Origin of the sequence: Actinomadura oligospora ATCC 43269, from assembly GCF_000518265.1 — a bacterium.
GTDB lineage: Bacteria > Actinomycetota > Actinomycetes > Streptosporangiales > Streptosporangiaceae > Spirillospora > Spirillospora oligospora.
The window spans coordinates 687,672-803,014 of sequence record NZ_JADG01000003.1; the positions used below are offsets into that span (position 1 = coordinate 687,672).

48 protein-coding genes and 1 tRNA gene (2 of these 49 cut by a window edge) are annotated in these 115,343 nt (G+C 74.1%); 25 read left to right on the forward strand and 24 right to left on the reverse strand.

Annotated elements, in window-relative coordinates:
* Positions 1-212, reverse strand: the start of a protein-coding gene (locus P696_RS42815) for a nitrilase family protein (RefSeq protein ID WP_034482761.1). The gene continues 811 nt to the left of window position 1, outside the view; the window shows 212 of its 1,023 coding nt (coding positions 1-212); its start codon is at positions 210-212; its stop codon lies off the left edge, out of view.
* A gap of 126 nt (positions 213-338) precedes the next feature.
* Between P696_RS42815 and P696_RS42820 the strand changes: the two genes are divergently transcribed.
* Positions 339-1,277 (forward strand): LysR family transcriptional regulator, encoded by a 939-nt coding sequence (locus P696_RS42820; RefSeq protein WP_064743848.1) that lies wholly within the window; start codon positions 339-341, stop codon positions 1,275-1,277.
* A 51-nt stretch (positions 1,278-1,328) separates the two neighbouring features.
* Here P696_RS42820 and P696_RS0102815 read toward each other — a convergent pair whose 3' ends face one another.
* The 6 genes from P696_RS0102815 to P696_RS0102840 all read right to left on the reverse strand — a co-directional run bounded on the left by P696_RS0102815 (position 1,329) and on the right by P696_RS0102840 (position 7,247).
* Entirely contained in the window at positions 1,329-2,585 is a 1,257-nt protein-coding gene (locus P696_RS0102815) for an acyl-CoA dehydrogenase family protein (protein WP_026411143.1), read from the reverse strand.
* Positions 2,586-2,726: 141 nt separating this feature from the next.
* A complete protein-coding gene (locus P696_RS42825; protein WP_245627474.1) occupies positions 2,727-4,010 on the reverse strand; it encodes a family 8 glycosyl hydrolase in 1,284 nt (427 codons plus the stop codon).
* A 257-nt stretch (positions 4,011-4,267) separates the two neighbouring features.
* Positions 4,268-5,335, reverse strand: a complete 1,068-nt coding sequence (locus tag P696_RS0102825; RefSeq protein ID WP_026411144.1) for a DUF3616 domain-containing protein — start codon at positions 5,333-5,335, stop codon at positions 4,268-4,270.
* Positions 5,336-5,393: 58 nt separating this feature from the next.
* Positions 5,394-6,200, reverse strand: a complete 807-nt coding sequence (locus P696_RS0102830) for a class I SAM-dependent methyltransferase (protein ID WP_034482763.1) — start codon at positions 6,198-6,200, stop codon at positions 5,394-5,396.
* A gap of 168 nt (positions 6,201-6,368) precedes the next feature.
* Positions 6,369-6,444: transfer RNA gene (locus P696_RS0102835), tRNA-Leu, on the reverse strand.
* Between the two features lie 32 nt (positions 6,445-6,476).
* Positions 6,477-7,247 carry an AfsR/SARP family transcriptional regulator gene (locus P696_RS0102840; protein WP_026411146.1) on the reverse strand — a complete coding sequence of 257 codons (771 nt, stop codon included), beginning with the start codon at positions 7,245-7,247 and terminating at the stop codon, positions 6,477-6,479.
* Between the two features lie 548 nt (positions 7,248-7,795).
* Between P696_RS0102840 and P696_RS0102845 the strand changes: the two genes are divergently transcribed.
* Together P696_RS0102845 and P696_RS58655 are read left to right on the forward strand one after the other, a co-directional pair.
* Positions 7,796-19,135, forward strand: a complete 11,340-nt coding sequence (locus P696_RS0102845; RefSeq protein ID WP_026411147.1) for a type I polyketide synthase — start codon at positions 7,796-7,798, stop codon at positions 19,133-19,135.
* Positions 19,135-23,961 (forward strand): type I polyketide synthase, encoded by a 4,827-nt coding sequence (locus tag P696_RS58655; protein ID WP_026411148.1) that lies wholly within the window; start codon positions 19,135-19,137, stop codon positions 23,959-23,961. The genes P696_RS0102845 and P696_RS58655 overlap by 1 nt, the downstream gene beginning before the upstream one ends.
* Before the next feature lie 85 nt (positions 23,962-24,046).
* Here the strand turns inward: P696_RS58655 and P696_RS42830 are convergent, their stop codons facing one another.
* The 4 genes from P696_RS42830 to P696_RS0102870 are packed head-to-tail and all read right to left on the reverse strand — an operon-like array spanning position 24,047 to position 40,072.
* Positions 24,047-24,457 carry a nuclear transport factor 2 family protein gene (locus P696_RS42830; protein ID WP_051466658.1) on the reverse strand — a complete coding sequence of 137 codons (411 nt, stop codon included), beginning with the start codon at positions 24,455-24,457 and terminating at the stop codon, positions 24,047-24,049.
* 14 nt (positions 24,458-24,471) lie between these two features.
* Positions 24,472-24,921 carry a nuclear transport factor 2 family protein gene (locus P696_RS0102860; protein WP_211245589.1) on the reverse strand — a complete coding sequence of 150 codons (450 nt, stop codon included), beginning with the start codon at positions 24,919-24,921 and terminating at the stop codon, positions 24,472-24,474.
* Entirely contained in the window at positions 24,899-35,203 is a 10,305-nt protein-coding gene (locus P696_RS57845; RefSeq protein ID WP_026411150.1) for a type I polyketide synthase, read from the reverse strand. Before P696_RS57845 ends, P696_RS0102860 begins: the two co-directional genes overlap by 23 nt.
* A gap of 39 nt (positions 35,204-35,242) precedes the next feature.
* On the reverse strand, positions 35,243-40,072 hold the full coding sequence (locus tag P696_RS0102870; protein ID WP_026411151.1) for a type I polyketide synthase: 4,830 nt from the start codon (positions 40,070-40,072) through the stop codon (positions 35,243-35,245).
* Between the two features lie 121 nt (positions 40,073-40,193).
* Here P696_RS0102870 and P696_RS0102875 point away from each other — a divergent pair, with 121 nt between their 5' ends.
* Both P696_RS0102875 and P696_RS0102880 read left to right on the forward strand, forming a co-directional pair.
* A complete protein-coding gene (locus P696_RS0102875; RefSeq protein ID WP_051466660.1) occupies positions 40,194-41,432 on the forward strand; it encodes a cytochrome P450 in 1,239 nt (412 codons plus the stop codon).
* A gap of 67 nt (positions 41,433-41,499) precedes the next feature.
* A complete protein-coding gene (locus P696_RS0102880; protein ID WP_245627475.1) occupies positions 41,500-43,233 on the forward strand; it encodes a cytochrome P450 family protein in 1,734 nt (577 codons plus the stop codon).
* Between the two features lie 76 nt (positions 43,234-43,309).
* On the opposite strand, the gene P696_RS0102885 is transcribed toward P696_RS0102880, so the two are convergent.
* Both P696_RS0102885 and P696_RS0102890 read right to left on the reverse strand, forming a co-directional pair.
* On the reverse strand, positions 43,310-44,182 hold the full coding sequence (locus tag P696_RS0102885) for an alpha/beta fold hydrolase (protein WP_026411154.1): 873 nt from the start codon (positions 44,180-44,182) through the stop codon (positions 43,310-43,312).
* A 10-nt stretch (positions 44,183-44,192) separates the two neighbouring features.
* Positions 44,193-45,059, reverse strand: coding sequence for a methyltransferase domain-containing protein (locus P696_RS0102890; RefSeq protein ID WP_051466661.1), 867 nt, complete (start codon positions 45,057-45,059; stop codon positions 44,193-44,195).
* Positions 45,060-45,233: 174 nt separating this feature from the next.
* On the opposite strand from P696_RS0102890, the gene P696_RS0102895 reads away from it, so the two are divergent.
* The 3 genes from P696_RS0102895 to P696_RS42840 are packed head-to-tail and all read left to right on the forward strand — an operon-like array spanning position 45,234 to position 49,412.
* On the forward strand, positions 45,234-46,649 hold the full coding sequence (locus P696_RS0102895) for an NAD(P)/FAD-dependent oxidoreductase (RefSeq protein WP_026411156.1): 1,416 nt from the start codon (positions 45,234-45,236) through the stop codon (positions 46,647-46,649).
* Between the two features lie 15 nt (positions 46,650-46,664).
* Positions 46,665-49,070 carry a type I polyketide synthase gene (locus tag P696_RS42835; RefSeq protein WP_064743850.1) on the forward strand — a complete coding sequence of 802 codons (2,406 nt, stop codon included), beginning with the start codon at positions 46,665-46,667 and terminating at the stop codon, positions 49,068-49,070.
* 18 nt (positions 49,071-49,088) lie between these two features.
* A complete protein-coding gene (locus P696_RS42840) occupies positions 49,089-49,412 on the forward strand; it encodes an acyl carrier protein (protein WP_034482766.1) in 324 nt (107 codons plus the stop codon).
* 111 nt (positions 49,413-49,523) lie between these two features.
* On the opposite strand, the gene P696_RS0102905 is transcribed toward P696_RS42840, so the two are convergent.
* Positions 49,524-50,819: an activator-dependent family glycosyltransferase gene (locus P696_RS0102905; protein WP_026411157.1), complete on the reverse strand. Its 1,296-nt coding sequence runs from the start codon at positions 50,817-50,819 to the stop codon at positions 49,524-49,526.
* Positions 50,820-50,927: 108 nt separating this feature from the next.
* On the opposite strand from P696_RS0102905, the gene P696_RS0102910 reads away from it, so the two are divergent.
* The 4 genes from P696_RS0102910 to P696_RS0102925 are packed head-to-tail and all read left to right on the forward strand — an operon-like array spanning position 50,928 to position 55,609.
* A complete protein-coding gene (locus P696_RS0102910) occupies positions 50,928-51,896 on the forward strand; it encodes a putative sugar O-methyltransferase (RefSeq protein ID WP_245627476.1) in 969 nt (322 codons plus the stop codon).
* Between the two features lie 4 nt (positions 51,897-51,900).
* Positions 51,901-52,902, forward strand: a complete 1,002-nt coding sequence (locus tag P696_RS42845; RefSeq protein ID WP_034482767.1) for an NAD-dependent epimerase/dehydratase family protein — start codon at positions 51,901-51,903, stop codon at positions 52,900-52,902.
* Positions 52,899-54,215 (forward strand): lipopolysaccharide biosynthesis protein RfbH, encoded by a 1,317-nt coding sequence (gene rfbH / locus P696_RS0102920; RefSeq protein ID WP_026411159.1) that lies wholly within the window; start codon positions 52,899-52,901, stop codon positions 54,213-54,215. Before P696_RS42845 ends, rfbH begins: the two co-directional genes overlap by 4 nt.
* The gene (locus P696_RS0102925; protein ID WP_245627477.1) at positions 54,212-55,609 is read left to right on the forward strand and encodes an NDP-hexose 2,3-dehydratase family protein; all 1,398 of its coding nucleotides are present in this window, start codon (positions 54,212-54,214) and stop codon (positions 55,607-55,609) included. The genes rfbH and P696_RS0102925 overlap by 4 nt, the downstream gene beginning before the upstream one ends.
* Positions 55,610-55,709: 100 nt before the next feature.
* Here P696_RS0102925 and P696_RS0102930 read toward each other — a convergent pair whose 3' ends face one another.
* From P696_RS0102930 to P696_RS42855, 4 genes are all read right to left on the reverse strand, one after another.
* Entirely contained in the window at positions 55,710-56,705 is a 996-nt protein-coding gene (locus tag P696_RS0102930; RefSeq protein ID WP_034482769.1) for a Gfo/Idh/MocA family protein, read from the reverse strand.
* Entirely contained in the window at positions 56,702-57,613 is a 912-nt protein-coding gene (rfbA, locus tag P696_RS42850; protein WP_051466663.1) for a glucose-1-phosphate thymidylyltransferase RfbA, read from the reverse strand. Before rfbA ends, P696_RS0102930 begins: the two co-directional genes overlap by 4 nt.
* A 3-nt stretch (positions 57,614-57,616) precedes the next feature.
* A complete protein-coding gene (locus P696_RS0102940; RefSeq protein ID WP_026411162.1) occupies positions 57,617-57,853 on the reverse strand; it encodes a DUF5988 family protein in 237 nt (78 codons plus the stop codon).
* 150 nt (positions 57,854-58,003) lie between these two features.
* A complete protein-coding gene (locus P696_RS42855; protein WP_051466665.1) occupies positions 58,004-59,539 on the reverse strand; it encodes an MFS transporter in 1,536 nt (511 codons plus the stop codon).
* Between the two features lie 116 nt (positions 59,540-59,655).
* Here P696_RS42855 and P696_RS0102950 point away from each other — a divergent pair, with 116 nt between their 5' ends.
* A complete protein-coding gene (locus P696_RS0102950; RefSeq protein WP_026411163.1) occupies positions 59,656-60,402 on the forward strand; it encodes a TetR/AcrR family transcriptional regulator in 747 nt (248 codons plus the stop codon).
* A gap of 18 nt (positions 60,403-60,420) precedes the next feature.
* On the opposite strand, the gene P696_RS42860 is transcribed toward P696_RS0102950, so the two are convergent.
* Positions 60,421-61,461 (reverse strand): alpha/beta hydrolase, encoded by a 1,041-nt coding sequence (locus P696_RS42860; RefSeq protein ID WP_051466667.1) that lies wholly within the window; start codon positions 61,459-61,461, stop codon positions 60,421-60,423.
* Positions 61,462-61,775: 314 nt separating this feature from the next.
* Between P696_RS42860 and P696_RS42865 the strand changes: the two genes are divergently transcribed.
* Genes P696_RS42865 through P696_RS0102975 form a run of 4 tightly spaced genes read left to right on the forward strand, consistent with a single transcriptional unit; the run spans position 61,776 to position 97,673 of the window.
* Positions 61,776-68,441: a type I polyketide synthase gene (locus tag P696_RS42865; protein ID WP_034482770.1), complete on the forward strand. Its 6,666-nt coding sequence runs from the start codon at positions 61,776-61,778 to the stop codon at positions 68,439-68,441.
* A 13-nt stretch (positions 68,442-68,454) separates the two neighbouring features.
* Positions 68,455-74,793 carry a type I polyketide synthase gene (locus P696_RS0102965; protein WP_026411164.1) on the forward strand — a complete coding sequence of 2,113 codons (6,339 nt, stop codon included), beginning with the start codon at positions 68,455-68,457 and terminating at the stop codon, positions 74,791-74,793.
* Positions 74,794-74,799: 6 nt separating this feature from the next.
* Positions 74,800-86,328, forward strand: coding sequence for a type I polyketide synthase (locus P696_RS0102970; protein WP_026411165.1), 11,529 nt, complete (start codon positions 74,800-74,802; stop codon positions 86,326-86,328).
* Positions 86,328-97,673: a type I polyketide synthase gene (locus P696_RS0102975; RefSeq protein ID WP_026411166.1), complete on the forward strand. Its 11,346-nt coding sequence runs from the start codon at positions 86,328-86,330 to the stop codon at positions 97,671-97,673. Before P696_RS0102970 ends, P696_RS0102975 begins: the two co-directional genes overlap by 1 nt.
* Before the next feature lie 56 nt (positions 97,674-97,729).
* On the opposite strand, the gene P696_RS0102980 is transcribed toward P696_RS0102975, so the two are convergent.
* Entirely contained in the window at positions 97,730-99,151 is a 1,422-nt protein-coding gene (locus P696_RS0102980; RefSeq protein ID WP_026411167.1) for an NAD(P)/FAD-dependent oxidoreductase, read from the reverse strand.
* A 996-nt stretch (positions 99,152-100,147) separates the two neighbouring features.
* Between P696_RS0102980 and P696_RS42870 the strand changes: the two genes are divergently transcribed.
* On the forward strand, positions 100,148-102,973 hold the full coding sequence (locus tag P696_RS42870) for a helix-turn-helix transcriptional regulator (protein WP_084336699.1): 2,826 nt from the start codon (positions 100,148-100,150) through the stop codon (positions 102,971-102,973).
* Between the two features lie 124 nt (positions 102,974-103,097).
* On the opposite strand, the gene P696_RS42875 is transcribed toward P696_RS42870, so the two are convergent.
* Positions 103,098-104,525: a KamA family radical SAM protein gene (locus P696_RS42875; protein WP_034482772.1), complete on the reverse strand. Its 1,428-nt coding sequence runs from the start codon at positions 104,523-104,525 to the stop codon at positions 103,098-103,100.
* Between the two features lie 259 nt (positions 104,526-104,784).
* Here P696_RS42875 and kdd point away from each other — a divergent pair, with 259 nt between their 5' ends.
* Both kdd and P696_RS42880 read left to right on the forward strand, forming a co-directional pair.
* Positions 104,785-105,771 (forward strand): L-erythro-3,5-diaminohexanoate dehydrogenase, encoded by a 987-nt coding sequence (kdd, locus tag P696_RS0102995; RefSeq protein WP_245627478.1) that lies wholly within the window; start codon positions 104,785-104,787, stop codon positions 105,769-105,771.
* A 41-nt stretch (positions 105,772-105,812) separates the two neighbouring features.
* The gene (locus P696_RS42880) at positions 105,813-106,325 is read left to right on the forward strand and encodes an NUDIX hydrolase (protein WP_170026297.1); all 513 of its coding nucleotides are present in this window, start codon (positions 105,813-105,815) and stop codon (positions 106,323-106,325) included.
* Positions 106,326-106,374: 49 nt separating this feature from the next.
* Here the strand turns inward: P696_RS42880 and P696_RS51965 are convergent, their stop codons facing one another.
* On the reverse strand, positions 106,375-106,632 hold the full coding sequence (locus tag P696_RS51965; RefSeq protein WP_051466673.1) for a hypothetical protein: 258 nt from the start codon (positions 106,630-106,632) through the stop codon (positions 106,375-106,377).
* Between the two features lie 64 nt (positions 106,633-106,696).
* Here P696_RS51965 and P696_RS51970 point away from each other — a divergent pair, with 64 nt between their 5' ends.
* Positions 106,697-107,149 carry a hypothetical protein gene (locus tag P696_RS51970; protein WP_051466676.1) on the forward strand — a complete coding sequence of 151 codons (453 nt, stop codon included), beginning with the start codon at positions 106,697-106,699 and terminating at the stop codon, positions 107,147-107,149.
* A gap of 360 nt (positions 107,150-107,509) precedes the next feature.
* Here the strand turns inward: P696_RS51970 and P696_RS0103010 are convergent, their stop codons facing one another.
* Complete coding sequence (locus P696_RS0103010; RefSeq protein ID WP_026411169.1) at positions 107,510-108,283, reverse strand: bestrophin-like domain; 774 nt, start codon at positions 108,281-108,283, stop codon at positions 107,510-107,512.
* A 243-nt stretch (positions 108,284-108,526) separates the two neighbouring features.
* Positions 108,527-110,458 (reverse strand): asparagine synthase (glutamine-hydrolyzing), encoded by a 1,932-nt coding sequence (gene asnB / locus P696_RS0103015; RefSeq protein WP_026411170.1) that lies wholly within the window; start codon positions 110,456-110,458, stop codon positions 108,527-108,529.
* Positions 110,459-110,744: 286 nt separating this feature from the next.
* On the opposite strand from asnB, the gene kamD reads away from it, so the two are divergent.
* From kamD to lnt, 4 genes are all read left to right on the forward strand, one after another.
* Positions 110,745-112,352, forward strand: coding sequence for a lysine 5,6-aminomutase subunit alpha (gene kamD / locus P696_RS42890; RefSeq protein WP_034482774.1), 1,608 nt, complete (start codon positions 110,745-110,747; stop codon positions 112,350-112,352).
* Positions 112,349-113,197, forward strand: coding sequence for a lysine 5,6-aminomutase subunit beta (kamE, locus tag P696_RS0103025; protein WP_084336701.1), 849 nt, complete (start codon positions 112,349-112,351; stop codon positions 113,195-113,197). The genes kamD and kamE overlap by 4 nt, the downstream gene beginning before the upstream one ends.
* On the forward strand, positions 113,194-113,628 hold the full coding sequence (gene kal / locus P696_RS0103030) for a 3-aminobutyryl-CoA ammonia lyase (RefSeq protein ID WP_051466677.1): 435 nt from the start codon (positions 113,194-113,196) through the stop codon (positions 113,626-113,628). The genes kamE and kal overlap by 4 nt, the downstream gene beginning before the upstream one ends.
* A 623-nt stretch (positions 113,629-114,251) precedes the next feature.
* Positions 114,252-115,343, forward strand: partial view of an apolipoprotein N-acyltransferase gene (gene lnt / locus P696_RS42895; RefSeq protein WP_245627479.1) — the 5' portion only. 825 nt of this gene lie beyond the right edge of the window; the window shows 1,092 of its 1,917 coding nt (coding positions 1-1,092); it begins with the start codon at positions 114,252-114,254; the stop codon falls past the right edge of the window.

The window sequence follows — 115,343 nt, forward strand, 5'->3', positions numbered from 1 at the left end:
AGGGCGCGCAGCCACTCGGCCGGGTGGTTGCGCAGATGCCAGTACCCCAGAAGGCACATCTCGGGGAACACCACCACCTGCGCGCCGCCCACGGCGGCGAGGCGTGCGTAGTACTCGATCGTGGCGAGGTTGTAGGCCTTGTCGTCGCGGCGCGACTCGAACTGGACGCTCGCGGACCGCAGCGTCCGGTCCGGGCGCTGGTTCTGGTTCACCTGTGGTTCTCCCTGCTGGTCGGCGCCGTTCGGTGCCCTGTCGGACGTCGACGCGTGGAACCAGTGAAGCCGGACCCTTTTCGATGCGTCCAATCAATCTTTTGGCGTGAACGATAGAGTTCTGGAATGGAACTGGGGTTGCTGCGGGCGTTTCTGGCGGTCTCCGAGCATCGCCACTACGGGCGGGCCGCCACCGCGCTGGCGTTGACCCAGCCGACGCTGACCAAGCAGATCCAGGCGCTGGAGCGCCGCCTCGGCGGACGGCTGTTCGACCGCGGCCGCCACGGCGCCGTCCTCACCGAGCTGGGAGCGGCGCTCCTGCCCGAGGCGCAGGACCTGGTCGAGCGCGCCGACGCCCTGGAACGCCGGATGGTCCGGCTGGCCGCCGGGCACACCGGGGCGCTGACGGTCGGATTCGGGCTGTCGAGCCTGCGGCTGGCGCCGCGCGCGGTGGCCGCCTTCCGCCGCCTCCATCCCGAGGCGCGCGTCACGCTGGACGACCTGCCCTCGCAACAGCAGCTCGACCGGCTGGACCGCGGGGAGCTGGACGCCGGGTTCATCCGGTTGCCCGTGGACGACCGCTGGGGACAGCTCGTCCTGCACACCGACCGCCTCGCGGTGGCGTGCACCGGCCCGCCCCCGCCGGACGATCCGGACGACCTGGCCGGGTGGCTGGCGGGCCGCGACCTCATCCGGCTCGTCCGCTCACGCGGCCCGGGGCTGTTCCAGCAGATCGCGGGCCTGTGCGCCGCGCTCGGCCTGCCCGCGTCCGCGGCCCAGGAGACCCGGGACCTGCAGACGGTGCTGGCCCTGGTCGCCGCCGGAGCGGGGGTCGCGCTCGTCCCGGCGAGCGCCGCCGGCATCGCGCCGCCGTCGGTCACCCTCGCCCCGGTCGCGCACCCGGCGGCGGAATGGCGGATCGGCGCCGTCTGGCATCCCCGGCGCCTGCGGCCGCTGACGTCGAACTTCCTCGACGTCGTCCGCGACCTCAGCCCGCCGCCCGGCGCAGAGCGCGAGGGCCGGGGCCGTCCCCCTCAAGACGCCGGGACGGCCCCGGCCCGCTGACCTCGGCGGACCGGGGCCGCTCCGGTGGCCCGGCTCAGGGGGACGGCGGCGTCAGCGTGACAGGAGGTCGCGGGCGATGTGGGTCACCTGGATCTCGTCGGTGCCCGCGTAGATCTGGAAGGACTTGGCGTCGCGGGCGAGCTGCTCCACGTGGTACTCGCTCATGTAGCCGTTGCCCCCGAACAGCTGGACCGCCTCCTGGGTGACCTCGGCGGCGGCCTGCGCGGCGTACAGCTTCATCGCGGACGCCTCGGCGAGCGTCGGGGTGCGGCCCTTGCGCTGCATCTCCACGTGCCGGAACACCAGGTTCTGGACGTTCAGCCGCGCGACCTCCATCTTCGCCAGCTTCAGCTGGATCAGCTGGAAGTCGCCGATCGGCTTCCCCCACAGCTCGCGCTTCCCGGCGTAGTCGATCGACAGGCGCAGGCACTCCTCGATGACGCCGAGGGCCATCGCGGCGACGCCCGCCCGCTCGGTGACGAAGTTCGCCTTCGCCGACTCCTTGCCGCTCTGCGCGCCCGTCCCGCCGCCTCCGGTGAGGAGCCGGTCCTCGCCCACGCGGACGTCGCTCAGGAACAGCTCGCCGGTGGGGGAGGAGTGCAGGCCCATCTTGCGCAGCGGCTTGCTCTGTTCCAGGCCCGGCATGCCCCGGTCGAGGACGAAGGTGAGGATCTCGCGGTCGCGCGGGTCGCGGCCGTCGTCGAGCTTGCAGTAGAAGACGATCGTGTCGGCGTAAGGGCCGTTGGTGATGAACGTCTTGGAGCCGTTGAGCACGTATCCGTCGCCGTCGCGGCGCGCGGTGGCCTGCATCCCGCCGAACGCGTCGGACCCGGAGTTCGGCTCGGTGATCGCCCACGCGCCGACCTTGTCCATGGTGAGAAGGTCCAGGCCCCAGCGCCGCTTCTGCTCGACGCTGCCGCGCTTCATGATCGTCCCGGCGGCGAGGCCGAGGCTGACGCCCATCGCGGTGACCAGGCCCGGCGACACCTTGCACAGCTCCACGATCGGCAGGATGCTCAGCGACGCGTTCGCGCCCCCGCCGCTCACCCCGGACACCTCGTCCGCGTCGCCGGAGGAGTCGGCGGCGGACGCCTCCGCCTCGGCGGCGCGTTCCTCCTTCTCCATGCGGGCGTGGAAGGAGGAGCGGGCCATCTCGTCCATGCCGAAGGTCCGGAACAGGTCCCGGATCAGGTCGTAGGGCGGCAGGTCCCCGGCGTCCAGGGCGTCCATCCGGGGACGGACCTTCTCGTCGACCCATGCGCGCACCGCGTCGCGGATCATGACGTCCTCGTCGGACCAATCGATCATGCTTCGTCCCGCCTTCGTCGGACCGGTTCGTCCGGTCCATCCTGGCAGACGTTGAAAGTAAGCGCTTATTGTGGTCGGGGCGGGCGGGGTGCGCTCCGGCCCGCCCCGACGGTTCTCGCGGGGCCCGGCGGCCCGGGCGGGTCAGGGCGTCCAGTAGTTCCCGGACACCACGATCATCGACTGGAGCTGCACGCTCGCGCCGAAGTACACCTTGGGGTCGACGGCCGTCCCGGCGAGCTTCTTCCAGAGCGCGTCCAGCCACTGCTGGGAGCCGGGATCGGTGGCCGCGGTGACCGCGAACGGCGCGGTGAACGCCATGTCGTGGCCCTTGTCGAACGCCGACCCGGACAGCTTGTACCCGGTGTAGATCTTGCCGGGGTCGCCGCCGGTCGCCGACTTGATCCAGGTGTTCATCTTGCGTGCCGCCGCGAGGGACGTGGAGTCCCCGCTGACGATGGCGTCGGTGCCGATGCGCCAGGGATCGCGGCAGGCGTTCCAGTTGTAGTCGCCGTCGTGCGGGTCCTCCAGCACCTCACCGGACGCGGGCTTGGCCGCGGTCTTGGTGTCGACGACGAAGTCGGGCAGCAGCCCGGTCTTGGCCGCGTACTTGGACTGCAGGTTGGTGATGACCTTCTGGTGGGCCGTCCGGACGGTGTCCCAGGACGCGTCGCCGGTCGCCTTCCGGAACGCCCGGAAGTGGTCGACCATCCAGTCCGACGAGCGGCTCATCCAGTAGTGCGACTCGCTGGAGTCGCTCCAGTCGCCGAGCAGCAGCAGGTGCGTCGTGGGGTTGGTCTCGCTCTTCTTGATGGCGTTGATGTGCTTCACGGCGAGCTGCTTGTAGTCGTAGGTGCCGGTGCTGCCCCACTGGCGATCGGCGAGCAGCAGCCCGTAGGCGACGTCGAGGTCGCCGTCGGTGGCCGAGTCCGAGCCGTCCACGCTCTTGCAGGCCGAGTTCTGCTCGGCGGCGAGCAGGTCGTGGTTGTTCACCGACGGGTGGGCCAGCATGTACTTGACGAGCCCGTCGAAGATCTTCTTGGCGTCCGTGTCGGCGCCCGCCATCAGCGCGGTGATCACCATGCCGTAGCCCTGCGCCTCGGCGACGTAGGGGTGGTCGGCGTCGGGGGAGTAGACCTGGTACCAGCCGTTGCCGCACGTGCTGCGGACGAAGTTCTTCTTCCACTGCTTGTAGACGTTGACGACCGCGCTGTCGGCGGTCTTCCGCGCCGCCGACGGCCGGAGCGTCCCGGCCGCGTACTTGAAGGTGTGCGACCCGAAGGGCCGGGCGGGTCCGCCCGCCGCTCTCACCTCGTCCGCCGAGACCGGACGGGCGCCGGAGGTCTGTCCCGAGCATCCGGCCAGACCCGCGACGGCCGTGCAGGCCGCCGCGCTCACGACCGTCCCGCGTGCGATTCGCCGAAGCACGCGCCACCTCACCTTCGTCGTGCCGAAGCCGGATCGCGGACCGTGCTCTCGACCCGCCCTCGGCGGTGTCCGAAACTGCCTTTTGAAAGTTAGGAAGGTTTCCTAACGCCACGCAGGCAATCATCGCGGTCACCGTCCGTCAAGGCCCAAATCCGGCCCGGAGGGGGCCGTCTCGGGCTCACCTCGGGATACGCCGGGAAATCGGCTTGCGCCACGGCGTCGCTTATTGATCTACAACGTAAAGGGGCTCGGCGTTGTCAGCCGGAGAGTCTGACGATGTCGGCGAGCACTCCGCCGTCTGCCGTGAGACGGTCGGCGGCGGGGCTGTCGTAGACGACCAGCAGCTCGCCGTCCGACAGCACCGCGATGCCCTCGGCGTGGTCGCATCCGTCGCCGTGGGGGAGTTCTCCCACCTGTTCCAGGTCGTCGGCGGTCACCAGACCGTGGGGTGCGGCGTGCCGGGCGCCGGGCCACCGGACGAGGCGGACCGGTCCGTCCAGGTCCATGCTCGGCCCGGTGAGGATGAGCAGGTCGTCGCCGTGCGGGCACAGGTCGCGGATGCCGAGGCCGCCCAGGTCGAGGAAGTGGGTGCGGTGGCGGGGGCCGTCGTCGTCGTCCAGCGGCCGGACGCGCAGACGCCCCGGATGGTGCGAGTGGGGTTCCGGAGCGATCTCGACCAGGACGGCCCAGCCGCGCAGCACCGGCCCGCGCAACCCGACGAGGACACGGTCGCCGATGACCGCGATGCCCTCGATGTCCAGGCCGTTGTCCTTGCTGGGGATGGCCAGGAACGGGGCGAGGTGCGGGTCGTCGGCGAGCAGGTCGGCCAGGGAGTCGCCCTGTCCGCCGAGCACGGCGGCGGTCCGGTCGCCGTCCTCCCGGACGACCCGGGGCAGGCCGTCGTCGCCGGTCGTCAGGGGGAGACGGGCGAGGATGTACCGGTTCTCCTCGCGGACGACGCTCGCCAGGCGCTTGCGGGCCTTGGCGGGGGAGTGGTCGGGCTTGGGCTTGCGGCGTTTGAGGCTGTGCGAGCCGATCGCCCAGAGCCACCCGTCGGCGCGGGCGAGGCCCTCGATGTCGGCCTCCGCGTCCGGGCCTGCGGGCAGGTCGACGAGGTCGGCGAGCCGTACCGAGAGTTCCGCGCCGTAGCCGGTGACCCGCCCGTCCGTGTCGGAGACGGCGGTGAGCCGCTCGATCGTGGCGGTCTCGTCGCCCGCCACCCACAGGCAGGGGCCGTCGCGGCGGACGGCCGACAGGTTGGTGTGGGTGGCGGCCTCGCGGCTCGCGTCCGAGAAGTGGAGGGGGATCCGGCGTTGCGAACGCATGCGCCGATGCTGTCACAGGCCGGACGCCGGGAACCCGTCCCGGGGCCGGTCTGAAGGTTCAGAAGGTGAAGCGGTAGTCCACCAGCAGTCTGCGGAGCGGCGGTACCGCGTGCATGAACTGGTAGAGGAGCCGGTAGGTCCGGACGGGAATGAGGTGGCCGAGATCGGTGATCGGCACCTGCCCGGCGAGGGTGAGGCGGGGGTCCATGCGCTCGACCTCGTGTCCGTCGCGCACCGGCCATTGGAAGAGCCTGCCCATCCGGACCATCGAGGGCGCGAGGCCGTCGAAGAGCAGCTCGCCGGTGTCGAAGTGCGCGGTCAGCCGCGGCAGCAGGCGCCGCATCTGGTCGGCGGTCAGGTAGGGGAACAGGCCCTCGGCGACGATGAGGACGGGCCGGTCGCCGGGCACCTTGTCCAGCCAGCCGGTGTCGGTGACCGACGCGCCGATCATCTGGTGGTTCCCCTTCTCGGGGTAGAGGCGGCGGCGCAGGTCGATGACGGCGGGGATGTCGAGGTCGTACCAGGGGTGGGCGCCCTCGGCGTCGAGGCGGAGCATGCGGCTGTCGAGGCCGCAGCCGAGTTGCAGGACGGTCGCGTCGGGGGTGCGGGTCAGGAAGTCGGTGCACCAGTCGTCCAGCACCTTGGCGCGCAGGGCGACGAGGAACTGGTTGCCGTTGGGGTGGAGGCGGCGGCGCAGTTTGGCGAAGTCGTAGTCGATGCGGGAGAGGGCCTCGGCCGCGTGGCGGTCGCCGAGGATGGGCCGCGGCAGGCGGCTCTCGTAGGCGCGCAGGTAGAGGGTGCCGAGCAGGGTCCAGGTCACCCCCTCGTCGGAGATGGCACTGAAATCGATCTTTCCGTCGTCCATCGCTCCCCCTGCCATTCCGGCGGCCTCGAGCGCGTTTCCCCCGATCTCGGCACCAGAATGATCGTGAATGACGTACGCGACGAAGTGTACTCTCACGCGGTGTGACGGAACGGGAACTCGGCGGTATTCGGGCGTGCCCATCCGGAATTCGGCAAGGGGATGGTCAAGTACCCCGGGTGGGACTTGAACCCACACATCGCGGATTTTAAGTCCGCTGCCTTTCTGCCAATTGGGCTACCGGGGTGAGGGTGGGCCGGTAGGGGGCGGCCCGGGTGTTCAGGCGGGGATGGCGAGGTCGAGGCGGTGGTCGGTGGCGAGGATGGCGCGTTGCAGGCGTTGCAGGGCGGGGCAGGGCTCGAGGCCGAGTTCCCTCCGGAGCGTCCGGCGCGCCGCCTGGTAGGCGGCGAGGGCGTCGCCGCGCCGTCCGCAGCGGTACAGCGCCAGCATGAGCTGCCGGTGGAGCGCCTCCCGGAGGGGGTGCTCGGTGGTGAGCTGGTAGAGGTCGCTGACCAGTTCGCGGTGGCGGCCGAGCGCGAGCCGTGACTCCATGAGCATCTCGGCGCACTCGAGGCGGGTCTCCTGGAGCCAGGTCTGGAAGCCCTCCAGGATCGGGCCCTTGCAGACGTCGTCCCACAGGGGTTCGTAGGACAGGTTCAGCGCCTGTTCGAAGTCGGCCGCCGCGCGTTCGTGCAGGCCGTGGCGGGCGTGCTCGCGGCCGCGGGCGACCAGGCGCTCGAAGATCCGCACGTCGAGGTCGTCTCCGCCGAGGCGGATCAGGTAGCCGGGGGGCCGGGTGACGACGGGGCTGTCGGGTCGTCCGGGGCGGTCGAGGAACTTGCGGACCTGGGACACGTAGACGTGCAGCCCGGCGATCGCCCGGCGCGGCGGTTCCTCGCCCCAGATCTCGGTCATCAGCTGGTCGATCGACACCACCTGGTCGGCGCGGACCAGCAACACGGTGAGCAGGGTCGAGACCTTTCGGGCCCGGATGACGTATTTCCCTTTCTCGTCGACGACGCGCAACGACCCCATGATCTCGTAGTGCACGGCTCATCCCTTTCCCTGGGCATAATCCGTCGATGGGAAGTGGCGGCGGTTTCCCGGTGCGGGAATTCCCGGTCACCGCCCGCCCAACGCTAGCAACGGCCCCTGATCCCCAGTACCCCAGTCCCGGACCGGGCACCCCAGGGGGACGGCCACCCCTAGGCGGTTTCCCGGCCGCGTGAAATTGGCTGCGGCCGGGCGTTTTCAGCGGTCCTTCAGGGGGTGCCCGCGGGGTGCCGTCCGAGGGCCGGTCCGACCAGATAAGTCAAGGTCGCGGGCGTGCGCTGTCGTCGCTCACCGGCGTCCGGGCGGACGGCCCGGACACCACCCCTAGGCGCGCGCTCCGCCCGGCGTCTTTGGTCCTGCTTTAGGGCCGTCGCGAAGGCTGGGGGCAGCCGGGCGGCCGCTCCGGACCAATGCGCTCGCCGACGCCGAGAGGGTCGTGTTCCTTGGATTCCGCACCGGATCTCCGGCCCCGGCCCGCGCGCCGCGCACTTTCTCCGGAGGGGCCCTGGCCGTCCCGAACCGCGCACTTGGCTGGGTGACCTCGAATGGCGACTGAACAAGAGCTGGTCGGCTATCTCAAGCGGGTCGCGGCCGACCTGCACGACACGCGGGAGCGGCTGCGGGAGGCCGAGGGGCGGCACACCGAGCCGGTGGCCGTGGTCGGCATGGCGTGCCGGTTCCCCGGCGGCGTCCGCTCCCCGGAGGACCTGTGGGAGCTGGTGGCCTCGGGCCGCGACGCGATCGGCGGCTTCCCCGCGAACCGCGGCTGGGACCTGGACGGCCTCTACGACCCGGACCCCGACCACCCCGGCACCTGCTACGTCCGGGACGGCGGCTTCCTGTACGACGCGGACCGGTTCGACGCGGCGTTCTTCGGGATCAGCCCCCGCGAGGCGCTCGACGCCAACCCCCAGCAGCGGCTGCTGCTGGAGACGGCGTGGGAGCTGCTGGAACGCGCCGGCGTGGATCCCGCCTCGCTGAAGGGCAGCGCGACCGGGGTGTACGTAGGGACGGCCACCACCGGCAACGGCGCGCGCGGCGACGGCGCCACCGAGGGGTACGCGGGCAACGCCCCGAGCGTCCTGTCCGGCCGGATCGCCTACACCCTCGGCCTGGAGGGACCGGCGGTGACGGTCGAGACGGCCTGCTCGTCGTCGCTGGTCGCCGCGCACCTGGCGACCCAGGCGCTCCGGCAGGGCGAGTGCGCGCTCGCGCTGGCCGGAGGCGTGACCGTGATGCCGACGCCCGAGGTCTTCACCGGCTTCTCGCGGCAGCGCGGCCTGGCGCCGGACGGCCGGTGCAAGTCGTTCTCGGCCGACGCCGACGGCACGGGCTGGGGTGAGGGTGTCGGGCTGCTTCTGCTGGAGCGGCTCTCGGACGCCGAGCGCAACGGCCACCGGGTCCTGGGCCTCATCCGGGGTTCGGCGGTGAACCAGGATGGCGCGAGCAACGGGCTGACCGCGCCGAACGGCCCGTCGCAGCAGCGGGTGATCCGGCAGGCGCTGGCGAACGCGCGGCTGTCCCCGTCCGAGGTGGACGCGGTGGAGGCGCACGGCACCGGTACCCCCCTGGGCGACCCGATCGAGGCCGACGCGCTGCTGGCGACCTACGGCCGCGACCGCGCGCCGGACCGTCCGCTGTGGCTCGGCTCGGTCAAGTCCAACATCGGGCACACCCAGGGCGCGGCGGGCGTCGCGGGCCTGATCAAGATGCTCATGGCCGTCCGGCGCGGCGGCCTCCCGCCCACCCTCCACGTCGCGGAGCCGACGCCGCACGTGGACTGGTCGTCGGGCGGGGTGCGGCTGCTGACCGAGGCGCGGGAGTGGCCGCGGGCCGGCCGTCCGCGCCGCGCGGGCGTCTCGTCGTTCGGCATCTCCGGCACCAACGCCCACGTGATCGTCGAGGAGGCCGCGCCGCCGCCCGCCGCCGCGCCGACCGAATCGGTGGGCGTGGTCCCGTGGGTGGTGTCGGCGCGGACCCCGGAGGCGCTCGCCGCGCAGGTCCGGCGGCTGGAGGACCTCGTCACCGCGCGCGAGGTGTCGCCGGTGGACGTCGGCTGGTCGCTGCTGCGATCGCGTGCGCTGTTCGAGCACCGCGTGGTCGCGGTGGGGGAGACGCGGGACGAACTCCTCGCGGATCTGCGCCGCGACGTCCCGCCCGCCGAGACGGACGGTGACCTGGTGTGGCTGTTCAGCGGCCAGGGCAGTCAGCGTGTCGGGATGGCCGCGGGCCTGCATGAGCGTTTCCCGGTGTTCGCCCAGGCATTCGACGAGGTCTGTGGGTTGCTGAATCCGGGTTTGGATCGTGATCTGGCGTCGGTGGTGTTCGGCGGCGAGCGTGAGGTGTTGGATCACACGACGTTCGCGCAGGCGGGGCTGTTCGCCGTTCAGGTCGCGACGGCTCGGTTGCTGAGCTCGATGGGTGTTGTTCCGGACGTGGTGATCGGTCACTCGATCGGTGAGGTGGCCGCCGCGCACGTCGCCGGGGTGTTCGATCTGGAGGATGCGTGCCGTTTGGTCGCGGCGCGCGCGACGTTGATGGGACGGCTGCCTGCCGGCGGCGCGATGGTCGCGATCCAGGCTGAGGCAGGGGAGTTGGAGGCGACTCTGCCGGATGGCGCGAGTATCGCGACGATGAACACCCCCGACAGCACGGTCGTCTCCGGCCCCGCCGACCTGGTCGCCCGCGTCCAGGACGATTGGTCGGGACGAGGCCGCAAGACCAAGCGCCTCAGCGTCAGCCACGCCTTTCACTCGGCGCTGATGGATCCGATGCTGCCCGACTTCGCCGAGGCGATCAGTGGGATCTCGTTCGCCGAACCGTCGATCCCACTGATCAGCACGCTCTCGGGTGAACGCGCCGACGAGAACATCACGACCGTCGACTACTGGGTGCGGCAGGTTCGCGAGCCGGTCCGGTTCCATGCGGCGGTCGCCGCCGTCGGGGAGCGGGCGGGAACCTTCCTGGAGCTGGGGCCGGATCCGGTGCTGGCCACCGCCGCGCAGCGCTGCGCCGAGGACGCCGACGCCGTGGCCGTCCTGGACGGACGCCACCCCGACGCCCTCGCGTTCGGACGCGCCCTCGGACACCTGCACAGCAGCGGCATCGACGTCGACTGGGCCTCCTGGTTCCCCACCGACCCCGCTCCCCACATCGTCGACCTGCCCACCTACGCCTTCCAGGGGCGGCGGTTCTGGCCGTCGGGCCGGCAGGCGGACCTCGACGCGACAGGGCTCGGGCTGGGCTCGGCCGGACACCCCCTGCTGGGGGCGGTCGTCGAGCTGGCCGACGGGGGCGCGTTCCTGCTGACCGGCAGGCTCGGCGGCCCGGGCGGTTCGTGGCTGCACGACCACGTCGTGTCCGGGACGCGCGTGGTCGCGGGCGCGGTGCTCGTCGAATGGGCGCTGCGCGCCGCCGACGCCGTCGGCTGCGGGACGGTCGACGAGCTCACCCTGCGGGCTCCGCTTCTGCTGCCGGAGTCGGGCGGGGTGCGTGTCCAGGTCGTGGTCGGCGTCCCGGACGGGGACGGCCGCCGCGAGCTGACCGTCTACTCGCGTCCCGACGACGAGGCCCTCGGCGAAGCCTGGGAGTGCCATGCCTCGGGGACGCTCCTTCCGCAGTCCGCGCCGGACGACGCGACGATCGGCGCGTGGCCGCCGCCCGGTGCGGAGCCGCTCGACGCCGAGGACCTTTACGAGCGGGCCGCCGAGGCCGGATACGAGTACGGTCCCGCCTTCCAGGGCGTGCGCGCGGTGTGGCGGCACGACGGCGACCTGCTGGCGGAGGTGGAACTGCCCGAGGAGGCCGGGGACCAGGAAGGGTTCGGCATCCATCCGGTGCTTCTCGACGCCGCGCTGCATCCGGCGTTGCTGACCGAGCCCGCGGATGGCGACAAGGTCTGGGTCCCGTTCCTGTGGAACGGCGTGTCCCTGCATTCGGTCGGGGCCACGACGGTTCGGGTGAGGCTGTCACCGGGCGAGGACGGCGACGGCCGGATGCTGCGGCTCACGATCGCCGACCCCGCCGGTCAGACGGTGTTGCGGGTCGAGGGGCTGCGGATGCGGCCGGTCGACGGCGGCCGGTTCAGGGCCGCCGTGCGCGGTGTCGCGGACGGCCTGCTCGTCCTGGACTGGACGCCGATCACCCAGCCGGACGGGGAAGGCGAACCCGTCGTCGTTCTCGGTCCCGAGCCCGTCGGGCCGGGCCTGGTGGAAGCGGCGCTCGCGGCCGACCCTTCGCCGTCCTCGGTGATGCTGGCCGAGGTGAACGGCCCCGGCGACGACCCCGCCCCCGACCCCGATGCCGCTGCCGCCGGACGTGCCGTGTCGGGTCGCGTTCTCGACGTCGCCAAGGCATGGCTGGACGAGCCGCGCCTGTCGGACGTTCCGCTCGCCTTCGTCACCCGGGGCGAACTCTCCGAGGCCGGAGTCTGGGGCCTGGTCCGCAGCGCCCTGGCCGAACACCCGGGCCGCTTCCTGCACGTGGACATCGACGGCGAGGGCGATCCGGCCGACGCCGTCCGCCAGGCCCTGGACGCGGGCGAGGACCAGGTGCGGGTGCGCGAGGGCCGGATCCTTGTGCCCCGGCTCACCCGGGCCAGGCCCGGCCAAGACGAGGGCGAGGACGCCGCGACGCCGACCGGGGACGGGACCGTCGTGCTCACCGGCGGCACCGGCACGCTTGGCGGGCGGGTGGCCGAACACCTCGTCCGGGAGCACGGCGCGCGGCGGCTGCTCCTGCTGTCGCGGCGGGGCCCGCGGGCGCCGGGCGTGACGGAACTCGGCGAGCGGCTCGCCGAACTCGGCGCGCACGTCGAGGCGGCCGCCGTGGACGTGACCGACCGGGAGGCGCTGGGACGGGTCCTGGCGTCCGTCCCGGCCGAGCATCCCGTCACCGCCGTGATCCACGCCGCCGGGGTGCTCGACGACGCGCTCCTCACCTCCCACACCCCCGAACGCCTGGACCGGGTGTGGGGGCCGAAGGCCCAGGGCGCGTGGAACCTGCACGTGCTGACCCGCGACCTGCCGCTGAGGGCGTTCTGGATCTTCTCCTCGGCGGCCGGGGTCGCCGGGAACGCCGGGCAGGCGGGATACGCGGCGGCCAACGCGTTCTGCGACGCGCTGGCGGCCCACCGCCGCGCCGCCGGCCTGCCCGGCATGGCCGTCGCCTGGGGCCCGTGGGCGGACCCGGGCGGTATGGCGGGCGGGCTGTCGGCCGCCGACCTGGCCCGGCTCCGCGGCGTGCGTCCGCTGCCCGCCGACCGGGGGCTCGCCCTCCTCGACGCCGCCTGGCGGCTCGGGGAACCCGGCGTGGTGGCCGCCGACTTCGCGGTCTCCGGCGTCCCCGCGGGCGAGCTGCCTCCCGTCCTGCGCGGCCTGGCCGGACCGGCCCGGAGGCGCGCCGCGGCGGGCGGCGGCGCGCCCGCCCTGGCCGGGCGCCTCGCGGGACTTCCCGCCGAAGCCCGCGCCGAAGCGGTCGAGGACCTCGTCCGGCGGATCGTCGCGACCGTCCTCGGCCACGCGTCCCCGAGGGACGTGCGCGCGGACGCCAACTTCGAGGGACTCGGCTTCGACTCGCTGACCGTGATGGAACTGCGCAACCGGCTCGCCGCCGCGACCGGGCTGCGCCTGCCCGCCACGCTCGCCTTCGACCACCCGACCCCGCGCGCGCTCGCCCGGTACCTGGACACGCGCCTGGACGGACGGCAGGCCACGGCCCTCCCCGCGCCGGTGGCCGCCCGGACCGACGAGCCGATCGCGATCGTGTCCATGGCGTGCCGGTACCCCGGCGGCGTCCGGTCGCCGGAGGACCTGTGGGAGCTGGTCTCCTCGGGCCGGGACGCGATCGGGGAGTTCCCCGCCAACCGCGGCTGGGACCTGGAACGGCTGTTCGCGCCGGTGCCCGGCCAGCACGGGAGCAGCGCCACCCGCGAGGGCGGGTTCCTCTACGAGGCGGGCGGGTTCGACGCCGAGTTCTTCGGGATCAGCCCGCGCGAGGCGCTGGCGGCCGACCCGCAGCAACGCCTGCTGCTGGAGGTCGCGTGGGAGACGTTCGAGCGGGCGGGGATCGCCCCGACGTCACTGAGAGGCGCGCGGGCGGGCGTCTACACCGGCGTCATGTACCACGACTACGCGGACGGCGCGGCCGACGACGACGCGAAGCTGGAGGGCTACGTCATGCCCGGCGTCGGCAGCGCGGTCGCCGGGCGGGTGTCCTACACGCTCGGGCTGGAGGGCCCGGCGGTGACCGTGGACACGGCGTGCTCGTCGTCGCTGGTGGCGATGCACATGGCGTCCACGGCGCTCCGGCAGGGCGAGTGCGACCTCGCGCTGGCGGGCGGCGTCACCGTCATGGCGACCCCCGGGCTCTTCCCGGGCTTCTCGCGGCAGCGCGGCCTGGCGGCGGACGGACGGTGCAAGTCGTTCTCGGCCGACGCCGACGGAACCGGCTGGGGTGAGGGTGTCGGGCTGCTGCTCCTTGAGCGGCTCTCGGACGCGCGGCGCAACGGCCACCGGGTCCTCGGACTCGTCCGGGGCTCGGCGATCAACCAGGACGGCGCGAGCAACGGCTTCACCGCCCCGAACGGCCCCTCGCAGGAACGCGTGATCGGCGCGGCTCTGGCGTCCGCCGGGCTGTCGACCTCGGACGTGGACGCCGTGGAGGCCCACGGCACCGGGACCGTTCTCGGCGACCCGATCGAGGCGCAGGCCGTCCTCGCCACCTACGGCCAGGACCGTCCGGACGGCCGTCCGCTGTGGCTCGGGTCGATCAAGTCCAACATCGGGCACACCCAGGCCGCCGCGGGCGTGGCGGGCGTGATCAAGATGGTGATGGCGATGCGGCACGGCCTGCTGCCCGTGTCGCTGCACATCGACGAGCCGTCCCCGCACGTGGACTGGTCGTCCGGGGCGGTCCGGCTGCTGACCGAGGCCGTGCCCTGGGCGGATGCCGGAGGGCCGCGCCGCGCGGGCGTCTCGTCGTTCGGCGCGTCCGGCACGAACGCCCACGTGATCATCGAGGAGCCCGCCGAGGCCGGGCCGGACACCCCGGCGGCGTCGCCCGCGCCGGGCGTGGTGCCGTGGGTGGTGTCGGCGCGTGGCGGCGACGCGCTGGACGCGCAGATCCGGCAGGTCAAGGACCTCGTCACGGAGCGCGAGGTGTCGCCGGTGGACGCGGGCTGGTCACTGCTGCGATCCCGCTCGCTGTTCGAGCACCGCCGGGTCGCCCTGGGCGAGACGATCGAGGAACTCCTGACCGCCCTGGACGCCGAGCCGTCCACGGACGCCGCCAGTGGCGACCTGGTGTGGCTGTTCAGCGGCCAGGGCAGTCAGCGCGTCGGGATGGCGGCGGGCCTGTACGAGCGTTTCCCGGTGTTCGCCCAGGTCTTCGATGAGGTCTGTGGGTTGTTGGCCCCGGGTCTGGACAGTGATCTGGCGTCGGTGGTGTTCGGTGGCGAGCGTGAGGTGTTGGATCACACGACGTTCGCGCAGGCGGGGCTGTTCGCCGTTCAAATTGCGACGGGGCGGTTGCTGAACTCGATGGGTGTGGTTCCGGACGCGCTGATCGGTCACTCGATCGGTGAGGTGGCCGCCGCGCACGTCGCCGGGGTGCTGGATCTGCCCGACGCGTGCCGTTTGGTCGCGGCGCGTGCCACGTTGATGGGACGGCTGCCTGCTGGTGGCGCGATGGTCGCCGTCCAGGCCGCCGAGGACGAGCTTCACGGGACCCTGCCGGAGGGCGTGAGCGTCGCGACGATGAACACCCCCGACAGCACGGTCGTCTCCGGCCCTGCGGAACTCGTCGCCCGCGTCCAGACGGAGTGGGCCGAGCGCGGCCGCAAGACCAAGCGCCTCAGCGTCAGCCACGCTTTTCATTCGGCGCTCATGGATCCGATGTTGTCCGACTTCGCCGAGGCGATCAGCGGGATCTCGTTCGCCGAACCGTCGATCCCGCTCATCAGCACACTCACCGGCGAACCCGCCGACGAACAGATCATGACCGCCGACTACTGGGTGCGGCAGGTGCGCGAGCCCGTGCGGTTCCACGCCGCGATCACGCGGCTCTCCGAGCCGGTCGGGACCTTCCTGGAGCTGGGCCCGGATCCGGTCCTGGCCACCGCCGCACAACACGCCGTCGACGACGCCGACGCCCTGGCCGTCCTGGACGGACGCCACCCCGACGCCCTCGCGTTCGGACGCGCCCTCGCGCACCTGCACACCAGCGGCGTCGACGTCGACTGGGAACCCTGGTTCCCCACCGACCCCGCCCCCCACATCATCGACCTGCCCACCTACCCCTTCCAGCGGCGTGACTACTGGCTCGCCGCGGCGCGCGGCGGGGCCGGGGACGCCACCGGGCTCGGCCTGGACCCGGCCCGGCATCCGCTGCTCGGCGCGGCGGTGCGGCTGGCGGACTCCGACACCCGCGTCCTGACCGGGCGGCTGCCGGGCGCCGACAGCGGGGGCTGGCTCGGTGAGCATCGCATCCTGGGCACCGTCCTCCTGCCGGGAACCGTGCTGGTCGAGTGGGCGTTGCGCGCGGCCGACGAGGTGGGCTGCTCCGGCGTGGAGGAGCTGACCTTGCGAGCGCCGCTGGTGCTGCCCGCGACCGGCGGTCTCCTGATCCAGATCGTGGCGGGCCCGGCCGAGGACGACGGCCGCCGGGAACTGCGGATCTTCTCCTGTCCCGACACCGAATGGGTGTGCCACGCCGAGGGCCTGCTCACGGCGGAACCGCTTGGCACGGCCGAGGCGCTCGGCGGCCAGTGGCCTCCGGCCGGTGCGCGACCGCTGACCGTGGACGGCTTTTATGAGCACGTCGCGGCGCTCGGCTACGAGTACGGGCCCGCGTTCCAGGGCATGCGAGCGGCCTGGCAGGACGGCCGGGACCTGCTCGCCGAGATCGTCCTGCCCGAGCCCGCGGGCGAGGCGGGCGGGTTCGGGCTGCATCCGGCGCTGCTCGACGCGGCCCTGCACCCGGCGCTGCTGGCGGCCGGGACGGGCGGCGGAGGCACCCGCCTCCCGTTCGTCTGGAGCGGGGTGTCGCTCTGGGCGAAGGAGGCCACGAGCCTGCGGGTCAGGCTGACCCCGGCCGGGGACGACGGTGTGAAGGTGACCGTCGCCGACGCGGCGGGTTCGCCGGTGCTCGGCGTCGAGCAGCTCGTGATGCGTCCGGCCGACCCGGCGCAGTTCCGTTCCCGCAGCGCGGACGGCCTGTTCGAGGTCGCATGGACGCCGGTCCAGGACACGGTCCCCGTCTCCGAGGACGAGTTCGTCGTCACCGAGGCGCGGACGGCGGACGAGGCGCTGGAACGCGTCCAGCACTGGCTGGCCGAGACCGCGCCGGACGACGGGCGGCGGCTCGCGATCGTCACCCACGGCGCGACCGGCGACAGCCCCGACCCGGACGCGGCGGCGGTCTGGGGGCTGGTCCGCTGCGCGCAGCTGGAGAACCCGGAGCGGTTCGTCCTGGTCGATCTCGAGGACGGCGCCGACGTCGCACCGGCCCTCGCCGCCGACGAACCGCAGGTGACCGTCCGGGACGGGAAACCGCTGGTCCCGCGCCTGGCGCGGTGCGGCGCACCCGCGGAGCTGGGTCCTGCGCCCGGGGTGCGCGCGTGGCGGCTGACCGCCGAGGGCGCGTCGACCCTGGACGAGGTGTCGGTGGAGCCCTGCCCGGAGGTCCTGGAGCCCCTCAAGGAAGGTCAGGTTCGCGTCGAGGTGCACGCGGCCGGGGTGAACTTCCGCGACGTGCTGATCGCGTTGGGCATGGTGCCCGGGTTCGGCGGCATCGGCGGGGAAGGTGCAGGAGTGATCACCGAGGTCGGCCCGGACGTCACCGGGTTCGCGGTGGGTGACCGGGTGATGGGCCTGTTCCCGGGTGCGTTCGGCCCGGTGGCGATCGCCGACGCGCGCTCGCTGGCCCGCGTCCCCGACGGCTGGGACTCGCGCGACGCCGCGGGGATCGCGGTGGCGTTCCTGAGCGCCTGGTTCGGCCTGGTGGATCTCGCCGGTCTCCATGCGGGGCAGTCGGTGCTGATCCACGCGGCGACCGGCGGCGTCGGCCAGGCGGCCGTGCAGATCGCCCGGCACCTCGGCGCGGAGGTCTTCGCGACGGCGGGCCCTGCGAAGCAGGAGTTGCTCGCTGAACTGGGCATCGATGAGGAACACCGCGCGTCGTCCCGTGATCTGGAGTTCGAGGCGAAGTTCCGCGCGGTGACCGGTGGCCGGGGCGTGGACGTCGTCCTGAACAGCCTCGCGGGGGAGTTCACCGACGCCTCACTGCGGTTGCTCGCCCAAGGTGGCCGCTTCGTCGAACTCGGCAAGACCGACCTCCGCGAGGACCCCGGGGTCTGGTACCGGGCGTTCGACCTGGCCAGCGACGTTCCGCCCGACAGCATCGCCGCGATGCTGACCGAACTGCGCGAGCTGTTCCAGACGGGCCGGTTGAAGCCGCTGCCGACGCAGGCGTGGCCGTTGGGTCAGGCACGTGAGGCGTTCCGCTTCATGAGCCAGGCCAAGCACACCGGGAAACTCGTCCTGGACGTCCCGGCGGCGTTCGACCCGGATGGGACGGTCCTGATCACCGGCGGCACCGGAACCCTCGGCGCACTGGTCGCCGAGCACCTCGTCACCGCGTGGGGCGCGCGGCGGCTCGTCCTGACCAGCCGTCGCGGGCCCGACGCCCCCGGCGCGGCAGAACTGGCCGGACGCCTGGACGCGGACGTCACCGTCGTGGCGGCCGACGTCGCCGATCCGGCGGCGGTGCGCGACCTGGTCGCCGGGATCGACCCGGCGCATCCGCTCACCGGGGTGATCCACGCGGCGGGCATCGTCGACGACGGAATGCTCACGTCCCTGACCCCCGAGCGGATGGCGTCCGTCCGGGCCGTCAAGGCCGGGGGAGCGGCCCACCTGGACACCGCGACGTCCGGCCTTCGGCTGAGCTTCTTCACGGTGTTCTCCTCGGCCGCCGCGACCTCCGGCAGCCCCGGGCAGGCCAACTACGCCGCCGCCAACGCCTACTGCGACGCCCTGATGGCCCGCCGCCGCGCGGCCGGGCTCACCGGACAGTCCATCGGCTGGGGACTGTGGGAGTCGGCGAGCGGCATCACCGGCGAACTCACCGACGCCGACCTGCGACGCATGCGGAACAGCGGCATCCTCCCCCTCGGCGACGACCAGGGCCTGGCGCTCCTGGACCGCGCGTTCGAGCACGGCGAACCGCACCTGGTCGCGGCCAACATCGACGTCGCCGGACGGCCCGCCGACACCCTCCCGCCGCTGCTGCGCGCGCTCGGCGCCGACCGCGGCGGCACCGCGAACGGCCCCCGCCGCATCGACTGGGCCGGGCAACTCGCCGGACTGTCACCCGACGACCGGCTCGCCATGCTCCTCGGCCTCGTCCGGACGCACGCGGCCGCCGTCCTCGGGCACGGCGAAGCCGACGCCCTCCAGGACGACACCCAGCTCAAGGACCTCGGCTTCGACTCGCTGACCGCCGTGGAACTGCGCAACCGGCTGTCGTCGGCCACCGGGCTGCGCCTGCCCGCCGCCCTCGCCTTCACCTACCCGACCCCGGCCGCCGTCGCCGGGCACCTGCGCGACCGGCTCGTCCCGGCCGAGGCCGACCTCGTGGCCCCCGTCCTCGGCGACGTCGACCGGCTGGAGGCCGTCATCGACCGCCTCGACCCGGACGGCGACGCGCGCGGCCGCCTGGCCAGACGCCTGGAGGCGCTGCTGTGGCGGCTGGACGGCTCCGGCCGCGACCCGGCCTCGGGCGGCGGCGACACCGTCGACGACGACGCGCTCGACGCGGCGTCCGACGACGAGATGTTCCGCCTCATCGACCGCGAACTCGGAACCGTCACGGGAGGTGAGGACTGATGTCCGCCGCCGAGGAGAAGCTCCGGCAGTACCTCAAGCGCGTCACCGTGGACCTCAACCGGACGCGCCGCCGCCTGCGCGAGGTGGAGGAGCAGACCCGCGAGCCCCTCGCGGTCGTCGGCATGGCCTGCCGCCTCCCCGGGGGCGTGCGCTCGGCCGCCGACCTGTGGGACCTGGTGGCCTCCGAACGCGACGCCATCGGCCCGTTCCCGTCCGACCGGGGCTGGGACCTGGACGCCCTCTACCACCCCGACCCCGACCACCCCGGCACGTCCTACGTCCGGCACGGCGGCTTCCTCACCGACGCCGACGCGTTCGACGCCGCGTTCTTCGGGATCAGCCCGCGCGAGGCGCTGGCCATGGAACCCCAGCAGCGCGTCCTGCTGGAGACCACCTGGGAACTGCTGGAAGGCACCGGACTCGATCCGCGCTCCCTGCGCGGGGCCGGGGTCGGCGTGTTCGCCGGGATCTCCAGCCAGGACTACCACACCGGACTCGGCGCGCCCGGCGAGGTCGAGGGCTACATCGCCACCGGCAGTCTCGCCAGTGTCGTGTCGGGCCGGGTCGCCTACACCCTCGGCCTGGAGGGGCCCGCGGTGACGATCGACACCGCGTGCTCCTCGTCGCTGGTCGCCGTCCACCTGGCGAGTACCGCGCTACGCCGCGGCGAATGCGACCTCGCCGTGGCCGGAGGCGTCACCGTCCTCGCGACCCCGACCGCGTTCGTCGAGTTCTCCCGGCAGCGCGGACTCGCCCCGGACGGCCGCTGCAAGGCGTTCGCGGCCTCGGCGGACGGCACCGGCTTCTCCGAGGGCGTCGGTCTCGTCCTGCTGGAGCGCCTGTCGGACGCGCGGCGCAACGGTCACCGCGTGCTGGCGGTGATCCGGGGCTCGGCCGTCAACCAGGACGGCGCGAGCAACGGCCTCACCGCCCCCAACGACGCCGCCCAGGAACGGGTCATCCGGCGCGCCCTGGAGGACGCCCGGCTCACCCCGTCCGAGGTGGACGCCGTGGAGGCGCACGGCACCGGCACGACGCTCGGCGACCCCATCGAAGCGCAGGCCCTCGTCGCGACCTACGGCGCGGACCGTCCCGCCGGCCGTCCGCTGTGGCTCGGGTCGGTCAAGTCCAACATCGGGCACACCCAGGCCGCCGCCGGCGCCGCCGGGCTGATCAAGATGGTCATGGCGATGCGCCACGGCGTCCTGCCCGCGACCCTGCACATCGACGAGCCGTCCGCATACGTGGACTGGGACACCAGCGGCCTGCGCCCGCTGACCGAGGCCAGGCCCTGGCCGAGCGCGGAGAGCCCGCGCCGGGCGGGCGTCTCGTCCTTCGGCATCTCGGGCACCAACGCCCACCTCATTCTCGAACAAGCCCCCGACCAGCCGCCCGCAACCCCCTCCGAAGACGCGCCGGGCACCGTCCCGTGGGTGCTGTCGGCGCGGAGCGCGGCGGCGTTGCGCGCCCAGGCGGGTCGTCTGCGGGATGTGGTCGCGGACGGTTCCGGCCCGTCGCCGGTGGAGGTCGGCTGGTCACTGCTGAAGACCCGCACCCTGTTCGAACACCGCGCCGTCGTCACGGGCCAGGACCGAACCGCCGCCCTGACCGCCTTGGCCGAGGACGGGACCCACCCCGACCTGATCACCGGCGTCGCCGGATCCGTCGGCCCCGGCCCGGTGCTGGTGTTCCCGGGTCAGGGTTCGCAGTGGGCCGGGATGGGCGCTGAGCTGCTGGACGAGTCTCCGGTGTTCGCCGCGCGGATGGCCGAGTGTGAGCAGGCCCTCGCGCCGCACGTGGACTGGTCGCTGACGGACGTGATTCGTGGTGACGGTTCTGAACTGTCACGGGTGGACGTTGTGCAGCCCGTGCTCTGGGCTGTGATGGTGTCGCTGGCCGCTGTCTGGGCTGATCATGGTGTGAAGCCCGCCGCAGTGGTCGGGCACAGTCAGGGTGAGATCGCGGCGGCGTGTGTCGCTGGGGCTTTGTCGCTTGAGGACGCCGCGCGCGTGGTGGCGTTGCGGAGCAAGGCGCTGCGGAAGCTGGCCGGTGGCGGGGCGATGGCTTCGCTGGGCGTCGGCGCTGAGCAGGCCGAAGCGCTGCTGACCGGTGAGGTCACGGTCGCGGCGGTCAACAGCCCGTCCTCCACGGTCGTGTCCGGGCCGCCCGACCAGGTCGTGGCGGTCGTGGCGTCCGCACAGGCCCAAGGGCTCCGCGCGCGGACGATCGACGTGGACTACGCCTCCCACGGGCCACAGGTCGACCAGATCACCGGCGAACTGCGCCGGACGCTGGACGGCGTCACGCCGCTCGCCACACGCGTGAGGTTCTTCTCCACGGTCACCGGCGCGCCGCACGACACGGCCACCCTGGACACCGAGTACTGGATCACCAACCTCCGGCAACCCGTCCGGTTCACCGACACCATCAGCGCGCTCCTGGCGGACGGCCATCGCGTCTTCATCGAAGCCAGCCCGCACCCCGTCCTGACCACCGCACTTGAAGAGACCTTCGAGGACGCGACAGGCCCGGCCACCGCGATCCCGACGCTGCGGCGTGACCACGGGGACCAGGAGCAAATTCTCCGTGCGCTCGCCCACGCGCACACCACCGGCACCCGCGTCGACTGGACCCGCGACTATCCGGCGGATCCGCCGCCCGCTCTCGTCGACCTGCCCACCTACCCGTTCCAGCGTCAGCGGTACTGGCTGCCCGACGTCGCCCGGCCCGTCGCGGAAGCAGGACCGGCGGACGGGGAGGAGACCCGGTTCTGGACGACCCTGGAACGCGCGGACGGCGACGAGCTGGCCGAGGTGATCGGCGTCCACGACGCCCGCGAGAGGGCGTCGCTGGACACGGTCCTCCCGGCGCTGTCCCGGTGGCGGCGCGACCGGCGTCGGCGATCCGCGGTCGACTCCTGGCGGTATCGCGTCGAGTGGCGTCCCCTGGAGGACGGACCCGCCGACGCGGCGACCGGAACGTGGCTCATCGTCCGGCCCAAGGGCGTCGCCGACGACTGGTCGGACGCGTGCGTCGCCGCGCTGGACTCCGCAGGCGGCAGGCCCGTCGTGCTCGACGTCGAACCCGGCGTCGAGCGGGCCGAACTCGCCGCGCTCCTCCGCGAGTCCGCCGCTGTGACGGGCACGCCTCCGACGCATGTCCTGTCGCTGCTTCCCCTTGAGGGCGACGACGGCGGATCGCCGATAGGGGGCGTCGTGACGCTCCTGCAAGCGCTCCTCGACACCGAACTGGACGCCCGGCTCTGGACGCTGACGCGTGGCGCGGTGTCGGTCGGGGACGACGACGGCCCGGAGTGGCCCGTCCAGGCCGAGGTGTGGGGGCTGGGACGGGTGGCGGCCCTCGAACACCCGGCCGTCTGGGGAGGCATCGTGGACCTCCCGACCGCACCGGACGACCTCGCACCGGAACGCCTGCGCGAGGCCCTCACCCGCGCGGACGGGGAGGACGAGCTCGCCGTCCGCGCGGCCGGAACGTTCGGACGCCGCCTGGTCAAGGACCCGCTCGGAGCCGACCGGAAGGAACCGGGATGGCGCCCGCAGGGCGCGGCCCTGGTCACCGGCGGACCGGACGGCCCGTCCGTGTGGGTCGCGAAATGGCTGGCCGAGCTGGGCGCCGAACCGGTGTACCTGCTCGCGCCCGCCGCCGGGGCGGAGAACGGCACGCCGCCGCCGGGGGTGACCCTCGTCGAGGAGGTCCCCGGGGAGATCGGGACGCTCGTGCACGTCCCGGGACCCGGTGAACTCGCGCCGCTCGCCACGTCCGACCCGGCCGCCGTGAGCGAGGTGGTGCGGGCGAGCGTGGACGCCGTGCGCGCGGTCGAGGAGCGCTGCGCGCCGGACACCGTCGTCTACTTCTCCTCGGTCGCGGCGGCGTGGGGCGCCCGCGACCACGGCGCGTTCGCCGCCGCGCACGCCCACCTGGAAACCCTCGCGTGCGAGCGCCGGGCCGAGGGCGGGCACGCGGTGTTCGTGACGTGGGGCCTCTGGGACGTCCCGGACGGCGACGAGGACCAGGCCGGACAGGTGCGGCCCCACCTCGAACGCGCCCGCCGCCAGGGACTGGAGCCCCTGGACGTCCGGTCGGCGTTCGAGGCGCTGCGCCAGATCCTCGACCGGGACGAGCCGAGCACGGTCGTCGCCGACGTCGAGTGGCGGCGGTTCGCGTCGCTGTTCGTCGCCGAGCGCCGGACGCGCCTGCTCGACGAGGTGCCGGAGGCGGCGGAGATCGTCCGGGCCGCGCGGGAGGGCGAGGAGGACGCGGCGGAGGCGACCGACGCGCTCCGGCGCGAACTCGCCGCCCTGCCCGAGGCGGACCGGCACGGGGCGCTGGTCTCGCTCGTGCGCGCGCATGTGGCGACGGTGCTGCGGTACGCGGGCGCAGGCGAGGTGGATCCGCAGCGTCCGTTCAAGGAACTGGGGTTCGACTCGCTCGCGGCGGTCGAGCTGCGGAACCGCCTGCGGACCGCGACCGGGCTGCGGCTGCCCGCGACGCTGGTGTTCGACCGCCCGACGCCGGACGCGCTGGCCGGATGGCTGCTGGACCGGCTCCTGCCCGCGGGCGCGGGCGCGGCGCTCCCGGCCTTCGGCCGCCTGGACGACCTGGAGGCGGCGCTGTCGGTCCTGCCGCCGGAGGACGTCCGGCGCAGCGGCCTGGCCGACCGGTTGCAGACGCTCCTGTGGCGGTACGCCGACGACCGTTCCGCGCCGGACGGCAAGGACGGGCGGGACGGTGAGGACGGGCGGGACCTGGCGGCGGCGACGGCCGACGAGATGTTCGCGCTGATCGACCGCGAGCTGGGGGCCTGACCGGACGAGCCCGCCCGGCGGCTTGTCCCGTCCGCCGGGCGGGCCCACCCGCCGCGTTGATGCCCCTCGTGTCACGCGCCTCGTGTCATGTGCTCCGCGAGGCGGGCTCGGCGGGGCGCCCCTCACCGACGGTCATGTCGGTCATGCCCCAGAAGGCCTGGACGTGGTGGCCCAGGCCGTCCTCGCCGAACTCCACGATGCCGATGATGTGGAACTTCAGCACCGCCGGGGTCCGCAGGACGACCCGGGTCTCGGTGACCACGAACCGGCCGCACATCGAGGTGACCGACACCCGGGGCGACTCGTGGACCTGGTTGTCCACCGACATGACCAGGTGCCTGCGGAGGGCCTCCTTGCCGATCGTCGGGGGCCGTCCCACCGGGTCCTCGAAGACGACGTCGTCGGTGAACAGGGCGAGCGCGCCCTCGACGTCGCGCTCGTTCAGCCGCCGCGCGTACTCCAGCGCCATGGCCTTGCGGAACGCCTCGTCCGGCATGGGCACCTCCAGGATCAGTCGATGACGTCGACGTCGGACCGGCCCCAGAACGTCCGCGCCTCACGGATGAGGCCGGTCTCGTCCACCCGCAGCAGCAGCATGCAGGTGCGCCGGAGCCGCTTGCCGGACGGGTCGTCCGGCGGGACCAGCCAGCCGCGTTCGGCGAAGCGCGGGCCCAGCGGGGCGTAGTCGGTCACGGAGGTGACCGGGACGAAGGTGTGCGCGCCGTCCTGCGCCGCGACCGGCTCGCCCGGCTCGACCCGCAGCCCCGCCGCGAACGCCTCCTCGTAATGGGCGCGGAGGGCGCGCAGCCCGGCCCCCTCGTCCCCGCCGACCGGATCGGCGAACACCACGTCCTCGCCGTAGAGCTCCAGCAGCGCGTCCACGTCCCCGGCGTTCACCCGGCGGCAGTGTTCCAGCGCCAGTTCCTTGCGGTCGCGCTCACTGGTCAGCCCTGTGCCCAACGGTCTCTCCGTCGCTCGTGCCTCGTCCGAGGTCGCGGTCGATGAACTCGAGGATCTCGTCGGCGCCCGCGGCCTCGAGCCGCGCCGCCGCCTCCTCCGCCCGGGGGGCCGGGTCGCCGCCCGGGTGCTCCAGCCGCAGCAGCGTGTTCCGCAGGCGGACCGCCAGCGCCTCCTGCGCCGCGCCGTCCGCGGCGGCCACCGCCAGCAGCGACCGCTCCAGCCGGTCCAGCTCGCCGAGGACGGGGGACAGCCGGTCGGCCTCGGGAGGGTCGAGCTCGGCGAGCAGGTGGCGGGCCAGCGCCGCCGGGCCGGGATGGTCGAAGATGAGCGTGGCGGGCAGCCGCAGCCCGGTCGCGGCGGCGAGCCGGTTGCGCAACTCGATGGCCGTCAGCGAGTCGAAGCCGAGATCCTGGAAGCGCCGCGCGGACTCGACCGTGTCCGCGCCGTCGTGGCCGAGGACGGTCGCGACGTTGGCGCGGACCAGGTCCAGCACGGTCCGCTCTCGGTCCTCCTCCGGCAGCGCGGACAGCCGCCGCGCCAGGTCGGCCGGGGCCGCCGGGGCCGTCCCGCCCCCGCGTGGGGCCGCGCCGCGCAGCAGGTGCCGCAGGACGGCGGGGGCCTCGTGCGTCCGCGCGTGCCCGCGGATCCGGGCCAGGTCCAGCCGGACGGGCGCGAGCAGCGCGTGCCCTCCGGCGAGGGCGGCGTCGAACGCGGCGAGGGCCTCCTCGACGCCCAGGCCCGTGACGCCCGTGCGGGTGTGCCGGGCGCGGTCCACCTCCGACAGCCGTCCCCACATGCCCGTCTCCTGCCGCCACAGGCCCCAGGCCAGGGACGTGCCGGGCAGGCCGTGCGCGTGCCGGTGCTGGGCGAGCGCGTCGACGAGGGCGTTCGCGGCCGTGTAGGAGCCCTGCCCCGCGCCGCCGACCAGCCCCGCGACCGAGGAGAACAGCACGAACGCGGCCAGGTCCCGGTCGCGGGTCAGCTCGTGCAGGTGCAGCGCGCCGTCGGCCTTGACCCGCAGCGCGGCGTCGAGCCGGTCGGGCGTCATCGACGGGATCGTGGCGTCCGCGACGATCCCGGCGGCGTGCACGACGGCGGTCAGCGGGCGCTCGTCCGGGACGGACGCCAGCAGCCCGGCCAGCGCCGCGCGGTCGCCGACGTCGCAGGCGGCGACGGTGACCTCGTCGGCGCCGAGCCCGGCCAGGTCGGCCGCCAGGTCGGCCGCGCCCGGCGCGTCCAGGCCGCGGCTGCCGACCAGCAGCAACCGGCGGACGCCGTGCGCGGTGACCAGGTGCCGGGCGACCTGCGCGCCGAGCGCGCCGGTGCCGCCGGTGATCAGCACGGTCCCCTCGGGGGCGAGCGGGGAGGCGGGAGCGGAGTCCTCCGGGGAGTCGGGCGCGGCGTCGGTATCCGCGTCGGTGTTGGTGTCGGCGTTCTGGTCGTGGCGGACCAGGCGCGGCGTGAACGCCTCGCCTTCGCGCAACGCCAGCTGCGGTTCGCCCGAGGCGAGGGCCGCGCCGACGGCCGCGTACGAGTCGTCCGCGCCGTCCAGGTCGAGCAGGCCGAGTCGTCCGGGGAACTCGATCTGCGCGCTGCGCACCAGGCCCCACAGCGCCGCACCGGCCAGGTCGCCGACATCCTCGCCCGGGCGGGCCGAGACGGTCCCCCGGGTGGCGAGGACGAGACGCGCGCCGTCGAACCGGGCGTCGCCGAGCCAGTCCTGGAGCAGCGCCAGCGCCTCGCCGCCGACCCGCCGGAGCCGCTCGCCCGGATCGTCGCCGTCCTGCGGGCCGGGGACGGCGACGACGACCTCGTCGGGCACCGGCGCGCCGTCCTCGACGGCCGAGCGGAGGCCGTCCAGATCGGGATGCGCCGCCGCGCCGGGCAGGGCGGCGGCCAGCGGATCGCCGTCGGCGGCGAGCACCGCGTACCGGGCCGCTCCCGCGTCGCCGGTCCCGGCGAGCGGCATCCAGTCGAGCCGGAACAGCGTGTCGTCGCCGGACGCCCGCGCGATCCGCTCGGCCGGGACGGGCCGCACGGTCAGCGACTCCAGGGTGAGCACCGGCGCGCCGGTCGGGTCGGCGGCGGTGAGGGCGAGCCGGTCGGCCGCCGCGCGGGTGATCCGCACCCGCAGGCCCGTCGCCGCGGTCGCGTGCAGCCGCAGCCCCGTCCAGGAGAACGGCATCAGGATGTCGTCCGTCGCGTCCGCGCCCGAGTCCAGCAGCAGCGCGTGGAGCGTGGCGTCCAGCAGGACCGGGTGCACCCCGAACCCGGCGGCCCCGGCGCGTTCCCCCTCAGGCAGCACGACCTCGGCGTACACGTCGTCGCCGAGCCGCCACGCGGCGACCAGCCCCCGTGAGGACGGCCCGTACTCGTGGCCGCGGTCGGCGAGCTCCTCGTACGGGTCCCCGGCGGTGATCGGTTCGGCGCCGAGCGGCGGCCAGGCCCCGTCGAGCCCGGCGGGCACACCGGGCGCGTCGGGCGCTTCGGGCGGCGGCTCGGGTGCGAGCAGGCCGGTCGCGTGCCGCGCCCAGTCGCCGTCGTCGTCGCCGCCCGAGGACGGCCGGGAGTGGACGGCGACGGGCCGCGATCCCGTCTCGTCCGGCGGCCCGACCACGACCTGCAGGTCCACGGACGCGTCGTCCGGCAGGACCAGCGGGCTTTCCAGGGTGAGTTCGGCGAGATGGTCGCAGCCCGCCCGCGCGGCCGCGTGCAGGGCCAGCTCGACCAGGGCCGATCCCGGCAGCAGCACGCTGCCCAGGACCCGGTGCTCCGCCAGCCACGCGTGCCCCTTCTGCGAGACCCGCCCGGTGAACAGGAGGGTGTCGGCACCGGCCGGTTCCACGGCCGCGCCCAGCAGGGGATGCCCGGCCGCGACGAGCCCGAGGCCCGCCGGGTCGCCCGTCGCGTTGGGCGGCGCGTCCAGCCAGAAGCGCCGCCGCTGGAAGGCGTAGGTGGGCAGCGGGACCGTCCGGGGCGGCGGATCGGAGGGGAAGCGGGGCGTCCAGTCCACCTCGACCCCGGCGGCGAACGCCTGCCCGAGCGCGCGCAGGAGCTGTCCCGCTCCGCCCTGGTCGCGGCGGAGCGTGGCCAGGACGGACGCCTCGGCCCGGGACGCGTCCACGCACTCCTCGATCCCGGGTGTCAGCACCGGATGGGGGCTGGCCTCGATGAAGACCCGATGGCCGTCCTCGAGCAGGGCGGTGACGGTGTCGGCGAACCGGACGGGTTGCCGGAGGTTGGTGATCCAGTACTCGGTGTCCAGGGTGATGGTGTCGTGCGGCGCGGCGGTGACCGTCGAGTAGAAGGTCACCGGGGCGCTGAGCGGCGTGACGCCGTCGAGCGTGGTGGCGAGTTCGCCGGTGATCTGGTCGATCTGCGGCCCGTGGGAGGCGTAGTCCACGTCGATCGTCCGCGCGCGGAGCCCTTGTTCCTGCGCGGTGGCCACGACTGCGGCGACCTGGTCGGGCGGGCCGGAGACGACCGTGGAGGACGGGCTGTTGACCGCCGCGACGGTGACGTCCGGCGCGTCGGCGAACAGCTCGGCCGCGCGTTCGTGGCCGACGCCGAGGGAGGCCATCGCGCCGCCGCCCGCAAGTCGCCGGAGCGCCTTGCTGCGCAGTGCCACGACACGGGCGGCGTCTTCGAGTGACAAGGCTCCTGCGACGCACGCGGCGGCGATCTCGCCCTGGCTGTGCCCGATCACTGCGGCGGGCTTGACGCCATGGTCGGCCCAGACGGCGGCCAGGGACACCATCACGGCCCACAACACCGGCTGGACGACGTCCACCCGTGACAGCTCGGAGCCGTCACCACGAATGACGTCGGTCAACGACCAGTCCACGTGCGGGGCGAGGGCCTGCTCGCATTCGGCCATGCGCGTGGCGAACACCGGCGACTCGTCCAGCAGCTCGGCGCCCATCCCGGCCCACTGCGAGCCCTGGCCGGGGAAGACCAGGACGGGGCCCGCGCCGGTCGTGTCGGCGACGCCCGTCACGACGTCGGCGTCCGGCTCGCCGTCCGCCAGCGCTCGCAGGGAGGCGAGCAGCCGCTCCCGGTCCTCGCCGACGACCACGGCGCGGTGGCCGAACGGCGACCGGGTCTCGACCAGCGACCAGCCGACATCGACCGGGGACAGGCCCGGGTCGGCCGCGACATGGTCCGCGAGCCGTCCGGCCTGGGCCTTCAGGGCCTCGGCGTTGTGACCGGAGACCACCCACGGCACGAGGTGGTCCTCGGACGCAGGCCGCGCGACCTCGGAGTCCTCGGGAGGCTCCTCGAGGATGAGGTGGGCGTTGGTGCCGGAGATCCCGAACGCGGACACGGCCGCGCGGCGCGGCCGGTCGGCGTCCGGCCACGGCGTGTGCTCGGTCAGGAGCCGGACGGCGCCGGAGTCCCAGTCGACGTGCCGGGTCGGCTCGTCCACGTGCAGGGAGGCGGGCAGCAGCCCGTCGCGCAGGGCCATCACCATCTTGATGACCCCGGCGACGCCCGCCGCCGCCTGCGTGTGCCCGAGGTTCGACTTGACCGAGCCCAGCCACAGCGGACGGTCCGCCGGACGTCCCGCGCCGTAGGTGGCGAGCAGCGCCCCGGCCTCGATCGGGTCGCCGAGCGTCGTGCCCGTGCCGTGCGCCTCCACCACGTCCAGGTCGTCCGGCGACAGGCCCGCACCGGCGAGCGCCTGCCGGATGACCCTTTCCTGCGACGGCCCGTTCGGCGCGGTCAGGCCGTTGCTGGTGCCGTCCTGGTTGATCGCCGAGCCGCGCACCACCGCCAGGATCCGGTGGCCGTTGCGCCGCGCGTCGGAGAGCCGTTCGAGCATGACGAGCCCGACGCCCTCGCTCCAGCTCGTCCCGTCGGCGGCGTCGGCGAACGGCTTGCAGCGGCCGTCGGGGGCGACGCCGCGCTGCCGGGAGAACTCCACGAACGAGGCGGGCGTGGTCATCACCGTCGCGCCCCCGGCCAGCGCCAGCGAGCACTCGCCCTGCCGCAGCGCCCGCGCGGCCAGGTGCATCGACACCAGCGACGACGAGCAGCCGGTGTCGACCGTCACGGCCGGACCCACCAGGCCGAGGAGGTAGGAGATGCGGCCGGACGCCACGCAGCCGAGGTTGCCGGTGCCGATGTAGCCCTCGACGTCTCGGCTGCGCCTCCCGATGTGCGTCAGGTAGTCGAAGAGGGTCAGCCCGGTGAACACGCCGGTGTCGCTGCCGTCGAGGGCCGCGCGGTTGAGCCCGGCGTCCTCGATGGCGTCCCACGCGGTCTCCAGCAGGAGGCGCTGCTGCGGGTCCATCGCGACGGCCTCGCGCGGGCTGATGCCGAAGAACGCCGCGTCGAACCGGTCAGCGTCGTAGACGAACCCGCCCTCCCGGACGTAGCTGGTGCCCGGATGGTCGGGGTCGGGATGGAACAGGTTCTCCAGGTCCCAGCCCCGGTCGGCCGGGAACGCGCCGATCGCGTCGCGGCGCTGGACGACCAGGTCCCAGAGGTCCTCGGCCGACCGCACCCCGCCCGGGTAGCGGCACGCCATGCCGATGATCGCGATCGGCTCGTCGTCGGTCCCGGCCGGGCCCGAGGCGCGCGCCACGGCGGCGGGACGCCGCGTCTCGGGCCGTCCGCCGAACAGCTCGGCGCCGACGTGCGCGGCGAGGTCCTGCGGCGTCGGATGGTCGAAGATCATCGTGACCGGGAGTTCGAGTCCGGTCGCCTGGCTGAGCTGGTTGCGCAGCTGGACGGCCGTGAGCGAGTCGAACCCGAGCTCCTGGAACGGCTTGTCCGCCGGGATCGCGTCCGCGCCGGAGTGCCCGAGCGTCGCGGCCGCCTCCGTCCGGACGTGGTTGAGGAGCAGTTGCCGCCTCCGCGCGGGCGGCGCGTCCTGGAGCTGCTGCGCGAGCGGCGTGGCGGCGGCACCGGGCGCGGACGTGCTCGCGGTGGCGGGCCGCTGGTTCTCCGGGAGGTCGGCGATCAGCGGCGCGGGACGGACCGAGGTGAACGTCGGCGTGAACCGCGCCCAGTCGATGTTGGCGACGGTGAGCGTGGTCGTCCCGGTGCTGATCGCGTGGTGCAGGGCCCGGGTCGCCGGGTCGGGAGGGATCGGGTCGAGGCCGAACCGGGAGAAGAACGCGAGCGTGGTCTGGTCGGCCGCGATCCCGGCCTGGCTCCAGGGCCCCCACGCGAGCGACGTGGCGGGCCGTCCGAGCGCGTGCCGGTGCTGGGCCAGGGCGTCCAGGTAGTGGTTGGCGGCCGCGTACGCGCCCTGCTGCCCGCTGCCCCAGGACCCCGCGCCCGAGGAGAACATCAGGAAGGTCGTGACCGGGTGCCGCCCGGCCAGCTCGTGCAGGTGCGCGGCGGCGTGCGACTTGGGCCCGAGGACGTGGTCGAGGTCGTCGAGCGTGAGGTCGGCGATGGGGATGTAGTTCGGCACGCCCGCCACATGGAAGACCGTCGTCAGGGGGTGGTCGGCCGGGACGTCCCGCAACGCCTCCTCGAGCCGGTCGCGGTCGGCGACGTCGCAGGCGGTGATCTCGACGGCGGCGCCGAGCGCGGTGAGCTCCGCGGCCAGCTCGGACGCGCCGGGCGCGTCCGGCCCGCGGCGGCTGAGGAGGTGCAGGCGGGGCGCCCCGTTCGCGGCGAGCCAGCGCGCCAGGTGCGCGCCGATGCCGCCCGTGCCGCCGGTGACCAGCGTCGTCCCGGTCGGCTTCCAGTCGGAGGCGAGGGCCGGAGTGGGCGCCGCGTGCCGCATCCGGCGCGCCAGCACGCCGGTGGGACGGATCGCCACCTGGTCCTCCGGCTGCCCCGGGCTCAGCACCGACGCCACCCGCGCGGCGGTGCGCCGGTCGGGGGAGGCGGGCAGGTCGATGAGGCCGCCCCAGAGCCGGGGATGTTCGAGGGCGGCGACCCGTCCGAGGCCCCAGACCTGCGCTTGTGCGGGACGGCCCAGCGGGTCCGCGCCGGTCGTGGCCACCGCGTCCTGGGTCACGCACCACAGCGGCGCGGCGACGTCGGCTCCGGCCATCGCCTGGATCAGCGTGACCGTGGCCGCCAGCCCGGACGGCACCGCCGCGGAACGCTCGTGCGGCGACTCGTCCAGGGCGAGCAGGCTGAGCACGCCCGCCGGTTCGGTGTCGGCGGCGAGCTCTGCCAGCCGGGCGGTCAGCGCCTCGCGGTCGAGGTCGGCCGGTGCGAGGACGTGCGTGACGGCGGTGGCGCCGTGGGCCTCGACCGCCCGCACCGCCACGCGCACGGCGGGATGCTCCGCGAACCCGTCCGGGACGATCAGCAGCCAGGCGCCGCCGAGCGTGGGCGCGCCGGGGTCGGGGACGTGCTTCCAGCCGATCTCGTAGCGCCACGAGTCGATCGTCCGCCGCTCGCGGTGCCCGCGCCGCCACTCCGACAACGCGGGCAGCGCGGGGCCGAGCGCCGCGACGCCCGCCGCGTCGTCCAGCCGCAGCGTCCGCGCGAGGGCGTCGACGTCGTTGTCCTCGATCGCCTGCCACACCTTCGCCTCGACCGGGTCGCTCCCGCCCGCGACGGGCCGGTCGGCCGCAGGAGGCTCCAGCCAGTACCTCTGGCGCTGGAACGGGTAGGTGGGCAGGTCCACGACCCGCGGCGCGGGGCCTGCGGCGAACCAGCGCGTCCACGCGACCGGGGCCCCGGCGGTGAACGCGTGCCCGAGGGCCTGCGCGACCCGCGCCAGGCCGCCGTGGTCACGCCGCAGCGTCGGAACGGCGACGACCTGGCCGGACGCCTGCTCGGCGCACTCCTCGACCGCGGGCGTCAGCACCGGGTGCGGGCTCGCCTCGATGAAGATCCGGTAGCCCTCGGTGATCAGCCCGTCGATCGCGTCGGCGAACCGGACGGGCTGACGCAGGTTGTCGATCCAGTACGCGGTGTCGAGGGACGCGGTGTCGACGCGGGTCCCGGTGAGCGTGGAGTGGAACGCGACCTCGGCGCTCTCGGGCGCGATGCCCGCGAGCACCTCGGCCAGCTCGCCGGTGATCTCGTCGACCTGCGGGCCGTGCGAGGCGTAGTCCACGTCGATCATCCGGGCGCGCAGCCCCTGGTCCCGCGCGGCCGACACCGCCGCCGCGACCTGGTCCGGCGGGCCGGAGACGACCGTGGAGGACGGCCCGTTCGCCGCCGCGACCGTGACGTCGGGCGTGGCCCACAGCAGTCCTGCGGCCTCCTCCTCGCCGACGCCGAGGGAGGCCATCGCGCCACTGCCCGCCAGCCGCCGCAGCGCCTTGCTCCGCAACGCCACGACGCGGGCTGCGTCTTCGAGTGACAGCGCTCCGGCGACGCACGCGGCGGCGATCTCACCCTGGCTGTGCCCGACGACGGCGGCGGGCTTCACCCCGTAATCCGCCCAGACGGCGGCGAGGGACACCATCACGGCCCACAGCACCGGCTGGACGACGTCCACACGCGACAGTTCAGAACCATCACCACGAAGGACGTCGGTCAGTGACCAGTCCACGTGCGGGGCCAATGCCTGCTCGCACTCGGCCATGCGCGCGGCGAACACCGGCGACTCGTCCAGCAGCTCAGCACCCATCCCGGCCCACTGCGATCCCTGGCCCGGGAACACCAGCACCGGGCCGGGGCCGCGCAGGCCGACCTGGCCTTTCACCACGTCCGGATGCGCCTCGCCGCGCGCCAGCGCCGCCAGGCCCTCGCCCGGCTCGGCGCCGACGATGACCGCGCGGTGGTCGAAGGCCGACCGGGTCCGGACCAGCGACCAGCCGACCTCCTCCCGCGACAGGCCGGGGTGGTCGGCGAGGTGGTCGGCCAGGCGGCGGGCCTGCGCGCGCAACGCCAGGGCGGTGTGCCCGGAGACGACCAGCGGGACGAGCCCGCCGGACCCCTCGGGCGCGGACGGCCGGTCCGGTTCGGCGGCCTCCGGGGCCTGCTCGAGGATGAGGTGCGCGTTGGTGCCGGAGATCCCGAACGCCGACACGCCCGCCCGGCGCGGACGGCCGGTCTCCGGCCACGGGACGGACCGGGTCAGCAGCCGGACGGCCCCGGAGTCCCAGTCGACGTGCCGGGTCGGCTCGTCCACGTGCAGGGTCGCCGGAAGCACGCCGTTGCGCACGGACATGACCATCTTGATGACCCCGGCGACGCCCGCCGCCGCCTGCGTGTGCCCGATGTTGGACTTCACCGACCCGAGCCAGACCGGCTGGTCGCCGGGACGGTTCCGCCCGTAGGCGGCCAGGAGCGCCTGCGCCTCGATCGGGTCGCCGAGCGTCGTGCCCGTGCCGTGCGCCTCCACCGCGTCCAGCTCACCGGGGGACAGGCCCGCGTTGGCGAGCGCCTGCCGGATGACGCGCTCCTGCGAGGGCCCGTTCGGCGCGGTCAGGCCGTTGCTCGCGCCGTCCTGGTTGACCGCCGAGCCCCGGATCACCGCCAGGATCCGGCGGCCGTTGCGCTGGGCGTCCGACAGCCGCTCCAGCATGACCAGCCCGGCGCCCTCCGCCCAGCCCGCGCCGTCCGCCGCGTCCGCGAACGCCTTGCAGCGGCCGTCGGGGGCCGCGCCGCGCTGCCGGGAGAACTCGGTGAACGCGCCCGGCGTGGCCATCACCGTCGCGCCCCCTGCCAGCGCGAGCGAGCAGTCGCCGTCCCGCAGCGCCTGGCAGGCCATGTGGATCGCCACCAGCGACGACGAACACGCGGTGTCCACCGTCGTCGCCGGGCCCTCCAGGCCGAACGCGTACGCGATCCGCCCCGACGCGACGCTCCCCAGGTTGCCGGTGCCGATGTACCCCTCGACCTCACTGGAGGTCTCCGGGACGAGCATCAGGTAGTCGTGCGCGCTGACGCCGGTGAACACGCCGGTGTCGCTGCCCGCCAGCGCCTCCCGGGTCAGCCCGGCGGTCTCCGCCGCCTCCCACGCGGTCTCCAGCAGCAGCCGCTGCTGCGGGTCCATCGCGACCGCCTCGCGCGGGCTGATCCCGAAGAACTCCGCGTCGAAGTCCCCGGCGTCGTACAGGAACCCGCCCTCGCGGACGTAGCTGGTGCCGGGGTTCTCCGGATCCGGGTCGTAGAGGGCTTCCAGGTCCCAGCCCCGGTCGTCGGGGAACGCCGAGACGGCGTCCCCGCCTCCGGCCACCAGCCGCCACAGGTCGTCCGCGGAGCGCACCCCGCCGGGGAACCGGCACGCCGTCCCGATGATCGCGATCGGCTCGGGCCGGGCCGACTCCAGCCGGTCCAGACGCTCGCGCGCCGTCCGCAGCTCCGCGGTGACCCACTTGAGGTTGTCGAGAAGCTTCTGCTCGGTCGACATGCGGTCGGCTCCTTCAACACGTTTCGAGGAGAGGGGAGGTCAGGACTTGCCGAACTCTTCGGAGATGAGCGCGAGCATCTCGTCCGCCGTCGCCGACTCCAGGTCGTCGCGGGACGAGGCCGGGCCGCCGGTCCAGGACGCCACCAGCGACCGCATCCGCACCGCGATCCGCCGCCGAGCGGCGGGGTCCACCTGGCCCGACGCGGCGGCCGACTCCCACCGGTCCAGGTCGGCGAGGATGGACCCCTCGGTCGGCGCGTCCCGGTCGACCAGCAGCCCGTACAGGTGGCCCGCCAGCTCCCGGGGCGTGGGCCGGTCGAACACCAGGGTCGTGGCGAGCCGGAGCCCGGTGCTGGCGTTGAGCTGGTTGCGCAGCTGGACGGCGGTGAGCGAGTCGAACCCGAGCTCCTGGAACGGCTTGTCCGGCGGGACGTCGTCGCGGGACGGCAACCCGAGCGTCGCGGCCGTCTGCGCCTGGACGTGCCGCAGCAGCAGCGGCTCACGCTGGGCGGCCGGGGTCTCGGCGAGCTCCTCGGCCAGCGGCGTCGCCGCGGACCCCGCCGGGGCGGCGGGCCGCGCGTTCTCCGGAAGGTCGGCGAGCAGGGGAGCGGGCCGTCCGATGGTGAAGGTGGGGAGGAACCGGTCCCAGTCGATGTCGGCGACCGCCAGCGCGGTGACGCCCGCGCCGAGCGCGTCCTCGATGGCCTTGGCCGCCCGGTCCGGGGCGAGGGGCCGGACGCCGAACCGCGCGAGGAACGCCGTGGACGCCTCGTCGGCGACCATGCCGACGTCGCCCCACAACCCCCAGGCCAGGGACGTCCCCGCCGCCCCGCGCGCCCGGCGGTGGTGGGCGAGCGCGTCCAGGTAGTGGTTGGCGGCCGCGTACGCCCCCTGCTGCCCGCTGCCCCAGGTGGCGGCCCCGGAGGAGAACATCAGGAACGTCGAGACGGGATGGTCCCGGACGAGGTCGGCCAGGTGGGCGGCGGCGTGTGACTTCGGCCCGAGGACCTCGGCGACGGCCTCGGTGGTCAGCTCGGCGATCGGGACGTGGCTCAGGATCCCGGCCGCGTGCAGGACGGTCGTCAGTGGCCGGTCCTCCGGGACCTTCCGCAGCGCCTCCTCGAGCTGGACGCGGTCGGCGGCGTCGCAGGCGACGACCGTGACCGTCGTGCCGAGTGCGGTGAGCTCAGCGGCGAGCTCGGACGCGCCGGGCGCGTCCGGACCGCGCCTGCTGGCGAGGATGAGGTGAGGCGCGCCGTTCGCGGCGAGCCGCCGCGCCAGGTACGCGCCGATGCCGCCCGTGCCGCCGGTGATCAGGGTCGTCCCGGTCGGCCTCCAGCCGTCCGGGGCGTCTTCGGCGGGCGGCGCGTGCTCCAGGCGCCGCGCCCAGACCCCCGAGGCGCGGAGGGCGACCTGGTCCTCGGTCTGCCCCGGCGCGAGGACGGACGCCAGCCGGTCCGCCGCGCGCCGGTCGAGCTCGGCGGGCAGGTCGACGAGCCCGCCCCACAGGTCGGGATGTTCGAGCGCGGCGACCCGTCCCAGGCCCCAGACCTGCGCCTGCGTGGGACGGCCGAGCGGCTCGGACGCCGTCGTGGCCACCGCGTCCCGCGTCAGGCACCACAGCGGGACGTCGGGCCCGCCGTCCGCCATCGCCTGGACGAGGCGGATCGTCGCCGACAGCCCCGACGGCACCGCCTCGAAGCGTTCGAGCGGCGACTCGTCGAGACCCAGGAGGCTGATCACGCCCCTCGGCTCCGCCTCGGCGAGATGCGCGGCGAGCCGCTCCTTGGTGACCTGCGAGGCGTCCACGACCTGGACGACGGCCGTCGCGCCGTGCCCGTCGAGCGCCCGGAGCGCGACCTCGGCCTCCGGGCCGTCCCGATGGGTCTCCGGGACCAGCACCAGCCAGGTCCCCTCCAGACCGGTGGCCGCGGGGACCCGGACGTTCTTCCAGCCGATCCGGTAGCGGCAGGCGTTCAGGGCCTGCCGCTCGCGATGCGCGCGCCGCCACTGCGACAGCGCGGGCAGGACGGAGCGCAGGTCCGCGCCGTCGAGGCGGAGCGTCTCGGCCAGCGCGGCGGTGTCCTGGTCCTCGATCGCCTGCCACAACGCCGCCTCGTCCGCGTCATGACCCCCGCCCGGCGGGACGGTCGCGGCGTGCTCCACCCAGTACCGCTGACGCTGGAACGGATAGGTCGGCAGTTCGACGACGCGCGGCGCGGGATCGGTGGGATACCAGCGCGCCCAGTCGACGGACGCCCCGACGCCGAAGGCCCGCGCGAGCGCGAGCGCCAGCTGCGTCAGGTCCCCGTGGTCACGCCGGAGCGTCGGAACGGCCGCGGCCCCGCCACCGTCCTCGAAGGTCTCCTCCAGCGCGGTGGTCAGGACGGGGTGCGGGCTGGCCTCGATGAAGACGCGATGCCCGTCGTCGAGCAGCGCGCCGACGGCCTCGGTGAACCGGACGGGTTGCCGGAGGTTGGTGATCCAGTACTCGGTGTCCAGGGCCGTGGAGTCGAGCCGTTCGCCGGTGACCGTCGAGTAGAACGGCCCCCCGGCGCTCGCGGTCACCCCGGCGAGAACGTCGCGCAGTTCGCCGGTGATCTGGTCGACCTGTGGCCCGTGGGAGGCGTAGTCGACATCGATCATCCGTGCGCGGAGACCTTGTTCCTGCGCGGACGCCACGACTGCGGCGACCTGGTCGGGCGGCCCGGACACGACCGTGGAGGACGGGCTGTTGACCGCCGCGACCGTGACCTCACCGGTCAGCAGCGCTTCGGCCTGCTCGGCGCCGACGCCCAGCGAAGCCATCGCCCCGCCACCGGCCAGCTTCCGCAGCGCCTTGCTGCGGAGCGCCACGACGCGGGCCGCGTCGTCGAGTGACAAGGCTCCAGCGACGCACGCGGCGGCGATCTCACCCTGAGAGTGCCCGACCACTGCGGCGGGCTTGACGCCGTGATCAGCCCAGACGGCGGCCAGGGACACCATCACGGCCCACAGCACCGGCTGGACGACGTCCACCCGTGACAGCTCAGAACCGTCACCACGAATCACGTCCCTCAGCGACCAGTCCACGTGTGGAGCGAGGGCCTGCTCACACTCGGCCATCCGCGCGGCGAAAACCGGCGACTCGTCCAGAAGAGCCGCGCCCATCCCAGGCCACTGCGAACCCTGACCCGGGAACACCAGCACCGGGCCGGGACCGGCGGATCCGGTGACGCCGATGGCCAGGGACGGATGCGGCATGCCTTCGGCCAAGGCGGTCAGCGCTGCGGCGCGGTCCTCGCCGACGACAACAGCCCGGTGTTCGAACAAGGTGCGGGTCTTCAGCAGCGACCAGCCGACCTCCACCGCCGACGGACCGGAACCGTCGGCGACCACGTCCCGCAGACGACCCGCCTGAGCGCGCAACGCCGCCGCGCTCCGCGCCGACAGCACCCACGGCAGGACCCCGTCGTGCGGGGGAGTCGCGTCAGGTTCCTCCTCCGGGGCCTCCTCCAGGATGAGGTGCGCGTTCGTGCCCGAGAACCCGAAGGACGAGACTCCGGCACGGCGAAGCCGTCCCGTCCGCGACCACGGACGGGCCTCGGTCAGCAGGCGCAGCCCGCCGGTGTCCCAGTCCACGTACCCGGACGGCTCGTCGATGTGCAGCGTCGCGGGCAGGACGCCGTGGCGCATCGCCATCACCATCTTGATCACACCCGCCACGCCGGCGGACATCTGGGTGTGCCCGATGTTGGACTTCACCGAGCCGAGCCACAACGGACGGCCCTCCGGACGGTCCGAACCGTAGGTCGCGAGCAGCGCTCCGGCCTCGATCGGGTCGCCCAGGGGAGTGCCGGTGCCGTGCGCCTCCACAGCGTCCACCTCGGACGCGGGAAGGCGCGCGTCCGCCAGCGCCGCTCGGATGACCCGCTCCTGCGAGGGGCCGTTCGGCGCGGTGAGGCCGTTGCTCGCGCCGTCCTGGTTGACGGCCGAGCCCCGGATCACCGCCAGCACACGGTGACCGTTGCGCCGCGCGTCCGACAGGCGCTCCAGGAGCAGCACTCCCGCGCCCTCGGCCAGCGTCATGCCGTCGGCCTTCGCCGAGAACGGCTTGGAACGGCCGTCGGGCGCGAGCGCGCGCATCTCGCTGAAGCCGATCAGGGGAGCGGGGGACGCCATGACGTGCGCGCCGCCCGCCAGCGCCAGCGTCGACTCGCCGCGCCGGAGCGACCCGCAGGCCAGGTGGACGGCGACCAGCGAGGACGAGCACGCCGTGGCGATCGTGAGGGCGGGGCCCTCCAGCCCGAGGGCGTAGGAGACGCGGCCGGACGTCACGCTGGCGGAGTTCCCGATGGTGAAGTAGCCCTCGGAACCCGGCGGCACGTCCGTCGCGCTCAGGCAGTAGTCGAAGCCGTCGCAGCCGAGGAACATCCCGACGGGCGCGGAGCGCAGCGAGCGCGGGTCGACGCCCGCGCGCTCGACCGCCTCCCAGGACAGTTCGAGGGCGAGCCGCTGCTGCGGGGCCATGCCGAGCGCCTCGGCCGGGCCGATGCCGAAGAACGCGGCGTCGAACTCCCCGGCGTCGTGCACGAACCCGCCCTCGCGGACGTAGGACGTGCCGGGATGCTCGGGGTCGGGATGGTAGAGCCCGTCCAGGTCCCAGCCGCGGTCGCCGGGCGGCCCGGTGACCGCGTCCCGGCCCTCGGTGACGACCTCCCACAGGTCCTCGGGCGTCGAGACGCCGCCGGGCAGGCGGCAGGCCATGCCGACGATCGCGACGGGCTCGCGCGCGGCCGACTCGGCGTCCTTGAGGCGGCGCTGGGTCTGCCGCAGGTCGCCGGTGACCCGCTTCAGGTAGTCCAGGAGTCTTTCTTCCCTGTCGGCCATCGGAAGGCGACCGCTCCTCTCGCACGACGTCCCTGATCGGAGCCTCACCGACGGCCCTAAAGCGCTCCTAACCCCTCGGGGCTTTAGCGTCCGGCAAGGGCCGCGTCGGAGTGTGGGGCGCATGGAGAGCAGCGACGACAGGAGCGGCGCGGTGGCGGCGACGGATCCGCCGATCACGTTCCCCCGGGACGCCCGTCCCGGCCCGTTCGACCCGCCGGAGGTCCTGCGCGCGCTGCGGGAGAAGGCCCCGCTGGTGCCGATGCGGTTCGCCGACGGCCATGTGGGCTGGTTCGTGACGGGCTACACGGCGGTCCGGTCCATCCTCAGCGACCCCCGCTTCAGCGCCCGGCCCGAACGCCATCACCTCGTCGTCGAGCTGCCCATGGCGAACGCGTTCGCGGGCCGGCTGACGCTGAGCGTGTCGGGCATGTTCCACCTCCAGGACCCGCCCGAGCACACCCGCTACCGGCGCGCGCTGGCCGCCGAGTTCACCGTCCAGCGGATGAGGCGGCTCGAGCCGACGATCGCCGAGATCACCCGCGCCTGCCTGGACGACATGGCGCGGACGGGCCCGCCCGCCGACCTGGTGGAGGAGTTCGCCTTCCCCGTCCCGTCGCTGGTGACGTGCGAGCTGCTCGGGATCGACCGGGACGACCGGGAGGGCTTCCGCTGGGCGGTCGCCACGCTGTCGCGCTGGGAGAGCGGCGTCGAGGAGACCCGGAACGCGCTGGACACCGTCCTCGGGTTCTTCCCGCCGCTGATCCGGCAGCGCCGCGAACGTCCCGGCGACGACCTGATCAGCAGGCTGATCGCGGCGAACACCATGACCGACGAGGAGCTCGCCACGGTCGGCTACATCCTGTTCGCGGGCGGCTTCGAGACGACGGCGAACATGCTGGCGCTCGGCACGTTCGCGTTGCTGGAGCACCCCGTCCAGCGGGAGGCGCTGCGCCGCGACCCCGGCCTCGTCGGCAACGCGGTCGAAGAACTGCTGCGCTACCTGACGATCGGGCACGTGGGCCCGCAGCGCGCCGCGACCGAGGACGTCGAGATCGAGGGCGTGCTGATCCGGAAGGGGCAGGCGGTCATGATGTCGCTGCCCGCCGCCAACCGCGACCCCGGGCACTTCGACGACCCCGAGACGCTCGACCTCACCCGGTCCGCGGGCGGCCACGTCGCGTTCGGGCACGGCGTGCACGGCTGCCTCGGCCAGCAGCTCGCCCGCGTGGTGATGCGGATCGCCTACCCGGCCCTCCTCGACCGCTTCCCGCGCCTGCGCCTGGCGGTGCCACCTGAGCGGGTGCCGACCAAGCAGAACGCGATGGCCTACGGCGTCCACCGGCTGCCGGTCGAGTGGTGACCGCGCCCTAGCCCCGCCGCGACCGTCCGGCACGACCCACCGAGACCATCCGCTGAGGAGTCCAACGATGGCAGAGCAGACGCTCGAGGACGCCCCCGGCCCGCTCGCGGGCGTGCTCGACGGCGCCGCGGGCGTCGCCGGGATCGCGCTGGAGTCGGCCTTCCCGCTCGGCGCCCGCCGGGACGCCTTCGCCGAGGCCTACCGGGTCCTGCGCCCCGGCGACCGGATGGCGGTCGCCGACCTCGTCCTGCCGGACGACCCGCGCGAGGAACGGATCCGCGCGCTGCACGGATGGCGGAGCGTCGCGTCCGCCGACGACTGGCACGACCGGCCCGGCTACGTCGCGGAGCTGCGCCGGGCGGGGTTCGTCGACGTCGAACTGCTGGACGTCACCGACGACGCCCACGAGCCGCTCCTGCTCGGCCTCCTCGAACGGCGGCTGAGAGCGGCGGACGGGCCGCTCCCCGCGCGCGACGAGACGCTCCAGGGCCTGGCCGGACTCGTCGCGAACACCGAACTGGTGATCGCGACGGCGACCCGGCCGGTGGACCCGCGCTCCCCGGACCTGATCGGCGACCCGTTCACCGCCTACGCCGAGATCCGGGAGCGGACCCGGCTCGTCCGGGCGAGCATGCCCGGCGTGGAGCCGTTCTGGATGGTCACCCGCTACGACGACGCCAAGCTCGTGCTGAGCGACCCGCGCTTCGTGGTGAACTCGGCGAACGTGCCCGGCGAGGCGGAGACCGCGAACCGGATCGAGCAGTACCAGCTCGCCAACGGCATCTCACCGGAGCACGTCGCGTTCTCCCGGGCGAACCTTCCGAGCCTGGACGGCGCCGACCACCAGCGGCTGCGCGGCCTGGTGTCCAAGGCGTTCACCCCCCGCCGCGTCGCCCGGCTGCGCCCGCGGGTCGCGGAGATCACCGCGCGCCTGCTGGACCGCCTCCCGGACCTGGCGGACGAGGACGGCGTCGTCGACCTGCTGCGGCACTTCGCGACCCCGCTGCCGCTGACCGTGATCTGCGAGCTGGTCGGCGTCCCGGAGGACGAGCGCGACCGGTTCCGCGTCGCGGTGTGGGAGTGGATGGCCGGCGCCGCCCCCGCCGGGCCCGGCCGGGGCGGGGAGCGGGAGACCGCGTTCGGCTACGTCCGCGGCCTGATCGAACGCCGCCGGACCCACCCCGAGGACGACCTGGCCTCGGCGCTGATCCGGGTGCACGACGAGGACGGGGAGCGGCTGACCGACTCCGAGCTGGTCTGGACGATCCTCACGCTGGTGGTGGCGGGCTACGAGACGACCATGCACTTCATCTCCAACGGGACCGTCGGCCTGCTCACCAACCCCGGCCAGCTCGCCCTGCTGCGGGACCACCCGGACCTGATGCCGCGCGCGGTCGAGGAACTGCTGCGCCGGTGCGATCCGGTCCTGGGCGCGCACTTCCGCTACGCGACCGAGGACGTCGAGATCGGCGGCGAGACCGTGGCGAAGGGCGAGGCCGTGATGCCCATCATCACCGGGGCCAACCACGACCCGCGCGTGTTCGACGACCCGGAACGGCTCGACCTCGCCCGGGACGGCGCCCGCGACCAGAGCCACCTCGGCTTCGGGCACGGGATGCACTTCTGCCTCGGCGCGGCATTGGCCCGCCAGGAGGCCGCGGTGGCGTTCGAGGGGCTGCTGCGGCGGTTCCCCGACCTCGCCCTGGCCGTCGAGCCCGGAGAGCTCCGGCACGGGCGCGAGCACCTCTGGAAGTTCCTCACGCTCCCGGTCCGCCTCGGCCCCGAGAGCCCTAAGCGCTGAGCGCTGAGCGCTGAGCGCGCTCCGGCGCCGAGCGGCCCCGGAGCGGGGACCGCTCAGCGCGATCATTGGCGGGTGGTCACGGGGCGGCCTCGCGGGCCAGGTCGAGCAGGTCCTTCGCGACCCGCTCCGGGTTCTCGCTGTGGAGATGGTGGTCCGACCCCATGTACCAGCGCACGGTGGCCCGGGAGAGCGCGGACGCGGCGCCGTCCACCCACTCGCGCGTCAGCCGGCTGCCCGCCACCGATCCCTCGTGGACGGCGGGCATCAGCATGACCGGGGCGGAGACCCTCGGGTACCACCGGTGCGGGCGCTCGTTCCACACGCACTCCAGGATCGACATGAAGTGCGGGTCCGGCAGGCGCGGGACCAGCAGGCCGTCCGGCCCGGGACGCAGGTCGGCCAGGTGCGCCTCGACCGCCGTCTCCGACCATCCCGGATGGGCCTTGCGGAGCTGGGCGCGGGTCTCCTCCGGCGTGTCGCCGCCGCGCCCCGCGATCCGCTGGGACGCCACCTCGCGCCAGCGGCCCATCCGCTCCGGCATCCGCGCCGCGATGTCCACCCAGCCGCCGTCGACGAGCGCGAGCCCGGCGACGAGGTCCGGGTGCTCGGCGGCCAGCCGCAGCGCGACGCCGCCGCCCCAGGAGTGGCCGGCCACCACGGCGGGCGCCAGGTCCAGGGCGGCGACGACCGCCGCGACGTCGGCGACCGCGGTGGCGGTGTCGTACCCGTCCTCGGGGCCGTCGGACTCGCCGTGCCCGCGCAGGTCGACGGCGTATGAGGGAAGGCCCTCCGCGGCGAGCAGCCCGGCGACCTCGTCCCACAGCAGGGCGTTGGACGCCAGGCCGTGGAGCAGGAGGAACGCCGGGCGGCGGTCGCCCGGCCGGTGCCGGACGCGCAGCCGCACGCCCGGCGCGACCGGGACGCGGAGATCTCGGTGACCGCCCGTCATCGGCACGCCCTCAGGGGCGGCGCGCCGTGATCAGCACGTACCCGAGCTCCGGCATCCGGGCGATCTTCTCCTGGTTGCCGATCAGGAGCTCGTAGCCCTCGGTGCCGAGGATCGTGACGAACTGGTCGCGGCGGGACCGCAGGCCCGCGGCGAACGCGGCGTTCGTCGGGAACGTCTCCACGGTGACGTCCCGGATGTTCTCCGGGACGAGCCCGGCCCGCTCCAGCACACCCGCGTAGTCGTCGATCGGGGTGAGCGAGGCGTACACGGTGCTGTACTGCGCGCCGACGTCCTTCGTGCGGTCCTCGGGTTCCTTGTAGACCATGTCCGCGATCGGGACGCGCCCGCCGGGCCGCACGACGCGGGCCACCTCCGACAGCACCTGGACCTTGTCGGGCATGTGCAGCATGGACTCCAGCGCCCACGCGCCGTCGAACGACGCCGCCTCGAAGGGCAGGTCCATCGCGTTGACCACCTGGAACGAGACGCGGTCGGCCACGCCCTCGGCGCGGGCGCGCTCGTTGGCGCGCGCGACCTGGCGCTCGCTGACCGAGATGCCGAGGACCTCGACCTCGCACGCCCTGGCGAGCTGCAGCGCGGGCGTCCCGTTCCCGCAGCCCACGTCCAGGACGCGGTCGCCGGGCTTCGGATCGAGCCGCCGGATCATCTCGGCGGTCATCTCGACGGCGGCCTCGTCGAAACTCCGGTCGTCGTTCTCGTCGCGCCACAGGCCGTAATGCAGATTGCCGTCCCAGAGTTCCGCCATCACGTCGAAAATGCCGTGATCGTAGTAGTACCCGATCGTGCGGGTGTCCGGCGGTCTTCTCTCTTCGGCAATGACGATGGAACGCAGTTTCGTGTCGTCTTCTGTCGCCATGCTTGCATGGTCCCCAACGGGTCGCGGGGCGGCCACCCCTGACCACCCCTACCGCACCCCTATTCGACCGGGCCGCCATTTTTGAATTAGCCGGACTTTAGCGGGCCGAGAGATATTGGCGCGCAGGAGTGTGCATGGGAGAAGAGGCGGTATGGCACAGGGGGAATCAGGGGCATGAGCCGATCCTCACACGCGGTCGTCCTCGGCGGCGGCCTGGCGGGCACGCTGGCCGCGCACGCGCTGGCCCGGCACGCGGGCTCGGTGACCGTCCTGGAACGCGACGTCCTCCCCGAGGGCCCCGGGCACCGGCGCGGCGTCCCGCAGGCGCGGCACGCCCACCTGCTCTGGTCCAACGGCGCGCGCGTCATCGACGCCCTGCTGCCCGGCACCACCGACCGGCTGCTCGCCGCGGGCGCGCGCCGGATCGGCTTCCAGGGCGACCAGGTGACGCTGACGGTCCGGGGATGGCAGCACCGGTTCGAACCGACCCAGTTCGCCGTCCTGTGCACCCGCCCGCTGCTGGACTGGATCGTCCGCGACCAGGTCCTGCGGACCGGCCGCCTCCACCTGCGGCAGGGCGCGGAGGCCGTGGCGCTGCGCGCGGGCGGGGGCCGGATCACCGGCGTCCGGGTGCGCGAGGCCGACGGCCGCGAGACCGACGTCGACGCGGACCTGGTGGTGGACGCCACCGGGCGCGCCTCCGGCCTCAGGCACTGGCTGGCGGACCTGGACGTCCGGCCGCCCGACAAGGACGTCGTCGACGCGGGCATCGGGTACGCCACCCGGCTGTTCGCCGCGCCGCCCGGGGCGACCGGCGCGTTCCCCGCCGTCAACGTCGGCGCGCCCCACGACCCGGACGAACCGGCCCACTTCGGCGTGGTCTACCCGGTCGAGGACGACCGCTGGATCGTCACGCTGTCGTGCACCCGGGGCGGGACACTGCCCGCCCACGAGGACGACTTCGAGGCGTTCGCGCGGGCCCGCCTCGGCCACCCGCTCGTCGCCGACCTCATCGGCTCCGTCGAACCGCTGACCCCGGTGTTCCACTCGCGCTCCGGCGCCAACCGGCGGCTGTACCCCGAGCGCCATGACGGCTGGCCCGACGGCCTGCTCGTCGTCGGCGACTCGCTCACCGCGTTCAACCCCGTCTACGGCCACGGCATGAGCGCCGCCGCGCGCTGCGCCGCGGCGCTCGACCGCGAGCTGGCGGCGGGCGCCGACACCCGGCGGATCCAGGAGGCGATCGGCGCGGCCGTGGACGACCCGTGGATCCTGGCGGCGTCCAAGGACGCCGGGTACGCCGGCTGCCGGATCGACGCGACCGACCCGCGGCTGGTCGGCGAGCACACCGCGCAGCAGATGCGGTTCGCCGACGCCATCATCGACAAGTCGCTCGTCGCCCCCGAGGTGTGCGCCACCGTGACCGGGGTGATCAGCCTGTCCGCGGGCCAGGCCGAGCTGGGGTCCAGCCGCTTCCTCTCCCTGATGCACCGGGAGGGCTCCCTGCCGAAGCTGTCCGGGCCGCCGCTGCGCCCCGAGGAACTCGACCTCGTGCGGCTGCCCGCCTACCGGCGCGTCCCGTCCGCCTAGCCGGAGAGGGCCAGCATGGCGACCGAAGAAGAGCTCGTCGACTACCTGAGATGGACCACCGCCGAGCTGCACGAGGCCCGGCGGCGGCTGCGCGAGCGCGAGGAGCGAGACCGGGAGCCGATCGCGATCGTGGCGATGGCCTGCCGGTTCCCCGGTGGCGCGCGCTCGCCGGAGGAGCTGTGGCGGCTGGTCGCCGAGGGCCGGGACGCGATCGGCGGCTTCCCCGCCGACCGGGGCTGGGACCTCGACGGGCTCCGCGCCCCGGACGGGGCCCCGCGCGACCGCGCGGGCGGTTTCCTCTACGACGCCCTGGACTTCGACGCGGCCTTCTTCGGCATGGGCCGGAGCGAGGCGCTCGCGACCGAGCCGCAGCAGCGGATCCTCCTCGAGCTCGCCTGGGAGGCCGTCGAGCGCGCGGGCCTCGACCCGCACGGCCTGCGCGGCACCCGCACCGGCGTCTACACCGGCATGACCACGCACGACTACATGGCCCGGCTGCCCGAGCTGGGCCGGGCCGCGGACGGCGTGCTCGGGCACCTCGGGTCCGGCGTCTCCGGCGCGCTCGCGTCCGGCCGGGTGTCCCGCGCGCTCGGCCTGGAGGGCCCCGCGGTGACGGTGGACACGGCCTGCTCGTCCGCGCTGGTGGCGATGCACCTCGCCATGCAGGCGCTGCGGCGCGGGGAGTGCGCGCTCGCGCTCGCGGGCGGCGCGACCGTCCTCGCGACCCCCGGCCTGTACCTGGAGTACTCGGCGCAGCCCGGGATGCTCTCCGCCGACGGACGCTGCCGTCCCTTCGCGGCGGGCGCGGACGGCATGGTGTGGGGCGAGGGCGCGGGCCTGGTGCTGCTGGAACGCCTGTCGGACGCCCGGCGGGCCGGGCATCCGGTGCTGGCCCTGATCCGCGGCTCGGCGGTCAACCAGGACGGCGACAGCGGCGGGTTCACCGCCCCGCACGGCCCGGCGCAGCAGCGGCTGATCCGCGAGGCGCTGGCCGACGCCCGGCTGACCCCCGCCGACGTGGACGCCGTCGAGGCGCACGGAACCGGCACCACCATGGGCGACCTGATCGAGGCGCAGGCGCTGCTCGCCACCTACGGGCGGGACCGGCCGTCCGGTCGTCCGGTGCTGCTGGGCTCGGTGAAGTCCAACATCGGGCACACGCAGGCGGCGTCCGGGATGGCCTCGCTCGTCAAGGCGGTGCTCGCCATGCGGCACGCGACGCTGCCCGCCACGCTGAACATCGACCGGCCCAACCCGTTCGTCGACTGGTCGGCGGGGGAGGCGCGGCTGCTCACCGAGGCGGAGGAGTGGCCGGAGCACGGCCGTCCGCGCCGGGCCGGGGTGTCGTCCTTCGGCGTCTCGGGCACCAACGCCCACCTGATCCTTGAAGCGCCCCCCGAACCCGGGGACCGGGACGAGGCCGCCGCGCCCGTCCGCGTCGTCCCGTGGGTCGTCTCGGCCCGGAGTGAGCGCGCGCTGCGCGCCCAGGCGGCGGCGCTGGCGGCGCACGTGTCCGAGGGCCCGGAGGGCTCGGCGGCCGACGTGGCCTGGTCGCTGGCGACGACGCGGACGGCGTTCGAGCACCGCGCGGTCGTCGTCGGCGAGGACCATGAGGAACTCGCCGCGGCCCTGCGCGTGGTCGCGGCGGACGGCCCGACTCCTTCCCTGGGCGGCAGGACGGCCTGGGTGTTCGGCGGGGAGAGTCCCGTCCCGGGCACCGGCGTGGAGCTGTACGGACGGTTCCCGGCCTTCGCCGCCGCCGTGGACGAGATGTGCGCGCTGCTCGGCGGCCGGACGGACCGTCCGGCGAAGGAGGTCCTCCTCGCCGGGCGTCCGGGGCCGGACGAGCCGCCGGTGGCGCTGTTCGCGCTGCAGATCGGGCTCGTCCGGCTGCTGGAGGCGGCCGGCCTGCGGCCCGACCTGGTGGTCGGGCACTCGACCGGCGAGCTCGCCGCCGCGCACGCGGCCGGTGCGCTCGACCTGGCGGACGCCTGCGGGCTGCTCGCCGGAACCGGCGACGGCGAGCCCCGGCGCGGCGCTCCGCGCGTCCCGGTCGTCGCCTCGGTCACCGACCTCGGCGACGCCGACGTGCTGCTCGAACTCGGCCCCCGCTCCCCGGCGGCGGACGCCGCCGGTCTCCCCGAGACGCTGGCGGTGCCCGGCGGCGACGGCTCCGAGGCGCGGGCGCTGTTCACCGCCCTGGCCAGGCTGGACGCCCGGGGCACCGCTGTCGGCTGGGCCGGGCTCATGGACCGGGAACCGCCGCCTCGCACGGTCCCGCTGCCCACCTACGCGTTCCAGCGCGAGCGGTACTGGCTGTACGACGCCGTGCCGGGGACCCCGGACGCCGAGGCGGAAGGGAGGCTGCGGCGAGGACGGACGGCACCCACGCAAGGGACCGAAACGGTTGTCGAGAACTGAAGGAACGGTGATACCGGCATGGACGTGGCAGAACTGCAACGCTCGCTGGCGAGCGGCGACGAGGCGGAGCGGGCGCGGCTGCTCCGGGAGACGATCCGGACGCATGTGGCGGCGCTGCTGTCGCTGACCTCGGTCGAGGACGACGGCAACTTCCTGGACCTCGGCCTGAACTCGCTGTCCGCCCTGGAGCTGACCAAGAACCTGATGACGATCACCGAGCTGGAGATCCCGCTGGTGACGATCGTGGACCACCCGACCCCGGCCGAGCTCGCGGGCCACCTGGCCGCGGAGTACACCCGCGCGAGCACGGGCGCGAGCGCGGGCGAGGGCGTTCCCAAGTAGCCCGCGGGAGTCCCGAACCGGCCCGCAGTGGGCGAAGGGCCGGCGCGAAAGCGCCGGCCCTCTTCGCGTCCCCGCGTCCCGCTCGTTCAGCCGCGGGCGGGGGACGGCCGTTCAGCGGCGGTGCCGCGCCGCCAGCCGCTCCAGCTCGGGGACCAGCTCGGCCGGGCTCGGCTGGCCGGTCATCTCCTGCCGCACCCTGCGCGCGCCGGTCTGGAACGCCGGGTCGTGCAGCAGCAGTTCCAGGGCCGCGCCGACCTTCGCGCCGGTCACCTCGTCCGGGGGGATCGACAGGCCCGCACCGGTGTCGGCGAGGTGCCTGCTCTTCAGGTGCGCGTCCGGGGCGATGCTGACGATCAGCTGGGGCACCCCGTGCAGCAGGGAGATGTTGAACCCGCCGGGGCTGCCCTGGTGGATCACCGCCGAGCAGGACGGCACGACGCACTGGAGCGGGACGAAGTCCACGATCCGGGTGTTGGCCGGGATCCGCGCCAGCCGCTCGCGGTCCTCGTCCGGCAGGGTGACCACGAGCTCGATGTCGAGGCCCGCCACCGCGTCCAGGGTGTCCTGGACCTGCTCGACCGACATGATCCGCTGGTGCCCCCACTCGCGGACCGAGAGCCCGAACGTCATCAGGACGCGCGGCGCGGTGGGGGCCTCCCACAGCCACTCGGGGTGCACGGCCGCGCCGTTGTAGGGGACGTACCGGGTGGAGATGTAGTTCAGCCCGGTGTCGACGCGGAACGAGGCGGGCAGCTGGTCGATCGTGAAGTGCCCGGTGAACAGGTTCTCGGAGAAGTCCAGCTCGTACTTGTCGGTCCAGCCGGTGGCCCACTCGCGCAGGGGGTCGCGGCGGGCGCCCGGCGGCCGCCCCTCCTTGAGCCGGACGAACCGCGCGCGCATCTGGGCGTCGGTGTCGTGGGAGTACAGCACCCGCCCGCTCGCCGCCCCGGTCGTCGCGGCGGCGATCGCCCCGGCGTAGCTGGCGGCGTCCCAGAGCACCAGGTCGGGCTGCCAGCGGCGGGCGAACGCCACCAGGTCGTCGATCATCGAGTCGTTCATCAGCCCGGCCGCCGGGGCGATCGCGACCTCGTACAGGCGGCTGAGGTCGTCCCAGCCGAGCAGCCGGCCCTGGCCCGCGACCCGCTGGTGCTTCGGCCCGCCCGCCTCCCGCTGCCACTGCTCGACCGACCCGTGGTCCCGCTCCGCCATGGCGCGCCGGGTCTTCTCCTTGAGCGTCTCGGCGGAACCGACCGGGACGGCGGTGAGGCCCGCCCGGGTGATGGTGTCCACCAGCTCCGGCCCGCTCGCCACGCGCACTTCGTGGCCCGCGGCGCCCAGCGCCCAGGCCAGCGGCACGCTGTTGAAGAAATGCGTGTTCCCCGGGAAGGAAGTGAATAGTACGTGCATGCCGCCGAGGTTACGATGGCGTCGCGCGAGGGCATACCCCTATTTCGGAACGTCCTTTCGCATTCTTTTCCGCCCAGGGGTTTTAGGGCGCTTTTAGCGCGGTGCCGGATGCTGACGGTGTCGGTGTACCTGGCCGGCGCGGCGCTGATCCGGGCGGAGAGGAACGAGATGGCTCGCAATCTTCAGGCCAGCCCCCAGTGGGAGCGAATCCAGCGGGGCTGGGTCACCGAGGACGCGTCCGCCGATCTGACGGGCTTCAAGTCGGACGAGCGGAACTTCAACATTTCCCTGTGGAGCCCCGAGGCGAACGGGGTGCGGTACCTCAAGACGCTCGTCTACCAGCTCGCGACGAGCCTCGGGGAGGCCGACAGGGAGCGGCTGCGCAGGATCGGCAACCGTGAGTTCGGCGACCCCCTGACCGTCCGGGTGGACGGCGAGCCGGTCTGCCTGGACTACCTGCAGGCCGTGCTGGAACTGGGGTTCATCCGGCGGCGGCTGGGGCTCGACCGCGCCCGCGTGCTGGAGATCGGCGCCGGGTACGGGCGGACGTGCCACGCGATGCTGTCCAACCACGACCTCGCCGAGTACTGGATCGTGGACCTGACCAACACCCTGCGGATCAGCAGGGAGTACCTGCGCGCCGTCCTGGACGACGCCGACTTCGCGAAGGTCCGGTTCGTGGACGTGCGCGACATCGACCAGGTGGTCGGGGCCGAGCGCTTCGACCTGTGCGTCAACATCCACTCCTTCACCGAGATGACGCCCGAGACCGTCCGGGACTACCTGGACCTGATCGACGAGAAGTGCGCCGCGTTCTACGTCAAGAACCCCGTCGGCAAGTTCCTGGACCCCAGGCTGGACGGCCACTTCAAGGGCCACGAGGCCGTCGAGGAGGCGCTGCGCACCGGGCCCCTGCGCCGGGTGCTGGACATCTTCGACGAGCAGGCGGTCGCCTCGGCCGTGCCCGAGTTCGTCACCGCCTACCAGCCCGGCGACGGCTGGGACTGTGTCGCGCACGACAGGGCCCTCCCGTGGAGCTACTTCTGGCAGGCGCTCTACGAGAACGGCGGCGGGTGACGCGATGACCGCGCGCTCGATCGTGGTGCTGGGCGCTTCGGGCTTCCTCGGACGGCACGTCCACGCCGCCCTCGCCGCCGCCGGGGACCGGGTCACGCCCGTGTCGCGGACCACCGGGGAGGGGCTCGACCTCGTCCGGGCCGGACGGGACGACCTCGCCCGGCTGTGCCGCGGGGCGGACGCCGTGGTGAACGCCGCCGGAGCGGTCTGGGGCGGCACCGAGCGGGAGATGACCGAGCTGAACACCGACCTGGTCGGCAGGCTCGTGGACGTCCTGGCCGGGCTGCCCGCGCCGCCCCGGCTCGTCCAGCTGGGCAGCGCCTACGAGTACGGGCCGACGCTGCCGGGCCCGCCGGTCGGCGAGGACCGGCCGCCCGCCCCCGAGTCGGTGTACGGGCGCACCAAGCTGGCGGGCACGCGGACGGTCGTCCGGGCCGTCGAGGACGGCCGCCTGGACGCGACGGTCCTGCGCGTCTCGGTGGCGTGCGGTCCCGGCGCGCCGGGCGTGAGCCTGCCCGGGCTGGTCGCCGCGCACCTCGCCGCGGGCGGCGGCGACCTGCGGGTCGCGCCGCTGCGTGCCCACCGCGACCTGGTCGACGTCCGGGACGTCGCCGACGCCGTCGTCGCGGCCGTGGACAGGCCGCCGCACCGCGCGGGCCCGCCGGGCCGGGACGTCACCGCGGCCGGAACCCTGATCAACATCGGCGGCGGGACGGCCGTGCCCGTCCGCGAGCTGGTCGACCTGATGATCGCGCTGAGCGGCGTCCCGGTCCGCCTCGTGGAGGACGCGGGCCCGCCGCCGGACGGCGCGGACCCGGCCGGCCGGACCGCCCGGTCGGACGCGCGGTGGCAGTGCCTGGACATCGGCCGGGCCCGCCGGACGCTCGGCTGGACCCCGCGCCGGACGCTGGCCGAATCGATGCGCGACCTGCTCCTGGCCGAGGGGGCGCCGGTCACGGGCCGCCCGCCCGCGGCACGGGCCGCCGCTGGAAGGGACCGGAGATGAACGACCGCCGTGAGCACATCCTCGACGAGGTCCGCAAGCACCACCAGGACGCCCAGGACGCGCGGGGCTTCGTGCCCGGCGTCACCGAGATCTGGCCCTCCGGGGCCGTGCTGGACGAGGACGACCGCGTCGCGCTCGTCGAGGCCGCGCTGGACATGCGGATCGCCGCGGGCACGCTCTCGCGCCGCTTCGAGCGCGAGTTCGCCCGGCGGCTGGGCCGCCGCAAGGCGCACCTGACCAACTCCGGGTCGTCGGCGAACCTGCTGGCGGTGTCCTCGCTGACCTCGCCGATGCTCCAGGACCGGCGGCTGCGCCCGGGGGACGAGGTGATCACCGTGGCGGCGGGCTTCCCCACCACGGTCAACCCGATCCTGCAGAACGGCCTGGTCCCGGTGTTCGTCGACGTGGATCTGCGCACCTACAACACCACCGTCGAGCGGGTCGAGCGGGCGATCGGCCCGCGCACCCGGGCCGTCATCATGGCGCACACGCTCGGCAACCCGTTCGAGGCCGCCGAGATCGCGCGGCTCGCCGAGGAGCGCGAGCTGCTGCTCGTCGAGGACGACTGCGACGCGGTCGGCTCGACCTACGACGGGCGGCCCACCGGCACGTTCGGCGACCTCGCCACGGTCAGCTTCTACCCCGCGCACCACCTGACGATGGGGGAGGGCGGCTGCGTCCTGACCTCCAACCTCGTCCTGGCGCGGGTGGTGGAGTCGATGCGGGACTGGGGCCGGGACTGCTGGTGCGAGCCGGGCGAGAACGACACCTGCCACAAGCGGTTCGGCTACCAGCTGGGGACGCTGCCCGAGGGCTACGACCACAAGTACATCTTCTCCCACGTCGGCTACAACCTGAAGTCCACCGACCTGCAGGCCGCGCTCGGCCTGAGCCAGCTCGCCAAGCTCGACATGTTCTGCGCGGCGCGGCGGCACAACTGGCGGCGGCTGCGCCAGGGCCTGGACGGCCTGCCCTGGCTGATCCTCCCGGAACCCACCCCGCGCAGCGACCCGAGCTGGTTCGGATTCGTGATCACCGTCGACCCGGACGCGCCGTTCGGACGGGCCGACCTCGTCCGCTTCCTGGAGTCGCGGCGGATCGGCACGCGGCAGCTGTTCGCGGGGAACCTGACCCGGCACCCCGCCTACACCGGGCGGGCGCACCGGGTCGCGGGCGGCCTCGCCAACAGCGACCTCATCACCGAGCAGACGTTCTGGGTCGGCGTCTACCCGGGCCTGACCGACGACATGATCGACTACGTCGTCGCGTCGGTGACCGAGTTCGTCACCGGGTTCACGGGGGCGCGCCGATGATGCCGCGGGGAACGCTGACCCGGCAGCGCGACGACGGCAGCCTGCCCGAGCGCGTCGCGCGCTCGGCGGCCGCGCGGGACGGCGTGTCCGGGGACGTCCGAGACTTCCACGCCTGGTTCGCCGCGCGGCGCGCGGCGGGCCGGTTCGCGGTGGACCGCATCCCGTTCGACGAGCTGGACGGCTGGTCCTTCCAGGACGGCACGGGCGACCTCGCGCACCGCAGCGGCCGGTTCTTCACCGTCGAGGGCCTCAGCGCGAGCGTCGGGGACCCCGTCACCGCCCGCTGGCAGCAGCCCATCATCCGGCAGCCCGAGGTCGGCATCCTCGGCATCGTGGCCCGGGAGTTCGACGGGGTCCTGCATTTCCTCATGCAGGCGAAGATGGAACCGGGCAACCCCAACCTCCTGCAGCTCTCGCCGACCGTGCAGGCCACCCGCAGCAACTACACCGGCGTCCACCGGGGCGCGGCGGTCCGCCACCTGGAGTACTTCACCCGCACCGACGGCGCCCGGATCCTGTCGGACGGCCTCCAGTCCGAGCACGGCTCGTGGTTCTACCGCAAGCGCAACCGCAACATGATCGTCGAGGTGACGGGGGAGGTGCCGCCGCACGAGGACTTCCGCTGGCTCACCCTCGGCCAGATCGCCGAGCTGATGCGGTCGGACAACCTCGTCAACATGGACTCGCGGTCGGTGCTCGCCGGCCTGCCCGCCGACGTCGCGCGCCGGGCCCTGCACTCCGACACCGACCTGCTGTCGTGGCTGGCGCTGATGCGGTCCGCGCACACGGTCCGCACCGAGTGCGGCCCGCTGTCGGCGGTGTCCGGCTGGACGCGGAGCGCGGCGTCGATCGACCACGAGGACGGCCGCTACTTCCGGGTCGTGGCCGTGGCGGTGCGGGCGGGCAACCGCGAGGTGTCCCAGTGGACGCAGCCGCTGTTCGAGCCGCGCGGGGAGGGCGTGGTGGCCGTCCTGACCCGGCGGATCGAGGGCGTGCCGCACGTCCTCGTCCGCGCGAGGGCCGAGCCGGGTTTCCTGGACACCGTGGAGCTCGGTCCGACCGTCCAGTGCACGCCCGCCAACTACGCGCACCTGCCGCCCGCCGAGCACCCGCCGTTCCTGGCCGCGGTGACGGCCGCGGACCCCGCCCGGGTCCGCTACTCGGCGCTGCACTCGGAGGAGGGCGGCCGGTTCCTGAACGCCCAGAGCCGCTACATGGTGATCGACGCCGACGAGGCCACCGCGCCGCTGGACCCGCCGTTCGGCTTCCGCTGGGTGTCGCACGGCCAGCTCGCCGTCATGGGCCGCCACGGCCACTACGTCAACGTGCACCTGCGCACGCTGGTCGCGTGCCTCAACGCCCTGTGGGCGACGGCCCCGGCCGCCGGGGCCTGACCCCGCGAACCGCCACGCCCGGCCTACCCGGCGAGGCCCGGACGCTCCCTCCCGTGAGGAGCGTCCGGGCCTTCCTGGCGTTCACCGCACGCGGCCGGAGTCAGAGGACGAACCGGACGGCCTTCTCCTCGACCGCCGCCACCAGCCGGGCCTGGTGCAGGCTGCCCTCGGTCTGCGGGCCGGGCGCCTCGCCATTCCGCACCGCCCGGACGAAGCAGCCGAGCAGGTTCGCGAACTGGTCGTCCGCGCGCAGGGTGATCTCCTCGTAGTGGTCCTGGCGCTCCACGCGGACGACCGGGCGGAACCCCGGCGGCGGCGTGAACGCCCGGTCGATCCACAGGCGGCCCTCGCTCCCGGCGACCTCGCAGGTCGTCCGGTAGGAGTGCGCCATGCCGAAGCGCAGGTCGGCCGTCACGCCCTGCGGGGTGTGCGCGAGGACGCGCCCGGCGACGACCGCGCCCGTCTCCGGGTGGGTGCGCAGGACGGCGGCGGCGACGTCCAGGTCGGGGCCGAGGTAGTGCAGGGCGGCCCGGAGCGGATAGACGCCGATGTCCAGCAGGGCGCCGCCGCCCACGTCGGGCCGGTAGCGGATGTCGCCGTCCGGCAGTGGCGGGATGGTGAACGTGGCGGCGAAGTCGCGCGGCTCGCCGACGGCTCCGTCGGCGAGCAGCTTCGGCAGGGCCGTGTGCTGGGAGTGCGTGGGAAACGCGACGTTCTCCATCAGCACCAGGCCCCGCGTGCGCGCGAGCCGCAGCAGCCGTTCGGTGGTGGCGCGGTCACCGGTCATCGGCTTCTCCGCCAGGACGTGCTTCCCGGCGAGGAGCGCCTGCTCGATCCACTCCGCGTGCAGCATCGCCGGAAGCGGCACGTACACCGCCTCGATCTCGGCGGACGCGAGCAGCGAGTCGTACCCGAGCACGGCCGCGCAGCCGAACCTTTCGGCGAACGCGGCGGCCTTCGCCCGGTCGCGGCTGGCGACGCCCACGAGCCGGACACCGTCCGCCGCGACCAGGACCGGCAGCATGCGCCGCCAGGCGAAGTCCGCGCAGCCGAGCACCCCGAACCGGACCGGCGCGCCGGGATCGGACCTGGTCACGGCCAGTCCATCGCGGCCCGCGCGGACGCCGGGACCTGGTCGTAGGACCGGGCGCAGTCCATCACGTACCGCCCGTACGGCGAGGACGCCATCCGCTCACCCAGCCGGTGGCAGTCCTCGGGGCCGATGAACCCCATGTGCATGGCGATCTCCTCGACGCAGCCGATCCGGGTGCCCTGGCGGCGCTGCACGTCGCGCACGAACAGCGCCGCCTCCAGCAGGGACTCGTGGGTGCCGGTGTCCAGCCAGGTGACGCCCCGGCCGAGCCAGGCCAGGTCGGCCCGTCCCTCGGCGAGGTAGGCGCGCAGCACGTCGGTGATCTCCAGCTCGCCCCGCGCCGAGGGCGTCAGGCGCTTGGCGACGTCCACGACGCCGCCGTCGAAGAAGTACAGGCCCGGGATGGCGAGGTTGGAGCGCGGCTCGTCCGGCTTCTCCTCGATCGCCACGAGACGGCCCTCGTCGTCCACCTCGGCGACGCCGAACCGCTCGGGGTCGGCGACGTGGTGGCCGAACAGCACGCAGCCGTTGAGCCGGGCGGCGCTGCGCCGCAGCAGGGACGGCAGGTTCGCGCCGTGGAAGAGGTTGTCGCCGAGGATCAGCGCGTTGTCCTCGCCCCGGATGTGGTCGGCCCCGACGAGGAAGGCGTCGGCGATCCCGCGCGGCTCGTCCTGCGCGGTGTAGGCGATGGACATGCCCAGGTCCGAGCCGTCCCCGAACAGCCTGCGGAACTGCGGCAGGTCGTCCGGCCGGGAGATGATCAGCACCTCGGAGATCCCGGCGAGCATCAGCATGGACAGCGGGTAGTAGACGACCGGCTTGTCGTAGCACGGGGCCAGCTGCTTGGACCCGACGAACGACAGGGGCTGTAATCGGGTGCCGTTGCCGCCCGCGAGAACGATTCCCCGCATCGCTTACTCGGCGATCCGGGTGCGCATCGTCCAGCGGTACACCGGCGGGCCGGACGGCTCCCGTCCGCCGAGCCCCTCGTCGCGCTCGAAGTGCTCGTACCCGCCGCGGTGTAAGACCTTGATCGTCGTGTCGTCGCCGGCGGAGGCGTGCCGCGCGACCTCCGGCAGGTCGTCAGGGCCGCCGACGAGGACGGCGTCGGTCGCGGCCTGCTGCGTGGCGTCCTGGTTGGGCTTCGTCATCGAAGCGCTCCCCTCGGGGGTCGGATACCTCGATGGTGGTCACCTTTGGCCGGGCCGCGATACCCCTAACGCCGCCCCTGCTTCCGGGGGCGGCGGGGCCGGGGGAGCCGTAGGGGCCCCGGGGGCGGCCCCCCGGGACCCCGGCGGGGCTCAGGCCGACGTGTCGACCTTCTCCTCGGTGGCGGGGGTGGGCTGGGCGGGGTGCCCGTGCAGCACGGTCACCGCCACGACCGCCGCGACCAGCATGCCGATCGCGCCGACGACCGCGGTGGCCGCCATGGCGTCGACGAAGGCGTTCTGCGCGGTGTGCGCCAGCCCCGCGTCGTGCCGGACGGCCGCCGCTCCCAGCGCCTCGCCGATCGAGTCCCGGGCCTTGCCGGTGACGTCGTCGGGCAGCTTGGAGGCGTAGAACGCGGTCAGGACCGACCCGAGGACGGCCACGCTGAGCGCCTGCCCGGTCTGCGAGACCGTGTCGTTGACCGCCGAGCCGACGCCGACGCGCTCGGGCGGCAGCGCGCCCAGCAGCGTGCCGTACGCGGCGGGGCCCACGGTGCCGCTGCCCGCGCCGATCACGATCAGCGACAGCACCAGCTTGGCGTACCCGTCGCCGGGACTCATGATGGCGAGCAGCCCGAAGCCCGCGGCCAGCAGCACCAGCCCGGTGACGATGGCCGCGCGGGCGCCGAACTTCTTGTTGATCACCACGCCGAGCCCGTTGAAGGCGATCGCGCTGACGATCAGCGGGATGAACGCCGCCCCGGTCTTCAGCGGGCTGTAGCCGAGCACGAACTGCATGAACTGGGTGAGCGCGAGCAGCAGCCCGCCGGACGAGAACGCCACCAGCACGAGCGCGAGGCTCGCCCCGGCGAAGTCCCGGTTGCGGAACAGCTTCAGCGGCAGCATCGGGTGCTCGGCGATGTGCTGCCAGAACGCGAACGCGGCCAGCGACACGATCGCGACCACGAACCCGGCGACCGTCCGGACGGCGGACCAGCCGTGCTGCTGGGCGGAGATGATGCTCCAGACCAGCGCGGCCATGCCGAGCGTGGAGAGGGCCGCGCCGCCGAGGTCGGGACGGGTGGCCGGGCCGCGCGTCTCGGGGATGATCAGCAGCGCGGCGATCACGCCGAGGGCGGCGACCGGGATGTTGATCAGGAACACCGAGCCCCACCAGAAGTGCTGGAGCATGACGCCGGCGAGCAGGGGCGCGCCGAGCGCGCCGACCATGAGCACCGCGCTCCAGATCGCGATGGCCTTCTTGCGTTCCTCCTCCTCGAACACCGTGGTGAGGATGGACAGCGTTCCCGGCATGAGGAACGCGGCTCCCGCGCCCATGAGGGCCCGGGAGGCGATGAGCTGGCCGGTCGTCGACGCGTACGCGGTGGGGATCGAGGCGCCGCCGAACAGCACCAGCCCGATGACGAGGCAGAGCCGCCGGCCGTAGCGGTCGGACAGCGCGCCCGCCGCGAGTAGCAGCCCGGCGAACACCACGATGTAGGCGTCCAGGACCCACTGGACGTCGGCGATGCTCGTGTGCAGCTCGCGGATCAGCGAGGGGATCGCGACCGTGAGCACCGCGTTGTCGATGACGACCACGAACAGGGCCAGGCACAGGACTCCGAGGATCCACCAGCGACGTGGATCGGGGGCCGGCGCGGCCGCTGCTTCAGCCTGAGGGGACGACATGGGAGCCCTTCCGCTCGTACGCTGTTAAGTTCTCGAACACTGTACCAGGATAGTACGCCATGCGATATGCTCTAACCTGGGGAAGCACATTGATCTGATCTTGAGTGAGGACGGGGATGTCGCCGAACACCGATCCGATCGCCGCCTCGGTGTGGATGCGTCCGCCGCCGAAGCCGCGCCGCGACGCGCCCACGCTGAGCCGCGACCAGATCGTGGCCGCCGCGATCGAGCTGCTCGACGCCGACGGCCTGGACGGCATGAGCATGCGCCGCCTCGGCACCAGGCTGGGCGCCGGGGCGACGTCCGCCTACTGGTACGTCGCCAACAAGGACGAGCTGCTCGAGCTGGCCATGGACGAGGTCATGGGCGAGGTCGAGATCCCCGACCCGGCCGAGGTCGGCTGGCGGGAGGCGACGGCGGCCTGCGCGCGCGAGTACCGCGCCGCGATCCTGCGCCACCCGTGGATGATCGGCCTGCTCGGCGTGCTGCCCGCGATCGGCCCCAACGCGCTGCGGATGGGCGACCGCATGGTCGCGGCGCTGGCCGCCGCCGGGTTCCGCGGGGGCGACCTGGTCTTCGCGAGCTCGATGCTGTCGTCCTACACCGTCGGCTCGTCGATGAGCGAGGTGGCGATGCGCAACGTCTCCGGCCGCGCGGGCAAGAGCCCGCACGAGCTGGTGGCGGAGCTGGAGCCTTACATCAGGAGCCATGAGTCCGACTTCCACAGCTACGTCGGCCTGTGGTCCGACAACAAGGGCATGGACGTGGACAAGCTCCAGGAGCACGGCTTCGACTTCGGGCTGTCCCGCCTGCTCGACGGCCTGGAGACGTGGCGGGACCGGACCGGAGCCCGGCCCGCCTAGCCCGCCGGGTGGGAGCCGTCAGCCGAAGTTCTGCTGGAGCCAGCCGAGCATGACGGCGTCGGTGGCCGGTGCCGTCGTGGCCAGCGCGAGGCTGTGCCCGGTGTCCGGGATCATCCGGACGGTGAGGTGCGACTCGGGCCGGTAGTACTGCCCCTCCGAGGCCCGGACGCTGTCCGGGTCGGCGCAGTCGTAGAGGGTGACGTTCACGCACTGGCCGCGGTCCCGCATCCCCGACACCAGCAGGACCGGGACGGTGAAGTCCATCGGCGTCGGCAGGGGCGGGCTCGCCGCCAGGGGCGCGACGTCCTTCTCGGCCTCGTCCGCGGCGAGGACCTGCGGGTCCGTCGTCTCGGGGGAGTAGAAGAAGTCCCGCATGCCGGGCTTGGTCGTGACGTAGCCGTTGTCGAGGCCGGAGGCCGCGAACTTCGGGTCCTGGACGGCGGGGTAGATCGTCGAGCCCCCGTCAGGGTTGATCCCGTGCAGCGCGCCGGTCAGCACCGCGGCGTCCACGTCCCGGTAGCGCGACATCTCGTACATCCCGGTGAACGAGCCGTAGGAGTGGCCCACCCACGCGACGCGGCTGAACGCGTGGCCGTCGAGCGCGCCCGAGCGGAGCGCGGTGACGACGTCGTGCATCGCGACGGCGCCCGCGCCCAGGTCGAGCTGGGAGCTCGGCGGATGCGAGCTGGCGCCGTTGCCGATCCGGTCGACGTTGAAGGTGGCGTAGCCCGCGCCGACCGCCGCGCGAAGGTAGGAGTACTGGCCGTTCCCGACAGGGAAGTCCCAGTAGAGGTGGTTGTAGGTGGAGCCGTGCACCAGCAGCTGGACGCGGGACGGGCGGGCCGCGCCCGGATAGCACAGCTGCCCCCACAGGGTCTGGTCGGCCGGTCCCGGGTCGGCGATGCGCACGTTCAGCCGGTACGTGGTGCAGCCGGGCCCGCCTCCGGCCCGCGCCGGACGGGCCAGGGCGGGCAGGAGCAGGGCGGCGAGCGTTCCGCAGGCGAGCGCGAACGCGAGGATCGGGCGGACGAGATGGGGGGCTCTCGCCGGTGTCGTCATCGGGGCACCTTCCCTAGGGTTCGCCGCCCGATGATTCGCCCCTTTTGTCTGGCGCGGTACCCGTAGCCACCCCCTGCTCCCGACCACCCCTACTCGCGTCCGGCCACCGCTCCCACCGCCGTCCGCCTTCGCGTCCACCGCCGTCCGCCTCCGCCTCCACCGCCGTCCGCGGCGGCGCCCGCCGCACGTTTGGCGGGCCTTTAGCGGGCCGTCGAATGATGGCGGGCACCGAGACGAGAGCGACGTCCACGCCCGGGGGGTACTCTCCATGACCGCTCAGGACCACGCGTTGCCCGACCTCCGTGCCTCGCGCGATGGGTAGCGCCGCGCCGGTCGCGGTCGTCGGCCTCTCCTGCCGCCTGCCGCACGCTCCCGACCCGGCCGCGTTCTGGCGGCTGCTGCGCCTCGGCGAGAGCGCGGTCACGACCATGCCGTCCGACCGCGTCCGCGCGCCCGCGGGCGGTGGCCCGGCGCGGAGCTGGCCCGGGGGCTTCCTGGACGACGTGGCGTCGTTCGACGCGGACTTCTTCGGCATCTCGCCGCGCGAGGCCGTGGCGATGGACCCGCAGCAGCGCCTCATGCTGGAGCTGACCTGGGAGGCGCTGGAGGACGCGGGCATCCGCCCGCCGTCACTGGCCGGAAGCGACACCGGCGTGTTCGTCAGCGCGATCTGGGACGACTACGCCGCGGTGCTGCGCCGCTCCGACCTGGACGGAAGCGCCCGGCACGCCATGACCGGCGTGCACCGGAGCATCATCGCCAACCGCGTCTCCCACAAGTTCGACCTGCGCGGCCCGAGCCTGCACATCGACACCGCGCAGTCCTCGTCGCTGGTCGCGGTGCACACCGCCGCCGAGAGCCTGCGGCGCGGAGAGTGCTCGGTCGCCCTGGCGGGCGGCGTCAACCTGATCCTCGCCGAGGACAGCATGGAGATGGCCGAGCGGTTCGGCGGCCTGTCCCCGGACGGCCTGTGCCACACCTTCGACGCCCGCGCCAACGGCTTCGTCCGGGGCGAGGGCGGGGGAGCGGTGGTGCTGAAGCCGCTCGCCGCCGCGCTGCGCGACGGTGACCCGGTGTACTGCGTGATCCTCGGCGGCGCGGTGAACAACGACGGCAACACCGACGCGCTGACCGTGCCCAGCCCGGCCGCGCAGGAACGCGTGCTCCGGGAGGCGTACCGGGCCGCCGACGTGCCGATATCGGACGTCCAGTACGTCGAGCTGCACGGCAGCGGCACCCCGGTGGGCGACCCGGTGGAGGCGGCGGCGCTCGGCGCGGTCATCGGCGCGGACCGTCCCGCCGGCGCGCCGCTGCCGGTCGGCTCGGTCAAGACCAACCTCGGGCACCTGGAGGGCGCGGGCGGCGTCGCGGGACTGATCAAGACCGCGCTGAGCCTGAGGCACGGGGAACTGCCGCCGAGCCTCAACTTCCGTTCCCCGAACCCGCGCATCCCCCTCGACCGGCTCGGGCTGCGGGTGCAGGACCGTCTGACCGGCTGGCCGAACCCGGACCGTCCGCTGCTCGCAGGGGTCAGCTCGTTCGGCATGGGCGGGACGAACTGTCATCTCGTCCTCGCCCAGGCGCCCGAACCGGTCGCGGACGAGCCTCCTCCCGCGACGACGGCCGAGGACGACATCCCCTGGGCGCTGTCGGCGGCGAGCCCGGAAGCGCTGTCGGCGCAGGCCGGGCGCTTGCGCCGACACCTCGCGAACCGTCCCGGCGAGTCGTCCGTGGACGTCGGCTACTCGCTCGGCACGACGCGTTCCGCCTTCGGCCACCGCGCTGTGGTCTTCGGCGCGGACATCGAGGAGCGCCTCGACCGGCTGGCCGTGCTGGAAACGGGCGACGGCGACCCCGCCGGGTTGGTTCTGGGCCGTGAAGGAGACGGCCGGGTGGCCGTCCTCCTCGGCGGCGAAGCCGGGTTGCGCGCGGGGATGGGCCGGTCCCTGTACGCGACGCACCCCTGCTTCGCCGAAGCGCTGGACGAAGTGTGGGCCGCGCTCGACCACCATCTCGACCGTCCGGTGAGCGAGGTCGCCTTCGCTGAGGACGGCCCGCTCGACCAGTCGCCCTACGCCGAAGCCGCAACGTTCGCCCTCGATGTGGCGCTGTACCGGCTGGCCGCGTCGTGGGGGCTCGACACCGACCACGTCGTCGGCCATGGGGCCGGGGACATCGCGGCCGCCCACGTCACGGGCTCTCTCTCGCTCGCGGACGCGTGCGAGCGCGTGGTCTCCGGCTCGCAGGACGCACGGGAGTCACTGGACGCCAGGTTGGCGGCTCTGCCGGATGCCGAGGTCGTCCTCGTCCTCGGGCCGGACGAACCGCTCGCCGCCCTCGCCCGCGAACACCTGGCGACGCGGACGGGCACGGACCGTCCCGAGCCCTTCGTCGTCGAAGCGCTGCGAAGCGACCGGCCGGAAACCGTCACGTTCGCCGCCGCGATGGCCGAACTCCATGTGCGGGGCACCGACCTGGACTGGGAGAAGGTGTTCGCCGGCCGGGGAGGCCGGCGTGTGGCCCTCCCGACCTACGCCTTCCAGCGCAGCCGGTACTGGCCTGTGGCCGCGCCCGAACCGAGGATCGAGGTCGCGCGCGTCCCGCCGCCGCCCCCGCCGGACTCGCCGTTCACCCGCCGCCTCGCCGAGCTGGACGGCCCGGACCGCGACCGGCTGCTGCTGGAGACCGTCCTGGCGGACGTCGCGAACGTCCTCGGCCACGCCACGCCCGCAGCCGTCGATCCCGGCCTGACCTTCAAACAACTCGGCTTCGACTCGATCGCGGGCACCGAACTCGCTCAGCGGCTCGGCGCGGCGACCGGCCTTTCGCTGGCCACGACGCTCACCTTCGACCACCCGACTCCGAACGCCGTCGTCGGGCACCTGAGCGAACGGGCACTCCACGCACCGGCCGCCGCACCGCTCCAGAACGGTCGTGCCCTGGCCGACGACCCGGTGGTCATCGTCGGGATGGCGTGCCGCTTCCCCGGCGGCGTGGAGTCACCGGAAGAGCTCTGGGACCTGGTCGCGGGCGGTGTGGACGCGGTCGGCGAGTTCCCCGGCAACCGCTCGTGGGATCTCGGCGGCCTGTTCGACGGGGACACCGCCCACTCGGGCCGGAGCCACGCCCGTTCGGGCGGCTTCCTGCACGACGCGGACCTGTTCGACGCGGGGTTCTTCGGGATCAGCCCGCGCGAGGCGCTGGCGATGGACCCGCAGCAGAGGTTGCTGCTGGAGACGGCCTGGCAGGCGTTCGAACGCGCGGGCATCGACGCGGGCTCGCTCCGGAGCAGCCCGACCGGCGTGTTCGTCGGCGCGACGACCCAGGACTACGGACCGCGCATGCACGAGCCGTCGCGGGACCTCGACGGCCAGGTCCTGACCGGCACGGCGCCCAGCGTGATGGCGGGACGCGTCGCCTTCACGTTCGGCCTGGAGGGCCCGGCGATGACGGTGGACACGGCGTGCTCGTCGTCCCTGGTCGCGATGCACCTGGCGAGCCAGTCGCTCCGCCAGGGCGAATGCACGCTGGCCCTGGCGGGCGGCGTGACGGTGATGGCCACCCCGGGAATGTTCGTCGAGTTCTCGCGGCAGCGGGGCTTGTCGGCGGACGGTCGCTGTAAGGCGTTCTCGGCTTCGGCGGACGGCACTGGTTGGGCCGAGGGTGTGGGGCTGGTGGTGTTGGAGCGGCTGTCGGACGCGCAGCGTAACGGTCATCGTGTTCTGGCGGTGGTGCGTGGTTCGGCGATCAATCAGGACGGCGCGAGTAACGGTCTGACCGCGCCGAACGGGCCGTCGCAGGAGCGGGTGATCGGTGCGGCGCTGGCCAATGCCGGGTTGACGACGTCGGACATCGATGTGGTTGAGGCTCATGGGACCGGGACGGCACTGGGTGATCCGATCGAGGCGAACGCGTTGCTGGCCACCTATGGCAAGGGTCGTTCTGAGGATCGTCCGTTGTGGCTTGGCTCGGTGAAGTCGAATCTCGGTCATACGCAGGCGGCTGCGGGTGTCGCTGGTGTGATCAAGATGGTCATGGCCATGCGGAACGGCATGTTCCCCGCGACCCTGCATGTGGACGAGCCGTCACCGCACGTCGATTGGTCGTCGGGGGGCGTCCGGTTGCTGACTGAACCGGTGGACTGGTCTCAGAACGGCCACCCGCGCCGCGCGGGCGTCTCCTCCTTCGGGATCTCCGGAACCAACGCCCACCTCATCCTCGAAGCCGCCCCGGACGTCCGCGCGACCGAGCAGGAGATCGGGCCGTGGGTAGTGTCGGCGAAGTCGCCGGAGGCGCTGCGCGCCCAGGCCGAGCGGCTCGCCGAGCACCTGACGGCCCGTCCCGGGCTCACCCCCGGCGAGGTCGGGTGGTCGCTGATCCGGACCCGGGCCGTCTTCGAGTATCGCGCGGTGGTGCTCGGCGACGACCGGAACCGCCTGCTCGCAGAGCTCACCGCGCTGGCGGACGACCGGCCCGACGCCGACGTGGTCACCGGCGTCGCGGGCACTGCGGGCCCGGGGCCCGTCCTGGTGTTCCCGGGTCAGGGTTCGCAGTGGGTCGGGATGGGTGCTGAGCTTCTGGACGAGTCGCCGGTGTTCGCCGCGCGTATGGCCGAGTGCGAGCAGGCCCTCGCGCCGCACGTGGACTGGTCACTGATCGAGGTGATCCGCAGCGACGGCTCTGAACTGTCACGGGTGGACGTCGTCCAGCCCGTCCTCTGGGCCGTGATGGTGTCACTGGCGGCCGTCTGGGCCGATTACGGCGTGAAGCCCGCCGCCGTCGTCGGGCACAGTCAGGGTGAGATCGCCGCCGCGTGCGTCGCCGGAGCACTGTCGATCGAGGACGCCGCCCGGGTGGTCGCGGTGCGGAGCCGGGTGCTGCGGCGGCTGGCGGGCGGCGGCGCGATGGCGTCCCTCGGCGTCGGCGCGGAGCAGGCCGAGGCGCTGCTCGGCGACGGCGTGACCGTGGCGGCGGTCAACGGTCCGATGTCGACGGTGATCTCGGGCCCGCCCGAACCGGTGGCGGCCGTGGTGGCCGCCGCGCGGGAGCAGGGACTGCGCGCCCGGATGATCGACGTCGACTACGCCTCGCACGGCCCGCAGGTCGACGAGATCACCGGCGAGCTGACCGAGGCCCTCGCCGGGATCACGGCGAGCGCCGCGCCGGTTCCGTTCTACTCCACCGTCACCGGCCGGCGGATCGACACCGCGAGCCTGGACACCGGCTACTGGGTGACCAACCTGCGTCGGCCCGTCCGCTTCGCCGACGCCGTGGACACCCTGCTGGCGGACGGTTTCCGCGTCTTCGTCGAGTCCAGCCCGAACCCGGTCCTGACGATGGGGATCGAGGAGTGCGCCGAGCGGGCGGAGGCGCGCGCCGCCGCGCTGCCGACGATCCGGCGCGACCAGGGCGGATCCGGACAGGTGCTCCGCGCGCTGGCGGGAGCGTTCACCGCCGGGGTCGCGGTCGACTGGAGCCGTTGTTTCCCCGCGGATCCCGCGCCCGCCGTCGTCGACCTGCCCACCTACGCCTTCCAGCGGGCGCGGTACTGGCACGCGTCCGGGAACGGCGCCGTCGACGCGGCGGACCTCGGTCTCGGTTCGACCGGCCATCCGGTGCTGGGGGCCGCCGTGGAACCGGTCGAAGGGGACGGCCGCGCCCTCACCGGCAGGGTGTCGCGGCGACGGCAACCGTGGCTGGCCGACCACGTCATCGGCGGCGCCATGCTCGTCCCGGGCGCGGCCCAGCTGGAAATGGTCCTGCGGGCGGCCGACGAGGTCGGCTGCGCCGGGGTCGAGGAGCTGGTCCTCCGGTCGCCTCTGGTGGTCCCCGAACCGGACGGCCTGAACGTCCAGGTCGTGGTCGGCGCGGCAGGCGAGGACGGACGCCGCGAGGTGGGCGTGTACTCCCGCGCGGCCGACGGATGGATCCACCACGCGGCCGGTGTGCTGCGCGCCGATCCCGCCGTCCCGGGCGAGCCGCCGAAGGCATGGCCGCCCGCCGGGGGCGAACCCGTCGAGCTCGGCCGCTTCTACGAGGAGGCGGCCGTCGCGGGCTACGGCTACGGGCCGGGCTTCCAGGGCATGCGGGCGGTCTGGCGGGACGGCGCCGAGCTCTTCGCCGAGATCGACCTGCCGCGGGGCGTCGACGCCTCCGGTGGGTTCGGCGTCCACCCGGCCCTGCTGGACGCCGCGCTGCACCCGCTCCTGCTCGGCCGCCTCCACGACGAACCCGGTGACGGCGAGTCCGGTGACGGCGAGCCGGGTGACGGCGGGGTCTGGCTGCCGTTCATCTGGAGCGACGTGACGCTGCACGCCGTGGGCGCCGAGACGGTCCGCGTGCGGCTCTCGCCGCTCGGCGACGCGCTCGACCAGGGCGTCCGGGTGAACCTCACCGACCCGGCGGGCGGGCCGGTGCTCGACGCCGAGGTGTTGCTGCGGCGGGCGCACGGCGAGCGGCTCCGCGAGGCGGCCGAGCGCGTCCGGTCCGGAACGTCCGGCGACGCGGACGTGGTCCGGAGGCCGTCCGCGGCGTCCGCTCCCACAGGGCGGGGCCCGGACCTCGCGGACCGGCTCGCCGCGCTCACCGCCGACGAGCGCCGCCGCACGCTGCTCGGCCTGGTGCGCGGGCATTCGGCCGCCGTGCTGGGGTTCCCGGACCCGGACGAAGTGCGGCCCGACGCCACGTTCACCGAGCTGGGCCTCGGCTCGGTGATGGCCGTCGAGCTGCGTGACCGGCTCTCCGAGGCGAGCGGGCTGGTGCTGCCGACCGGGCTGATCTTCGGGCATCCCACGCCGCAGGACGTCGCCGCCGAGCTGCTGCGGCGGCTGAGGCCCGAGGACACCGGCCGGGGCCGCGCCGTCGCCGGTCCTCCGCGAGGCGACGAGCCGGGCGAGGACGACGACGCCGTGGACCGGCTGCGGTCGGCGTCCGCCGAGCAGGTCCTGGACTTCATCGACAACGAGCTTGGAGTCTCCTGAATGGTGATGCGCCATGGCGAATGAGGAGAGGCTGGTCGACTACCTCAAGAAGGTCGCGGCCGAACTGCACGAGACCCGCCGCCGCCTGCGCCAGGTCGAGGAGCGGTCCGCCGAGCCGATCGCCGTCGTGGGGATGGCCTGCCGCTTCCCGGGCGGGGCCGACTCGCCGGAGGCGCTGTGGCGGCTGGTCGCGGACGGCGAGGACGCGCTCACCGGGTTCCCCGCCGACCGGGGCTGGGACCTGGACGGCCTGTTCCACTCCGACCCCGACCACCACGGCACCAGCTACCTGCGGCGCGGCGGGTTCGTCCGGGACGCCGACCGGTTCGACGCCGAGTTCTTCGGGATCAGCCCGCGCGAGGCGCTGGCGATGGACCCGCAGCAGCGGGTGATGCTCGAGACGTCCTGGGAGCTGTTCGAGCGGGCCGGGATCGACCCGGCGTCCCTGCGCGGCACCCGGACGGGCGTGTACGCGGGTATGTCCGGCGAGGACTACCTGTCCGGGCTGCCGCGCGTCCCGGAGGGGCTGGAGGGGCACGCGACGACCGGCCGCAGCACGGCCGTGATCTCCGGGCGGGTGGCCTACACGTTCGGGCTGGAGGGGCCCGCGATGACGGTCGACACCGCGTGCTCGGCGTCCCTGGTGGCGATCCACCTGGCGTGCCGGGCGCTGCGGGCGGACGACTGCGCGCTCGCGCTGGCGGGCGGGGTGCTGGTGCTGTCCACCCCCGCCCTGTTCACCGAGTTCTCCCGGCAGCGCGGGCTCGCGGCCGACGGACGCTGCAAGCCGTTCGCCGCGTCGGCGGACGGGACGGTCTTCGCCGAGGGCGCGGGCCTGCTCCTGCTGGAGCGGCTCTCGGACGCGCGCCGCAACGGGCGGCGCGTCCTGGCCGTGATCCGGGGGTCGGCGGTGAACCAGGACGGCGCGAGCAACGGCCTGACCGCGCCCAACGACCTCGCGCAGGAGGAGGTGATCCGCCGCGCGCTCGCCGACGCGGGCCTGACGGCCGCCGACGTGGACGCGGTGGAGGCGCACGGCACCGGGACCCGGCTCGGCGACCCGATCGAGGCGCAGGCGCTCCTCGCCACCTACGGCCGGGACCGCCCGGAGGACCGCCCGCTCTGGATCCGGTCGGTCAAGGCCAACATCGGGCACACCGTCGCGGCGGCGGGCGCGGCGGGCCTGATCAACATGGTGATGGCGATGCGGGCGGGCGAGCTGCCCGCCTCACCGCACGCCGACGAGCCGACCCCGTACGTCGACTGGGACTCCGGCGGCGTCCGGCTGCTCACCGGGACCGTGCCGTGGCCGCGCGGCGACCGTCCCCGGCGCGCGGCCGTCTCCTCGTTCGCGATCTCCGGGACGAACGCGCACGTCATCGTCGAGGAGCCCCCAGAGGAACCCGCGCCCGAACCGGGGCGTCCGGCCCCCGCCGTCGTCCCGTGGGTGCTGTCGGGCCGGAGCGCGGCGGCGCTGCGCGGACAGGCGCGCAGGCTGGCGGAGTTCCAGCCGGAGGACGCGACCGAGGCGGACGTCGGCTGGACCCTCGCGACGGCCCGCGCGGCGTTCGAGCACCGCGCCGTGGTCGTTGGCGACGACAAACGGGCGGCCCTGTCGGCGCTCGCCGCGGGCGAAGCCCACCCCCGCGTCGTCGAGGGACGCGTCGTCGGAGAGGAATCCGTGCTGGTGTTCCCCGGCCAGGGCTCGCAGTGGGCCGGGATGGGCGCGGAACTCCTGGACGAGTCGCCGGTCTTCGCCGCGCGCGTCGCCGAATGCGAGCAGGCCCTGGCCCCGCATGTGGACTGGTCGCTGACCGGCGTGTTGCGCGGCGACGGGACCGGCCTGGACCGCGTGGACGTGGTGCAACCCGCGCTGTGGGCGGTGATGGTGTCGCTCGCCGCCGTGTGGGAGCACCATGGCGTCCGTCCGGCGGCGGTCGTCGGGCACAGCCAGGGGGAGATCGCCGCGGCCTGCGTCGCCGGAATCCTCTCCCTGGACGACGCCGCGAAGGTCGTGGCCGTCCGCGCGAAGGCGCTGCGGCGGCTGTCGGGGTCGGGCGCGATGGCGTCCGTCGGCGCGTCGGCCGACGAGGTCGCCGGGCTCCTGACCGGGGGCGTCGCGATCGCGGCCTCCAACGGGCCGCGATCGACCGTCGTCTCGGGCTCCCCGGCGGACGTGGCCGCCGTGGTCGAGGCCGCGCGCGGGCGGGACCTGCGGGCGCGGCCGATCGAGGTGGACTACGCCTCGCACGGCCACCAGGTCGACCAGATCGCGGACGAACTGACCGCCGCGCTGGCGGGCCTCACGCCCCAGGGCTCGGAGGTGGGCTTCTACTCGACCGTGACCGGCGCGCGGACCGACGGCGCCTCGCTCGACGCCGCTTACTGGGTCGCCAACCTGCGCCGTCCCGTCCGGTTCGCCGACACCGTGCGGACGCTGCTCGGCGACGGGTACCGCGTGTTCGTCGAGGCCAGCCCGCATCCGGTGCTGACGGTCGGGATGGAGGAGACGTTCGAGGCCGCCGATCGCACCGCCGCCGCCGTCCCGACGCTGCGCCGGGACGAGGGCGGGCTTACCCGGGTCGTCCGGTCGCTCGGCGAGGCCTTCGCGGCCGGTGCCCCGGTGGACTGGTCGTCCTGGTTCCCCGCCGATCCGCCGCCCCGGACCGTGGACCTGCCGACCTACGCGTTCCAGCGCACGCGGTACTGGCTCGCCGACCGCGCGGACCCCCGGACGGGAACCGCGTCGGACCATCCCCACCTGCCGGTGTCGGTCGCGCTCGCCGACGGCGGACGGATGCTCACCGGCGCCCTGCCGGCGTCGGGCGGCGGCTGGACGGCGCAGCACAAGGTCGCGGGCGCCGCGCTGGTGCCCGGCACGGCGCTGCTGGAGTGGGTCCTGCGGGCCGCCGACGAGGTCGGCTGCGCGACCGTGGACGAGCTGACCCTGCACGAGCCCGCGTTCCTCGCCGGGACGCGCCCCCTGAACCTCCAGGTGCTCGTCGATCCGCCCGGCGAGGACGGCCGCCGGGAGGCGCGCGTGTACTCGGGCCTCGACGGGGCGGACTGGACCCATCACGCCACCGCCGTCCTGGCCCCGGAACCGCGAGGGCAGGTGGGCGAGGGGCCGTGGCCGCCCACCGACGCCGAGCCGGTCCCCATCGACGACTTCTACGATCGCGCCGCGGCGGCGGGCTATGACTACGGAGCGGCGTTCCGCGGGCTCCGCGCCGTGTGGCGGCAGGGCCCCGACCTGCTGGCCGAGGTGAGCCTGCCGGACGCCGCCGGTGAGGCCGGGAGCTTCGGCCTGCACCCGGCCCTGCTGGATGCGGCGGTGCAGCCGATCCTGCTCACCGGCCCCCTCGACACCGGCCGGACGCTGCTGCCGTTCGCCTGGTCAGGCGTGACGCTGCACTCCGTCGGCGCGACGGCCGTCCGCGTGCGGATCTCGCCGCGCGGCGAACGGCCCGAGGACGGCGTGCGGATCGGCGTCGCCGATCCGGTGGGCGCTCCCGTGCTGAGCGTGGAGTCGCTCGTGCTCCGACCGACGAGCGCGGAACGGCTGCGGCGCGTCCCCGACGGCCTGTTCGCGGTGGAGTGGACGCCCCTGCCGGAACCGGCCGCCCGGCCCGACGGGGCCGACGGGGCCGACGGGGCCGACCTCGAAACGGTCACCGTCGAGCACCTGGACACCACGGGCGGCCCCGCGGCGGTCGACCGGGCGCTCGCCCTGCTCCAGGACTGGCTGGGCGCGTCCCGGCCGTCCGGATCGCAGCTGGTCCTGGTGACGCGGGGAGCGGTCGCGGCCGACGATCCCGACCTGGGCGGCGCGGCGGTGTGGGGGCTGGTCCGCAGCGCGCAGTCGGAGAACCCCGGCCGGTTCGTCCTGGCCGACATCGAAAACGGCGCGGACGGCGGGGACGTCGAGCGGGCCGTCCGGTGGGCGGTGGCCGCGGGCGAGCCGCAGGTCGCGGTGCGCGGCGGCCGGGTGCTCGTGCCGCGCATGGTCGCCGCCGCCGAGCCCGTGGAGCTCGCGCCCCCGGCGGGCGAACGGGCCTGGCGGCTCGCCGAGGCGGCGGACGCGACACTCGACGGCGTGGCGGCCGTGCCGTGCCCCGAGGTCCTGGAGCCGCTCGGGCCCGGCCGGGTCCGCGTCGCCGTGCGCGCGGCCGGGATCAACTTCAAGGACGTCCTGATCGCGCTCGGCATGGACCCCGACTCCGGCCTGGGCAGCGAGGGCGCGGGCGTGGTGCTGGACACCGGGCCCGGCGTGACCGGTCTCGCGCGCGGCGACCGCGTAATGGGCCTGTTCCGCGGCGCGTTCGGCCCGTACGCGGTCGCCGACGCCCGGACGCTCATCCCCATTCCGGACGGATGGGACTACCGGCGCGCGGCGGCGACGCCGGTCGCGTTCCTCACCGCCTGGTACGGCCTGGTGGACCTGGCCGGGCTGCGGCCGGGGAAGCGTGTGCTGATCCACGCGGCGACCGGCGGGGTCGGGAGGGCGGCGGTGCAGATCGCCCGCCACCTCGGCGCGGAGGTGTTCGCGACGGCCGGTCCCGGCAAGGCGGAGATCCTCGCGGAGATGGGGATCGACGAGGAGCACCGCGCGTCGTCCCGGGACGCGGGCTTCGAGGACGCCTTCCGCCGGGCGACCGGCGGCGACGGCGTGGACGCGGTCCTGAACAGCCTGACCGGCGAGCTCACCGACGCCTCGCTGCGCCTGCTGCGACCCGGCGGCCGGTTCGTCGAGATGGGCAAGACCGACGTCCGCGACCCGAACGACCACCCGGACATCACCTACACGGCGTTCCAGCTGCTCGACCATGCCGGGCCTGAGCGGATCGGCGCGATGCTCGGCACGCTCACCGGCCTGTTCGCCGACGGGACGCTGTGCTCGCTGCCCCTGCGGACCTGGCCGCTCGGCCGCGCCCGCGAGGCGTTCCGGTTCATGAGCCAGGCACGGCACACCGGCAAGCTCGTGCTGGACGTCCCCGCCGCCACCGACCCGGACGGCACCGTGCTCATCACCGGCGGCACCGGCACGATCGGCGCGGCGGTGGCCGAGCACCTGGCGCGCACGCGCCAGGCCGGGCGGCTCCTCCTGGTCAGCCGCCACGGCCCGGACGCGCCCGGCGCGCCGGAGCTGCTCGCGCGGCTGGAGGGCCTGGGCGTCGAAGCGCGGGCCGTCGCGGCCGACGTCGCCGACCGGGACGCCGTCCGGGACCTGGTCGCGAGCGTCGATCCGGCGCGTCCGCTGACCGGGGTCGTCCATGCCGCCGGGGCGCTGGACGACGCGATGGTCCGCTCGCTCACCCCCGCGCACGTCCGGCGGGTCTGGGCGGCCAAGGCGGACGGCGCGCGCCACCTGCACGAGGCCACCGCGCACCTGCCGCTCGGCATGTTCGCCGTCTTCTCCTCCTTCGCCGGGACGCTCGGCACGCTCGCGCAGGCGAACTACGCGGCGGCCAACGCCTACCTCGACGCCCTGGCCGCCCACCGGCGCGCCGCCGGGCTCGCCGGAGTGTCGATCGCGTGGGGGCTGTGGGCGGAGACCAGCGGGCTGACCGGCGGGCTCACCGACGCCGATCTGGCCCGGTTCGGCAGGTTCGGCATCAAGGCCCTCCCCACCGACGAGGGCCTGGCGCTGTTCGACGCCGCCCGCCGCGACGGACGGCCCGCGCTCGTCGCTCTCGGCTTCGACGCTAGCGCCCTGGCGGGCCGTCCCGCCGCCGAGCTGCCCGCGCCGCTGCGCGACTTCGCCGTGCCCGCCGCCCGGCCGCGCCGCGCGGCGGCGTCCGCCGCGCCACCGGACGACTGGTCCGCGCGGCTGCGCGGCATGGCTCCGCCGGAACGGCGCAAGGCGCTGGTCGGCCTCGTCCGGAACCAGGCGGCGACCGTGCTCGGCCACGCCGACCGCGCGGCCGTCCCCGCGGGCGCCTCGTTCAGGTCCCTCGGGTTCGACTCCCTCACCGCCGTCGAGCTGCGCAACCGGCTCGCCGCCGCGACGGGCCTGCGGCTGCACTCCGCGCTCGTCTTCGACTACCCGGAGGCCACCGTGCTCGCCGACCACCTGCTGGAACGGCTCGCCCCAGGCGACGCGGACGCCCCGCCCGAGGCCCCCGACCCGGCGCTCGCCGACCTGGACCGGCTGGAACGCGCGCTGACCTCGGCCTCTGGTCTGGACGCCGACGCGGTCGCCGCCCGCCTGGAAGCGCTCCTGTCCCGCCTGCGGAGCCGCGGCAGCCGCGACACCAGCGGTGGCACCGGTGACGACGCGGCGGCGGAGCGGCTGCGCACGGCCGACGCCGGGCAGATCCTCGACTTCATCGACAACGAGCTGGGCGTGTGATCCGGAATGGTCAGTGAGGAAAGGCTGGTCGAGGCCCTGCGCCGTGTCACCGCCGACCTGCACGACACCCGGCGGCGGCTGCGCGAGGCCGGGGACCGGGACGCCGAGCCGGTCGCCGTCGTGTCGGCGGCGTGCCGCTTCCCCGGCGGCGTGACGTCCCCGGAGGTGCTCTGGGACCTGCTCGCCGCCGGACGCGACGTGGCGGGCGCGTTCCCGGCCGACCGGGGCTGGGACCTGGACCGGCTGTTCGACCCCGATCCGGGCCGTCCCGGCACGAGCGTCGCGCGCGTCGGCGGCTTCCTCGACGACGCGGCCTTGTTCGACGCCGAGTTCTTCGGGATCAGTCCCCGCGAGGCCCTGACGCTCGACCCGCAGCAGCGCAAGCTGCTCGAGGTGTCGGCGGAGCTGCTGGAGCGCGCGGGCCTCGACGCGTCCGCGCTGAAGGGCAGCCGCACCGGCGTCTACGTCGGGACGGCGCTGCCCGGCTTCGGCACCCCGCACGTCGACCGGGACGCCGAGGGCCACCTGATCACCGGGAACGCCCCGAGCGTCCTGTCCGGGCGGATCGCCTACACCTTCGGGCTGGAGGGCCCGGCGGTGACGGTCGACACCGCCTGCTCGTCCTCGCTGGTCGCGATCCACCTCGCCTGCCACGCGCTCCGGCGGGACGAGTGCGCGCTCGCGCTGGCGGGCGGCGTCACCGTGATGTCCCAGCCGAACGTGTTCACCGAGTTCTCGCGGCAGCGCGGCCTCGCGCCCGACGGACGCTGCAAGGCGTTCGCGGCGGCGGCCGACGGCACCGGCTTCGCCGAGGGCGTCGGGCTCGTCCTGCTGGAGCGGCTGTCCGAGGCGCGCCGCAACGGCCACGAGGTGCTCGCGGTGATCCGCGGGTCCGCGGTCAACCAGGACGGCGCGAGCAACGGCCTGACCGCGCCGAACGGGCCGTCCCAGCGGCGGGTGATCCGCGCGGCGCTGGAGTCCGCGCGGCTGTCGCCCGCCGACGTGGACGCGGTGGAGGCGCACGGCACCGGCACGCGGCTCGGCGACCCGATCGAGGCGCGCGCTCTGCTGGCCGCCTACGGGCGGGACCGCGAGGACGGCCGCCCGCTCTGGCTCGGCGCGGTGAAGTCCAACCTCGGCCACACGCAGGGCGCGGCGGGCGTCGCGGGCGTGCTGAAGATGATCCTGGCGCTGCGGCACGAACGGCTGCCCGCGACCGTCCACCTCGACCGGCCCACGCCCGAGGTGGACTGGGACGAGGGCGGCGTCCGGCTGCTCACCGAGCCGGTTCCGTGGCCGCGCGGCGAGCGTCCGCGCCGGGCCGGGGTGTCGTCGTTCGGCATCTCCGGCACCAACGCCCACCTGATCCTCGAAGAGGCCCCGCCCCCGGAGCCCGTGCCCCCCGAGTCCGAGTCCCCGGCCGCGATGCCGGACGCGTCGCCCGCCGTCGTGGTGTGGCCGCTGTCGGCGCGCACTCCGCAGGCCCTCGCGGCCCAGGCACGCGCGCTCGCCGACCACGTGGACGGCCATCCCGAGTTCTCCGCCTCCGACCTGAGCCGGTCGCTCGCCCGGACCCGCACCTCGTTCGAGCACCGTGCCGTGCTCGTCGGCACCGGCCGCGACGAACAGCGCGCCGGGCTCGCCGCCCTCGCCGACGGCCGTCCCCACGCCGGACTGGTCGGCGCGTCCGGACCGGTTCGCGACGGCGACACGGCCTTCCTGTTCACCGGCCAGGGCAGCCAGCGGGCGGGCATGGGCCGCGAACTCCACCGCGAGCACCCCGCCTTCGCCGACGCCTTCGACGCCGTCTGCGCCCACCTGGACCCCCTGCTCGGCCGCCCGCTCCGCGACCTGGTCTTCACCCCGGACGACCCCGCCGACCTGGACCGGACGGGCCTGACGCAGGCGGCGCTGTTCGCGCTGGAGGTCGCGCTGTTCCGGCTCGTCGAGTCGTTCGGCGTCGTGCCCGGCTACCTGACCGGCCACTCGGTCGGCGAGATCGCCGCCGCGCACGTGGCGGGCGTGCTGTCGCTGCCGGACGCCTGCGCGCTGGTCGCCGCGCGCGGGAGCCTGATGCAGGCGCTGCCGCCCGGCGGCGCGATGGTCGCCGTGCGGGCGGCCGAGTCCGAGGTGCCGCCGCTTCTCGCCGGACGCGAGGACCGCGTCTCGCTCGCCGCCGTCAACGGCCCGGAGGCTGTGGTGATCTCCGGCGCGGAGGACGACGTCGAGGAGATCGCCGCCCGGCTCCGGGACTCCGGCCGCAAGACGCGGCGGCTGCGGGTCAGCCACGCGTTCCACTCGCCGCTGCTGGACCCGATGCTCGACGACTTCCGCGAGGTCGCCCGCGGCCTCGCCTACGCCGCGCCACGTCTTCCGGTCATCTCGAACCTGACCGGCGAGGTCGCCGGACCGGACCTGCTCGCCGACCCCGAGTACTGGGTACGGCACGTCCGGGAACCGGTCCGGTTCGGCGACGGTTTGCGCGCCCTTCGCGCCGAGGGGGTCGTCCGCTTCCTCGAACTCGGCCCGGCGCCCGTGCTCACCGCCATGGCGCGGGAGTGCCTGGCGGACGAGGGCCCCGGCGTGTTCGCCGCGACCCTGCGCGCGGACCGTCCCGAGGCCGGAACGTTCCTCACCGCGCTGGCGGAGCTGCACGCCGACGGCGCGGACGTGGACTTCGCCGCCGGGCTCCCGGCCGGTGCGCGCGCGGTTCCGCTGCCGACCTACCCGTTCCAGCGGCGGCGGTACTGGCGTCCCGTCCCGGACGCCGCCGTCGCCGAGGCCGGAGGGGTGCGTCCGGCGGGGCACCCGCTCCTCGGGACGGTCGTCGAGTCGGCCACCGGCGAGCTGCTCGCCACGGGACGCCTGTCCACGCGCACGCACGGCTGGCTGGCAGACCACGAGATCGCCGGGACCGTCCCGCTGCCCGCGACCGCCCTGCTCGAACTCGCGCTCGCCGCGTCCGCCCGCGCCGGATGCGACCTGATCGACGAGCTCACCCTGGAGGCCCCGCTTCCGCTGCCGTCCTCCGGCGGCGTCGACGTCCAGGCCGCGATCGCCGGCCCGGACGAGGACGGACGCCGGACGGTCGCGATCCACTCGCGCCGCACCGGCGACGAGACGTGGACCCGGCACGCCGTGGGAACGTGCTCGCGGGCGGACGACACCGAGCTCTCGGCCGTGCCGGGGGCGTGGCCGCCCGCCGGGGCCGTGCCGATCGACGTTGATGAGCTGTACGACCGCCTCGCCGAGCGGGGCTACCGGTACGGACCCGCCTTCCGGGGCGTCCGGACCGCGTGGCGGGACGGCGACGAGCTGTTCGCGGAGGTGGGGTCGTCTTCGGACGAGCATGGCGATCCACGCTCCTACGCCGTCCATCCGGCGCTGCTCGACGGCGCGTTCCACACGATCGACGAGCTCTTCCGGGAGGACGACGGGACGGTGCGGCTGCCGTACTCGTTCCGGGGCGTCCGCGTGCACAACCCCGGCCCCTCGCTGTTGCGCGTCCGCATCACGCCGCTCGACGCCGACGCCTTCAGCCTGGACGTCACCGGCCCGGACGACGCCCCGGCCCTCACCATCGACACGCTCGCCCTCCGGGCGGTGTCCGCCGAACGCTGGCGCGCCGCGCAGACCGCGACGGCCGACGTCCCATACCGGCTGACCTGGCGGCCACTGGACGTCCCGCCACCGACCGCCTCCGGATCCTGGACGGTCGCCGGGCCCGATGATCTCGGCTTGGACGGTGGCTCCGCCCATGCCGACCTCGCAGCCCTCCAAGCCTCGCTCGACACCGGGGCTCCGGCCCCTGACCTGGTACTGCTGACCCTCCAAGACGCGCCGGACGAGGACGGGGTGCCCGCGCGGGTCCGAGGTCATGTGGGCCGGGTGCTGGCCGGGCTTCAGACATGGCTGGCCGACGAGCGGCTCGCGGCGTCCCGGCTTGTCCTCGTGACGCGGGACGCCGTCGCCGCCGATCTCACGAACGCGCCCGTCTGGGGACTGGTCCGCGCGGCGCAGGCCGAACACCCGGGCCGCATCGCCGTCCTCGACCATGACGGGACGAGCGGCCCCGACGCCGTCCGGGCGGCCGTCGCCACAGGCGAGCCGCAGGTGGCCGTCCGTGCCGGGAAGGTTCTGGTCCCGCGCCTGGTCAAGGCCGCCGCGTCCCGGCCGGACGGCGGCGAGCCCGCCCGCCCGCTCGACCCCGACGGCACCGTCCTCATCACCGGCGGCACCGGAGCGCTCGGCCTCCTCGTCGCCCGGCACCTCGCCACCGCGCACGGCGCGCGGCACCTGCTGCTGGCCGGCCGCCGGGGCGACACGACCGGCGCCGCGGAGGCCCTCGCAGACCTGGACGCGGACGTCCGCGTCGCCGCCTGTGACGCCGCCGACCCGGACGCGCTGTCCGCGCTGCTCGCGTCGGTCCCGGCCGACCGTCCGCTCACCGCCGTCGTACACGCCGCCGGGATCGTCGACGACGGCGTCGTCACATCCCTGACCGGGCCGCGCCTCGACGCCGTCCTCGCGCCCAAGGTCGACGGCGCGTGGCACCTGCACCGGCTGACCCGGGAGCGCGACCTGGCGGCGTTCGTCCTGTTCTCCTCGGCCGCCGGGGTCCTCGGCAACGCGGGGCAGGGCAACTACGCCGCCGCGAACGCGTTCCTCGACGCCCTGGCCGAGCATCGCCGCGCCGAGGGCCTGCCCGCCGTCTCGCTCGCCTGGGGCCCCTGGGCGGCGGACGGAGGCATGGCGTCGACGCTCGCCGGGACCGACGCGGCGCGCATCAGCCGCTCCGGCCTCGTCCCCATGGCCCCCGACCAGGCCCTCGCGATGCTCGACACCGCGCTCTCCACCTCGGACGCGGCGCTGGTGCCCGTTCGGCTCGACCACGCCGCCCTGCGCGGGCAGGCCGCGTCCGGTGCGCTGCCGCCCGTCCTGCGGGGGCTGGTCCGCGCGCCCGCCACGCGCGCGGCGTCGTCCTGGGCCGAGCGCCTCGCCGCGCTGCCGGAGGCCGAGCGGGACCGAGCCCTCCGCGACACCGTCCGGGACCGCGTCGCGGCCGTCCTGGCCCACCCCGACCCGGGCGCCCTCGATCTCACCCGGCCGTTCCAGGACCTCGGCTTCGACTCGCTCACCGCCCTCGAACTCCGGACCGGCATCGGCGCCGCGACCGGCCTCACGCTGCCCAGCACGGCCGTCTTCGACCACCCGACCCCCGAGGCTCTCGTCAGGTACATCCGTTCGGAACTGCTTGGCCAGGCGACCGGCCGTCCCCGGCCCGTGACCTCGCCCTCGACCGCCGCGACCGACGAACCCGTGGCGATCGTCGGGATGGCGTGCCGCTTTCCCGGCGGGGTCGATTCCCCGGAGGCCCTCTGGGACCTGGTCGCGGGCGGCATGGACGCGGTCGGGGAGTTCCCGGGCAACCGCTCGTGGGACCTGGACGGCCTGTTCGACGACGACCCCGCGCGGTCCGGGCGCAGCTACACCCGCTCGGGCGGCTTCCTCCACGACGCGGACCAGTTCGACGCGGGATTCTTCGGGATCAGCCCGGTCGAGGCACTGGCCATGGACCCGCAGCAGAGGTTGCTGCTGGAGACGGCCTGGCAGGCGTTCGAACGCGCCGGACTGGACCCGGCGGCCCTGCGCGGCAGCCGGACGGGCGTGGTCGTCGGCGTGATGTACGACGACTACGGAAGCCGCTTCCTCGGACGGATACCACCGGACGTCGAGGGCCGCCTGATGCCCGGCAGCCTGCCGAGCGTCGCGTCCGGACGGGTCTCCTACACCTTCGGCCTGGAGGGCCCGGCGGTGACCGTGGACACGGCGTGCTCGTCGTCCCTGGTCGCGATGCACCTCGCAGCCCAGTCGCTCCGCCAGGGCGAATGTTCGCTCGCGCTGGCCGGAGGCGTGACGGTGATGTCCACGCCGAACACCTTCGTCGAGTTCTCGCGGCAGCGGGGTTTGTCGGCGGACGGTCGCTGTAAGGCGTTCTCGGCTTCGGCGGACGGCACTGGCTGGGCCGAGGGTGTCGGTTTGGTGGTGTTGGAGCGGCTGTCGGACGCGCGCCGCAATGGTCATCGTGTTCTGGCGGTGGTGCGTGGTTCGGCGATCAATCAGGACGGCGCGAGTAACGGGCTGACCGCGCCGAACGGGCCGTCGCAGGAGCGTGTGATCGGTGCGGCGCTGGCCAATGCCGGGTTGACGACGTCGGACATCGACGCGGTCGAGGCCCACGGGACCGGGACGGCACTGGGTGATCCGATCGAGGCGAACGCGTTGCTGGCCACCTACGGCAAGGACCGCCCCGAGGATCGTCCGCTGTGGCTCGGGACGGTGAAGTCGAACCTTGGCCACACGCAGGCTGCTGCGGGTGTTGCTGGTGTGATCAAGATGGTCATGGCCATGCGGAACGGCATGTTCCCCGCGACCCTGCATGTGGACGAGCCGTCACCGCACGTGGACTGGTCGTCGGGCGGTGTTCGGTTGTTGACCGAGCCGGTGGACTGGTCTCAGAACGGTCACCCGCGCCGCGCTGGCGTCTCCTCCTTCGGCTTCTCCGGCACCAACGCCCACCTCATCCTCGAAGAACCGCCCGAAGCGGAACCCGCCTCCCGTCCTGCGGAAGGCTCCGCGCCATGGGTGATCTCGGCACGTACCGAAGAGGCGCTGGCCGCGCAGGCTGAGTCGCTCGCCGCGCATCTGGCCGCGCGGCCCGCCCTGTCGTCGGCGGACGTGGGGTGGTCCCTGATCCGGACGCGGTCGGTCTTCGAGCACCGCGCCGTGGTGCTGGGCGACGACCAGCCGACGGCCCTGGCGGCGCTGGCGCGCGGCGAAGCGCATCCGGACGTCGTGACCGGAGTCGCCGAATCGGTGGATCCGGGCCCGGTGCTGGTGTTCCCGGGCCAAGGCTCGCAGTGGGCGGGGATGGGCGCGGCTCTCCTGGACGAGTCTCCGGTGTTCGCCGCGCGCATGGCCGAATGTGAACGCGCACTGCAGCCGCATGTGGACTGGTCACTGACCGAGGTGATCCGTGGCGATGGCTGTGAGCTGTCGCGTGTGGACGTGGTCCAGCCGGTGTTGTGGGCGGTGATGGTGTCGCTGGCGGCCGTCTGGGCTGATTACGGGGTGAAGCCCGCCGCGGTGATCGGGCACAGCCAGGGCGAGATCGCAGCGGCGTGCGTCGCAGGAGCCTTGTCGCTCGAAGACGCCGCCCGTGTCGTGGCGCTGCGCAGCAAGGCGCTTCGGCAACTGGCGGGCGGCGGCGCGATGGCCTCCCTCGGTGTCGGCGCCGATGAGGCGGAAGCGCTGCTGGTCGACGGTGTGGTGGTCGCTGCGGTCAACAGTCCGTCCGCCACGGTCGTCTCCGGGCCGCCCGACCAGGTCGCGAGGGTCGTGGCGTCCGCGCAGAGTCAGGGGCTCCGCGCGCGGATGATCGACGTCGACTACGCCTCGCATGGCCCGCAGGTGGACGAGATCGCCGACGCACTGCGCGCAGCGCTCGCCGGAATCGCCGGGACCGCCGCTGAGGTGCCGTTCTATTCGACCGTGACCGGGACCCGGATCGACACGACCACGCTCGACACCGAGTACTGGATCACCAACCTCCGGCAACCCGTCCGGTTCGCCGACACCATCAGCGGCCTCCTGGCGGACGGGCACGGCGTGTTCATCGAGGCCAGCCCCCATCCCGTCCTGACGCCCGGGATCGAGGAGTGCGCCGACAGGGCGGAAGCGCGCGCCGTCGCGCTGCCGACGATCCGCCGCGACCAGGGCGGGAGCGAGCAGATCGTCCGGGCGCTGGCCGGGGCGTTCACCGCCGGAGTCGAGATCGACTGGCCCCGGCGCCTTTCCGCCGACACCATGCCTGCCGTGGTCGATCTGCCCACCTACGCCTTCCAGCGCGAGCGGTACTGGCTCACCGGGGACCGCGGGGTCGCCGACGCCGCGGACCTCGGGCTCGGCGCGACGGGACACCCGGTCCTCGGGGCGGCGATGGACCTCGCCGACGGCGGCGGTCGGGTGCTCACGGGGCGGGTGTCCCGGCGCGGCCAGCCCTGGCTGGCCGACCACGTCATCGGCGGCGCGGTGCTCGTCCCGGGCGCGGCCCAGCTCGAATGGGTCCTGCGGGCGGCCGACGAGGTCGGCTGCACGCGCGTGGACGAGCTCGTCCTGCGCACGCCCCTCTCGGTCCCCGAGCCGGACGGCCTGAACGTCCAGGTCGTGGTCGGCGCGGCAGGCGAGGACGGACGCCGCGAGGTCGGCGTGTACTCGCGGGCCGATCACGACGCCGAGTGGACCTGCCACGCCACCGGAACGGTCGGACCGGAACCGGCGGAGCCGGGCGAGCCGACGGGAGCGTGGCCGCCACCCGGTGCCGAGCCGGTCGACATCGCCGACTTCTACGACGACACAGCAGGTGTGGGCTACGGCTACGGCCCCGCCTTCCAGGGAGTGCGGGCGGTGTGGCGGGACGGCTCCGACGTGCTCGCCGAACTCGAGCTCCCCGACCTCGTCCGGGACCTGGACGGGTTCGGCGTCCACCCGGCCCTCCTGGACGCCGCGCTGCACCCGCTGCTGCTGATCGGCGACTTCACCCGGGGACGGGTCTGGCTCCCGTTCACCTGGAGTGGTGTCGCGCTGCACGCCGTGGGCGCGACGGCGGTCCGTGTGCGCCTGTCGCCGCTGGGCGACGGCCTCGACCAGGGCGTTCGGGTGAGCGTCACGGACACGGCGGGCGCTCCCGTCCTGGACGTGGCGTCGGTCGCGCTCCGCGAAGCCGACGACCGGCGGTTGCGGGCGGCCGGGCCGCGCGGCACCGGCGACGTGTTCGCCGTCGAGTGGGTGCCCATAACAACGGACGCGGACGCCGACGCAGCCGGGCCGGAAGAATGCACGGTCGTCCAGGCTGCGACAGCCGAGGACGCGTTGTCGCAGGTCAAGGGCTGGCTTGCCGACAGGCCGTCCGGCGACGACGAGCGTCTGGTGGTCGTCACGCGCGGAGCTGTGGGCGAGCGGCCCGATCTGGACGCCGCGGCGGTGTGGGGCCTGGTCAGGAGCGTCCAGGCAGAGCACCCGGGACGCTTCGTCCTCGTCGACCTCGACGAGGCAGACGACGTCGGGGCGGCCCTGAGTTCCGGCGAACCGCAGGTGGCGGTGCGGAACGGCGAAGTCCTCGCGCCGCGTCTGGTCCGGTGCGGAACGCCGCGGGAGCTGGTCGGCCCGCCCGGCGCGCGGGCGTGGCGGCTCGGCATGTCCGGCCCGGCGACGCTGGACGAGATCTCCGCCGTCGCGGCCCCGGAGGCGCTCGCGCCGCTGGCGGACGGCCAGGTGCGGATCGAGGTCCGCGCGGCGGGCGTGAACTTCCGCGACGTCCTGATCGCCCTGGGCATGTACCCCGACGCGGACGGCGTCTTCTACGGCACCGAGGGCGCCGGGACCGTGGTCGAGACCGGTCCCGGAGTGACCGGGCTCGCGCCGGGCGACCGGGTGATGGGCATCGTCGGCGGCGCGTTCGGCCCGCTGGCGGTCGCGGACGCGCGGATGCTGACCCGGGTCCCGGACGGCTGGGACTTCGACGCCGCGGCGAGCGTCCCGGTGGCGTTCCTGACGGCCTGGTACGGACTGGTGGAACTGGCGGCGCTGAAGCCGGGCGAGTCGGTCCTGGTGCACGCCGCGACCGGCGGGGTCGGGATGGCGGCGGTGGGGATCGCGCGGCACCTCGGCGCGGAGGTGTACGCGACGGCGGGCCCGGCGAAGCATCCGGTGCTCGAGAAGTTGGGCGTCGACGAGCACCACCGCGCGTCGTCCCGCGACCTGGCCTTCGAGGACGCCTTCCGCGCCGCCACCGGCGGCCGGGGCGTGGACGTGGTGCTGAACAGCCTGGCCGGGGAGTTCACCGACGCGTCCCTGCGGCTCCTGGCCGAGGACGGCCGGTTCGTGGAGATGGGCAAGACCGACGTCCGCGCCGACACGGGCGTGCGCTACCGGGCGTTCGACCTCGTGCCCGACGCGGGTCCGGAGCTGATCCAGGTCATGCTGGAACAGCTGCGGCGGCTCTTCGAGGACGGCGTGCTGAAACCGCCGCCGGTGCAGAGCTGGCCGCTGGGCCAGGCCCGTGAAGCACTCCGGTTCATGAGCCAGGCCCAGCACACCGGCAAGATCGTCCTGGACGTCCCGGCGGCGTTCGATCCGGATGGGACGGTCCTGATCACCGGCGGCACCGGAACGCTGGGCGCGCTGGTCGCCGAGCACCTCGTCCGCGAAACGGGCGCGAAGCGCCTACTCCTGGTCAGCCGTCGCGGAGCCGACGCGCCCGGAGCGGCGGACCTGGCCGAGCGCCTTCCCGCGCGGGTCGAGTTCGCCGCGGCCGACATCGCCGACCCCGCGGCCGTGCGCGACCTGATCGCCGGTATCGGCCCGGCGCACCCGCTGACAGGCGTGATCCACGCGGCAGGCGCCGTCGACGACGGCCTCGTGGCCGACATGGACGCCGAGCGGTTGCGCCGGGTGTGGGGCCCGAAGGCGACTGGGCTCGCGAACCTGCATGCTGCGACCGAGGGCGTGAGGTTGAGCTTCTTCACGGTCTTCTCCTCGGCCGCTGCGACCCTCGGTAGCCCTGGGCAGGCGAACTACGCCGCCGCCAGCGCTTACTGCGACGCGCTCATCGCGCGCCGCCGCGCGGCCGGGTTGCCGGGCCAGTCCATCGGCTGGGGCCTATGGGAGCGGACGAGCGGCATGACCGAACACCTCACCGAAGCCGACCTCGCCCGCCTGCGGCGCGGCGGCCTCGCGCCGATCAGCGACGAGCAGGGCACCGCCCTCTTCGACCTCGCCTGCGCGGAGGGCGGCGCCCACGTCGTGGCGCTCAACCTCGACCCGCGCGCCTTGGCGGGGCAGCCGTCCGAAGCGGTGCCCGCGATCCTGCGCTCGCTGGTCGCGACGACCCTGGGCCGGACGCGGCCGACCGCGTCTGGCTCGAGCGGCGCGTCCGCCGACCTGACGACCCGCCTCGCCGGAATGCCCGACACCGAGCGGCGCGCCACCCTGCTGAGCCTGGTGCGTTCGCACGCCGCCGCAGTGCTCGGCCATCGGGAGGCGAGCGCCGTCCGGGCGGACGCCTCGTTCAAGGAGCTCGGCTTCGACTCCCTCAGCGCCGTCGAGCTGCGCAACCGGCTCGGCGCCGCGACCGGCCTGCGCCTGCCCGCCGCCCTCGCCTTCGACTACCCGCACGCCGCGCTGCTCGCCGACCACCTGGTGGAAAGGCTCGCCGTCGGCGGCGCGGCGCCACCGCCCGAGGACGACGTCGAGCCGCTGCTCGGCGACCTGGGCCGGGTCGAGGGTGTCCTCGCCGCGCGCACCCTGGACGACGCGGCGCGCGAGCGGGTCGCCCGGCGGCTGCGCGCGCTGCTCGCGAGCGTGGACGGCGGACGGTCCGCGTCCGCGACGGCCGCCGACGTCGAGGACGCGTCGGACGAGGAGATGTTCGCGCTCATCGACCAGCAACTGCGATCGTCGGGAGACGGGGACTGATGTCGGGCACCGAAGACAGGCTGCGGGAGTACCTCAAGCGGGTGACGGTCGACCTCGGGCGCACGCGGCAGCGCCTGCAGGAGGTGGAGGAGCGGCAGCGCGAGCCCGTCGCCGTGGTCGGCATGGCCTGCCGCTACCCCGGCGGCGTCCACTCGCCCGAGGACCTGTGGGACCTGGTGGCGGAGGGCCGGGACGCCGTCTCGGACTTCCCGCGCGACCGGGGTTGGGACCTGGACGCGCTCTACCACCCCGACCCCGACCACCCCGGCACCTGCTACACGCGCCAGGGCGGCTTCCTGGACGACGCGGACGCGTTCGACGCGGCGTTCTTCGGCATCAGCCCGCGCGAGGCGGCGGCGATGGAGCCGCAGCAACGGGTCCTCCTGGAGACCGCGTGGGAGACCGTCGAACGGGCGGGCGTCGACCCCCGCGCGCTGCGGTCCACGCCGACGGGCGTCTTCGTCGGCGCGGGCCTGCCCGGCTTCGGCCACCCGCACACCGACGAGCAGGACGAGGGCTACCAGCTGACCGGCAACGCCCTGAGCGTCCTGTCCGGCCGGGTCTCCTACACCCTCGGCCTGGAGGGCCCGGCGGTGACGGTGGACACGGCGTGCTCGTCCTCGCTGGTGGCGATCCATCTCGCGTGCCGGTCGCTGCGGCAGGAGGAGTGCTCGCTAGCGCTGGCGGGCGGCGTGACCGTGCTGACCACGCCCGGCGGCTTCACCGAGTTCTCACGGCAGCGCGGCCTCGCGCCCGACGGCCGCTGCAAGTCCTTCGCGGCGTCGGCCGACGGCACCGGATTCGCCGAGGGCGTCGGGGTGCTCCTGCTGGAGCGGCTGTCGGACGCCCGGCGCAACGGCCGCCGGATCCTGGCGGTGATCCGCGGCTCGGCCGTCAACCAGGACGGCGCGAGCAACGGGCTGACCGCGCCGAACGGGCCGTCCCAGCGGCGGGTGATCCGCGCGGCCCTCACCGCCGCCGACCTGTCCGCCGCCGAGGTCGACGCGGTCGAGGCACACGGCACGGGCACGACCCTCGGCGACCCGATCGAGGCCGACGCGGTCCTCGCGACCTACGGGCAGGGCCGCCCGGACGACCGTCCGCTGTGGCTGGGCTCGGTGAAGTCGAACCTCGGGCACACGCAGGGCGCGGCGGGCGTGGCCGGTGTGATCAAGATGGTGATGGCGGTGCGCCACGGCGTGCTGCCCGCGACGCTGCACGTGGACGAGCCGTCGTCGCACGTGGACTGGTCGTCCGGCGCCGTCCGGCTGCTGACGGGCGCGGTGGAGTGGCCGCGTGAGGGCCGTCCGCGCCGCGCCGGGGTCTCGGCGTTCGGGATGTCCGGCACCAACGCCCACCTGATCGTCGAACAGGCCCCCGAACCGGAACCGGAACCGGACACCGAGCGCGCCGAGCCGACCGGGTCGGCGCCCTGGGTGGTGTCGGCGAAGTCCTCCGAGGCGTTGCGCGCCCAGGCCGCGGGCCTGGCTGAGCACATCACCGCCCGCCCGGCACTGTCCTCGGCGGACGTCGGGTGGTCGCTGATCAAGACGCGTTCGGTGTTCGAGCACCGCGCGGTGGTGCTGGGGGAGGACCGAACCGCCGCCCTGCCAGCCCTGGCCGAAGGCGCGGCGCATCCGGACGTGGTGACCGGGCTCGCCGAGCAGATCGATCCCGGCCCGGTGCTGGTGTTCCCGGGCCAGGGATCGCAGTGGGCCGGGATGGGCGCGGCTCTTCTGGACGAGTCGCCGGTGTTCGCCGCACGCATGACCGAATGCGAGCAGGCATTGGCCCCGCACGTGGACTGGTCGTTGACCGACGTCATTCGTGGCGACGGTTCGGAACTGTCGCGCGTGGACGTCGTCCAGCCCGTCCTTTGGGCTGTGATGGTTTCTCTGGCGGCTGTCTGGGCTGATCATGGTGTGAAGCCAGCCGCAGTGGTCGGGCACAGCCAAGGCGAGATCGCCGCCGCGTGCGTCGCCGGGGCCTTGTCGCTTGAGGACGCGGCGCGCGTCGTGGCGCTCCGCGGCAAGGCGTTGCGTCGGCTGGCGGGCGGCGGGGCGATGGCCTCGATCGGCGTGGGGCAGGAGCGCGCGGCCGGGCTGCTGGCAGACCTTCCGGATGTCACGGTCGCGACGGTCAACAGTCCGTCCGCCACGGTTGTCTCCGGGCCTCCGGACCAGGTCGCCGCAGTCGTGGCCATTGCACAGAACCAAGAGCTCCGCGCGCGGATGATCGACGTCGACTACGCCTCGCACGGCCCGCAGGTGGACGAGATCGCCGACGAACTGCGCGCAGCCCTTGCCGGAATCGCCGGGACCGCCGCTGAGGTGCCGTTCTATTCGACCGTGACCGGGACCCGGATCGACACGACCACGCTCGACACCGAGTACTGGATCACCAATCTGCGCCAGCCGGTTCGTTTCGCGGACGCCGTCGAGGCGCTGTCGGCGGACGGCTTCCGCGTCTTCATCGAGTCCAGCCCCCACCCCGTCCTGACGCCGGGGATCGAGGAGTGCGCCGAGCAGGCGGGCGTACGGGTGGCCGCGTTGCCGACGATCCGCCGCGACCAGGGCGGGACGGCGCAGGTCGTTCGGGCGTTGGCCGAGGCGTTCACGGCCGGGGCCGACGTCGACTGGACGGCCCTCTTCCCGGGCGATCCCGCGCCTCTCCTCGTCGATCTCCCCACCTACCCCTTCCAGCGGACGCGGTTCCGGCTGGCTCGCGGCGGTCCCTGCGCCGGTGACCCGGCCGGGCTCGGGCTGGCGGCGGTCGGGCATCCCGTCCTCGGGGCGGCCGTCGAACCGGCCGGGACGGGCGAGCGGCTGCTGACCGGCCGGGTGTCGCGGCGGGACCTGCCCTGGCTCGCGGACCACGAGGTCTCGGGGCGTCCGCTGGTCCCGGGCGCGGCGCTGGTGGAGTGGGCGCTGCGCGCGGCCGACGAGGTCGGCTGCGCCGGGATCGAGGAACTCGTCCTGCACGCGCCCACGGTCCTGCCCGCGTCGGGGGAGCTCAACGTCCAAGTGGCGGTCGGCGGACCCGAGGCCGAGGACGACGGACGCCGCGCCGTCCGCGTGTACTCCCGGCCGGGCGACGGCGGGGAATGGGTGTGCAACGCGAGCGGCTTCCTCAGCGACGCGCCTGCCCCACGGCCGGTGACGGACGGCGAGGAAGCGTGGCCGCCGCAGGGCGCGGAACCCGTCGACACCGAGGGGCTTTACGCTCAGGCCGCCGCGCGGGGCTACGACTACGGACCGGCGTTCCAGGGCGTCCGGGCCGTGTGGCGTCGCGGCGACGAGCTGTTCGCCGACGTGCGCCTGCCCGAGGAGGCGGGCTCGGCGGACGGGTTCGGCGTTCACCCGGCACTGCTGGACGCGGCGCTGCATCCGCTGCTGCCGTTGGCGGCGTCCAGCGACGGCACGTTGTCGTTGCCTTTCAGCTGGAGCGGTGTGGTGCTGCACGCCACGGCCGCGACCTCGATCCGGGTGACGGTGTCGCCCCTGGAGGGCGGCCAGGCGTTCCGGCTGGCGGCGACCGACCCGGCGGGCGCGCCGGTCTTCGACGTGGACGCGATGGCCGTGCGTCCCGCCGACCTGCGAGGCGTCGCATCGTCCGCCGACCTCGACGTGCGCGGCCTGTTCGTCCTGGACTGGACGCCGCTCCGGACGCCGCTCCGGCCGGACACCCGAACCTGGCTCGACCTGAACGACGTGAACGACCTGGAAACCGGCGCGGACGTGCCCGCGATCGTGATCGCCCCGGTCGACACGGCGGAAGGGAGCGGGATCGCGGCCACCGAGCGGACCCTCGCCCTGCTGCGGCGGTGGCTGGACGCCCCGGACCTCGCCGACAGCGTGCTCGCGCTGGTGACGCGCGGAGCGGTCGCGACCGACGACCCCGATCCGGCGGGCGCGGCGGTGTGGGGCCTGGTCCGCAGCGCCCAGGCGGAACACCCGGGCCGGTTCGCGCTCGTCGACGCCGACGGCGACACCGACCACGCGACGGTCGCCGGACTCCTGGATCCCGACGAGCCGCAGATGGCGATCCGCGCCGGTGCGCCCCTCGTACCACGACTCGCGCGCGCCCGCGCGAACACCGCCCCCGAGACCGGTGCCCCCGAGGAGACCGGTGCCCTCGATCGGGACGGGACCGTCCTGATCGTCGGCGGGACGGGCGTTCTCGGCGGGCTGGTCGCCGAACACCTCGTCCGCTCGGGCCGCGTCCGCCACCTGCTGCTCGCCGGACGGCGCGGCCCGGACGCCTCCGGCGCGGCGGAACTCGCCGAGCGCCTGACCGGCCTCGGCGCGGAGGTCGAGATCGCCGCGCTCGACGTCGCCGACCCGGACGCCGTGACGGCCCTCGTCGACGGCGTCGACCCGGCGTGTCCGCTGACCGGGGTCGTCCACGTGGCCGGGGTGCTCGACGACGCCGTGCTCACCTCCCAGACCGCCGAGAGCCTCGCCCGCGTGTGGTCGGCGAAGGCCACAGGCGCGGCCAACCTGGACGCCGCGACCGAACATCTGCCGCTTCGCATGTTCGTGATGTTCTCGTCCGCGGCGGCCCTTCTGGGCAGCCCAGGGCAGGCCAACTACGCCGCCGCGAACGCCTTCTGCGACGCCCTCGCCCAGCGCCGCCGCGCCCGGGGGCTCGCGGGATCGTCGGTGGCATGGGGCCTCTGGGCCGACTCCAGCGCCATGACGGGCGAACTCGCCGAAGCCGACCTCGCGCGCATGCGGCGCGGCGGCATCGGCCCGCTGGCCGCCGAGCGCGCGCTCGCCCTGTTCGACGCCGCCCTGCGGTCGGGACGGCCGAACGTGGTGGCGGCCGAGCTGGACCCGCGCTCGATCCGTGCCGACGACGTTCCGGTCGTCCTGCGCGGGCTGGCCGACCGCCCCCGCCGCCGCGCGGCGGCCGACGCGGTCGCCGGCGCGGCCGACGAGATCGCGCGCCTGGACCCGGAGCGGCGGCGCGACATGCTGACCGGGCTCGTCCTGGAACGCGCGGCGATCGTGCTCGGGCACGCCTCCCCGGACGCGGTCGACCCCGACGTCCGGTTCAAGGACCTCGGCCTGGACTCGCTGACGGCCGTCGAGCTGCGCAACGGCCTGTCGACCGCGACCGGCCTGCGCCTGCCCGCGACGCTGGTCTTCGACCACCCGACGCCACGGGCCCTGGGCGAACACCTCGCCTCCCGGTTCGCGCCGGGCCGCACGACCGCCCGCGCCCGGGTGGCCGTCCGGTCGGACGAACCCGTGGCGATCATCTCGATGGCGTGCCGGTACCCCGGCGGCGTCGCCACCCCGGAGGATCTGTGGCGGCTGGTCTCCCAGGGCGAGGACGCCGTCGGGGCGTTCCCCACCGACCGGGGCTGGGACCTCGGCGCGCTACACCACCCCGACGCCGACCACCCCGACGCCGACCGTCCCGGCGGCACCTATGCCCGGCACGGCGGCTTCCTCGACGACCCGATGGGGTTCGACGCCGAGTTCTTCGGCGTCAACCCGCGCGAGGCCCTGGCCGCCGACCCGCAGCAGCGGCTCCTCCTCGAGGCGGCCTGGGAGACCTTCGAACGCGCGGGCCTCGCCCCGAACTCCCTGAAGGGCACGGCGACCGGCGTCTACACGGGCGTGATGTACCACGACTACGGCAGCGGGAGCGCCACGCGCGACCCGCGCCTGGAGGGTTACGGCTGGCTGGCCGGTTCGGGCAGCGCGCTGTCCGGCCGGGTGTCCTACACGCTCGGGCTGGAGGGCCCGGCGGTGACCGTGGACACGGCGTGCTCGTCGTCGCTGGTGGCGATGCACCTGGCCTGCCAGGCCCTCCGCCAGGGCGAATGCGATCTCGCCCTGGCGGGCGGCGTGACCGTGATGGCGACGCCTGACCAGTTCGTCGACTTCGCCCGGCAGCGCGGCCTCGCCCTGGACGGACGCTGCAAGGCCTTCGCGGCGTCCGCCGACGGGACGGGCCTGTCGGAGGGCCTCGGCCTGATCCTGCTGGAGAAGCTGTCGGACGCGCGGCGCAACGGCCACCGCGTCCTCGGAGTGATCCGGGGTTCGGCGGTGAACCAGGACGGCGCGAGCAACGGGCTGACCGCGCCGAACGGCCCCTCCCAGGAGCGGGTGGTCGGCGCGGCGCTGGCGTCCGCCGGGCTGTCGCCCTCCGAGGTGGACGCGGTCGAGGCGCACGGCACGGGCACGCCGCTCGGCGACCCGATCGAGGCGCAGGCGGTGCTGGCGACGTACGGCGAAGGCCACTCCGCCGACCGTCCGCTGTGGCTCGGGTCGATCAAGTCCAACATCGGGCACGCCCAGGCCGCCGCGGGCGTGGCGGGCGTGATCAAGATGGTGATGGCGATGCGGCACGGCCTGCTGCCCGTGTCGCTGCACATCGACGAGCCGACTCCGCACGTGGACTGGACGGGCGACACGGTCCGGCTGCTGACCGGGGCGCGGGAGTGGCCGCGGGCCGGCCGTCCGCGCCGCGCGGGCGTCTCGTCGTTCGGCGCGTCCGGCACGAACGCCCACGTGATCATCGAGGAGGGCGCGGCCGAGCCCGTCGAGGACGCGCCGGACGGCCCGTCCGAGGTGGTGCCGTGGGTGGTGTCGGCGCGCGGCCGTGCGGCCCTGGACGCCCAGGTTCGGCACTTGAAGGACTTCGTGACCGCGAACGACCCGTCCCCGGCCGACGTGGGCCGGTCGCTGCTGCGATCGCGTGCGCTGTTCGAGCACCGCGTGGTCGCGGTGGGGGAGACACGGGACGAACTCCTCGCGGCCCTACGAACCGACGCCCTCCCCGAACGAGCGGACGGCGACCTGGTGTGGCTGTTCAGCGGCCAGGGCAGTCAGCGCGTCGGGATGGCCGCGGGCCTGCACAAGCGCTTCCCGGTGTTCGCCCGGGCCTTTGACGAGGTCTGCGGTTTGCTGAACCCGGGCTTGGAAAGCGATCTGGCGTCGGTCGTGTTCGGCGGCGAGCGCGAAGTGCTGGATCACACGACGTTCGCGCAGGCAGGGCTGTTCGCCGTTCAAGTTGCGACGGCTCGGCTGCTGAACTCGATGGGCGTCGTCCCGGACGTGGTGATCGGCCATTCGATCGGCGAGGTGGCCGCCGCGCACGTCGCAGGAGTGCTCGACCTGGAGGACGCGTGCCGTCTGGTCGCGGCGCGCGCCACGCTCATGGGACGGCTGCCCACCGGCGGCGCGATGGTCGCCGTCCAAGCCGATCCGTCCGAGCTCGAAGGGAGCCTGCCGGACGGGGTGAGCGTCGCGACGATCAACACCCCCGACAGCACGGTCGTCTCGGGCCCGTCCGACCTGGTGGCCGAGGTGGAGGCCGAGTGGTCCGGACGTGGTCGCAAGACCAGGCGGCTCAGCGTGAGCCACGCCTTCCATTCGGCGCTGATGGACCCGATGCTGCCCGACTTCGCCCAGGCGATCGGCGGGATCTCCTTCGCCGAGCCCTCCATCCCGCTGATGAGCACCCTCACCGGCGAACCCGCTGGCGAGAACATCACGACCGCCGACTACTGGGTGCGGCAGGTGCGCGAGCCGGTCCGCTTCCATGCGGCCGTCACGCGGGTCGCGGACGACGCGGGCGCGTTCCTGGAAATCGGCCCGGACCCGGTGCTCGCCACCGCCGCACAGCATGTCGTGGACGGAGTGGTCTCCGTCTCTGTCCTCAACCGGGCCCAGCCGGACGCCGTCGCCTTCGGGCAGGCGTTGGGGCGCCTGCATTCCGGCGGTGTCGGCGTCGACTGGACGCCGTGGTTCCGCGCCGAGGCCCGCCCGCGAGTCGTCGACCTGCCGACCTACGCCTTCCAGCGCGAGCGGTTCTGGCTGGGAGGCCGGGAGCGGCAGGGCCCGGAGACCGTGCTGGAGCGCGCCGACGGCGGCTACGTCCTCAGCGGGGAGATCTCCGCCGTCCAGGGCGGCTGGCCGTCCGAGCACGTCATCGGCGGGACGGTCCTCCTGCCCGGCACCGCCCTGCTCGCGTGGGCGCTCCGGGCGGCGGACGAGTCGGGCTGCGCCGGCGTGGAGGAGCTGACCCTGCGGGCCCCGCTCGTCCTGCCGCGGAACGCTCGGGTCACCGTTCAGGTGACGGTCGGGGCGGCCGAGGAGGACGGTCGGCGCGACCTGCGGATCCACTCGCGGCAGGACGACGAGTGGTCGTGCCATGCGTCCGGCACCCTGACGACCGACCCGGGCGTGGGCGCGTCCGAGCAGCCGACCGGGCAGTGGCCTCCGTCCGGAGCGGAACCGCTGGACGTCACGGGCTTCTACGCGGAGGCCCTGGCGGCGGGCTACGAGTACGGGACGTCCTTCCAGGGGCTCAGTGCGGCGTGGAGACACGGTGACGATCTACTGGCCGAGGTCGTCCTGCCCGAGGGATCGGGCGAAGCGCCCGGCTACGGCCTGCATCCCGCCCTGCTGGACGCGGCCCTGCATCCGCTGCTGGCCGACCGGCCGCACGGTGGTGAGATTTGGCTGCCGTTCGCCTGGAGCGGGGTGGCGCTGCACGCCGTCGAGGCGAGCGCCGTCCGCGTGCGGTTGTCCCGCGACGGTGACGAGGTGCGGCTCGTGGTGACCGACACCGCCGACACGCCCGTCCTCACCGCGGAGTCGGTCCTCATGCGTCCGGCCGATCCGAAGCGGTTCCGCCGGGGCGTTCGCGGCCTGTTCTCCCTCGACTGGCGGCGGGTCATCGAGCTGGACGGCGCCGTCCCGCAGGACGTCGACGTGGTCGAGTCCGGGACGGCCGAGGACGCGTTGTCGCAGGTGAAGGGCTGGCTGGCGGGGCCCGGTTCGGCGGATCGGCGGCTCGTGGTCGTCACGCGCGGAGCGGTCGGCGACAGCCCGGATCCGGACGCGGCGGCGGTCTGGGGCCTCGTGCGAAGCGCGCAGGCGGAACACCCCGGACGTTTCTTCTTGGCAGACCTCGACGCGGAGGCCGACGTCGAAACGGCCCTGCGTGTCGGCGAACCGCAGGTGGCGGTCCAGGACGGCGCCATCCTGGTGCCGCGCCTTGTGCGATGTGGCGCACCGGCGGAACTGGCCGCCCCGGCGGGGGAACGCGCCTGGCGCCTGACCGCCGAAGGCGCGACGACTCTGGAGGACGTCTCGGTCGTCCCGTGCCCAGAGGTCCTGGAGCCCCTCAAGGAAGGTCAGGTCCGCGTTGAGGTGCACGCGGCCGGGGTGAACTTCCGTGACGTGTTGATCGCGTTGGGCATGGTCCCGGGCTTCGGCGGCATCGGAGGCGAGGGCGCGGGTGTCGTGGTGGAGGTCGGCCCGGAGGTGGCCGGGTTCGCGGTGGGCGACCGGGTGATGGGCCTGTTCCCGGGCGCGTTCGGCCCGGTGGCGATCGCCGACGCGCGCTCGCTCGTGCGGATGCCCGACGGGTGGGGGTGGCAGGACGCGGCGGGCGTCGCGGTGGCGTTCCTGAGCGCCTGGTTCGGCCTGGTGGATCTCGCCGGTCTCCATGCGGGGCAGTCGGTGCTGATCCACGCGGCGACCGGCGGCGTCGGTCGGGCAGCGGTGCAGATCGCCCGCTTGCTGGGAGCGGAGGTCTTCGCGACGGCGGGCCCCGCCAAGCAGGAGTTGCTCGCTGAACTGGGCATTGATGAGGAGCACCGCGCGTCGTCCCGTGATCTGGAGTTCGAGGCGAAGTTCCGCGCGGCGACCGGTGGCCGAGGTGTGGACGTCGTCCTGAACAGCCTCGCGGGCGAATTCATCGACGCGTCGCTGCGCCTGCTCGCCCAAGGTGGCCGCTTCGTCGAACTCGGCAAGACCGACCTCCGCGAGGACCCGGGGGTCTGGTATCGGGCGTTCGACCTGGCCACCGACGTGCCTCCGGAACGCATCGCCGCCATGCTGGACGAGCTGCGTGAGCTGTGGGTCTCCGAGCGCCTCCAGCCTTTGCCGGTGCAGAGCTGGCCGCTCGGCCAGGCGCGTGAGGCGTTCCGGTTCATGAGCCAGGCCAAGCACACCGGGAAACTCGTCCTGGACGTCCCGGCGGCGTTCGACCCCGACGGGACCGTCCTGATCAGCGGCGGCACCGGAACCCTCGGCGCACTGGTCGCCGAGCACCTCGTCACCGCGTGGGGCGCGCGGCATCTGGTGCTCGTCAGCCGCCGTGGCGAGGACGCGCCGGGCCTGCGAGAGCTCGTGACCCGGTTGGGCGTGGACGTGAAGGTCGCCGCCGCCGACATCGCGGACGGCGACGCCCTGCGCGACCTGATCGCCAGCATCGACCCAGCGCATCCGCTCACCGGAGTGATCCACGCCGCGGGTGCCGTCGACGACGGCCTGGTGACCGATCTCGACGCCGACCGCTTGCGTCGAGTGTGGGGCCCGAAGGCGACCGGACTCGCGAACCTCAATGCCGCGACCGAGGGCATGAGGCTGAGCTTCTTCACGGTCTTCTCCTCGGCCGCCGCCACCCTCGGTAGCCCCGGGCAGGCCAACTACGCCGCCGCCAACGCCTACTGCGACGCGCTCATCGCGCGCCGCCGCGCCGATGGGCTGCCCGGACAGTCCATCGGCTGGGGCCTATGGGAGCGGACGAGCGGCATGACCGAACACCTCACCGAAGCCGACCTCGCCCGCCTGCGGCGCGGCGGGCTCCGGCCGCTGGCGTCCGGCCACGCCCTCACACTGCTGGACGAGGCGGTGCGGGACGGACGCGCCCGTCTCACGGCGTTCGACCTCGACGCGGCCGCGCTCTCGGCGGCCGAGGACGTCCCCGCCATGCTGCGCGAACTCACCGTCCGGCCCGCCCACCGGCCGTCCGCGGCGGGCGCTCAGGTGAGGACCGGACAGCTCGCGGCGCAACTCGCGGGATTGCCCGCGGACGAACAGCGCGAGCTGCTCCTGTCGGTCGTCCGCACGCAGGCGGCCTCGGCGCTCGGCCACCCGGACGCCGGGTCGGTCCGTCCGGACACGAACTTCAAGGATCTCGGGTTCGACTCGCTCACAGCGGTCGAGCTGCGCAACCGGCTCGCGGCCGCGACGGGCCTCCGCCTGCCGCCGGCCCTGGTGTTCGACTACCCCGATCCGGCGGGCCTCGCGGAGTACCTGCGCGGACGCCTCGCCCCCGACGGGGCCGCGCCGTCCGGGGCGACGGCCATCGACGACGCGCTCGACGAGGTGGCCAGGCTCGAGAGCATCCTGGCCGCGCTTCCCGGCGACGGAACGGATCCGAGCGCGGTCACGGCGCGCCTGGAGGCACTGCTCGGCACCTGGAAGGCGGCGCGCGAGCGGGCCAACGGGTCCGCTGACGCCGCCCGGCGGCTCGAGACGGCGGACACCGACCAGGTGCTCGACTTCATCACCAACGAACTCGGGATGTCCTGACGCGCGAAGGCCCGCGTCCCGTCCTGCGGGGCGCGGGCCTTCCGGAGAAGCGTCGGTCAGCGCAGCGCCGCCGAGCGCGGCTGGAGGTTCACGATCGCGAGCTCCTCGCGGCTCAGCGGCGGCCCGGTGAGCTCGGCGACGGCCCCGTCCCGCTGCATGAGGGCCAGGAAGTCGCTGGAGCCGAGCTCCGCCTGCGGGCTGCTCATGCTGATCACGTCGGTGACGACGTCGGAGACCGCGCGCGAGCACATGGACTTCGCGGCGATGAGGTCCATGAACTGGCGCGTCACGCCCGAGGTGTCGTTCAGCCGCGGATCGGTGGAGCGGTTGCGGCAGTTGACGTACTCCAGGTCCTTGGACGCCGCCATGATCCACGGGTCGTCCACGGCCGCGCTGATCTCGCGCTGCGTCTCGTGCGCCGCGCCGGGGCCGAGGCCGTCCCCGGCGAGCCGCCCGGCCAGGACGGCGGCGGCGCGGGCGGCCGCGCTCATCCCGTGGCCGTGGATCGGGTTGAACGCCGCGAGCGAGTCGCCGAGGACGAGCAGGCCGTCCGGCCAGCGGTCGAGGCGCTCGGGGTACAGGCGGCGGTTGGCGCCGATGTGCGAGACGAACACCGGGGTGATCGGCTCGGCCGGGCCGATCAGGTCGGCGACCAGCGGGTCGCGGAGCGAGCGCGCGTAGGGCAGGAAGTCCTCCTCGCGGGTCGGCAGCCCGCCGCCGCGCGTGCAGGAGAGGGTGACCATCCAGCGGCCGCCCTCCTGCGGGAAGACCACGCCGAAGCGGCCCGGCACGCGCACCCGATGGTCGGCGGCGACGTTCACGGCGGGGAAGCCGGAGGTCGCGCCGGGCGGGGCGACGAACTCCCTGGTGGAGTAGGCGATGCCCGCGTCGACGACGTCCTCGTCGAGCGGCGGGAGCCCGAGGCCCGACAGCCACCGGCGCAGGCCGGAGCCGCGTCCGGTCGCGTCGACGACGAGGTCGGCGTCCAGGACCTCGCGCGCGCCGCTCTCGACGTCCCGCACCTCCACGCCCGCGACGCGCCGGGCGTCGCCGGTGAGGGAGACCGCCTCGGTGCGCTGCCGCAGGCGGACGCGGCCGTCGGCGAGGACCTGCTCGCGGACGGCCCAGTCGAGCAGCGGACGGCCGCCCATGATGACGTACTGCCGCGCCGGGAAGCGGTGCTGCCAGCCGTGCGACATCAGCGTCACGACGTCCTCGTGGAAGGCGACCCTGCGCGCGCCCGCCGCCAGCACCCGGTCGATCGCGCCGGGCAGCAGGTCCTCGACGATCCGCGCGCCGCCCGACCACAGCACGTGGACGTGCCGGGCCTGGGGGAGTCCCCGGCGCTGCGCGGGACGGCCCGGCAGGACGTCGCGCTCCACCACGGTGACCGACCGCGCGTGGCGGGCCAGCACGTGGGCGGTGAGCATCCCCGCCCAGCTCGCCCCGAGCACGACCGCGTGTTGAGGTGTGGTCACGTTGTCCGTCCCTTCGCCGTCGGCGGCACGGTCCTGGTGCGTGGCGGGCGCGACGTGCGCGGGTGCGGTGCGGGCGACACGGCGCCGTGACCATGGTCACCGCCGCCGCTTAAGCGAGCCTTGCCTCCGCGCGGACCGGACCGCGCCGCCCGCGCGAGTCGTCCGAAAAGGTCGGCGGCGTGATGCCGGTCACATAAACGCTCGGTAAGTGATGCGCGATGAACTCGCGGGTTCACGCAATGTGCCAACTCTCTGTTGGGGTGTTGGCACGTTCTGCGAAACTCCGGCCCCCCCGGCGAGGCCGCGGCCCGGCCAATCCGGCCCGCGATGGGGGACCGGAACGTCAAGGTTCCGCAAAAGAACAATGCGGCGGCGGGACGGCTCCGGGGGCCCGCGTCGTGATGGTCGGCGCCTGCCGCGGACCGTCCGCCGGGGACTTCGGCAGGTGGCGGAGGGGGATGGCGCCGGGCCCGGCCGGGATTGTTGTCGCGGCCGCCGAAATACGGCGCGTGCGGCGGGCGGTGCCGACCGTGACGCGGCTCGAAACCCACCTTGACCGCCTTGATTGCTGCGTTTAATGGGCCTTCAATGTTTGCATGGAACACCGGCCTCCCCGCCTTGGAGCGTTCTCACTGCCCGCCACATTTCTCCCGCCACCCCGCCGACCCCGCCAGGACCCGCGCCGCTCCCAGAGCGCGGCCGGCGGCCGGACGGCCTAGCTCCCGCTGCTCCCTTCGGACGTCCTCCGCCCCAGGCGTCCACACCGGACCGCCGCGCGGGGGCCGCCAGGCCCTTCGCGCGCGGTGACCTCGTCCGACCACCGGAGGCGACGGCGCAGCCGCGCGCGCCGCCGCGTCCGGTGCGCGGGCGCGCGTGCCCGCGGCACTCGGACCGCCGTGCCGCGCGTGCTCGCGCGCCCGCCGGCGACTCGGAATCCATCCGTTCTGATCACGAAGGGGGAATACGGCAGGACAATGCCAGGCCGCGGCACGCGGAATGCCGAGCGTCACGGACAGTGAGGGCATCGACCGGACGGTGGATTCTTTGCATCTGGTAGAGCGGGACAATGAGCGCGACACCCTCCGGGGGTTGTTCGCCGACTGCCTCGAGGGGCGAAGTCGGGTGGTGATCATTGGTGGTGGTTTCGCCACCGGTAAGACGGCTTTGTTGCGCGCCTTCGCCGAGCGGACCGGGGAGTCGGGCGCGGTATTCCTCCGGGCTAATTCTTCGAGTGTTGAGAAAGAGCTGTCCTGCGGCGTCCTGGAGCAGCTTCTGCGCAACCCCGAACTTCCGGTGACGAGCTCGGAACGCGCGGCGCGGTGGCTTGACGAGAACGCCATGACGTCGCTGCTGCACACGCCGGAGGCGGGGCCGAACGCGGCGGACGAACTCGTTCCCGTTTTCCGGGAACTGTGGGAGATCGTGCGCGACCTGACCGAGCAGCGGCCGGTCGTGATCGGCATCGACGACATGCACTACGCCGACGAGACCTCACTGCGGATCCTGCTGTACCTGCTCCGCAGGCTGAGATCGGCCCGCCTGCTGGCCGTGTTCACCGAGTGCCCGACGTCCCGCGCCGTGCCCGCCCCGCTGCACAGCGAGCTGTACAGCGAACCGCAGTCCTGCCGGATCACGCTGGGGCCGCTCTCGGAGGCGGGCGTCGGCGCGATGCTCGCCCAGCACCTGGACCACGGGACGGCGGCGCGGCTCGCCCCCGACATCCACCAGGCGAGCGCCGGGCTGCCGTCCCTGGTGGCCGCGCTCATCGAGGACCTGCTCGCCGGCCCGCGCGCGGAGGAACCCGAGCTGGTGGCGGGGGAGACCTACAGCAGGGCGATCCTCGGCTTCCTGCAGCGGCACGAGTTCCCCGGGCCCGACGTCGCGCGCGCCATCGCGATCCTGCAGGAGCCGCAGCCGCTGTCGTTCATCAGCAAGCTGCTGGGGCTCGACCTCGCCTCGGTCGAGCAGGCCGTCAACGCCCTGGCGGCGGCGAACGTCCTGACCGGCACCGGCTTCCGGCACGCGGCGCTGAAGGCGGCGGTCCTCAACCGCGTCCCCACCAACGAGAGCCGCGCGCTGCACGACCGGGCGGCCGCGCTGCTGCACGCCGAGGGCGCCAGGGCCACCGAGGTCGCCGACCACGTCATCGCCTCGAACACCGCCAGGGCCCCGTGGGTGACCCCGGTTCTCCAGGAGGCGGCCGAGCAGGCGCTGTCGGCTGGCCGTCCGACCTCGGCGATCCGCTACCTGAAGACCGCCTACCAGATGTGCGACGACGACCGGCGGCTCGCGGTCGCGCGGCGGCTCGCCGACGCCGAGTGGCAGGTGGATCCCGGCGCCGTCCTGCGCCACCTCCCGGAGTTCCGCAGGGCGCAGGACGAGGGGCGGCTCGAGCCGTCCGGGGTCGTCACGCCGGTGGCGGTGCTGATGTGGCACGGCCGCGCGCCCGAGGCGATGGAGATGCTCCGGAAGGCCATCGACGGCCGGGGCCCGGCGGGCGGCGGGGGAGGGGCACCGGCGGACGTCAACTCCCCGCAGGTCTGGCTGTACTACCTCTACCCGGAGCTGCTCCAGCAGGGCTCGGTGCACGGGGACGCCAGGTACGGCGAGGCCCGGCTGGCCGAGCTGGTCACCTCCACCGACGTGGCCGCCACGCTCGCGGCGGAGCTGCTCAACTGGAAGGACTGCGACCTCGGCGCGGTCGAGGCGGTCCTGGAGCGGAGCCAGCTCGGCCCGCACAGCTTCACCCGGCTCTCGATCGCGCTGGGCGGCCTGTTCTACAACGACGACCTGGGCCGGGCGGCGCGCTATGCCGACGTGCTCGTCGAGCAGGCCGCGGCGCGGCGGAGCCCGACGTGGCGGGCGCTGCTCACCGCCCAGCGCGCGCTGATCCACTTCCGGCAGGGCCGGCTGGTCGCGGCGGAGCGCGGGGCCCGCGCCGCACTGGACATGATCCCTTTGAAGAGCTGGGGGATCGCGGCGGGGCTGCCGCTGTCGTGCCTCGTCCTGACGCAGACGGCGCTGGGCAGGCTGGAGCAGGCGGCGGACACGCTGACGCTCGCGCTGCCCGAGGAGATCTCGCGGACGTCGATCTGGCTCCACTACCTGTACGCGCGGGGACGGCACCATCTCGCGGCGGGCCGGTACCGGGCCGCGCTCTACGACTTCCAGGAGTGCGACCGGAACGAGGCGCTCTCCGCCATCGAGCCGTGGCGCATCGGCGCGGCCGAGGCGTTGCTGCGCCTGGGCGATCCGCGCGAGGCCGAACGGCTGCTGGACGAGCAGCTCGGGATCTCCCAGGCGCGTCACACGCGGACGCGGGGCATGGCGATGCGGGTGCGGGCAAGGACGGTCTGCGACGCGCGGGAACGGCACGCCCTGCTGGAGGAGGCGGTGGAGTGCCTGGCGAACGCGGGAGACCGTCTCGAACTGTCCCGCGCTCTCGCCGATCTGGGGGCCGCCTGCCAGAAGCTCGGTGAAGCCGACCGGGCTGAGGAGCTGGCGCACGAGGCGGACATGCTGTCGCGGCAGTGCCGGGGCCTGGTGCCGAAGGAGGCGTCGCGGGCCCGCGACGCCGATCGGCCCGACCCGGACGAGGAGTCGTCGTCGGCGCAACTGAGCGAGCGGGAGCTCCGGGTGGCGACGCTGGCGGCCGACGGCTACACGAACAGGGAGATCTCGAAGAAGCTCTACATCACCATCAGCACGGTGGAGCAGCACCTCACGAACGTGTACCGCAAGCTGAACGTGAAGCGCTTCGACCTGAAGGAGGCGTTGGACGAGGCGGAGACGGAACCGGACGAGTCGTCGTGCCCCCGCTAGCGATCTCGCGGGGCCGGACGTCGTCCGCATTAATGATCTACTTTGTAAAGGCCGCCGCCCTGTTCACACTAGCGTTCGCTGGTCCGGCCGTCCGCCCGCCCCCGAGGGGCGGACGGCCAGGGGATCAGGCGTGCTCGGCTGCGGGCTGGCCGGTGTTCATGTCCTTCGCCTCTTTCTCGGCGACGTCCCGCCACCAGGCGCGGCCGGCCTCGGGCAGGGTGTAGATCGGGTCGTAGTACTCGTAGCGGCGGTTGAGCGCCTCGGGGTCGGTGAGCTCGATGCCGGTGCGGTAGTTCTTGGTCCAGTAGGAGATGCCGCGGTCGCGGTCGTAGTCGGCGAGCTGGTGGACCCAGCGCTTGCCGACGTAGGGGACGTCGCAGACGATGCGCGGGGTGGCGAAGCCGGGCAGGTAGCCCATGATCGCGTGCTGCAGCTTCTGCGCCTCCCAGACCGCGAGCCGCCAGTGCTCGGATCCGGGGATCATGTCGCACATGTAGAAGTAGTAGGGCATGATCCCGGCCTCGTCGAGCAGGGAGAACGACAGGTCGAGGAGGGCCTCGGGCGAGTCGTTGACGCCGCGGAGCAGGACGCCCTGGTTGCGGACGTCGCGGATGCCGGTGTCGAGCATGGCGCGGGCGGCGCGGGCGACCAGCGGCGTGACCGAGTTGGCGGCGTTGACGTGGGTGTGGATGGCGATCTGGACGCCGCGCTGGTTGGCCTTGGTGGCGAGGCGTTCCATGCCGGCGCGGATCTCGTCCTGGAGCCAGTGCTGGGGCAGGCCCATGAGGGCCTTGGTGGCGAGTCGGATGTCGCGGATGTTGTCGATGTCGAGCAGGGCGTCGACGAAGGACTCCAGGCGTGGCCAGGGGAGGTTGGCGACGTCGCCGCCGGAGACCACGACGTCGCGGACGCCTGGGCTGCGGCGCAGGTAGTCGAGCATGGCGGCGTGCCGGTCCGGGGGCTTGATGGTGAAGCGGGCCTTGTCGACGACGGGGGTGGAGTTGCCGACCAGGTCCATGCGGGTGCAGTGGCCGCAGTACTGCGGGCAGGTGGACAGCAGTTCGGCGAGGACCTTGGTCGGGTAGCGGTGGGTGAGGCCTTCCACCGCCCACATCTCGGCCTCGTGGAGGGAGTCGCGGGTGGCGTAGGGGTGGGACGCCCAGTCGGTGCGGCGGTCGGAGAAGACCGGGAGCATGTACTGGCGTACGGGGTCGGCGTAGAACGCCTCGGTGGACGTGGTGTCCATGGTGTTGAGCATCTGCGGCGGGAGCAGCATCGACATGGTGGCGCGTTCGCGCTGGTCGCGCTCGAGGTCGGCGTAGAAGGCCTCGTCGAGCAGGTCGCCCATGACGGTGCGGAGCTGGCGGATGTTCTTGACGCAGTGGGCGCGCTGCCACTGGGCCGATTCCCAGTCGGCGGTGGTGACGTCGCGCCATCCGGGGAATCGCCGCCAGTCCGGTTCCGTCAGGGGCCTGCGCCGGTAGACGTAGGGCTGGCCTGCGAGTTCGGCCGGTGCGGGGCCGGCGGTGTCGGGACGCAGGGCGGTGGTCATCGTTGACCTTCTTCCTCGCGATGCAGCGATGTGATCGCGTGAAAGTCTTGTATATGTACAGCGATACGGGAAGACTTCCACGTGAAGTAGTGATACCCCGGATATCTTTCAGGACTCATCCGGGCTTGGCGGGAGGTGGCGCGTGCGGGACACCGGTACCGGTGCATCGTCCGAGATCACAGGTGGTGTGGGGGTGTCCGGGGCCTCGTCCGGAGGGGCGCCGGGGAGCGCCGCCGGGCGGGCCGTGGGTTTGCACCGGGTGCTGGAGCCGGCGGGCGTGTTGCCGCAGGCGGCGCACCGGCTGGACGCCGATCCGGCGATCGGGCCGGACGAGGTGCGGATCGCGGTGGAGCGCCTGAACCTGGACGCGGCGTCGTTCCGGCAGTTGCGGACGGCGCACGGCGGGGACGGCGGAGCGGTGCGGGCCGAGGTGCTCGCGATCGTGGGCGAGCGCGGCAAGATGCACAATCCGGTGACCGGGTCGGGCGGGATGCTGGTCGGGACGGTCGCGGAGGTGGGGCCGGAGTCGCCGCTGGGGCTGAAGCCGGGTGACCGGGTCGCGACGCTGGTGTCGCTGACGTTGACGCCGCTGGCGATCACCGACGGGCTGGCCCGCTGGGACGGGTTGAGTGAGCAGGTTCCGGCGGAGGGGCACGCGATCCTGTTCGCGCGGTCGATCGCGGCGGTGCTTCCGGACGATCTGCCGGTTCCGCTGGCGCTGGCGGTGATGGACGTGTGCGGGGCGCCCGCTTTGACGCATCGTGTGGTGGCGGGGCGTCCGGTGCCGCCGGTGGTGGCGGTGCTGGGCGCGGCGGGCAAGAGTGGTTCGCTGGCGCTGGCGGCGGCCCGCCGGGCGGGTGCGGCCGAGACGGTCGGGCTGGTGCCGACCGAGGAGGAGGAGCGGCGGCTGGTCGCGTCGGGGCTGGCCGACCGGGTGGTGCGGGCCGACGCGCGTGATCCGGTGGCGGTCGCGGAGGCGCTGGGCGCTCCGGCGGACGTGACGGTGGTGTGTGTGGACGTGCCGGGCTGTGAGCATGGCGCGGTGCTGGGGACGGCTCCGGGCGGGACGGTCGTGTTCTTCTCGATGGCGACGTCGTTCCCGGCGGCGGCGCTGGGCGCGGAGGGGCTGGCCGCGGACGTGACGATGCTGATCGGGAACGGGTACGTGCCGGGCCACGCGGAGATGGCGCTGGACCTGCTGCGTTCCGAGCCGGGTGTGCGGGCCCTGTTCGAGGGCCGCCTGTAGGACGGCCCGGGTGCCCGCCGTGATCCGCGATCATGGCGGGCATGGTGGTGGAGACGGTGACGGTCCCGTGGATCCCGGTCGCGCACCGGATGGACCTGGTGTTGACCGATGGTCTGCCCGCGGACGGCAGGGTGGTGACGACGGCGTTCACGCTGGTTCTGGACGCCGCGGGGCGGACGCTGCTGACGCGGGTGGATCGTCCGGGGCGTGGGTGGGAGGTTCCGGGCGGGCATGTGGAGCTGGGTGAGGATCCGGTGGACACGGCCGTGCGGGAGCTGGCCGAGGAGACCGGGTTGACCGTCCGGGGTGGGGCGCTGCGGTTGTTCGGCGGTCAGGCGATCACTCTTGAGGCCGCTGCGCCGGACGGGTACGGGTATCCGTCGCGGACGTTCATGGCGTTCTTCACCGCTCGGCTGGACGGCCTGGGGCCGGTGACGCGTCCGGCGGAGGACGGCGAGTGCGTCGAGGCGGCGTGGTTGTCCGCGGAGGAGGTCGCCGGGCGTTGCGTGGGCGCGTCCTGGCTTCCGCTGCACCGCCGCCTGCTCGGTTCCTGAACGTGTCCGCCGCACCCGCCGGGGGCGGGTGCGGCGGTTCGCGCGCGGGTCAGTAGGTGAACAGGACGGCGACGACCGCGCCGATCATGACGACGAGGACCACCATGACCAGCGGCGCGGAGAGTCCCGTCCGCTGCTTCGGGTGGGCGACGGCGGTCAGGTGGTACGGCCTGTGCGGATGGGTCCGGACGGGCGGCTTCGGTCTCGGCTTGGCCGGTGCGGACGGCGGCGGTGACGCGTTCGGGGACGGCGGCTGCGCGGGTGGCGCCGGGGGCGTGGCGGGACGAGGCTGCGGCGCGCTCGGCAAAGCGGCCGGTGGCCGAACCGGCCGAGCGGCTGGCGGCTGCGCTGGCGGTATCGCAGGTGGTGGCGTGACCGGCGGCGTCACGGGCGGAGTCGTCACCGGAGGCGGTGGCGGGGTCGTCGGGGGCGGCGACGTGGGCGGCGGTGGCGGGGCCGGGGGAGCGGGGGGCGTCGGCGGCTCCGGAGGCGTGGTCGGCGGAGGTGTGGTCGGCGGGGGAGTGGGCGGCCAGGGGCACGGCCTGCCGAAGATCACGACGCCGATCGAGACCTGCACGTCCACGCCGGCGTGGATGCAGACGGTCGCGCCGACCGGGTACGGCGGCCAGGGCGGGGGAGGGGGCACCATCGCGATGACCGCGGCCCCCGACTCCCATCCGACGACGGCCATGACCCCGCCGCCTCCGATCACGGGTCCCGGCGGAGGCGGCGGAGGAAGCAGCCTGGCCCTCACGCGCGCCCGGGAGCCGTCCGCCGGGGAGCGTCCCGGAGCCGGAGCCACGCTCTCCCGCCCCCCACGCTGACCACGCCGATCGAGCGCATCATGCTTGCCGCGACGAACGTGGGACGGGGTGTGCGCGGGGGGCGAGACCCGTGTGGCGGAGGGCCCGTGACCGACGGGTACCGACCCCGAGGCGGTCTGGGAAGGCGGCTCCGCCGTCGGTTCCGCAGGCGCGACCACCGTGGACGGCGCAGAGGGGGCGGACGGTGTGGTGGTCGGCGTGGCGGACGGGCCCGCTGACGGACTCGGTGACGCCGTCCCCGCCGAGTTGGAGGTGCCGCCGGTGTCGGCCGCCGTCGAGGCGGTGGCGAGGGCCGGGGTGAGCGCGCCGGCGGCGGCGGTGATCAGCAGGAGCGGGGGCAGGGCGAGCGCACGGCGCACCTCAGCCTCCCTGCGCGATGCGGCTGAACTCTCCGGCGACGGCGGTGAACGCGTCGGGGTGGACGGCGAGCGCGCCGGAGAACGCGTGGGAGATGTCGAGGACGAGGTAGATGCCGACGGCGAGGGCCGCGGCCATGAGGCCGAGCGGTATCAGTGTCATGCCGCGGGGGCGGGCGCCGCCGAGCAGCGGCAGGACGATCACGATGAGGCCGGTGAGGATGGCGATGACCAGTAGGCCGGTGGGCGGGTGGGCGCGGGCGTCCATGGCGCGCTGGTGGCGTGCGGCGGAGACCTCGGTCAGGTGGTCCAGGACGGCGTTGCGGGCGTCCTGGGAGTCGTCGCCGTCCTTGAAGGGGACGGCGATGGTCTCGCGGCGGAGCTTGTCGAGGCGGGCCCAGCCGTCGGCGCTGAGCCTGCGGTGGTCGCGCATGAGGGGCCATTCGGTGCGGCGGACGAAGCCGGCGTAGTCGGCGAGTTCGGCGCGGGTGCGGGCGGCGTCGGCGGGGTCGAGGCGTCCGGCGGCCCAGTAGGTCTCGGAGAGGGCCTGTGCCTCGGCGTAGGTGTTGGAGCGGGCGGCGTCGGTGGTGGTCCACGGGACGACGATGGCGATGGCGAAGGCGAGGAGGAACAGCGCGGACAGCATGGCCCCGGCGTGGCCGTTGGTGGGGCCGTCGGTGGCGTCGTCGTCGGTGCCGCGTCCGACGCGGCGCAGCAGCCGGCTCGCGATGACCACGACGGCGACCGCGCACGCCGCCGCGAACAGATAGACAAGCATGGCCCACTCCCGGGTTCCGGTCAGACACCACTACTGACGCGTCGTGATTTTAGTTTCACGTTGCGTGGTTGTAGGAGTTTTTGCTCACCGGTGTGACAGGAGTGGAACCTCCAGGGAAGCCCGAATGCACCCGAAGGATGGGCGAAGCCCGAACCTCGGGTCCGAAACCGGGTCGGGTGGGCTTCGCGGCCCGCCCGGTCCCGGTGTCCGGTTCCGGTGTCCGGGTTCAGGGTTCGATGTGGCTCAGAGTTCGATGCGGATGGACTGGTCGCGGAGCCAGGCGTCCATGCCGAGGACGATCTCGAAGGCGCTGCGGCGTCCGGCGAAGCCGGTGCCGACGGTGGGGTCCATGGGCCGGTCGGCCATCTCCTTGAGGGAGCGGCGGTCCACCAGGGGGATGACGGGCGCGGACACGTCGGCGATGAGGTCGCGGATCTGGTCGCACAGGGCCTGTTCGTAGGCGGGGTCCTGGATGGCGGGGTAGGGGCTCTTGCGCCGGTCGGCGATGGAGTCGGGCAGCAGGTGGCGTCCGGCGGCGCGCAGCAGGCTCTTCTCGTGGCCGTCGTGGGTCTTCATCGACCAGGGCGTGCCGTAGACGTACTCGACGAGGCGGTGGTCGCAGAACGGGACGCGGACCTCCAGGCCGACGGCCATGCTGGCGCGGTCCTTGCGGTCCAGGAGCATCGGCAGGAAGCGGGTGAGGTGGAGGTGGCAGACGCGGCGCATGCGGCGTTCGTGTTCGTCGTCGCCGGGGACGTCGGGGACTTCGGCGATGGCCTGGCGGTACTGGTCGGCGACGTAGCCGGCGACGTCGAGGGTCTGCAGGAGGCCGCGGTCGAGGGGGCCGGGGCGGTCGACGCCGAACCGCTGGGAACCTCCTTCGCGCATGCCGCGGGCGATCCAGGGGAAGGTGTCGGCGCGGACGGCGTCGTGGTCGTGGAACCAGTTGTAGCCGCCGAAGACCTCGTCGGCGGACTCGCCGGACAGGGCGACGGTGGATTTGGCGCGGATCGCGCGGAACAGCAGGTAGAGCGAGGTGTCCATGTCGCCGTTCATGGTGGGGTTGTCGAACGCGCGGACGACGGTGGCGCGCAGGTCGGGGTCGGCGAGGCGGGTGGCGTCGACGACGATGTCGGCGTGTTCGGTTCCGGCGTGCGCGACGAGTTGGTGGACGTAGGGGGTGTCGGGGGCGTCGCGGTGGGTGTCGGGGACGAACTGGTCGGCCTGTCCGACGAAGTCGACCGCGAAGGAGCGGACGGGGCCGTGCTCGGCGGCGAGGGCGGTGATGATGCTGGAGTCCAGGCCGCCTGACAGCAGGGTGCACAGGGGGACGTCCGACACCAGTTGCCGCGCGACGATGTCTTCGAGCAGGTCGCGGACGGTGGTGATGGTGGTGGGCAGGTCGTCGGTGTGCGGGGTGGCGGGTGGTTCCCAGTAGCGGCGGATGGTGATGCCGGAGCGGCGGACGCGCAGGACGTGGCCGGGGCGTAGTTCGTGGATGTCGCGGTAGGGGGAGTTGCCGACGTCCTTGAAGAAGCCGAGGAGGCTGCGCAGGCCGTCGGCGTTGAGGACGGCGTCGGCGGCGGGGTGGGCGAGGATGGCCTTGGGTTCGGAGCCGAAGGCCAGGCCGCCGGGCAGTCGCCGCCAGTACAGGGGTTTGACGCCGAGGCGGTCGCGGACGAGGAGGAGTTCCTCGGTGCGGGTGTCCCAGACGGCGAAGGCGTACATGCCGTTGAGGTGTTCGGCGAGGCGTTCGCCCCATTGCAGGTAGGCGTGCAGGACGACCTCGGTGTCGCTGCGGGTGCGGAAGTGGTGGCCGTGGGCGGTGAGTTCGGCGCGGAGTTCGGGGAAGTTGTAGACCTCGCCGCTGTAGGTGAGGACGGCGACGGGGGCGCCGGGTGCGCCGTGGGTGGCGTGGGATCCGTCGGGGCGGTGGGTGCCGTCGGGTTCGGGGCCGGCGGGTGCGGTCATGGGCTGGCGGCCGCCCTCGATGTCGATGACGGCGAGTCGCCGGTGGCCGAGGACGGCGTGGGGTGAGGTCCACACGCCCTGGTCGTCGGGGCCTCGGCAGGCCATGGTGGCGACCATCTCCGCCGCCGTCCTGGCCGTGTCGGCGGTGGTCTCGCCCGCGGTCAGGTCGCGGCCGAAGTCCACCCATCCGGTGATTCCGCACATGGTGCCCACCTCTCGTTCGGTGCGTGCGTCCCCAACTACTTAGCCGGACAAACTTGTTTCGCGCCGGTCAGGCCATGTGTTGATGCCCGGAACACTGTTTGCGGACTGACTGCAAAGAGGTTCTTGCGCGTGACATGGTGCATACCGGAAGATCTTCCGTAGAGAACGCGTCAATGAGGACGATTGTTCGTCGCGGCCCGTCCGGTATGCCCGAAGTCGGACAGTGGGCGGGCGCGGCGGAGAAGGGAACGGCGATGCCGACCGACCTGCCGAGGGAGACACCCCGGTGACCGGCCCGAACACGCGCGGCAAGCTCGACCTGGACCCGGAGGTCGTCCGCAAGGCGCGGAACCTGGCCGCCCGGGCCGCCGAACCCGTCATCCAGATGGCTCGTACCCACACCACGGTGTCGGTCGAACGCGCTTTGCTGCGTCTTTCCGGTCTTTCCGGCGCCGATGCCGACGGACGACCCTGGGCCAACCACCTGGTCGACACCGTCCAGGCGCAGGTCGGACTCGAGCACGGCGTCGCCCTGCCGGTCTGGGACGCCCTGGCGCGCGGCGGCCACGGCTCCCTCGCCGACCTCGCCGCCGCGGCCGCCGCCGGACGGGTCGACTTCCGCCTGCCCACCGGGTCCGACGCCCGCACCGCCGAGAGGGCCGCCCGGCGCGCCGCCCGCGGCGGCATGGACCGCATCGACCGGCGCCGCGCCGAACGCGACCGGATGCTCGACCAGGTCGGCGACCCGCCCCAGCCGTGGATCTACCTCATCGTCGCCACCGGCGACATCTACGAGGACATCCCCCAGGCGCAGGCCGCCGCCCGTGAGGGCGCCGACGTCGTCGCGGTGATCCGCTCCACCGGGCAGTCGCTGCTGGACTTCGTCCCCGAGGGCGCCACCCGCGAGGGCTACGCCGGGACCTACGCCACGCAGGAGAACTTCCGGCTCATGCGCTCGGCGCTCGACGACGTGTCGCGCGAGCTCGGCCGGTACGTGCGGCTGACGAACTACGCCTCCGGGCTGTGCATGCCCGAGATCGCGACCCTGGCCGGGCTCGAACGCCTCGACATGATGCTGAACGACTGCATGTACGGCATCATCTTCCGCGACATCAACCCCCGCCGGACGTTCATCGACCAGCGGTTCTCCCGACAGATCCACGCCCGCGCCGGCATCGTCATCAACACCGGCGAGGACAACTACCTCACCACCGCCGACGCCGTCGACGCCGCGCACACCGTGATCGTGTCGCAGCTGCTGAACGAGCGGTTCGGGCACGAGGCGGGCCTGTCGGACGCCCAGCTCGGCCTCGGCCACGCCTTCGAGATCAACCCGAAGATCCCCGAGTCGTTCCGGCTGGAACTCGCGCACGCCCAGCTGGTCCGGGAGCTGTTCCCCGACGCGCCGCTGAAGTACATGCCGCCGACCAAGCACATGACCGGCAACATCTTCGCCGGGTACCTGCTGGACGCGTTCTTCAACCTCGCGGGCGTGATGACCGGCCAGTCGATCATCCTCATCGGGATGATGACCGAGGGCATCCACACCCCCTGGCTGTCGGACCGCGACCTGGCCCTGGAGAACGTCCGCTACGTCCGCGACGCGGCCGGCGGCCTCGCCGAGGACTTCGTGCCCCGCCCGGACGGGTTCATCGGCGAACGCGCGCGCCGCGTCCTGTCGGAGTCCATCGACCTGCTCGACAAGGTCGACAAGGACGGCCTGCTCACCGCCATCGCCGAGGGCACCTTCGGCGTCACCCGCCGCCCGCCGGACGCCGGCAAGGGCCTGGAGGGCGTCGTCGAACGCGCCGACGGGTACCTCAACCCCGCCATCGACATCCTCGACAACGAGGACCCGCACGCCGCGTCCGCACCGCAGGAGGTGACCGCATGACCATCGACCCCACCGCCGCGACGGGCTCAGCCACGGGCACCGACACCCAGGCGCCGGCCGAGCCCGCCGACACCCGGCAGGTCATCCGCCCCTACGGCGACACCACCGGCGACGGCCTGGTCCAGATGTCGTTCACCCTGCCCGTCCCCGCGGGGCCGCGCGCCGACGCCGCCGCCCTGCAGCTGGCCGGGAAGATGGGCCTGGAACCGGCCAGCGTCGTCCACGCCAAGCCGATGGGTCCCGACTTCACCTTCTTCATCGTCTACGGCCGCACCAACCACCTGATCGACTACGCCTCCATCCCCGTCCCCGAGGGACGCGAGTACCCGCTGCTGTCGGCGCCCGAGATCAACCAGGCGATCCGCTCGGGCCTCGGCCGCCGCCTGGTCGTCGTCGGCGCCTGCATCGGCACCGACGCCCACACCGTCGGGATCGACGCGATCCTCAACGTCAAGGGCTTCGCGGGGGAGAAGGGCCTGGAGTACTACCGCGAGATCCAGGTGATCAACATGGGTGCGCAGGTGACCGTGGAGGAACTGGTCGCCCGCGCCAAGGACGCCGACGCCGACGCCGTCCTGGTCTCCCAGGTCGTCACCCAGCGCAACGCCCACCTGCACAACACCAAGCAGATGGCCGCCGCGTTCCACGCCGAGTACCCCACGGCCGTCGCCGCGGGCATCGGCCGCCCGCTGCTGGTCGTCGGCGGCCCCCGCTTCGACACCGTCACCCCGTCCGATCTGGGCGTGGACCGCATCTTCGGCAAGGGCACCACGCCCTCGGAGGTCGCGTCCTTCCTCGTCCACGCCCTGCTGCCCGGCGCGACCGGCACCGAGGAGACCCCATGACCGACGCCCCCACCCCCGCCGCCGCGCCCGCCGGGTCGGCCGCGTCCGGGGAGGACCCGCGGCTCGGGCTGACCGTCGTCCACCGCCGCTACGTCCCCTACTCCCACGCCCACTACGCCGGGAACCTGGTGGACGGCGCCTACGTCCTCGGCCTGTTCGGGGACGTCGCGACCGAGGTGTGCATCCGCACCGACGGCGACGAGGGCCTGTTCGCGTCCTACGCCGACGTGCAGTTCCGCGCCCCGCTGCGCGCCGGGGACGTGGTGGAGGCCGTCGCCGAGGTCACCCGCGTCGGCCGCCGCAGCCGCACCCTGGCCCTCACCGCCCGGGTGATCTGCCGGGGCCGCCCCGACAAGGGCGAGTCGGCCGCCGAGGTCCTCGACGAGCCGATCACGGTCGTCACCGCCACCGGCACCGTCGTCGTCCCCTGAACCGTGCGCTGAACCGTGCCCAGACGCTCGGCCCGGGTCGTGCCCTGACCGGGCCGCCGGGCAGGCGCCCTGGCGGGCCCGCCGCAGGCATGCCCTCCGGACGGCCCGAAACCCCGACCCGCGCCTGACCAGCACCGGCCCGGCCCGTCCCGCGCGACCGCCGGACGGGCCCGCCGGAGGCGGTTGACAAGGTCGCGGAACTGGGTAACTTTGCTCGAGTCCAGCACGGGACTCACCGATCGGCCGCCCCGGGCGCGCACCGGCCGCCGCGCCACGGCGGGCCGCGAGAACACCGCCGCCCCGTCCGAACCAGGCACGGCACCAGGCGCCGTCCGGAGCGGAGCCGCCCGATCGAGCGGGGGTTGGACCCGGGAAGGGCCCCGACATCCAGTAGAAAACGGTGTACCTCCCCTACCGCCTGTGGGGGTGGCTCCGGCCCGACGGATGACCGGGGCCCTCTTCCGTGCCCGCACGCCGCCGGGCGGGTACCAATCCGGCAGAACCCCCGCGACTGGACGGCCGCCGCGCGCCGGTCCCGCGCCGCCCGGTCGTGTCAGGGCCGTCGAACCGGTAGCGTTCGGCCGGTCCAGTACGGACGCCGACACATCGGACAAGGAGCCGCGGTGGCGCACGACATCCTCCCGGAACGGCAGCCGGGGCCCGGCGCGGGCGACGAGCCCGCCGGGTCCGACGGCGCCCGTCCGGACGCGGGCACGGCCACCGCCGCCACCGACGTCGCCGAAGCACCGGCCGCGACCACGGTCGAAACGCCGGAAGCGCCCGAAACGCCTGGCACGGGTGGTGTGGACGCCGCCGAACAGGCCGACGCCGCCGCTGAGAAGACCGCTGAGGCCCCCGGGGGACGCTGGGCGGGCATCAGGCGCGGCGGACGCGCCGGATGGCGCCGCCACGCCGTCACCGTCGTCGCCGGGCTGCTGCTGTGGCTGGCGTTCCCGCCCGTGGACCTGCCCTACCTGGCGTTCCCCGCGATCGCGCTGCTCACCCTGGCCTGGCGCGGCGTCGCGCCGCGCACCGCCGCCTGGCTCGGGTTCGTCGGCGGCGCGGTGTTCTTCCTGCCCGTCCTGGAGGGCATCCACAAGGTCGGCTGGGACGGCTGGGTGGGGCTGAGCCTGGTCCAGGCGCTCTACTTCGTCCCGCTGGCCGCCGGGACCGCCGTGGTCACCCGGCTGCCCGCCTGGCCGCTGTGGACAGCCGCCGCCTGGGTCGCCGAGGAGGCCCTGCGCGGCCGCCAGCCGTTCGGCGGGTTCCCCTGGGCGCGGCTGGCGTTCAGCCAGACCGCCACGCCCCTCACCCCCTACGCCTCGCTCGGCGGCGCGCCCCTGGTCACCTTCCTCACCGCCCTGGTCGGCGGCCTGCTCGCCTACGCCGCCGTCACCGCCTGGCGCGTCCGCAAACGCGACACCGCTCCGCCCGCGGCCATGCCGGCCGCCGTGCGCGGGCCGGTCCTGGGCGCCGGGATCGCCGTGGCGCTGGCGGCGCTGATCGTCGGCGGCGGCCTGGCCATCCCCACGCCCACCTCCGGACGGCCCGTGACCGTCGCGGTCGTCCAGGGGAACGTGCCCCGCCTCGGCCTGGACTTCCTCGGGCAGCGCCGCGCCGTCCTGGACAACCACGTCCGCGAGACCCGCAAGCTCGCCGCCGACATCCGCGCAGGGAAGGTCGCCCGCCCGCAGCTGGTCATCTGGCCCGAGAAC

Bases quoted from the DNA above. Each gene is read 5' to 3' on its own strand.
- P696_RS42830 (WP_051466658.1), bottom strand. From the start codon at position 24,457: ATGCCGGACGAGGCGTTCCGCAAGGCCATGGCGCTGGAGTACGCGCGG.
- P696_RS0103010 (WP_026411169.1), bottom strand. From the start codon at position 108,283: ATGCTTGTCTATCTGTTCGCGGCGGCGTGCGCGGTCGCCGTCGTGGTC.
- P696_RS0102940 (WP_026411162.1), bottom strand. From the start codon at position 57,853: ATGACGAAGCCCAACCAGGACGCCACGCAGCAGGCCGCGACCGACGCC.
- P696_RS58655 (WP_026411148.1), top strand. From the start codon at position 19,135: ATGTCCGCCGCCGAGGAGAAGCTCCGGCAGTACCTCAAGCGCGTCACC.
- P696_RS0102910 (WP_245627476.1), top strand. From the start codon at position 50,928: ATGCTGACGGTGTCGGTGTACCTGGCCGGCGCGGCGCTGATCCGGGCG.
- P696_RS42865 (WP_034482770.1), top strand. From the start codon at position 61,776: ATGGGTAGCGCCGCGCCGGTCGCGGTCGTCGGCCTCTCCTGCCGCCTG.
- P696_RS0102875 (WP_051466660.1), top strand. From the start codon at position 40,194: ATGGAGAGCAGCGACGACAGGAGCGGCGCGGTGGCGGCGACGGATCCG.
- kamE (WP_084336701.1), top strand. From the start codon at position 112,349: ATGACCATCGACCCCACCGCCGCGACGGGCTCAGCCACGGGCACCGAC.
- P696_RS0102895 (WP_026411156.1), top strand. From the start codon at position 45,234: ATGAGCCGATCCTCACACGCGGTCGTCCTCGGCGGCGGCCTGGCGGGC.
- rfbH (WP_026411159.1), top strand. From the start codon at position 52,899: ATGAACGACCGCCGTGAGCACATCCTCGACGAGGTCCGCAAGCACCAC.
- P696_RS42855 (WP_051466665.1), bottom strand. From the start codon at position 59,539: ATGTCGTCCCCTCAGGCTGAAGCAGCGGCCGCGCCGGCCCCCGATCCA.
- asnB (WP_026411170.1), bottom strand. From the start codon at position 110,458: ATGTGCGGAATCACCGGATGGGTGGACTTCGGCCGCGACCTGACCGCG.
- rfbA (WP_051466663.1), bottom strand. From the start codon at position 57,613: ATGCGGGGAATCGTTCTCGCGGGCGGCAACGGCACCCGATTACAGCCC.
- P696_RS42845 (WP_034482767.1), top strand. From the start codon at position 51,901: ATGACCGCGCGCTCGATCGTGGTGCTGGGCGCTTCGGGCTTCCTCGGA.
- P696_RS42820 (WP_064743848.1), top strand. From the start codon at position 339: ATGGAACTGGGGTTGCTGCGGGCGTTTCTGGCGGTCTCCGAGCATCGC.
- P696_RS0102870 (WP_026411151.1), bottom strand. From the start codon at position 40,072: ATGGCCGACAGGGAAGAAAGACTCCTGGACTACCTGAAGCGGGTCACC.
- P696_RS42860 (WP_051466667.1), bottom strand. From the start codon at position 61,461: ATGACGACACCGGCGAGAGCCCCCCATCTCGTCCGCCCGATCCTCGCG.
- P696_RS0102830 (WP_034482763.1), bottom strand. From the start codon at position 6,200: ATGGACGACGGAAAGATCGATTTCAGTGCCATCTCCGACGAGGGGGTG.
- P696_RS0102925 (WP_245627477.1), top strand. From the start codon at position 54,212: ATGATGCCGCGGGGAACGCTGACCCGGCAGCGCGACGACGGCAGCCTG.
- P696_RS0102845 (WP_026411147.1), top strand. From the start codon at position 7,796: ATGGCGACTGAACAAGAGCTGGTCGGCTATCTCAAGCGGGTCGCGGCC.
- P696_RS0102825 (WP_026411144.1), bottom strand. From the start codon at position 5,335: ATGCGTTCGCAACGCCGGATCCCCCTCCACTTCTCGGACGCGAGCCGC.
- P696_RS57845 (WP_026411150.1), bottom strand. From the start codon at position 35,203: ATGTCGACCGAGCAGAAGCTTCTCGACAACCTCAAGTGGGTCACCGCG.
- kal (WP_051466677.1), top strand. From the start codon at position 113,194: ATGACCGACGCCCCCACCCCCGCCGCCGCGCCCGCCGGGTCGGCCGCG.
- P696_RS42875 (WP_034482772.1), bottom strand. From the start codon at position 104,525: ATGACCACCGCCCTGCGTCCCGACACCGCCGGCCCCGCACCGGCCGAA.
- P696_RS0102905 (WP_026411157.1), bottom strand. From the start codon at position 50,819: ATGCACGTACTATTCACTTCCTTCCCGGGGAACACGCATTTCTTCAAC.
- P696_RS42870 (WP_084336699.1), top strand. From the start codon at position 100,148: ATGCCGAGCGTCACGGACAGTGAGGGCATCGACCGGACGGTGGATTCT.
- P696_RS0102885 (WP_026411154.1), bottom strand. From the start codon at position 44,182: ATGACGGGCGGTCACCGAGATCTCCGCGTCCCGGTCGCGCCGGGCGTG.
- P696_RS42840 (WP_034482766.1), top strand. From the start codon at position 49,089: ATGGACGTGGCAGAACTGCAACGCTCGCTGGCGAGCGGCGACGAGGCG.
- P696_RS42880 (WP_170026297.1), top strand. From the start codon at position 105,813: ATGGTGGTGGAGACGGTGACGGTCCCGTGGATCCCGGTCGCGCACCGG.
- P696_RS0102880 (WP_245627475.1), top strand. From the start codon at position 41,500: ATGGCAGAGCAGACGCTCGAGGACGCCCCCGGCCCGCTCGCGGGCGTG.
- P696_RS42835 (WP_064743850.1), top strand. From the start codon at position 46,665: ATGGCGACCGAAGAAGAGCTCGTCGACTACCTGAGATGGACCACCGCC.
- P696_RS0102975 (WP_026411166.1), top strand. From the start codon at position 86,328: ATGTCGGGCACCGAAGACAGGCTGCGGGAGTACCTCAAGCGGGTGACG.
- P696_RS0102890 (WP_051466661.1), bottom strand. From the start codon at position 45,059: ATGGCGACAGAAGACGACACGAAACTGCGTTCCATCGTCATTGCCGAA.
- P696_RS0102970 (WP_026411165.1), top strand. From the start codon at position 74,800: ATGGTCAGTGAGGAAAGGCTGGTCGAGGCCCTGCGCCGTGTCACCGCC.
- P696_RS0102950 (WP_026411163.1), top strand. From the start codon at position 59,656: ATGTCGCCGAACACCGATCCGATCGCCGCCTCGGTGTGGATGCGTCCG.
- P696_RS0102965 (WP_026411164.1), top strand. From the start codon at position 68,455: ATGGCGAATGAGGAGAGGCTGGTCGACTACCTCAAGAAGGTCGCGGCC.
- P696_RS0102815 (WP_026411143.1), bottom strand. From the start codon at position 2,585: ATGATCGATTGGTCCGACGAGGACGTCATGATCCGCGACGCGGTGCGC.